A 108879-nucleotide genomic window follows, 5' to 3' on the forward strand; every position below is an offset into this window, starting at 1 on the left:
AACATCAAAGTCGAAGTAATCGTGCCAACTGGTGCACCGCTTACTATTGAGAGACATGTACCAAACATCACAACTGCGGTTGTAGATCTTGGATAGCCTAGTGGTTTCCAAGAATACATTATTTTTCTTATTCAGGTTTTCAAATTGAACAAATTGGGATTTTTAATTCAATAAAAAATTACTACGTAATGCTGAATCGTTTTAATAGCATTATGATTAGTATGACTGCAACAATGCTGCTTTTATTGGCATTTGTAGTAATTAATAATTCACAGGCTTATCTAGCAGTACCTGAAAAATCTTCTGGTATCTATACGGAATCAAAACTACCGGAATTGAGATACTACAAAAATTATGACGAGCTGAGCTCTGATGGCAAAACCGCCGTAGTTTATCCAATCTTTACACAAAGTGCATATGATTGGGGTGGATTCCATGATTATTATTCTGGTTATTGTGATTATTGTACCAACACAAGACTACATAGTGAGTATGAAAAGACATTTTCGGCCAGTGGTAATGGATTTAGAATTTTAGAGTTTTTAGGCTATCAAGTGATTGATGATATTGATATTGATAAAGATCCTACAATATTGGAACAATTTGACAAGGTAATTCTATTACACAGTGAATTTGTAACCAAAACGGAATTTGATGCCATTATTAATCATCCAAAGGTAATCTATCTTTACCCAGGAGCACTTGATTCACAAATAACTGTGGATTATGAAAAAAACACAATCTCACTTGTACGAGGAAAATCCTATCCAACATCTGATGTTAACAGTGGATTTGATTGGAAGAATACAAACCCACAATACGCAAATGATTGGAATTGTCATTCATGGGAATTCTATATGGTAGATAACGGCTATATGTTGAATTGTTATCCAGAAACATTCCTTCCCAATAATGGATATGAAATACTAAGAAAACTCAAGACCCTTTAATCAATTCAATGTTTGATCATCCTGATCACACTCTAGGATATACTCTTACTATATGATACAAAACCAATGAACCTTATTAGAAAAGGACACAGACAATCCCATCGAGGAGTCATAGGCGTCGAGTCTGCAATAGTTATGATTGCATTTGTAATCGTGGCTGCAGCCTTAGCTTTTGTCGTTCTCAACATGGGTTTCTCTACAACACAAAAGGCAAAGACCACAATATCTGCAGGTCTAGGCGAAGCATCAAGCACCCTAGAAGTTGCCGGTAAAGTGATTGGTTCAGGCCATGTCTCAGCAGCAAAGCTCAACTATACTGCAGTCCCAATCAAGATTGCATCTGGAGGAGACTCTGTAAATCTTGATGATGCAACAGCGGCAGTCAAGTATCTGAGCAATTCCATCTCATACGATAACATCTATGCAGGAACACTCACAACAACCACACAAGACAACGATGATGGAACCGCAGATGGCCAGTGGCTATCACTAGAGGAAGCATCAGAATCTGCCAAAGATGAAGGATACATAAGCGATGATCCATTTGAAGCAGACGGAAGCAGCTTCCCAGCAACCACCAAGGCATACGTCTATTGGACTGTCAATGACAACAATAACGAAATCTTGGATCAGGGCGAGCATGCAGTACTAGCTATTGCATATGCAAGCGCAGACAGACCAGCAGCACTAGACAAAGTCAGAGCTGAAATTCTGATCCCAACTGGTGCAGCATTGACCATTGAACGCCAAGTGCCGTCAATTACTACAGAAGTTGTAGATCTCGGATAGATGCAGGAGTGTTCTTATGATCGCTCCAAGCAATCTTTTTTCTTTTTTAACTAAAACACTGAACAGTATTAATTCTGGATTTAGGACATTTCTAGCAGGAAGCATTGCGGGAATATACGCCCTAGTTTTGTATGAGGGATTTCCACAATACCTCTTTGAGCTAAACAATTCACTGTTTTACTTTGTAATACCTGTAAGCGTAATTGTGTCTGTACTGGTAGCAGTGCCCAAATTCCTTTCAGGAGGAGCTACACCAAAACAGGCACCGAAGGCACAAGCAGTACAAGAAGATCCATTGCTAAGCGAATTGCTAGGCGAGCCGGCACAAGCAGTACAAACTGATGCTACAACAACACAAGAACCTGTTGCTGATACTGGCAAAATAGGTGGTGCAAACGCAGAACTAGACGCGTTACTGGCTGGCGCAACTACTGCTCCCACCAGTGATACAGTAACTACTGAAATCAAAACTGAACCTGCAGCAATGTCGGGATTTGATGAAAACAGAATCCGTGAATTAATTGATCAAAAATTTGAGCCAGTAGAAAAAGACCTTACCACCTTCAAAAAGGACTTGAACAAAATCAAAGAAGACATGAAGGTAACAAAGGAAAGCGTCGATACCCTGACAGAATCATTTGAGGGAACGCTAACAGACATGAAGGCGTTCCAGGCAGAAATTTCCAATCCGCTAAACTTTATGAGAAAATACTTTGAGGCACTAGATCTGACCAATCTGTCTGATCCGTCACTACCGCTAAAGCAAGGAATTCTCCAGGGAACAGCTCCCCAACCACCGCAACAAGTGATACCACCACAAATGGCACAGCCACCAATACAACAAATTCCGGTAATGATCCCCGCAGGCGGAATCCCACAATCTGTTCCGCAGCCAACGCCTAGCCCCACTGCCATAGTTAGAGGAAGTGAAATGGACAACCTAGTCAAGGGAACAGATCTGGACAATCCGATGAATTCAATGATGAAGCCGTTATTCTCAGGAAATCTCTCTGTGGCAAACATGATGGCAATAGTAGAACTGGTTGGAGAAATGTTTGCAGAAAAAGGCGAAGACTGTATTGATTTACTAGTAGAGCAATGCAAGCTCATGGGATTAAAGTCAGAAGACGAGCACACCATCTACAATATCATTGACATGCTCAAAAATTCCAACATGTCAACAGAGGATGCAATATCGCAATTATACAAATTTGCAAAGATTGTCGGCCTCAACGATAAGGAATCAGATGCATATTACGCACGACTGAACGCAAAATCCAAGCGGGAAAGGAGCAACTAGATGGCATCAAGTGTAATGACAGAGGCAATTCTAATTATCGCGTCAATTGTAGTGGCAACAAGCATTGCAGGCGTGGTGATGTCGCAGGTTGGAACATTCGAGTCCACGTTTACTGCAACATCAGAGGCGCAAAAAAACGAAATGCTCACAAAACTCAAAGTAATCCACGTGATGAGAAACACTACTGCATCGCCACCAACACTAGAAATCTGGACAAAAAATATTGGAATTGACCCAATCACCGCGCCAACATCAATAGACGTGTACTTTGGAGAATCTGGGGCTGCACAAAGAATCACATACAGCGCTTCTGGTGGTGAAGACACGTGGAAATTCCAATCTATACCTACAATAATTCAAAAAATGGATACATTTCAGATCAAAATTACAGACACCCAACTTGCAGCTGGCAAGACCTATGTGATTAGGGTCAGCGCACCAAACGGCGTCTATTCTGATTATGTTCTTTCAACCTAATGGAGATGACACATGGGCCTAAGCGTAGCAATTGCAGGAGGCATAGTCATGTTTTCCCTAGTGTACATACTACTGATGTTGCCTGGAGTGGTAGATCAAACCACATCAGTGACAAAAGCCTCATCTGCCGTTTCTGATGTAGAAAATTCCATACTAAAGACAAACATCGCAATGAGCACATTTTCTGCCACGTCTGGCTCCACTACAATGGACTTTACCATAACTAATTCTGGCACTGAAAAGCTTTGGAACTATGAAAAATTCAATCTGATTGTAACATATCCAATTGCCGGAAACACAAACAAGACCCAATCCTTTACATACCAAAGTGGTGCATGTGTAACTCCTGCAGCTGGTAAATGGTGCATTGTATCTATTACTGGTGATAACTTTGATCCAAACATATTGAACACAAACGAGGCACTAAACGGCAGACTTACTACCAGTACAACTCCTGATACTGGAACTGCGTATGCCACGATTTCCACTGATGTGGGAGTAACTGCAAGCCGAACAGACAGTACTACCTAGTTTCGTTCGAAAAGACCAAACACCATTTTATATCAAATTTTTCTTCAGAAATTTTTGTTGAACCTAGTAGTTATCTATTTTATAAAATGGAGTGAAAAATGACTGAGATAATTCCGTGCACTAATGAAGAAGTCGACAGACAATTTGGAGGGGGAATTCCGTTTCCAACCCTGATGCTAATTGAGGGAGATCATGGAACAGGAAAATCTGCACTTGCTGCACAATTCATGAAAGGATTTCTGCACTCTGGCAAAAAAATTCTCTGCGTTACCGAAAACACCGTCAAAGAATACATCGAAAACATGAAAGCTATTACGTTTAATTTCTCTACTGCATTTTTGCGAAATCGTCTAACCATAATGCCACTACACATGTATGGAGTCCAGTGGAACAAGGAACAGTCCGCATATTTGCTACCAGTAGTCGGCAAATACATTGGTAACAGCTTCAAAGAGCACAATTGCGTCGTAATTGACTCATTATCATTATTGACAGTGTTTTCTGATGCTAGTCGCATTTTAGAGTTTTTCACCCAGTGCAAGTACTTGGTTGCGCGCGGCATGAGCATTATCATAACAATGCATCCAGAAGACATTCCGCCAGACCTTAGAATGCGAGTAAAGGGCGGCGTGGATGTGTATCTGAAGCTTGGCTCTACTAATATCGGCGGCAAGGATGTCAAGACACTAAAAATAGTAAAACTGATTGGCTCTAAGGAAAACACCGACTCTGGATTTGCCTTTGAAGTGGACATGACCTTTGGAATAAAGATCGTCCCAATCTCAATGGCAAACGCATAGGAGGCAGAAAATGCCGTTTGACTTTGCTCAAGTAAGGGACAAGCGCTTCACTGAGGAGCTCAAAAAATCGCCTCACCTGCTAAACTATATTGACACATACACCTCGCGAGGAAATCCCCTACCGCTGTTTACAGAGGCACTGCAGGCAGAGCACAAAAAGCTCAAAGAGCCGAACCTAGTATATCAAGTCACTGACACTACCTACATCCACATCAATCCCCACACAAGTGCTGACGATGGCTATATGGAATATGTCATAGTAGAGCCAGACCCACCAGAGAGAAAGGTAATGGATATTGCAGACAAGATGTTTGCAATCCGCTCAGCAGACATGATCCCGCCGGCAGAAATCACAGAGCGCTTCAACATGATAGAGAACTATCTAAAGACTAGCACCACAATTTCTGAAACACCTGTTGACTATAACGCGTTGGGCGATGTGTACAAACTGCAAACACTTCCAGTATACAAAAACGACTGGACTGGACTGCGGTATCATTTTCTGCAAAAAAGAGCAGGAACTGGAATCTTGGATCCATTTCTTTCTGATTCCAACCTAGAAGATATCTCCATTATTGGTGCAGGAAACGTATATGTGATCCACAAGTCCTTTGGCGCACTAAAATGTCCATTATTCCTTGGTGTAGAGGAAATTGATGAGCTTATCATATCCATGTCGGAACAATTTGGAAAAACTGTATCACATGCAAAGCCAGTAATTGACGCAGTACTGCCGGATGGGTCCAGAATCAACATTGTGTTTGGAAAAGACATTTCCAGAAAGGGCACAAACGCAACCATAAGAAAGTTTGCAAGCACGCCATTGTCGATTACCCAAGTTCTGACATCAAAGGCACTTGACTTTAGAGAGGCAGCCTACATGTGGATGATGCTACAGGAAGGCATGAGTGTTTTCATCAACGGGGAAACCGCATCTGGTAAAACCACCACGCTTATGGCATTGACTGCATTTATCCCATCAAACTGGAAAATTGTAACAATAGAAGATACCCCTGAGCTTACACTGCCACATTCTAACTGGATCACAGAGCAAACAAGGGACACGGGAAACCCAGAATCCTCCGTTACAATGTTTGACTTGCTAAAGGCCGCATTAAGACAGCGTCCAAACTATATCTTTGTGGGAGAAATCAGAGGAGCCGAAGCAAACATTGCGTTTCAGGCTATGCAGACAGGCCACCCAGTAGTGTCGACATTCCACGCAGCAAACATGACTGCACTAATCCAGAGAATTACCAACCCGCCGATGCTAATCCCAAAGACAAACGTGGAAAACCTAAACATTGGACTATTCCAAGGCGCAGTCCAGGGGCCTGGCGGAAAAAGAGTAAGGCGTGTCTTGTCCATTAACGAAATTCTTGGATATAATGCAGAAGGCGGCAACATCATGTTCATTCCTGTCTTTAACTGGGATCCGGGAACAGACGATGTAAAGTTCAGGGGCAAGGGTTCCAGTGCCCTTTTTGTGCAAAAGGTGCTCGAAAAGCGAGGCATGCACAAAAAAGACGAGGGACTATTGTACGAAGAGCTGGAATTGCGCGCAAAAATCCTGCAAAAAATGATGGAAAAGAGAATCTTCAACTTTTATGATGTATTTGACTCTATTTCCCACTGCAGAGAAATTGGCCTTGAGGCATTCTACAAGGAGCTTGATACACTATGATGCAGATTCCATTATTCAAGAATCTCTCGCTAGCTAACATACAGAAAACCGACGAGAAATTTGTGTATTTTGTGGCGTTTTTGTACAGCATCTCTACTGGCGAGGTGGGTGGAATCGATCTAATCAAGACATCGCGTGAGACAAACTATGGCAAATACACGGCGGCATTCAAGGAAGTATACCAGCTTGGAATAGGCTGGGGCTATGGCGTATCAAGATCGCTGGAGATGATAGCAGACAAGGTCTCAACCGACAAGGCAGACCAGCTAAAGCAATTACTGATGAAGCTGGCGCAGGTAATCAGGCTGGGCGATTCACTAAAGACATTTCTGGCAGAAGAGCTCAAGGGAACGCTTGTCAACTATGCCATAGTATATGAGAGAAAGCTGGAAAACCAAAAACTATTCCTAGAAATGTTCTATACGCTAATGTCTACTGCGGCGTTTATGATTGCCGCAAATTCGATTATGAGCATGCTCATGGGCCAGGAAAACTCGGAGCAAATTCTGCTAATGTCGTTTATTGGAGTGGCTGCAAGCATGAGCGCATTTGTGTTTATGATGTATGTCATGTTTCCTAGAGACAAGCTGGGATATGCAAGCGCGGACGACGACCTCAAATTCCGACTCAAAGTCTACATGGCAGTAGGTGCAGGCGTTGGAGTAGGAGTGGTACTTGCACTAACTCAGGTAATTCCACTTACCATAGCGGTGGGAATTGCAGGTGCTCCGCTTATCTATCCTGGACTAGTTGCAAGAAAAATGGAGCAAAAAATCAGGCAGCTAAACGACTGGTATCCGCAATTCATCAGGCACTTTGGCGAAATCTATGCCACAGTGGGCTCAGTCGGAGGCGCACTAGAGGCAGTGCTTCGAAGCGACTTTGGACCGCTCCAGGAACAAATCCAGAGATTCAAAAACAGAATCAGGCACAGAATAGAGCAAAAGGTGGCATTTGAGCTCATGTCTCGCGACGCTGGAAGCGAAATAATTGCAAACGGAAACTCTGTCATATCATATGCCATGGACAAGGGTGGCAACCTTCACATTGCCGGAAACCAAGTATCAGAGATTACCACCAAAATCAACGAGCTGCGAGCAAAGCGCACCCAGACAGCAAAGACCTTTGAGACAATCATTATAGTATTGCATGCGTTAACCCTTGCCGTATTTGGCTTGATGAACAAGCTTACTGGAATCTTCTTTGATCTTGTAAACACAGTAGATGTGTCCAATGATACCTTGAGTCTTACACCAATTGACCCACAGTTCATGGCGATGATGATGCCTGCAATGATAATTATGACCTCGGCAATATCTGCAATGGCACTCAAAGTAGCACAGGGAGGGCTGTACAAGACTGTCTTTTACCATGTTGCACTATTGATGGCAATTGGATCTGCTGTAATGTTTGTAATGGATTCTCTGCTGTCTGATTATCTGGCAACGCACGTACTGGACTTTGTCAAGCCTGAAGTCTAGTTCTGTACGGGCAAACCAAACACACAGCATTCTATAATGCTGATTGCAAAAATCATATCATGAGTACTCAGGTAGCGTCTGCAGACACCATACAGGTAGTCTCATTTATGCTACAAAACCAAGCAGGCAAAAAAGAAGACTATGCCATCCCAATAGAACAGGTGCGAGAAATCAGATCAGTTGAGAAAATAACTCGAGTGCCAAAATCAGAACCTCACGTAAAAGGGATCATGAATCTGCGCGGCCTGATTATACCAGTAATTGATGTCAAAGAAAAACTGGGCCTGGGCTCGCAAGGGGCAGCAAACACAAAGCAAAGAATCCTTGTCACAAACATTGCGGATTCACTTACCGGACTGCTCGTTGACGAAGTAGACCAAGTAATGAGAATCCAGACCAAGGACATTGATTCTGCGCCACAGACGGCGTCAGAATCGCATCATTATATTCATGGAATAGCAAAACTGGACCAAAGACTGGTTATACTAATTGATGCAGAAATACTGCTTTTGGGCAAAAAAGAAGAACAAGAACAAAAAGCCGAAACTCAACAAGTATCACAACTGGAACCTACAAAGCCACAAACCGAAATGGCCCAGGTGGAAAACTCTGGCCAATCAATAGAAGACATTCCACCAGAACTTGCCGCGGTATTTGCAGAAGATGAGCAGGGAATTGCCCCAACACAAATAATCCGAGAAGAAACATCCTAGTTCTTGCCAGTCTGGCACCGATCTTGGAGGCAAAATTCCTTGGGGTTTAAAGCAATACCTGCTGCTGGGCACCATACATGTCATACAAAATACCAAGACTGGAGGAAATCTACGACAAAATAGATGCAGAGTGCAGCGCCCCAATGAGCCACGAGGACGGCTATCGGTGGGGCCTTGACTATCTAAAAGATACACAAAAACAGCTGGAGAGGCTTGAAAAAAAGGCACTAGAAGATAACAACCCAATATTGTATAGGTATGTGCGACTCTCAATGCAGCGCTCATCAGAGGCCGCAGCGGAACTAGAGGACAAAATTAAGCACCTACGAAAGTAGTACAGAACAAATCCATGTCTTTTGTCTGATCACCGCAAACACACTTGATGATATATCGACAACTGGATTTACGTCATTAATGCAATCTGGATTGATAAGTCCTAGCTTTATGAGAATTAATGGGATGGGTGAGCATTGCTAGCTGCATCGGTTTCCCAGATTAGTGTTCTAATAATTAATGACTCTGCATACATGAGCACCCTGTTAAAGGACCTAATATCTAGTGAGCAAATTCAGGTTTGCGATATAGCTCGGGATGGAGTCGAAGGGCTGCGCAAAATTGCACTGCGCAAGCCAGATGTCATACTGCTTGATCTGGAAATGCCAAGAATGGATGGCGTTACATTCATTGAAGAAATGGTAAAAAAGGGAACACTGATCCCGACAATTCTGGTTAGCAGCTTCAGCCAAGACGGAGCAAAAATTGTCCTAGATGCACTAGAAAACGGCGCAATTGACTTTGTCCCAATTTCCCAAGTAAATCCAGATGGAACAAGCCAACTAAAGGAAATGCTGATTTCAAAAATCACTGGCGCTGCAAAATGCGATCCATACAAACTAGTCCTTGAAAAAATTGGTAGTCTTAGGCCAAAAAGAAAGGCAATAGCGTCCTCTCAGGCAGCATCTGTAGTTGTTACAATTGCGTCATCTACTGGTGGACCTGGAATTGTGCAAAAAATTCTCTCAGGGCTTCCGGCAGACCTTCGTGCAGGGGTTCTAGTTGTGCAGCACATGCCAAAAGGATTTACGCAAAAATTCGCAGAAAGGCTCGATGAGGCATGTGAAATAAAAGTAAAAGAAGCGCAGGAAGGAGACCTCATAACGCAAGGAGTTGCGCTTGTTGCTCCAGGAGACTTGCACATGGAAGTCGACCCTCATCTCAAAATCAAGCTGATTAATGGTCCAAAGCGATTTGGTGTGCGGCCTGCGGCAAACGTAACGATGGTTTCAGCATCGGAGTTTTTTGGCGCAAACACCGTAGGAGTCACACTTACCGGCATGGGCCATGATGGCGCCTTTGGCATGAAGACAATCAAGCGAAGGGGCGGCAAGACCTTTGCGCAGGACGAAAACTCGTCAGTCGTGTTTGGCATGGCAAAGGCAGCAGTGGAGCTAAACGCAGTAGACCAGCTTTTGCCGCCTGAAAAAATTGCCCAGGCAGTAGTCGAGGAGGTAAACAAGCTTGTCACAAAATAGCTATAGAGAAATGTATGTCTCCGAAGCCCTAGAGCACGTAGAGACAGTAAATGAAACCTTGTTGAAATTAGAAGAAGAGCCAGAAAAGCGGGAATATTTGGATCTCATATTCAGATCCGCCCACACAGTCAAGGGCATGTCTGCCACCATGGGCTATGATGACACCAGAGAACTGTGCAAAAACATTGAAAACATTTTTGATAATATTCGAAAAGGCCAGGCAAAACTGACACCAAATTTGGCAAGTGCACTCTTCAAGTGCATTGATTTGCTGCGAGAAATGATTGCAGATGACAAAAGAAAAGTTGATCTAAAGCCGTACCTAGAAATGCTAGAAAAGCCAGATGAGGCAAAACACACCGTAACAGAAGCTGCCACAAACACTGCAAAATCTCCAACAATTCGCGTCAAAATGTCTGATCTGGACTCGCTGGTGAATCTAGTAGGCGAGCTTGTAATATCAAAAATGCGGCTAGAGCAAACACTGAACAAAAACTCTGACGACTCACATCAAGTAATGATGGAGCTTGACAGGCTAGTGACTGATCTGCAATACCAATCAATGAAGCTAAGGCTGGTACCAATAGACCAAGTCTTTAGCAGGTTCACAAGACTGGTCCGAGACACATCTGCGTCTTTGGGCAAGCAAGTGAACCTAGTCATGGAAAGCTCTGGAATTGAGCTGGATAGAACTGTTCTGGATGCAATTACTGATCCTCTCTTGCACATACTTCGAAACTGCGTGGACCACGGCCTAGAGCCGCCGCAGGAAAGAACAGAATCAGGAAAGAACCCTACAGGTACGATAAAACTTACTGCATATGGAGTGGGCGACCAAGTTGCAATAAAAATCGAAGATGACGGTCGCGGAATTAATCTTGATAGAGTAAAGGCAAAGGCGATCGAAAAAGGACTCTTAACAGAAGACCAAGCAATGAAGCTCTCAGACGAGGAAGCAATCAACCTGCTCGGCACACCTGGCCTGTCCACTGCCAAAGAAGTAACCGATGTTTCCGGAAGAGGTGTAGGTATGGATGTTGTGATCACTCAGGTAGAACAGGTAGGCGGCAATGTCAAAATAACAACCGAAAAAGGCAAAGGAACCACAATAATTCTGACCATTCCGCTGAGCGTCTCAATTATCGGAGGTTTATTGATAAACGTCTCAGGCGACAAGTACGTTTTGCCGTTATCTAGCATTTCAACTACTGTGGTAGTGGAGCAAAGCCAGATCAAAAGCATTCACGGCCAAGAGGCAATCGTATTACGGGAACAGGTGGTTCCTCTCATTCGCGTAGCAGAAATCTTGGGAATTGGCAAAACCGCAGAATCCTCTGATAAAATCACCGTGGTAATTGTGGACAAGGGCGGCAAGCCGTATGGCTTGGTGGTTGATTCCTATGACAGAAAGCAGGAAATTGTAATTAAACGACTAGCAAATGAAGCACATTCGTCGGATCTTTTCACCAATGCGACCATACTTGGCGATGGAAGCGTGGCATTGATTTTAGATCCTGCACTTTTAGTTTAGGTGATAAAATCTGAGCGCAGTATCAGTTCTCAACCCAGAAGAGACTAAAACTCTGGAGGGAATTTTTTGCCAATACATTACATCCAAGACATCTGGTGCACTATCTACGCTTCTAAGTGAGCCAATAAACCACAATGTCAAAATTTTGGATAATGTGGCCAGCATCAAAAGCATCAAGCTAGCGCCAGATGAGATCAAAATGTGCGCAGTGCGGCTAAACGGCAAGGGCGATACCCACATTGAGATTCTCTACACCATAAAAGAAAAACATGCAAAAAAAATTGCGGCCAAGCTAATGTGCGTAAGCGAATTATGCCAAATTGACGAAATGGGCGCATCTGCCATACAAGAAGTGGCAAACATCATGACTGGCTCGTTCTTCAACGCATTATCTCATGGAACTGGATTCCGAGTTGACCTGTCGACTCCTGACTACAAAAACGATGAGCTGCACTTGCTAGTTGACCTTTCAGTAAAAGATGTCATCAACCCAGTAGATGCCGCAGTGGTTGCTGACGTGGAACTAGTGGGAGAGTCAAGCGGCGCAAAACTCCACATGATAATAATCCAAAACCCAGACGATGCAAGAAAGCTATTGGCAAACCACAAGTCTGGCGCCACATCTGCGCAGGAAGCCCCCGCATATCCTGTTGGGGGAGAAAACTCTGAGCTTGACGCACTCCTAGGCGACATTTTGGGAGAAAAATAGATGAGCTTTACAAAGCAGGCGCAAAATTCAGGCACACTAGACATTCCAATGGGCGGCCTGGGACTTTCCAGTCATGAGAAAAAAACACTGCAAACCTTTGTTGGCTCGTGTGTTGCAATCTGTCTTTATGATAGTGTGGCAAAAGTTGCCGGCATGGCACATGTGATGTTGCCAAAAAACAACACCACAGACCAAGTTCCAAAACCAGAAGGAAAGTTCGTTGATGTCGCAATCAAGGTCTTGCTTGACAAACTAACTGCAAACGGCGCAATGCGCACTAGACTCAAGGCAAAGATGGCGGGAGGCGCCAGCGTTTTTCAGACAGAAGGCAACAAAAACGTATTCAACATTGGCACAAGAAATGTGGATGCAATCCGCGCTATACTTGGCGAGAACAAAATCCCAATAGTGTCTGAAGATGTTGGTGAAAAGGGTGGGCGCTGGGTCATCTTTGATGTTGCATCTCAAATAATGACTATCAAGGACAAGGCAAAGGGGGTAACTACAATTTGAGCGTCATAGAAGCAGTATCTGATCAACAACTAGAGCAAATTGGAAAAATAATGAGGGACAAGCTAGGCAAGGATCTCAGACAATTCAAAAAGCCATTCCTGAACAGAAGAATTAGCGCCCGTATGAGATCCGTTGGCGCAAAGGACGGCTCTGAATATGCGCAGCTCTTAGCATCAGATGAAAACGAACCTGCATCTCTCTTTAAGAGCTTCTCAATTAATGTGACTGAATTTTATCGCGACCCGTTTGTGTGGGAGTGCCTCTCATCAAAAATAATCCCAGAAATTGCAAAAAAGCGCACATCACTGAAGGTCTGGAGCGCAGGCTGTGCATCAGGCGAAGAACCGTACAGCCTGGCTATATTGCTCAGCGAAGCATTGGGCAACAGGGCAAAATTCAGCGTTGTTGCAACAGACATCTCCGCAGAGGCAATCACCCGAGCAAAGAAAGGCCAATACACAAACATGAACATAAAGAATCTTGCACCAAACTTGGTTTCAAAATATCTCGTTAGTCCCGCAAAGGATACTTACACAGTAAATGATTCCATAAAGAAACTAGTCACATTTGAGCAAGGCGATATCGTGTCGTATCCAATTGACAAGCTAGACTTGATCACATGCAGAAATGTTTTGATATACTATGACAAGCCGGCACAGGAATTGGTGTTTAAAAAATTCTACAAATCTCTTGCCACCAATGGCTGTTTGGCAATAGGCCAAGACGAAACAATGATGGGCGTAGAGTCAGCAAAACTGTTCTCATGCATGTTTGCCAGGGAGCGAATCTACAAAAAAGTGGAAGTGCAATTATGAATAATTCTTTTTTGTCTGTTCGCCATAAACACACTCTAAATTATTATTTTATCAAAAAAATAACCTGTATGAATTTACAAACAAATGAGTCTCTAACAATAGTTAAGCTCGGAGGAGCATTCTGATGTCCACCCAAGTGCTTGCCGCTGATTCTTTTCAGGCAGTAACCTTTTGCCTAATTGATGGGCAAAAAAAGGAAGATTATGCAATACCAATAGAACAAGTGCGCGAAATTCGTGCAGTTGAATCCATAACAAACATTCCAAAGACAAAGTCCTATGTCAAAGGAATAATGAATCTGCGCGGACTAATCATACCAATAATTGATGTCAAAGAAAGACTCGGCCTCGCATCCGGTAAGCAGGTAAATACAGCAAAACAAAGAATTCTTGTAATTGACGTAAACGGTTCCCAGACAGGACTCCTAGTCGACGAAGTAGACCAAGTAATGAGAATCCAGACAAAAGACTTGGATTCTGCACCACAAACAGTCCTGGAATCGCACAACTACATTAAAGGAATTGCCAAGATTGACCAAAAACTTGTGGTTCTACTTGACGTTGTAAGATTACTACAGGACTCTACTGGCGATATTGTGTCTGCAATGGAGGCAGGACAATGAGCGCGCCAGGATCAAAAATTCTTGTAGTCGATGATGCGTCCTTTATGAGAACAGTTCTCAAGGATATAATAAAGTCAAACGGCCTTGCAACTGAAATCCTAGAAGCAGGAGACGGAGTGGAAGGAGTCAAGGCATACCAGACAAGCAAACCGAACTTGGTCACAATGGACGTAAACATGCCGCGAGCAGACGGAATTCAGGCGCTGCGCGCAATAATGAAAATAGATCCTACAGCCAAAGTAGTGATGGTAACATCCGTTGAACAAAAACAAATTGTCCAAGACGCAATGAAGCTTGGAGCTCGCGACTATATTGTCAAGCCATTTGATAAAACAACCGTGGGCCTTGTCATAAACAAGGTGCTGCGACAGAAATAGGATTTGATATACTAAATGCAAACCCTTGCCGTAACGGAAAACGATCTGAGCCGCCTAACTGAGATTTTTTCAAAATGCGTCTTGACTAGTACGGTTCCGGCACTGGGAACACTTTTGGGCGAATCAATCCAGCATCACATTGGCAAAACTGAATTTCTGGATATCACACAACTGGATCAGCTAACCCCGGCATTTTCTGATGGCACCAACATGTCTGCTGTATACCTCAAGCAGACAGGCGATGTAGATGTCGGAGTATTGTATTACATGCCAGAAAAGGACGGCAGGAAATTTGCGGCAAAACTCTTGGGCAAGACAAGGTTGGACTCTTTTACCAAGCTTTCAAAATCCTCGCTATCAGAGACGGGAAACATTCTGTCGGGTTCGTTTTTCAATGCTTTGGCAAACGACCAAGGCTGCAAGACAAGTGCAGACATTCCTGGATTTGCAGTGGATTCGTTCATGTCGATATTGGAGATTCCTGCAATGGAGATCGGAATTCAAACCCAATCGCTAGTTGCATGCTCTGCCGAATTCTTTTCATCAAGCGGACTGAAGCTAAGGATGTTGATGATTCTGGATCCAAACAACGCAAAAAAGCTACTGGAAAAACACTGATCTTCCAAGTATTATAGTAGCTGCAACTGCCGAACCTAGGATCAGAATTACAAGTGGGCCGAATTCTGGGACGACCATTATGGTGAACTCAGTTCCCTGGCCTGTCCCGCGCAGATTGTTGAATTGTATGGTTGTTTGGCCTTTCTGTGATTCTGTAAAGGTATAGTCTGCAAAATCTCCGCCAATCTGGGCGTTTGCGGATTTTTTGTACAGTTCTTTTCCGTTTTGTAATATCACAAAGTCGTATGATGTGTTCCGGAGCAGCTCGCCTGTCTTTCCGTCCCTGAATGTATAGATGAACTTGGTATTCTTGCCTGGCTCTATTGTCTCTGGCTCCCATGACATGTCCACCTGGAGCGATTCGTCCTTTGTCATTGCAATTACTGGGAAGACTAGCTTCTCGCCTACCTTGAGCTCAAACTTCATTCCCTGGGGATTTTCAATTCCTGCGCTTTTTTGGGCCTGCTTGAGGTATCGTATGGTGTCCTGTGTTAGGACAAAGTGGACTATTCGCTCGTCCTCTATGGAATAATCATCTATTGTTACTGACGACTTGAAGAGATCTATTCCGTTTACGGTGCCTGAATAACTGGGCACCATAAAGTCCGAAAAGCCCTTTGGAAAGTGAATCTCCTCGTGGACCACTTCTGTATGGGAGATGTTTTGCTCGCTCCACTCAAACGGCATCTCTAGCGTTATGGAATTTGTCTCCGGAGAATAATCAAAGCCTGAAACCTTGTCGTAATATGACTTGACGCGAAATTCTACCGGCGTTCCATCCTTGCCCTGCTCATCATAGTAATGGTTTGTAATTGATGTGATGTACGTGGAAAAGGCCTGGTTTTGCAGCTCACTGGAATCAAGGCTCTTTATCTCTACGTCAAAGCGGTACAGGCCTCCGGAATTTAGAATTGGGCCGGAAATTTGTATTGGATCTGTTCCTGTTATTTTTATTTCAGGGTCATCTGTTGGATTTACATTTATTCTTAGTATGCCGTTTGTGGTGGCAAAAGACTCCCTGAAAATTTGGCTTCCTTCATGATGTAGCGCAACTAGCAATACTGCATCGACGTTTTGTGTAGTAAGAGAATCGGTTACCGTCATGACTATTTGCTTTTGTGCAGACTCGGAAAATTCTGTCGGGATGATCTGTGTGGTCACGGAAATCTTTCTGTCTTCTACGTTTAGTGATATTGTCTCAAGGCCTAGTCCGTGGCCATATGCATTTGCGGCCGATAGTATTATCGAGCTAATCAAAATAATGAAAATTATATTCTTCAAGAATAATTGGTGTCATGTGTTGTTTTAATTAAGTCTTGACACTCTTGTGTCTAGAATCGTAAATTTCTTGACGGATTTTTTAATCCCTGTAAGTAATAACCCTTGATTTCTCCTATGATCCATTTTTCAAGACACGCATTGCATATTGTCTTTAGAATGATTCCTCCCTGAACCCAGGTCTTTATCTTATTGTATCCGCCTTCTGGTCTTTCTTGAACAAAACAACCACAATTACAGCAACTATGGTATATGGTGTCTTTTCCTAGTATCTCTGTCATTTTTTGCACATCCTGATGATGGGGTTGACCATCATCTGGTTGGTAGTCAAGGTTCTGCGGAACCTATGCCTAGGAATAATCAGTGTTATTAATAAATATATTTATTATTAATAATTTCTAATAATGTTTTACAGATTATTAATAATCATTAAATAGCCTACTAATAGAATCATAACATGACAAAGACGTTTAGTCTGGAAATAGAAACATCTGGGATTAATTCGACAGATGCAGCAGATTGGGCAAATGAAATGACCAATGTATATGCTGATGTTGAAGTCTCTGATGTAAAGATCTCAGGAAACAAGATTTCATGCAAGATAGGACTGGCCGGCATTGATGACACGACACCAGATGACATCAAAATGAAGGTCGAAGAATACCTGACCATGAATGAAGCATTCACTGCAACAAAGATTTCCTGTCATTAATTTTTTTATTCTAATTAGCTAGTATTTCCGTATTTTTTGTCATTAGGATCAGTACAGATCTTACTTTTGTAATTTTTCTTAATTCCCATGTTATGGTTTCGTTAAGCTCTTCCATGGAATCTGATTCCAGTTTTGCAACTATGTCATATATGCCAACGACCCGATCTGCATTTTTTACAATATGGATTTTTCTAATTTCCTGCAAAACAAATTTTTCTTCATTTTCCTGACAATTAATAAAAGCAAAAATGATCATTTTCATACACCTGCAAAAATTCCTTCAATCATTTCTGGAGTTTTTCAGCTTCTGCCTTGCTAAGGATTCGAAATACCGTCAATCCTGTGATCGAACTTTTTCCTTTTACAGCCCATCTGCTATTTTTGAGCTGAACAAGTTTTGGTTCTAGGATTTTGACTTTTTTTCTTGCCTTTACATCGTATGCTTCGTATTCTTTCATGCTCTTCTATTGGATTAGTTAATATTAAAATATTATGTCAATCTTATTAATTATTAATATTAAATTGTATTATAATTAATAATCTTTAAATATTGTAATATGTCATGCTGATCACTTGATTACATACGCAAACAAAAAACTGCTAGATGAAAAAAGAACTGGGAAGATAAACTATCACACTCACAAGTTTTCAGCCGAATCGGACATGTTCTATAACGTATTGCATTTTTCTAATACAAATTCAGCGTCAATTCTACAAATTGGTAATACTGATTTGTTTTATTCCCCGTTTTATTTCTCTGATGGCACATTAACTGACATTAATATCTATTACATAAAAAGTCAGAAACTCAAAAATGCCCTAAAAGAAACTAAAGTAATCCGGTTTAGTCCTGGAACAGGGGAATGGCTTCCAATGAAAGGCGATCTAAAAGATACTTATGCGTGGTTTTTTGTATCGCAAATAATCTCTACTACATCTCTTGAAATCCAGGAAATCTTTGAGATGGAGGAAAACCTGCAAAAAGCAAATTCTGAAAACGCTGAAAATATGCAAAAATTGGCTGGTAATCAGACACACTAGCTACATTGCAATAAGCTTGACTGTATCCATGTTTTTGTTGGTTTGAAACCCCTGCGTAATTTCTTTTATTTGCTTGCTATCGCCATCTAGAATGAATAATTCCATGCAGCGCTCCCCATCTATTTTACTGTGAAGCTGTGTGGTGATGAGTGTTTCATAGTCGTGTTTTATGTCTGAGACAATGTCGTCGTATTCATCATCATGTATGACAAGCAAAATTGCATGCTGCTTTCCAGAAAGCTCGTTTTTTTGTTTTTCTTCAGAGACAAAGGTACGAATCCCAGCTCGAATTACTTCCGATCGGCCAGAAAACCCCAGTGATTTTTGCAGTTTGTCTATTTCCGAGAGAATCTCTTCGTTTAGGGAAATTGAGACTATTGTCATGGTAGAATTGTTATTAATTGGTATATAACTTTATTATGAAAAATTAATAATTTTACCTTGATTTTATTAATTGATATTAAAATTGCATACTAAATGTTATTAATATTACATAGATTTATTAATAATTTTTTAAGATGATTAATGTGAAAAAACCAATCATTGCAGCAATTGGAGTAGGAGTTGCAATTGTAATTGGTGTCATTTTAGTTGGTACACAGCAAAGTATGCTAACACCTCAATCGGATCTTTCAAGGCAAGACACCATGCTGTCGGAGCCTCAAGCTTCTAAAATCAAAATAATTGCATCATTTTATCCGCTGTACGAGTTTTCAAAAAATATTGTTGGCGACAGGGCGGAAATTTCTACATTTACTCCAATTGGAATTGAACCGCATGACTGGGAACCGAGCACTGGTGATCTTGTTGCGCTAAAAGAATCTGACATCTTTGTGTATAATGGAGGTGGAATGGAACCGTTTGTGGATAAGCTAATTGACTCAGGAGAATATTCTAATGTTCTTTTCGTAGAGACTGTTCATGGAATTGATCTTATCGAGACAGAAAGTCACGATGAGGACCATGCCGAAGAAGAGCATACTGAAGGATCTACGGAGCACATAGATGATGAACATGCAAATGACGAGAACGAAAGCCATGCCCATGAATTTCCATATGATCCGCATGTATGGCTTGATCCAATTCTGGCAAAAGAGCAAGTCATGATAATAAAGGACGCACTAATCAAAGTGGATGCAGACAATGCACAACATTATGAGGATAATGCAAATGCCTACTCTGCAAAACTGGATGAGCTTGACTCTAAAATAAAAACAGAGCTATCAAGCTGCAACAAGGACACCATAGTTCCATTCCACAATGCGTTTTCATATTTTGGAAACAGGTACGGAATAAAAATCCACGCGTTATCTGGCCTTGCACCAGAATCTGAGGCTACTGCAAGTGACCTAAAAGAGCTAATCGACTTTGTAAAAGAAAACCAAATCAAAATAATCTTTGCAGAAGAATTGGTTGATCCAAAACTTGCCAAAGTTCTTGCGGATGAAGCCGGAGCTCAGGTTTTGGTTTTGAGCCCGCTTGAGGGAATAACTGCAGAAGAGCAGGCAAACGGCACGTCATATATTGAGAAAATGGAAGAAAATCTAAAGAACATCAAAGTGGCCCTTGAATGTCAATGAAAGCACTCCAAGTCTCTGACGTTTCCATATCGTACAATGGAAGTCTTGCAATAGACAAGGTAAGTTTTGATGTGGAAGAAGGCGACCTCTTGGGCATAGTCGGTCCAAACGGCGCTGGAAAGACAACTTTGTTTCGCGCAATTTTGGGCCTGCAAAACTATTCTGGTGCAATAAGGTTGTTCGGCCTTGAGGGAAAAAAATATCATCCATTGTTGCCCCTAATTGGATATGTCTCCCAAAAAGTAAACTTTGAGCAAAACTTTCCTGCAACAGTCTCTGAGGTGGTGGCAATGGGGCTTTTGCCAGAAAAAAAACTTCACAAGAGCGCAACCATACTGCAAAACTGTGGATGTTGCTGGAATCGCATCTACAAAAAAATTAACAAAGACAGTGACAAGGTTCTGGAAGCATTAAGAACAGTAAACTTGGAATCATACAAGGACAGAAGAATTGGCGAGCTTTCTGGAGGGGAGCTACAGCGAGTCTTTATTGCAAAAGCACTAGTCAAGGATCCGATTTTATTGATACTGGACGAGCCGGTAACCGGCGTTGACGTAGAGACACAAAAGAAATTCTATGGCGTAATAAAAAAAATCAACGAGGAAAACAAGATAACAATAGTTTGGTCGTCGCATGACTTGGAAGCAATTGCTAAACTTGCAAACAGAGTTGCATGCATGAACAGACAACTCTTTTTCCACGGCCAAAAGGAGGAATTCTTCTCAAACAAGGACTTGCTCAAGACCTACACGGAATCTGCAATGCAGATGCACATGCATCACCACTGATATGGCACTTGAAGTCTTTGGCTATGCATTTATGCAAAAGGGACTCATTGCCGGCTCCGCAATTGCCATAATCTGCTCCCTGATGGGCACATTCTTGGTTCTTCGGCGATATTCCTTGTTTGGCGATGCATTGTCCCACATGGCGTTTGGCGGAATATCTCTGGGGTTGTTCTCTGGGATTTATCCGCTGTGGACTGCATATGCTGTTTCTATTTTGGGTGCGCTAGGCATGACCAAGCTTCGAAAAAGCACGAAAATCTCTGGCGATGCGGCAATTGCTGTATTATTGGTGTCTGGATTTGGAACCGGCGTATTATTGATATCTGCAACAGGGGGATTCTCTGTGGATCTGTTTAGCTTTTTGTTTGGAAGCATACTTTTGATCAGCAACGAAGACACCATACTTATTCTTGGGATTAGTACAGGTGTAGTTGCATCTTTGGTGTTGTTGCGAAAACAACTGCTTCATTTTACTTTTGATGAGGAGCAGGCAAGAGTAAGCGGACTGAATGTTGATAGGCTCAACTATGTTTTTGTAATAATTTCCGGAATCACAGTTATTACTTCGATGAGGCTGGTTGGAATTTTGCTGATATCTGCGCTGATTGTTCTGCCAAATATTACAAGTATGCTTTTAGGTAAAAGCTTCAAGCAGACAGTAATTGCATCGATTTCGATTTCCATGTTCTCTGTTGTACTTGGAATAGTATTGTCGTATTACCTTGATTTGGCGCCATCCGGCACAATAGTGATGATCTCTGTTGCTATCTTGGTTGCAACCCTTTGTGCAAAATATCTTGGCTTGATTGGTAAAGCCACGCCACTTGCAAAAGCTATCTAGTAAAGTGGGAAAACGAGTTTCTCTTGTCGTCTTCTGATTCTAACCGCTTTATCTGAAATTTCAGATCGTCAAATTCCAGCTGGCACTGGCGTTTTTTGGAGTTTAGCTCATCAAATGCGTCTTCCAGCTTTTGGATTTTGTCTCGAAGTTGCGAGATCTCTGCCTTTAGCGAGTCCCGCTCTGGCCTCAGATATGATATGACATCGCGGACGTCTTGCAGTTCCTGGGCTGCCAGCCTTTTTTGCTCATAGTCCATTTCTGACTTTTTGATTTTTGATTTGAGGTCGGCTAGTTCGTGCTCAAGGGACTCTTTTTCTAATTTTAGATGAGCAATTATTGCCTTGAATTCCCCAAGTCTTTCCTTTTCTTGCTGCCTTTGCTCAATTTCGTATTCTGCCTTTTTGATCTTGTTGTGCATTTGCTCTAGTTCCGCCTGCAGGGTTTCCTTTTCCGCCTGAAGTGAGGACACTGAGAATCGCACGTCTTCCAGCTTTTCACTTGCCATTTTGCGCTCTTGGTATTCAAGCTCGGCCGTCTTCGTCTTTGATCGAAGCTCGTCAAGCTCCGATTTGAGTGCCTGCTTGTCCAGCTTGAGGTATTCGAGAACCGATCTTGCGTCTTGGATCTCTTTTAGGGCTGAGATTTTTTCCTCATATTCCTTTTTTGCGCCTGCAATCTTTTGTTCTAGTTCCTTGAGTTCTAGTTTTGGTTCTTTGTTTTGATTCTCTAAATTTTTTACTTCTAGCTGTAATGCCTGTTTTTTTGATTCTAGTGATTTGACTTGAGTGGTGAGATCCTCGATTTGACTTGTCTGCAGGGTTTTCTGCTCGTATTCTAGTTCTGCCTTTTTTATCTTCCATCGCAGCTCTAAGAGTTTCTTTTCTCCATCCTTTAGCTCTTGCTGCTGGATTTGTACTAAGCCTCCCAAGTCTTGTGTCTGTATTGAATTGAAGCTGACCAGATCCTGGTCAGATGTGGCTGCATCAAATTCACTCATTGCAGGTTCACTCAAAGTGCTTAGCTGTAATGTGGAATCATCTGAAGAATTTGTCTGCTGTCGTACTTCGTTTAGCTTTTCTCGAAATTGCGCTATCTGGGATTCTTTTTGTTTTATTGTGTTTTTGAATTGTTGGAGTTCTTCTCGTATGGAATCTGCATCCGATTGTAAATCCGTTATGTTTGATTGGGCATATTTTGTTATCATGTTTGCAATTTTTTCTTCATTTTCTTGTGATTGAGGAGTAAAGTTTACACCGTCAAACGTGCAGCTTCCTGAATCATCACAAAGTGGGTTGGATGTGAGAAGATCTTTGATCTTTGCTACGCGCTCTAGGCCTTCCTTCATTGATGATACCATCTTGGCAGTCTCGCTCACGTCGTCTGTCATTGCCGCAATGGACTTGGTTGTCTCTTCAAAAATCTGCCCTACTTTTGTAGCAGATGTGGTTGCATCTGGGGATACTTTGTCTTGGGTTTCCTGAGGAGTTGGCGCACTGGCTTCTGGCGCTGCCTTGACCTCTTCTTTTGACTCTTCTCCAGTCTTTTCCTTTAGTCTATTTGCGAAATATCCGGCCCCCTTTTTGGGCTGGCTGTCTCCAGAACTGTGCATGCTTGAAAACAGGCAAAGTGGAATAATACCACATTGTAGTTCAAAAAGAACAAACTAGTCTATCAGAGAATCGATTCTCCGCTTGTCGTAGATGCTTTTTACAAAAAACAGCGAAGTGGCAATTATTCCGCCAGAGATCAGGGGCGATGCCAGCTCAAAATATCGTATCTCAAATTCTTGTTGCGACGTGGCACTCATTTGTGGAATTTCTGATATGGTTACGTGGCCAAGCTTGTTTTGGCGTTGTTCTACAAACCAAATGTCACCGTTTTTGTCGTTTAGCAAAAATTGCGTAAACGTTGTCTGCGACGGTATGTCTAGTTCTGCAAACTCGTCCTTTTGCTGGTCATAGATGCCAAGCCTGTCTGTTGTGTGCTGTGCAATCCATAGATTTCCGAACTTGTCTGGAGCTACTGCAAATGGCAATGAGTTTGGATCAGTCACAGTAACTACACTGCTAAATGTCTCCAGATATGGGTCGAATCTGACTATACCTAGCGCGGTGTGCTCTGATACCAATAAAGTTCCATCTTTGTCAAATAACAAAAAGAACGGCTCCTTTAGTGGCACTGCTGGAGAGAATTCTCGCATTTTGCCTGTGCTTGGCTCGATTACTCCGATTTTTCCTCCCTGGGACTCTGCAAACCAGATCATTCCGTTTTGATCACGAGTCAGTGCAACTGGGCCTGAGGGGTTTGTTGGGATTTTGTGTTCTGTGAACTGCTCAGATGTTACATCATATTTTAGCAGCATGTGCTGGTCTACTAGTGCAATCCAGACATTTCCGTCATTGTCTGTCTCAAGCGATATTGGAATCGACTTTATTGGAAGTGGAATTATTGTGAATTGCTCTGATTCTGTGTCAAAGTAGCCTATTTTTCCTTCAGGCGTGTCGGTAAACCAGATTCTGTTGCCGTCAAGCTTCAAAAAGACGGTTGTCTTTCCCTCAAACTGGTACGGGGTGAACTGTTTTTCTGATATGGAAAACTTCCACAGCCTTGGCTTTGATGAATCGCTAAGCCAGATGTTGTCTCCATCATACACGGGATAAAGTGGGGCTGCATCTTCTGGGAGGGTATATTCAGTAATGTCTGTTTTCAGCTCAGAGAGTCGCGGTTTTACTATCACGGAAAAGCTGACACTTTCGTTTGGGTTGTTGCTTCTTTGCGCATCGATTTCTATGTTCCATGTTCCAGAAAAGCCAAATGTCATCTCTCCCCTGTATCTGTTGTCTTTCTTTTCAAGTGGAATTGCTATTGGCGAGATATTTTTTTGTGGGTTTGAGACCTTGGCGCCAAGCTCTGTTAGGTCATCAAGTGGTTTTCCATTGGAATCTAGCACTGTAATGGAAATTGTGTTTGTGCCGCTCTTTAGCGGGGTAATGTCCACTGCAAATCTGAGGCTCTCTGAGAATACAAAAGTGCTAAAACCATCTGGGATTTGTGATCGTGTTTCCTCGCCCTGGCTTGCTGGCAGAGATGAATTTGCCAATAATGCCACAACACCAATGAGTATGATTCCCAAAACTGCCTCCATTCTCAGTGATCTTGCAAGCTTTTGATGTACTGGCGATCCGGGCGACCTTTCAGCAGGCCTCTGAATTCTAAACTGGTTGTACCCGCCCAGTGCAACCATTGCAGAGCCGATTGCTATTTTTGCAATGATCATCCAGCCATAATATGACTGGCTCAACAAGCTTACATCGTCTTCTAAGAGCCACAACAGCGTAGGTCCAGTTATGATTACAATTCCTAATGATATTATGATCACAGAGGAAAATCTTGGAATCACCAAGAGGCTGGCAAGCTCTTTTTTGGTATTGTCAAGTTTTCCAAGTGCCGGAAGCAGGATGAATCCAAAGAATATGACTCCGCCAATCCAGACTGATGCTATCAAGTTGTGCGCATAATCAATTACTATGGCAGAAAATTGCTCACTGGCTGCTCCATGGCCGATGGCAGTGGTGGTGCCAATTAATGCCAGTGACAATCCAAGCACTAGGAGCTGTTTTTTGGCAGCACCTGCTGTCTTGTTTTCCAGAAGGAACCAGACTGCAAGCAAAACAACGGTTAGGCCCATGCGTATTATCCAAATTGTGCCAAAGGATGTCTCCAAAACATCCGATGCCGAAGTCTGAAGTCGTATTGTCTGTATTATTAGCATCATGATGTTGGATGCAAAGACGGCAAAGAGGCCGATTCCTGTTATTGTGGAGAATTTGCCGTGAAAGAATTTTTGAAATTCGACATTTTCTCTGATCCATGGCTTTTTGACTCCTCGCCATATCAACAGTGACGAAATTGCAGCGCCAAGAACAATTACCTGACCTACTAGGCCTGGGAATCTGGCGCCTGCCTCTGGAAAGTAGATTTGTTGCTCTATTGTGATTTGCGGCGGTGGGGGAAGCTCCACATCTCCCACCCCAAATACAAATGCGTAGGGGACTAGGTGTCCGTCCACCTTGGATAGGACTTGGGTTGTTACTGTGTATACACCGTCCTGCAGGGGAGGGGTGGTCACAGTAAGGACTGACTCGTCATCGGGATTTGGGTATTGGGTGTTTTTGTTGTCTATTTGGTTGCCATTGTTGTCAAAAACCTTGATGTAGCTAAATCCAACATCAACTGCTTCTGAGAAATCAATTATAATTTGCGTAATGCCTGCGCCGACATTTGTGGACGCTTTTGGATTGGAATCATCGATTAGTGGATGGGCGTATGCCAAGGGAATTGATAATGCAAAAAACAGCAAAAGCACAGCTAGAATTTTCAATCATATCATAATGGCTGATTTGCTAATTTAAACAATCTATCTGTTTGATAGTTCTACCAGTTTCACAAAGTAAATAACTTGATCATCACTAAACACGGTTGTGAAAGCACAGTTTTTTTTGGCCGTGGCAATAATTGCAATATCTGTGGTGACACCTGCATTTGCGCACAAGACCGTATTTGTAGAACAATATGAAATCGAGGTTGGTTGGCGTGATGAGCCGCCACTTGTAAGTCAGCAAAACGCAATTGTGTTTGCCTTTACCACTGATGAGGGTGAGGGAGTCAGTACCGGCGTGACAAACGCATTTCGAGACCTAACTGCAACTATCGAGTCTGGAAGCGTATCAAAGCAGCTTGACGTATTGTCAGATTCCAAGGCAGGCCATTACTATTCTAAAATAATCCCCACCCAGACGGGACCGCTCACCATAGAGCTAAAGGGAACCCTAAACGGAGTGGAGGTAAATGAAGCAGTGGAAATCGAGAGCGTAGAGAGCATCAATGTCATAGCATTTCCTCCGACTGATGCAAGTGGGCTGCCAGACTTGGCAAAAATAAAGAACACACTTGGACAGCTCCAGCAAGATGTTGCGCAAGTCAAGCAAGGCGGAGTTTCCGGCGGCGAATCTGGCAAATCATATGACTATGCAATGTTTGCGATGGGTCTTGGAGCTGCAGGTGTAATACTTGCAGTAATCAGTCTGATAAAAAGAAAATAAGAGAATTCTAAAGTCTTGGAATTACTTTAGATCGTGCTGTAACTACAACAATGCTTACGATGGCTACTGCCAAGATAATCATTGCAAGTGGACCAAATTCTGGTACTACTTGAGCAGATACTGTTTCGCCCATTGGACCAGTCCAGTTTGCCTCGTCATCTGGCAATCCTATTCCTAGGATTGTGACTTGGACATCTAGTGGGCTGTCAGAGCTTAGAGCTGCAGTTGTGTATTCTGTGACACCGCTGTGTACATGTTGGGATGTTTCTGCTAGGACTTCGTTGTCATCCTGAGTCACGGTGATCTCAAAGTTCACGTGCTCAATTGGGTTTCCATCTGCATCAACAAATTCAACTGACACCATAGATTCTGCGCCTTCTGCTGGCTCATCAGAGTCGATGTGCACCATGACAGAACCGTCCTGTGACATTACCATTGCACCATGTTCACCATGTGCGTGGTCGTCTGTGGTTTCCTCATCAGTGTGTTCCTCATCTGTGTGCTCTTCACCGACTGCCTGAACAATTACTGTTCCTTGCATCCATGGGTGTACTAGGCAAAAGTATGGGAATTCGCCTTCTTCCTCAAACATGTGCGAGAAAGTCTGTCCTGATAAGAACAAGCTGCTGTCAAAGATTCCGTCTGGACCGTCATTTGGAGTTCCGCTTGTTACGGTATGTGAAGCACTGTCGTCATTTGACCACACTACTTCACTTCCTGCATCAATTGTTACTTCAGCTGGAATGTAACATTCGTTGGTTGTTTCGCAGCCAGGTGTTGATGAGCCTGCTGGAACGCTAACCTCGACAGTTACATGATCTGCAAATGCAGGAACAGTTGCCATAACAGCAAAAATCGCCAAAATGGATCCTATTGCTATTGTCTTCATTGGCCTCTCTGCAATTGTAGGCGAATAAAAATCCTTATTCAGAATTGCATCTGCTACACGCACAAAATCTCACTAAATCTAAATCATCATTCTTTAGTGGTATTTGTAATCACTTGTATGCGTTTTTATGAATTGATCATTTGGTGAATTTTTTAATAAATTTTCTAGTTCTAATAATTATAATCGCTGGTATTGCAACGTAAATTCCTGCATTGAGCAGTATCACACCAATTCCATAACCTAGCATTTCAGATTCTGAGTCAATGTCTGCATAGCTTAGAATTGACATTGTCGATAGCATCGGAGTTATGACAGCTTTGACAATTTCCCTAAAAACTGGGCTCTGCCTTTCCAGATCAGCTATTCCAGGACTAAATGAATAATAGAATTCGTTGAATCCAGCCATGAAAGCCGTGCCTGAACTTGTCCCAAACAGAACATTATTTCTGATTTCTCGTAACATTTGGACCTGTGGTGCAAGCTCGGTTCCATGGGCTGCAGTTGCAATAAGGCAACCAGACTCTGGTACATCTTGTGGAGGCGGCGTTGATTCTTGAGCCATTACAGTAAAGGAAACCGTTTCTAGTGGAATCGGCTGGAACAAAATTCCCTCAACATCAATTGATATTTTGTTTTCACCTCCTTTGAATTCGATTGGTATCGTAACTGATCCTAGAGATGTGTGGGTGCTAGGTATTGGGCCAAAGATTGGCGCTCCATCGTTTGTAACCGTTACTTTGTAGTCGATGTGCTCTTGTATTGCGTTTGTCTGTGGATTGACAAAGTCGATTTTTAGCTTTGTCTGCTCAGTTACGCTTGGTTTTTCTGGATCTGTTGATATGTTGACAAGCAGTGTTCCCTGATCAGTTGGCAATTGTTGAAACTCTGCAAATGCTGGCGCGGTAAATAGCGGTAATAGCAACAAAAATAGAAATTTCACAGGTATAGTTGTGGCTTGATTGTATTATAATTTGCTAATGATTGGTTTTACCCTAACATTATAATGCTGAATTGTTTTTTGTAATGTTGTGATGAATAAATCAGTGATCTTTGTATTATTTTCATTTTTGCTAATGTCTACCGGATTTGCAAGCGCACAAAGCCCAAATTCAATTCAGGATATAGCGTACAGTGCAAAATTTGTGTGCGGTTCCATTCCAGACGACACAGGACCGTTGCGACCGGGACACTATGACACCTCAATTAACATACTAAACAACAAGGGATTCCGGGTGGGTATAATGTGGACTGCAGTGATTAATGATGGCCCAACATCGAACGCCATTTTCAAAAACCTGGAGGCAGAAAGCTCTACTGGCATGGACTGCAGAGACATAAAAGAAATCTTTGGAATTGACACCAAGGAACTAGTCGAGGGCTTTGTAATAATCAAAATACCAGTTTCCTCGCTGAAAGGCCTCAGCAACGAACAAGTCGTGTTGGACTTGACTGCAGATGCGACAAACATTCTTGATGTCCAGATATTCTACACCGCAAACGCCCTAGACACACTACCGCACGAAATTGCCGAAGAAAAAATCTCATTTTACATTATACAGGATGGCTCTGGCAAAATCCCAGATGAATCCTATAGAAAACTGCTTGATGTGACAATGCCTGCAACACTAAACCAGATAACTGACACTGAGCAAAAAGTCAAATCAGCACTTGCAAAAAAATATGACCTGAACAAAAAGGACCTAGAAAAAATTATACTTCGCATCAAAGACATCTCGATTGGCGTCGGCTCGCTCTTGGATGATCATGCGGTGTCATTGCATGTTGTAAAACCTAGGATCAACCAGTAGTTAATTTCAGAGTCTCAAATCTTCTTAAAAGTTAAATATGTTCCAGAAGGCCTCCAGATCGATGGTCTCTCTCAAGTTTTTTGCTCCAATTTTAGCTGTTTTGCTTTTCTCTCAAGTGTTTGCACTTGCGCCAGCTGCACATGGGGACGGCCTAGCACAGGAAAACCTCCCGCCTGCAAGTTTTGGAAGTCGTGAAGCTGCACTATTTATCAAAATTAATCCGCCGATTCTCACAAAGGATACAGTTGGAGATACGTACCTGCAGCTCAAGCTCTTTGACGCAAAGACAGGCCAAACAGTCCCGCACACATCCTATTTTGTGGAGGCATGGAAGGACGAAAAGCTGTTACTTAGAAGCAATTTCCACGCACACTCTGGCGATCTTACCCTGAAGATCAAGCCAACCAATGTAGATGTGAACAATGTGGTGGTGTATGGTGATCAGCTAGAGCAGCTCCCAAACACATGGACTGCGTTTGGCGACAAAATTGACGTTTTGGCGCCAGTACTACTAGAATCCGGCCTGTACCATTTCAAAATCACAATAACGGGAATTGACTTTGACAAAAACATTTTTGCGGAACAAGACTACAAGTCATTTAATTCCTGGCTAAGCGTCGGCGATGTATCAAACCAAAAAATAACATACAATGGTAAAACCTATGAGACATCTGTGGTCTCATATTATGACCTAATAGAAAATTTCAAGTTTGATTCGGCAAAAAAGGCAATCTCATTTTCAATGCCGTTTAACTGGGATACAAAAAGAATTGAGGGACAGCAGATCTTTGTGCATCAAGAGGTACGTGTTCCGCAAACCTTCAAGGAATTCACAGATACCACTGCATACCAGGGAACGGTAAACGGCATTCCGACAATTGGCAGAATGCTGATACTGGATCCATATTCCGTGGAGGGGACTTCAATTTTGCACTTTTTGATAAACAAAGAAGACATACTAAACATGGCACAGAAGATCCCGGCTGGTGCCACGACAATGGACTTTGTAGTGTATCCGACAACTGCAGTGCCAAAAAAATCATTTGATGTCAAGTTCTCCACTGGCGCTACTGCCAAAATTTCATTTGACTCCAATCTGGGCGTATCGGATACAATTCCGTTGCATTTTACGTTCTTTGACAAGAATGGCCAGATTCTCAAGTATGTTAGATACATCTATGCCATTTCTGATGGGACAGGAAAAACACTTGTGACTAATCTGGGCGATGACCCACAAAGACTAGGAATCTTCTCAACTGAGGGAATTGATGTCCAGGAATTCAAGTTCCCAAAGGAAGGTGACTACAAAGTAAGCCTTGGCATAATCAGCCACGGCTTGGATGACAGCACTACATACTATACACAAAGCCCAAGTGCAGCCACAATATCGATAGGAAAGGGCGGCTCGACATCGCCACCAACCCCATCGTACACAATACCGTCATGGATCAAAACCAACGCAAAGTTCTGGTCAGATGGAAAAATCACAGACAAGGACTTTGTAAACGGAATTCAATATCTAATAAAACAAAACATAATCAAGATTCCATCAACACAAAAAGAAGGCGCCGGCTCATCCACAATCCCTGCATGGGTCAAAAATGCCGCCAAGTTCTGGGCGGATGGCCAGACAACCGATGCTGACTTTGTCAACGGCATACAATTTCTGATCAAATCTGGAATAATCAAAGTATAACCACAAAACCAGATTTACGTTTTTATGCAATGGATCAGTTGACTAGCTATGCTTCCAATTAGGGACGAAAATCCAAAGCCAGCTGGCTACAAGCCAAAGATGACAATTGCCCTGATTGCGGCAAACGTGATAATTTTCTTCATTGAAGTTGCAATAACTGGTCAGTTCTTTGAATTCAACAATAATCGGGCAGCTGCATTTTTCTTTGATTGGGGGGCAGTTCCTGCCTGTGTCTCTGGCGATCGAATCCTGAATTTCCAGGACGTAGAGATTGCCTGCCCTCCAGAGCCAATGATTACACTGCTTACCTCTACATTTCTCCATGGCGGTGCACTGCACCTTGGCGGCAACATGCTGTTTTTGTGGATCTTTGGAGACAATATTGAGCTGAAATTCGGCCGACTAAAATTCCTTGGAATCTATCTGATGTGGGGAATTGTGGCAGGCCTAGTCCATATTGTAGGCGATCTGAACAGTCCAATTCCCGCAGTGGGGGCGTCTGGCGCAATCTCTGGTGTTTTGGGTGCGTATTTGGTGATGTTTCCGCGCGCAAAAATTACCACGTTTATGATGCTCGGATTCTTTATGAGGATGACGCACGTTTCTGCCAAGTTCTTTTTGCCTTTCTGGCTCATCTTCCAGAACTTGCTTCCGTTGTTTGTAGGCGGATTTGGCTTTGGCTCCGGCGGCGTTGCGTACTTGGCACACATTGGGGGATTTGTAATCGGCCTTGCTACTGGATATGCATACAAGAAAATGCGCAGCGGCGAGTTCACATATGGAACTAGATATGGCTCTCGATACGGCTGGAAGGGCGACATCTAGTATAAATTCAAGAGAGAAAAAATTTCTTTCATGCCAATAATTACAGTCTCAATGTATCCTGGCAGAACCACACAACAAAAGGAAGAATTTGCAAAGGCAATCACAAAGACTGCAGTTGAAATTCTCAAGACAAAAGAGTCTCATGTTATAGTGGTCTTTGAGGACAATCCAAAAGAAAACTGGTACCTTGCAGGCAGCCCCCTGTAAGGTGCTACTTTTTATCTAATGGTGTAATACCCAAGCCATGAAGGTAGCTGTAGTGCAGTTCAGGGCGTCAACTGACAAGAAAAAAAATCTAGCAAAAATTCTGGACTATATTTCTGCAGCTGCAAAAAAAGGCGCGCAGCTTTGCGCATTTCCTGAATTCATGATGTTCTATACTACATCAAACCAGTCTGCAAGACAGCTAGCAGAGCAAGCAGAGACAATCACTGGAGATTTTATTACACAAATAGCAAGAGCTGCTAGGAAAAACAAAATCGAAGTTGTAGGAACAATATATGAAAAAAGCAAGAAAAAAGATCGTGTCTACGATACTGCATTTGTAATTAGCAAATCCGGCAAAATAACATCTACATACAGAAAAATCCACCTGTATGATGCGCTTGGCTTTAGAGAATCAAACAAGCTAGAGCCTGGCCACAAAATTACACCGCCAACTAAGACAACGCTTGGCAAGCTTGGCATGCTCATATGCTATGATCTGAGGTTTCCTGAAATGTCAAGAATTTTGGCTTCATCTGGTTCTGAAATTCTGGTTGTGCCGTCTGCGTGGGTGCAAGGGCCGCACAAGGAAGACCACTGGCTTGCGCTAAACAAAACCCGTGCAATAGAGAACGGATGCTATGTCATTGCACCAGGACACCTAGGCAACATTTACTGCGGAAGGAGCCTAGTGGTGGATCCCTATGGAAAAATCATACTGGACATGAAACACAAGTCCGGAATTGGAATTGCAGACATCTCGCTGGAGCTAGTCAAAAAGACAAGGCTGTCGCTGCCTCTCCTAAAGAATAGGAGGACCGACATCTATTCTGATCTCAGTCTTTAGGCTTTTTTGTTGGGCAGTGATAATTTGCGCATTGCTTTAGCCATTTTTGCTTTCTGGAATATCGGTATAGTATCATGGGCCACTGGCACTCTGGGCATGCAGACTTTGTAGCATAGATCATTGCCTTTTGGAGCATTGGCGATGAAGCCTTGCAACCATTATAGTAATTGGAGCATCCCATGAATCTCTTCTTAGTCTTCCTTGACCGGATAACCATAAGCTTGCCTATTTTGCAACTGGGACATGGTACTAGTCCGTTCTTTGGCTCGTTTGATCCCAAAATCACGTACTTTTTCTTGCTTGCGGACCATGACAGAAAGGAGTTTGCGTCATAGTATTGGCGCATCTCGGTTTGGAGCTTGGTGACCTTGCTTTTTGTGACTCGGATCTTGCCGAGCTTTTTGGGTTTGAGAGCTTGGACCAGCTTTTGTTTTAGCAACACTATGATATTCCATGAAGAATTTTTATATGGACTTGGTCGAAAACTGTCGTGGAAAAGGTCTGCGTTCTTGGCGCTGGTAGCACCAAATATGGAAAATTAGAAGACAGCATTACAGATATCACTATTCAGGCATCAGTTGGCGCAATCGAAAGTGCAGGAATCGATCCAAAAGAGATCCAGGCAGGCTACATCTCTAATGTTTTTGGCATAGCAGACAAGCAGGTACACCTAGGACCAGTAGTCATGAGCAACCTTGGAATTCCAGAAAAACCATCATTATCAATTGAATCGGCATGCGGATCCGGCTCGGTATCGTTTAGGGAGGCATTTGCTAATGTTGCGGCTGGATTTTACGATGCGGTTCTGGTTGCGGGAACAGAAAAGGTGACCCATACAGGTACAGAGTGGACTACAACTTACTTTTCATATTGTTCTGATTTCTTTTATGAGGGTGGTGCAGGTGCATCATTTCCGGGATTGTTTGCGTCAATGGCACGTGCATATTTGACTGAGTTCAAGGCAACAGAAGAAGACCTCGCGCGTGTGGCAGTAAAAAACCATGAGAACGGCCTGCTAAACCCAAAGGCGCACTTGCGAAAGAAAATTACAATTGATGATGTACTGAATTCAGCAGTAGTGGCAAGCCCACTAAAACTATACGACTGCTGTCCGTTCTCTGATGGTGCAAGCGCAGTCATACTTTGTAGCGAAAAATTCGCAAAAGAACACTCTAAGGATTATGTTAATGTAATTGGATCGGGAAGGGGTGGATCACCTGCAACCCTCCAAGGAAGAGATCATATGACTACCATACCAAGCACAAAGCTGGCTGCCCAGGCAGCATACAAGATGGCAGGAATTACACCAAAAGACATTGATTTTGCAGAGGTTCATGACTGCTTTACAATTGCAGAAATCGTGGACACTGAAGATCTGGGATTCTTTGAGAAAGGCCAAGGCGTTCAGGCAGTAAGAGAAGGCAGAACCGCCAAGAACGGCGACATTGCAATCAATCCATCAGGCGGACTAAAAGCAAAGGGTCATCCAATTGGCGCAACAGGCGTAGGACAGGTAGTTGAGGTATTTGAGCAATTAACAGGTAAGGCAGGTGAGCGCACCGTTCAGGACGCAAAAATCGGCTTGACCCACAACTTTGGCGCAACTGGAGCCAGCTGCGCAGTTCACATTTTCCAAAGCGTGTAATCCAACTTGACAATGAAGCAAGAATTCATAGATGCTGTCAAGTCAGGCAAGGTTCTAACCAAAAAATGCACAAAATGCGGTCATTTGCACCTGGCAACCGTGTATTTTTGCCAAAACTGCGGCGCAAAGGGCTTTGAGAACAAAATTCTGGATGGCACAGGCGTAGTTGCCACATATACAATAATCACGGTTCCTCCGGCAGGCTTTGAAAAATACACCCCGTATGCCTGGGTTGTGATGAAAATTGACGGATACGAGATTCGAATTTCCGGCTTTTTGGGCGGAATTGCCTCCCCTGCACAGCTCCCAGTTGGCGCCAAGATCAAAATAACGGGCTATGATGATCGCGGAATCCTCTTAGAAAAACAGTAAATCGTTTTTCACCAAATTAATCGCAAAAATCAAAAAAGGTTCTTAATAGTTTTGCCAAACTTTGATCTCTATGTCAGTTGATGTTACCTGCGGCAAGTGCGGATCAAAAATATCAAACATGAAAATGCTAAAGTCCGTCAAGGATGTCATGAAACACTACAATTCCAAGTGTCCCTCCTGCGGTCAGACCCTGTCTGCCTCGGAATTTTCGATCGACGTTTCCAAAAACTGATCCGTAAAGTTTGTTTTTAGAAACTTCACAAGTCTTATTTAGTACTGATCTGGACTCATATTCATGAGTATTGAGGCTGCTGGGATGATCGATCCCAAAAAGTCTGGCGGAATTTTACAATCTACATCAAAACGCGTAAGAATGATCTTCTCTGTCATGGCAAGTCCAAATAGAATTGACATCTTAAGAATCCTAAACTCCAAAGGCCCACTGACATATTCTGAACTAAAGTCGCTTGCTGGATTCAAGTCCAAAAAAGAAAGCGGCAAATTTGCATATCACTTAAGAAAGCTACTAAGGCAGTCGCTTGTTGCGCTAAACAAATCCGAGAGACGCTACACCATTACAAATCTCGGCAAGCTAGTACTAAGTCTGGCTCGCCAAATAGAAGAGCGCTCTATCATAGAGTCTGGCAAAATGTATGTGCGAACCTCGCATGAATCAATCGAGGAATTCAACTCTCACAAAATCATCCAGTCCTTGGTACGAGAGGGAAGCCTTCCGCTGGAACTGGCTCAAAAAATCACAGAAGAAGTGGAAAATCGCATTTACAAATACCAGACGACCTACCTTACAGGCTCGCTTATTCGCGAAATGGTAAACTCTGTGCTGCTAGAGCATGGACACGAGGAATACCGCAACAAGCTCGCACGCCTAGGCATGCCTGTCTTTGACATTCAGGAAATGCTCACAAACGTCGACAATATCGACAATGGCGCGCAGGGATTGTTCTTCAAATCCGGCCAAACAATCTTTGCGGAAAACCTGCTACTAAACGCGCTGCCAAAGGATGTGGCAGACTCGCATCTCTCAGGCGACATCCACATTTCAAATCCTGGAATCTGGTCGTTGCTTCCTGATACGATCTTCTTTAATCTTAAAGAACTCATCGAGGACGGAATTGATCTCAAGGGCAAATTCCTAGGCGTTAGCAGAATTGCAACAGTCAAGACACTTGACAACCTGATGTCGTCTCTATCAATGATCATATCTTTGGCATCAAAGGAGGCATCAAAGGAAATAATTCTGGATGGCCTAGTGCAACTTTGCACAAAACACGCAAAAAACGTAGCCGAGCTAGAGGAAAAGCTGGTCGGCTCACTGGTCACCTCTTCTACTGCATCCAAGTATACAAAAGAACCGACGCTGGTATCGTTTAGAATCCAGTTAGGTGCAGAGCCAAAGATTGTCGCAGCAATACTAAACGCATACAAGAACTATGTCAAGATGACCCCAGTACCTCAAGTAGGACTAGTCATTGACTATTCGGCAGGCAAGGTATCTGATGTTTCGCAAATCGTTTCTGAAATCATATCGATTGGTGGCAAAATTCTCTTTTCCAAAGACGAGACCTCGTACAGCGGAATAACAAGGATCAAGGCAAAGAACAGCACTTCATCAATAAACCTGCAGTCATTGACAATAAACCTGCCAAGACTTGCGTTTGAATCAAACAAGGACGAGACTTACTTTAGAGCAAGACTGGCGTTGTTAATGAAGCCGGCACTTGCTGCAATGTCTTTGCGCAAAAAAGACATATCCGATCTTACCAGGCGCGGACTAAATCCAGTCCTTGCGGCAAACACGCAATACATGCAAAGAAGCTCAATTGGGCTGGTTGTAAATCTGGTAGGCCTAAAGGAGGCAGTCTTTAACATACTGGGCTATTCAGACGACAAGGAAGGCCACGAAATACTCTACAAAGTACTCCAGACGGCAGTCGATGTAGCCGAGAAAAAGGGCAAGGAAATGGGCGACTCTGTCATTGTAACCATGACGGAATCCGACGGCACGCCTAGATTTGGCTCACTGGACGGAGAAAAATACGGCAAAATGTCGGTTCTCAAATCACTAGAAAGCGGTGGCTACTCACAAGGAGTCGTCATTTTAGCCTCGGAATTAGACTCGCTGAGTGCAAAATCCGAGAAAATCTCAGACGCCAACAAGACGGCCAAGATCCTAAACGGAGGCCTGCTGGTACAGGTGCGATTTGAGCGTGATTCCAAGGTGGAAGACATCAAAAAGGCAATAGAAAAGGCAGGCGATCTGATCGGCTCCTTTAGACCAAGCAAGGACGTTCCCATCTGCGGCAACTGTGGCTTCAAGGACGAAAAGCTCTTTGAGAAATGCCCGTCCTGCAAATCCCCGTACATCATCAGCTAAGAATCTGAAAATCGCAAACTTCATTTCTGTGGGATAAAAATTATCACTCCTTGATGAGTCGATCACTTTCAAAAATAACGCAAATCGTTTTTGGGGCCACGAGTGACCAAAACGAAAATTCTTGGAATGGTGTAAAAGTTGTTGAGCTAAAATCTGAAACTTTTCGGCGTCACGGTTATATCCAAACCGATTATACCTACTGAGGGGAGACAATATGACAACAGATTTTTCTCAAATTGAAAGTTCGATCGTCGACGTAAAGAAGCGCGACGGACGAATTACAGCATTTAATAAAGAAAAGATCACAAATGCGATCTACAAGGCTCTGGTGGCAAACGGCCAGCCAGACCGCAAAATAGCTGACGAGCTGACCAGCGGAGTTTTGGACAAGCTAATCCAGCAGGGATTTTCGGCATCCAGCCCGCCATCCGTCGAGGATGTTCAGGACATGGTCGAGTCGACACTAATCGAAAAGGGCTATGGCGAAATTGCCAAAGCATACATTCTGTACCGACACGAACGTCGCAAGGTACGAGAGGACAAGATGAAGGTTCTCAATACCAAAAATCTGGACTCTGTGGCAAAATCGTTTGACCTAAACTGCCTTCGAGTCTTGGCATCAAGATACCTATTGCGAAACAACAAAAACGAAATCATCGAATCGCCAAGCCAAATGTTTGAGCGAGTAGCAATCCTAGTTGGAGTCGGAGACATTCTCTATGACTCGGAATTATACGTCAGGGAGGGAGGGGCCCACCAGGACGCCGAGGAAGCAAGAAAATACTTGGCAAAACTAGATGACTTTGATTACAAATTCAAGGTAGGCCAATACTATCTGAACAAGTATCATTTCCGCGGACTGATCAACCAGTACGTGTACCTGGCAAAGCGCGGCCAAATGAAAAAGAGCTTCAAAGAAGTACTAACATTGCTTGCAGCAAAAAAGTTTGAGCAGTATGCGGATAGAATAACAGAATATTACACCCTGATGACAGAGCAGGACTTTTTGCCAAACTCACCGACAATGATGAATGCAGGCGCAAGACTAGGACAACTGTCTGCATGCTTTGTCTTAGGCATGCCTGACGACATGGGAGATATCATGAAGTCGACATCCGATGCCGCACTAATATTCAAGTCCGGCGGAGGAGTTGGAATCAACTATTCCGACCTGCGACACGAAGGAGACATTGTTGCATCCACATCTGGTGTTGCATCAGGACCAGTCTCTTTCATGAATATTATCAACACCGTCACCGAAGTAGTAAAGCAAGGCGGCAAGCGACGCGGCGCAAACATGGGCATCCTAGAAGCATGGCATCCAGACATTGAGAAATTCATCACAAACAAGACCAAAGACGGAATCTTGGAGAACTTTAACGTCTCAGTCGGAGTCTGGGAGGACTTTTGGTCTGCACTAGTAGATAGTTCTGATGGCAAATACACACTGCGAAGTCCAAGGGACAGAGCACCAGTAAAAGAAATCAATGCACACCAGCTAATCGACCTGATTGCTCTTTCTGCATGGAAGAGCGCAGAGCCTGGCCTGATATTCTTTGATAATATCAACAAGTACAATGTCTTTGCAAAGGCAAGGGGCGGACCCCTGAGGGCAACCAACCCGTGCGGTGAGCAGTCACTGTACCCATACGAGTCCTGCAATTTGGGATCAATCAACCTGGCAAATCTTGTAAAGAGAAAGGCGGACGGCCAATACGAGTTTGACTGGCAAAGATATGAGGAGACCATACGCAAAACAACACGATTCCTGGACAATGTAATTGACATGAATCACTATCCAGTCCCAGAAATAGACCAGGCATCAAAGGAATCACGAAGAATCGGCCTAGGTGTCATGGGCGTAGCAGATCTGCTATACAAGCTAAGAATTCCATACAATTCTAAAGAAGGATACGAATTCCAGTACAAGCTAGCTGAAGCACTCACGTATTACTCCATGGAGGAAAGCGTGGCTCTGGCAAGATCCCGTGGAGAATTTGATCTGTGCTCAAAGACTGAATATCCGGAAGGCAAGATTCCAGTCTCTGGATATTATGAAAAGCCAAAGGGCGAGCATTACTATGACTGGGACGCACTAATCGCAAAGATCCAAAAGCACGGAATAAGAAACGTTCTGACCACAACAGTAGCGCCAACAGGAACACTATCGATGATTGCGGACTGTTCCAACGGAATGGAGCCAACATTTGCTCTGGTGTTCGAAAAACGCGTAACGGTGGGACGATTCTTCTACACCAACAAAATATTCGAAAACGTATTGCGCGAAAACGGCCTGTACTCTGAAGAATTACTGGCAAAAATAGCAGACAACTATGGTTCCGTTCGTGGACTAAAGGAAATCCCAGAATGGATTCAAAACATTTTCGTCACTGCAATGGACATTCACTGGTCTGACCACTTGATGGCCCAGGCAGTATGGCAGGAATGGATTGGAAATGCTATAGCAAAGACAATCAACATGCCACATGACGTTTCAGCAGAAGATGTCAAGGCTGCATATCTGCTAGCGCACGAGCTTGGCCTCAAAGGCATTACGGTGTACCGAGACGGCTCGCGACACACCCAGGTATTGCACATGACTAGCGAGAACGCCGAAAAGACATTTGATGTTGTTGCCAGCTCATTCCTAAATGAGTTCATCTCAAAGAGCATCAAAAACAACTACATCCGAACCCAGGTCAATAATGCACTGCAGCTCAAAATCCCTGAAGAGCCACTACTAGAACAAATAGCAAAAGAAGAAATATCAGAAGAAATGCTTTGCCCGTCCTGCAAGAACGCACTGGTGTTTGTGGAAGGATGCAGCATCTGCATTGAATGCGGATTCTCTGGATGTACGTCTGGATGACTCCAGCCTAATTCTTTTATTATCACTTTTTTCAATTCCTCTGTGGACAAGAAAATATTCATCGCAATAGGAATAGGCGTGGCTGCCATTGCTGCCTTGCTTATATCATCTAGTATTCCACAAGAAGACGTCTTTGTTGTACAGCAAAAAAACGACAAGCTGGGAATCATAGTAAACACACCAACACAGCAGGTAACACTGGATCAGATCAAGAAAACCTACTCTAGGGCAGACGAGTCTGGTGCAGGCAGGACAAACCTGTACCTGTTTTGGAATCATGTCGAGCCAGAGCAGGAAAAATACAATTTCCGAGACACTGATGTTTTGATGAGCCTAAACAAGAACAATGGAATGCAGACGACACTATACCTTTCCATAGTAAACGGCAGAACAATAGGACCATATCCGACATGGATGGGAACGCCTGGCTTTGGAACTCTATTGGAGACAAAGGCAACTACAACACTGGATGCAATTCTTACCAGATATGACGGCGCAATTGATAGTGTAATAATTGGCGCAGAACTGGACTCTTACTTTGATGATGCAGACGGCAGCGTGAACTTGTACCGGGAATCATTTAACAATATTTACAGTGAATTAAAGCAAAAACACCCAGACGTCAAAATGGGTAACGCGTTTTCTTTGAATAATGTACTGAACAAAAACCTGACCAGATATGTTTCTGAATTTGCAGACACTGGCGACTTTGTTGCGTTTACGTATCTTCCAGTAGACAGAATAAACGACATTACAAAAACGCCAGCTCAAGCCCGAGCAGACCTACAAAAAGCGCTGGATATGGTGCCAAACAACCAAGTTGTGTTCTTTGAGCTTAGCTGGAGTACTGCGCAAGACATTGGAGGATCCGAGCAAGGCCAGGAGGAATTTATCAAAACCGCATACGAATTCTATAGGGAAAACCAGTCAAAAATAGAGTTCTTCAACTGGTATAGGATCTATGACAGGCCTGACGGCTCTTGTGTAATAGACCAAAAATTTGCAGAATCTCAAGTGTCTCTGACAAATAACGATCAGTATGTCCGAGAAAGACTTGGCAATTACATTTGCAATGCAGGGCTGCTAAAAACAGACGACTCTGCAAAATCTGGATGGGATGAGCTGAAAAAGCAAATCGGCTCTAGCTAAAATGTTATCACTAGTAATTGCAGAGGCCTCACTGGAACTAGTCCCAAAGGAACTGTACCGCCATAATGCCATTACCGCATACTGCAGAAAGATGGACAAAAAGCCGTCTGAAATTTTGCTTGATAATTCGTGGCATTTTGGGGCAATGAAGGGCCTAAAAAACGAGATAAAGCGGGGACGACCTGATTTGGTGCATTTTTGCCTGCTTGAAGCATGTACAATACCGCTGTACTTGGAAGACGAAGTTTCTGTCTATGTGCATACTATAGATGATAAAGTAATCACGGTGGGCGAGCGAGTTCGGCTCCCAAAATCATATCACAGATTTGCGGGAATAATGGAGCAGCTGTTTGAGAAGAAAGTAATCAAATCAGACGATCAGAAATTATTTGAAATCCAGAACATGAGTTTTCCTGATTTGATTGATACAATAGAGCCAGACCAGGTAATTGGGCTGTCATCTGAAGGCAAAAAGAGCAGCTACGAATCCGTGGCAAAAATGTGCACGGATGAGACCTGCCTAGTCATTGGAGGATTTCCAAAGGGAGAGTTTTTTGATTCTACAAAGAAAAGCATTGATTCGCTATATTCGGTGGATGAAAATCAGCTGGAGGCACATGTTGTGGTTGCTCGAACTTTGTACGAATATGAAAAAACCATTTTTATGTAGGCGCAAGGCGACTCCAGTTTGTGCGGCCGTAGTATAGCCTGGTAGTACGCTGGACTTCCAATCCCGTTACCCGGGTTCAAATCCCGGCGGCCGCACCTGAATGTATATCATTGAGAAGAATTTTGTATTGTTTCCAGCCCTTGGACAAGTAAAAATTGAAATTTTTTAATAAATAAAAATTCTAAACCTCGATTTCTGATGCTTTTGCCTTGAATCCTATTTTTTGGTGGGATCCATCGCAATGAGGTTTATTGTTTGATGCACCGCATCTGCATAATGCAGCCACTGTCTTTCCATCTACATCTACTAGGCATGGGCCATTTTCAGTGGCCTTGATTGTGATTTTTGCCATTGTTTGGTATAGTAGTTAGATTCTCATTAATCTTTCTTGATTATCTCAAAAGATACTACTAGTGCTAGATGATTAGGCCAATCCAATCTGTTTCATAAATTCTAGGTTATCCCAGAATAGATATTCCTCATCCATCACACCATCTTTCCAATGGCCAACAGTACACATTATCAATTTGAAAGATTTTCCTGTTGGTGGAATCGAACTACCATCTGGCAATGGCATTGGCTCTGTGAATGTTCCCTCAATAACACCAATAACACTAGTCCACTCTCCAGAAGCTATCTTGACTGGATGTACTTGGATACGTGTGTCAGGCGCATAGACAAACATCGCCTTTAGATCTTCGATGTGTGGTTCAATACCTTCTGTCTGCCGTCCGTCTGGCCAGTGTACTATAATGTCGGGTGAGTGGCTCTCATGCAGTCGCTCCCATTGTTGGTTGGTAAAGACATCAAAATCCAACGTATCGAAGGTTTTGATATGTTCGGCGGCAAGACTTTCGGCAATTTTGTATTTTTCTAATTCTATTTCTGCATTTGTGACAGTCACAGATTGACTTTGAAAAATCGCATAACCTATTCCAAGACCTGCAAGAAATGTACCGATTGCGATTCCTGCGAGTATTGATTTTGTCAACAATATTCTATTGTATTGCAATTATTTATCGAGATCCTAAGAAAATAGTTGCTTGGTAACTTTTCTCTAACCTAGTTAGATTCTCTTATCTTACTAAGTAAGTAATTACTACTATATTTAAATAACATACTTCCTATACTATACCGTGAAACAAAACACAAACAACCAACAATTAGAAAAAGAAAGCGGCCGATCAGTATTGCAAACAGTCAATGCAAAAACCACCACGGAAGGCGAAGGATTCTTGGTGCACAGGGCATTTCCAAACTATTCACTGCGAGAGTTTGATCCGTTTCTTCTACTAGATGAGATGGGGCCAATAGTAATGCCTCCAGGCCAGGCAAAGGGCGCACCGGACCATCCGCACAGGGGATTTGAAACAGTCACATACATGTTGGATGGAGTCTTTGAACACAAGGACTCACACGGACATGCAGGCAAGCTAAATCCAGGCGATGTGCAATGGATGACTGCAGGCTCCGGCGTAATACATTCAGAGATGCCAGAAAAGGAATTTCTGCAAAAGGGGGGAAGATTGCACGGCTTTCAGCTGTGGGTGAATCTGCCAAAAAAAGACAAGATGACAAGGCCGCACTACCAAGACATTCCGGCAAGCAAAATTCCCATAATACAACAAAATGGTGTTTCTGTCAAGGTAATTGCAGGAGACTCTATGGGCCAAAAGGCAGTAATTGACACCAAGACTCCGATCATATACCTTCATTATATATTGCAGCCAGGCGCCAAAACAATACAGGCCGTTCCGCAAAACTATAATGCATTTGCATATGTGATTTCTGGCAAGGGACTTTTTGGCTCTGACAAAAAGCCTGCACATAAAGAGCAGGCGGTTCTTTTCAGGCAGGATGGCAACGAGATAACAATTGAATCACTAGATGAAACACTGGATGTTCTTTTGATTGCCGGCGTGCCAATAGGTGAGCCCATTGCCAGGTACGGACCGTTTGTCATGAACACAGAGCAAGAGATCAGAGAGGCAGTACTGGACTATAATCTCGGCAAAATGGGAAAAATTGACTGAGTTTCAGCCCCCACAATCATTTTTTATAATTAGATAATGTTTTGCTACTAGGTATGGAAACAGAATCTGAAAAAAACCGCAATATACAATGCAACGTTGATGAAATCTGGAACGTTCTTGGAAAGACTTGGGCTTTGCTTATTCTCAAAAAGCTAACCGAAAACGAGGTCACCAGATTCAACGAAATAAAAAAAGCCATACCGCAGATAAGCAACACTGTTCTCTCTGAGAGACTGCACGAGCTGGAAGAACACGGCCTGATTACAAAAAAGATCTACGCTCAAGTTCCAATACGGGTCGAATACAGCATAACAAGACAAACCAAAGACCTCGGCAAAATCCTAGAACGACTTGACGGCTGGGTCGTCAAGTGGAGAAAGGAAAAATCAAAAAGAAAAACCTAGTTCTTTGCCCAATTTTGTTTATTAATGAAAAAAAGCAAAATCTAGGCACGACGCACCTTACTTTTGCCAAAAACCTCCATTAAACTCCATTTAGAATCATTTTGTCTCATTGATTGTTAGGTGCTGAGCCTTTCATTCATGGAGTGTTTGTCTAATCTGAATAAACTAGACCATAGATTACAAACACAGCTTCACAGCATTGGATGGGTCTAGGCGTATCTATTGCAGGTGGTATAGTATGTGCAGCCCTAGTTGGCGTGCTTGCTATTTTATTTTCAGTCACATCCCAAGTTCATGAGGTAAACTCGGCAAGATCCCAAAGCTCAGAACTGGATGCGTCTTTTGTACATACGGATTTTGATTTTGAGAATCTATATGCCCAGTCTGGCAGCGACAGGGTAAGCTTTACTTTACAAAATACTGGCGGGGAAAAACTTTGGAACTATGACAAGTTTTCTGTGATAGTAACGTATAACGCAAGCATCTCTGGCTCTCCAGTGCTTACATCGGAGCGACTCAGCTATAATTCAGCCCAGTCATTTACAGGAGGCGGTGTCAGCAGTGGAAGCACCCAGTATGCCAGGCCAGACCAGGATGTTTCAAAAGAAAACTGGGACGATGCGGCAGGCGGAGACAACGACAACGTACTATATGATGAAATCAACGAATCCACTCAAAACGATTCCAACTATGCAACGTCCGGCTCGCTGAGTCTCTTGGACACTACAGAAACCTGGGAAGTGGGACTATCAAACATAATTGATCCGCAATCATCGTCTGGTCATATAGTTCGATATGCTTACGGCAAGGACGCATCGGGTGGAAGTGTCATAGATCTCACTGTGAGGCTAATGCAGGGAACCACCCAGATTGCGTCCTGGACCCACAACGGCATAGGAACCGGATTTACACTTGCAACACAGACACTTGGCGTAGCCGAGGCAGATTCTATATCGAATTATTCCGATCTTAGGTTACGATTTACCGCGACTTATTCAAGCGGAATAGCTGCAAGGTCTGCCCAAATATCATGGGCCGAGCTTGAAGTACCCCCAGCAACCGGAGTCTATGATTGCTCTGCCGTCTCTGTGACTGCCGGCAAGTGGATATTTGATAGAATTAGTGGCGATGGATTTGATCCACGTCTCTTAAACTATGGCGAGGAAGGCAAGGTCTGCATTCGGTTATCAAATAATGTCCATGCCGGAAGCAGCGTGACCGTATTGCTTGCAACAGACATTGGCAAGACCAAGTCAAGCACTATTACAGTCTAGATGCCAAAATCAACAATCTAGCTTATACCCAAGCAGTTTAGCTGACGAATCCCTATCAATTGGGCATCATATCGCACAATATGGAAAACAACCAACCAAAGAAAAGCCACTGGAACAGGGAAGTCAGAGCGCCATTCAAAAAAGTAATTGCATGGGATGTCTTGTTTTTTGTTCTAGGAATCGGCGTAGGACTCGGAATTGGTGCATTCCTAGTAACGAACTAGGAATCGCCTATTTTTATGAAATCATGTCAAACAACAATCATACTGGTATAGAATATCAGTAAACATTGTATATTGTAAATGTAGTTGATAACCAATGGACAAAGTAAACATCGGGCTTTCCCCAAAGGCACGACAAAAAGTAGTTACAGTGCTATCTGGTGTAATAGCGGACCAGTACGTACTGTACACCAAGACAAGAAACTATCACTGGAATGTCACGGGAGAAGACTTTGCGCAATACCATGAATTGTTTGAAAAACAATATTCCGCAATTGACGAAGACATTGACGATGTTGCAGAGCGAATTCGAGCACTGGGCACCAAAACCCCGGCAACACTAGCTGAATTTGTAAAATCCGCAACACTCAAGGAACATCCTGGAAAATACCCTCCAGCCAAGGCAATGATTGCAAATCTGCTTGCAGACCATGAGGCAGTAATTCGAAGCCTGCGAAAGGGAATCGAAGTGTGCGACGACGTAGACGATGATGGAACAGAAGACTTTCTCACACAACTAATGGAAAAGCACGAAAAGACTGCATGGATGTTACGCGCAACACTGGAAAACTAATATCCTATCATTCCATTTTTTCATACAATGCCATACCAGCTAGATGATATCGATGTTGCAATAATACAGTCGCTTATCCAGGACGGCAGAAAGTCATTCAGACAGATATCTCGCGAAATCAAGGTCAGCACGCCCACCGTTCAGGCAAGATATGAGCGACTAGTCAATGTAGGCCTGATAAAATCAGTATCGCCAGTACTGGATCATGGGCTGCTGGAACCCAAAGTCGAAAAACAGCTTGACACAATAAAGACAAAACCCAAGCCTGCCAAAATCACAAAAAACATGATACTTAACATGACTTGTGATTTGTGCAACGGCCCAATTTCCGGCAAGCCCCACCCGCTAAAGGTAGGTGATTTTGAGCGTTTTTTCTGCTGTACTACATGCAGGGCAACCTACAAGGAAAAGTACAAGGGCAGAATAGAGTCCCTAAACCAAAAATCTAGACAATGATTTTTCTGTAGGAGGCCTTTCTGAGCCGATTCATTATTCCTAGGCCAAGCCCCTTCCTACTTGTCCCCCGAGCTAGAATGATATCGATTTTTTCGGCGTCAAATTCCCTAAATGATCTGAACAGATTGGCGGCGATTTTTTCCTGGCTGCCCTGCGTTATTGTCATGTCTGACTTGATATTTGTGCCCAAAATGCCCACTCGCAACCCTTGCTTTTTGTATGATTGTAACAATTGTGAAATTTTTTTGTTGACTATGGCTTTTTGTCCTTCTATGAGAATTATTTTTGCTCTCGGCGAATAATGCCTGTATTTCATTCCGGGTGAGCGGTGTATTGTTTTTGTCTTCTTGCCGTGTATAATGGGATGGATTGCAATTTTGCCCAAGACCTTTTGCAGCTGCTCCAGTGTGACACCGCCCGGTCTGAGCAACATCGGGGTTTTTCTGGACAAATCAATTACTGTGGATTCTATTCCTATTTTTGTCGGACCCCCATCAAGTATCATGCTTGTTTTGCCAGAAAGATCATCGATTACATGCTGTGCTCTGGTGGGGCTGGGCCTGCCTGCAACATTGGCAGAAGGCGCAGCTATTGGAGTACCGGAATATCTAATCAATTCAAGAGCAATCTTGTTTTTTGGTATTCGTATTGCTACTGTATCTAGTCCGCCAGTTGTTATCTTTGGCACAATCTTGGATTTTTTGAGCACTATGGTCAGAGGCCCCGGCCAAAAATCTTCCATTAGATCAAATGCTGTTTTTGGTATGTTATTGGACAAAATTCCAAGGTCTGCAACATCTGAAATGTGAATAATTAGCGGATTGTCTGCCGGCCTGCCCTTTGCGTCAAAGATTTTTTTGACTGCCTTGGAATCTAGCGCGTTTGCACCAAGGCCATAAACCGTCTCTGTTGGAAATGCAACCGTCCCACCTGATCGTATGATTTTGGAAGCTTGCCTGATTTGCGACAAGCTGGGATTTTTTGGATTTACCTTGAGAACTCTGGTCTGCATGGGTCGATTTTAAAAAAGAAATTGCGCAGCCATATTAAGAATATGGTTATACTACACCACAATGAAGCATGACCCAAAGCAGATTGCTCTGGATAGAATCCAAATTCTGGTAAAAGAGGCACAATCAAATATTTTGCAAAATCCGGAGCTTGCACAAAGGCAGGCAGGCCTTGCCAAAAAAATCAGCACCAAATACAAAGTTATACTCCCATATGAAATTCGAATGCAGTTTTGCAAAAAATGCAAGTCGTTTATTCCGCCTGGGACAAGCCGAATAAGAATGGGCAGATCGACCCTAAAATCAATCAGAATCACATGCATGTTCTGCAACCACACCTACCGCAAGGTCATTGCCAGACCAAAGTGATTCGTGATTTGCCCAAATGATTATAAGACGATTTGAAAGGTTGACTTTCACATGGCAAAAGCCTACGACGTACCAGCAGATGTTCTAATATCAAGACTAGCTGCAACGCTAAAGGCCGAAAATATCGGCAAGCCAGAGTGGGCTTCATATGTAAAGACAGGCTCACACGCAGTGCGACCTCCACAAGACCGTGAATGGTGGTACACTAGATGCGCATCTGTATTTAGAAAAATATACCTGCACGGACCAATCGGCGTAAACGACCTTAGAATCGATTATGGCGGAAACAAGGCAGTAGGATACGCATTCTCGCACCACCGAGACGCAGGCGGAGCTATCATACGAAATGCAATCCAAGAACTAGAAAAACTGGGCTATGTCGAAAAAGTACAAGGCAAGGGCCGTGTAGTTACCCATGCAGGAATGAAAAAGCTAGACAGGCTGGCATCTGAAATCCTAGACGAGCTTGCAGTGCAAAACCCATTACTCAAAATCTATTCCTAGTGATGTCCTTTGAGCTATGATCAAGGAGACCAAAATCGGCCAAGCGACGAAGAAATTCTGGCGCAAAAAGAAATCATACTAAAGCAATTACTCTCTGCAGAGGCAAGACTACGACTGACCAATGTCAGAATGGTAAAGCCAGAGCTTGCGGCACTAGTCGAGAACTATCTGATTGGCATGGCATCTCAGGGAAAGATCCGATCGCAAATATCTGATGAGCAGCTAAAGCAGATCCTCCAGTCAACACAACAACCAAAACGCGATTTCAAAATAGAGCGACGCTAAATAAAATATAATTAGGGGTTTACTGAACCAGAAACACATGAAGGCAGTAGTTTATGATGAATATGCACCAGATGATAATTATGCACGAATTCTCAAAGTCAAAGACATAGCAGAGCCAAAACCAAAACCAAACGAGGTTGTATTCAAGGTCAAAGCAGCTGCTCTGAACTATAATGATATCTGGGGAATGAGAGGCGTACCGGTTGCGGTTCCATTACCACATGTTTCGGGCTCCGATGCCGCAGGCGACGTAATCGCAGTAGGCGAAGACGTCACTAACATCAAAGTAGGCGACAGAGTTGTATCTCACTCTAACATGTCCTGTCGTGTATGCAAAGCGTGCACTGACGGACGCGAATTTGACTGTGTAAAAAGAACAATCTGGGGATTCCAGACTGGTCCAACTTGGGGTGCATATCAGGAAATCACACACCTACCAGAAGTAAACGTACTAAAAATTCCAGACAATGTAACATATGATGAAGCAGCAGCTGCATCAATGACTCTATTGACATCATGGCACATGCTAGTTGGCAGAGCCAAAATCAAGCCGGGACAAACCGTACTGATCATGGGTGGAGGTTCTGGTGTAGGAACATATGGAATTCAAATCGCAAAATTATACGGATGCACAGTTATTGCAACCGCATCTGGCGACAAGCTAGAAAAATGCAAGCAACTTGGTGCAGACTATGCAGTAGATCACAGAAAGGAAGACTGGAGCAAAGAAGTATTCAAGATTACCAAAGAAATTGCAAAATCATCTGGCGGAGTACCAGGAATCGATGTGTCATTTGATCACATTGGTGAGACTCACTGGAACCCACAGCTGACACTACTAAAGTATGGTGCAACACTGGTATCATGCGGTGCAACAACTGGCTATGATGCAAAGACAGATCTTAGACATATCTTCTTCAAGGGAACAAACATCCTAGGTTCCACACAAGGAACAAGAGCAGAACTAGAAGATGGCCTATACTGGATGGGCAAGGGCAAAATAAAATCAGTCATTGACTCGGTTTATTCCTTTGAGCAAGCAGCCGAAGCCCACACAAAGATGTTGACAGGAAAAGGCCTCTTTGGCAAAATCCTGCTGAAGCCAGAAGGCGCCTAAATTCTTGGCAAGGCTTTATCGTAGCCTCTTATTTGTACCTGGGAACAATCCTCGCTTTTTAGAAAAAGCCAAATCCTCGCCGGCAGACATTGTCTGCTTTGACTTGGAGGATTCCGTGCCTGATTCTGAGAAAAAAAATGCACGAAGCCTGATCAAAGATGTACTAAAGTCGAGGAGCAGTTATTCAAGTTCTATCTATGTCAGGACAAACTCGCCTGTCTCTGGCAAAATCCCAGATGATTTGGCCGAAATAGTCCAGAAAGGCCTAGATGGAATTGTAATCCCAAAGGTAAACAATTCCCGGGAACTAGCAAAAATTATCAAAATTATAACAACATTGGAAAAGAAAAGAAAGCTAAAGTCAGTCTTTGTGATTCCGTCAATAGAGTCTGCCGAAGGCGTAGTGAACACGTATGATATCGCATCATCTAGTAAGAGAATTCCCGCAGTGGTCTTTGGCGTCTTTGATCTGCTAAATGATCTAAAAATAGAATACACAAAGCAACCAGAAGGAGCAAAATACTCTCGCGCAAAAATCCCAGTCGATGCCAGAGCAGCCGGAGTTCTGGCAATAGACGCAATTTGGCAGGACCTAAAAGATGTAGAAGGCCTAAGGCAAGACTGTATCATTGGAAAAAGTCTTGGCTATTCAGGAAAGTCAATCATACACCCTGATCAAATCATATCGGCACATGAGCTGTTTGCACCAAACAAATCTGAAATAGAGTGGGCCACCAAAGTTTGCGCAGTATACGAGGAATCTACGAAAAAAGGAAAAGGTGCTACGGTAGTAGAAGGCAGAATGATTGATGAAGTGCACTACAAGCAAGCAAAGGCACTTTTAGAGCTGACGCAAAAATAATTCATTGAAGCTTTACCTTATGGCTGCAGGTGTAATGGCGGCCTATTTTGTTTTGGTCATGGTGGTTTTTCCAGACACATACCAGGACACGCAAATTGGCGTGCCACAGCCAAGCCTGGATGCGACACTTTCCGCATCGCAAATCACACTTGGAGAGTCATTTGAGCTGAGATTGGTTGCGACCAATCTGGGTGAGGAAGCAGACATGCAAACCGTCACCGTGGAATTTCCGCAAAACAAAAACCTAGACAATATCAAAATTACATCGTACGACTTTTTGCAGTCCCCGCGACTATACCTAAAAGACACTGAAATTGGCTCTGACTATTCTGGCGGCGCAACCATGACACAATCACAGTATCCATTCATTGAGGCATACAACAGGCCTGCTAAGCCTGACCACACCTACGCCATGACACTGCAAATAACACCAACTGAGGCAGGCCCATACACAATATACACAAAAACAGTCGCAATGCCACACGTATCTGAAATATCACACTATCCAACACGGGGAATTTTGGATCATCAAAATGAATTTGTCAAAGAACATGTAGTGCAGGTAATACCATGAAAAGAGAGCTAGTGCCAAGACTGGACTATACACAGCTGTTCAAAATTGCAAATCTAGTGGTGAGCTTTGGGATTATACTTGTGACAAGCGGTGGAAGCTGGGACATTACAAATCATATCCTAAACAAGCCAGAGACGTTTTTTGCACCTCCTCACGCAATGCTGTATTCTGGTGTGGGGCTTGCATTGGCAGGATTTGTCGCACTGTATCTGAGCTGGAAAAAATCCGGCAAAAATCCGCAATTTAGTCGGGGAATAAAAATCACCACAATAGGAATTGGCGCGCTGCTTTCTGCAGGTCCGATTGATTTTGTATGGCATTCCTCCTTTGGGCTTGATGGCCTGCTCAGCCCGCCCCATCTGGTGTTGATAGCAGGTATGGGCCTGACCAGCATTGGAGCACTAGTCAACACAAAATCACTACAAAAATCCAAGCCAAGTCATTTTGGTATTATAATTTCGTTTATTCCTGTTTGGTTTTCTGTAACTGGATTGTTCTATTCTTTTTCGCTGCCTTTCTCAAAGACTGATTATTTTGATTTTAACCCAAATCCAGTGTTTGCTGCCGGATTTGCAAGCGTTGCGTACCCGTTTTTGATCTCCACAATACTTGTCAGCTCTGCTATATTTGCAAAAAAGAGATTCGGAGTTGCATCACTAGTTGGCGTGTCATATCTGGGAATAATGACAATGAGTGCCATTATTCCAAATCATGCACTGATCCCGACAATTCCGTTTTACTTGTCTAATGTTATCCCAATAGTACTTGGCGATTATATCTTGTCCAGAACAAAAAATACCAAATCCATGATGATATCTGGCGCAATCTTTGGAAGCACATTTTATTTCATGTATTATCCCCTAATCACATACACATACAATGAGATAACACTGGACAAGCTGATGTGGCCCAGCCTTACATCGATTATCTACTTTGAGATAATGCCATTAATTGCGTCATTTTTGATAATGTCTGGGGCCTTAGTTGGCGCAATATCTGTCAAGTTTGCGCAAAAAATCTCCAGCTAGGACTTTTCCAGGCTCAAAAACAGATAATCAATTATTTTTCTCTCGGATAGGGCCTTCATTTTTTTCATCGACTTGAAGACTAGGCCTTCTATATTGCCAGAATATGTTGTGACTAGTCTTTCCTTGAGGGCTTTTCTATTTTTTATGTAATAGTTTGCAAACGGTGCATACACCAATTCCCCCACGGATTCTTCCTTTTTGAGGCGAAATCCAGCATGCCTTATTGCGCCTAGGACGTGGGATTTGGTGTATTTTTTTGAAAGCCACGTTATGCTTAGTATTCCAAGCTTGAATAATGAAGGATCCACTGTGACGGGAATTGCAAGTATTAGCTTGCCGTCATCTGTCAAGACCCGCCTTGACTCTTCAAAGAATTTTTCCAGCACAAAGTGTTGGGCCGATTCCAGCGCGATGATTCTGTCAAATGATTCATCAGAAAATGGAATGTCGCCTGAGGATGAGTTTATCTGAGATACGATATGGTTGCTGCCGTTTTTTAGCTCTGAGAAATTCAAGTCCATACAAAATATGTCCAGATGCGAAAACCTCTCCTTCCATATTGTGGCAGGAATGCAAAACCCACTACCAACATCTAGAATTTTTTTTGCAGAGCCAAACTCGCCAAACTCGGATGCATATTCCGACATTTCCCTTTGCGCGTCAGGCAGGACAGTAGAGTTTTTCCATAAGCCGAAATTGAGCATCTTTGTGTCTGCGCCAACCTGCATCATTGGGCCGAACTTGGAATAAATATTGACAATGTCCCTGCCCGAATGTCTTCCATTCCACAATATGACATCAAGTGGGTTTATCGTGATCTTTTGATTCAAAGATGATATGGGAAGAAAAAGGGGTTATTTTAGGTTCAGTGGAATGCCACCAGAACCCCACGGCTCTTTTACATTGAACGTGTACTGCTTTGTTGGGTCGAACTTGAAGTCCACATAGCTTCCATAGCCAATTGCCGGACCAAATAGCATGTTAAATGTCCTAGATGCTCCCGGCTTTAGCACAATTTGGCCGTTGGTAAAGTCTTGTGCCGCATACTTGAATGTGGTAGTGCCATCTGATACGTCATAGTTACACACGGCAGGACCTGTACAATACAGGGCTATGTTGTCTTTGGAGCCGGTGTTTTCAACTAGGAACTTGAGGTTCACAATGTCTTTACCACTACTTTTCTCTACTGTTGCCCCGGCATAATAGAATGTAATTGGGCCGATTGTGGTCTTGGTTGCCTTTGCCTTGAATGCAGCATCTCCAGAGCTTGCCTTGAGTGCCTTTTCACATTCGTATTGCTCTCGCTGTGTTTTCTTTGCTTTGCATTCGTCTAGCTTTTGCTGTGCTGGATCAACAGAGGCAGGTGTTGGTTGTGTTACACTAGTGATTGGTTTTGCCTGCGTCTTTTTTGTTTCTGTCTTTTTTACAGATTTATTTTCTTTTTTTGTATCTTTTTTGGAATCTTTCTTTGCGTCTTTTTTCTTGTCCTTTTTTTCTTCAGCAAATGCACTTGTAGATAGTGTAACGCTAAGAATTAAGCTGGCTGCAATTGCTAGCGCAACAAGTTTGATTGCGTGATTTTGCGTCAATTTTTGTTTCATTGAATATGATTTTGTAATTTTATTATATAAACTAGTGATAAAATTCCAATCTAGTGCTAATTTTCCACATTTTGCTGGTTGGCACTAGGGCAAAAAATTATCCTGCGTTTAAATAAAAAACAACCTAAGTTTTCTCATGTCCACATCATGCAAAGGCGTCTGCACCAGCTTCAAGGCAGAGAGCGCACAAAACGGTGCACGATATACAATGGGACAAAAAAGATGCACGTATTGCTCGATATATCTACAAGTTGATTCGATAAACTGCCCATGTTGCGGTTCTAGACTTCGCTCAAAGGCAAGACACAGGCCGCAAATTCAACTGTTCAAGGACTGATCTTGATGCCACACATTGTATTTGATAGTAAAATAGATCTTGAAGATTTTGCACAAAAGTTTTCTCCATATGTGGCAACAGAGCCATACATTATAAAGTTAAACGATTTGTTTTTGTCGCATACAAAAAAATCCGTACTAGTGCCCGCAGTAGCAATTGACGAAAAAAACCAGCAATACCTAATAGAAATACTTGCAAAGGATGAAAAAACAACGATTCGTCTCTATCCTGGAACTGATCCTGAAAAAACAGCAGGCGTCAAGATGTCTATGGGATGTCTGGCAAAAATGATCCAAACAGAATTTCCAGAACTATGCATCTCAAAGACCAATATTGCTGAATTTATTCAATAACTCTGACCAAGTCCTTTAGCTTTCGTCTGGACTTTGGAGGTCTGCTCTTTTGTGGATAACCGATGCACAATATGGATGACGGCCTAAGCTTGGTTCCGAGGATCTGCCTTACCTTTTCCTCGTCAATCATTCCAATCCAAATCGAGCTTAGGCCCAAGGCCGAGGCGGCAAGCTGGGAATACGCAGCTGCCAGCGTTGCGTCTTGCAGTGAGAATTTTGCCAGAATCTCCGGGGGGAAGTTTATCTTGACTCTGGATGGGTCCATACAAAACACCAATACTACCGGCGCGTTTACGAATGGTTGGTTGTTTGCTGCCTCGACTAACCTTCGCTTTACCTCCTTGTTTTTGACGTAAAACACCTCAAAACCCTGAAAGTTGCCAGCAGTTGGAGCAGTATCGGCAGCTGCCAGAATTTTGTCCACCTGCCATTGCTCTATTACTTTGGATGAGTCAAAATTCCTAGTAGAGCGCCTAGTTGACATTACCCGAAATAAATCTGATTGCGGAATTCCTTTTTTTGGCTTTGATTTTAGGACCGCGGCCAGCTGGTCGCCTTCTTCCTTTTCTATTTGTATTGATGGCAGAAATTCTTTAGGATAAATCTTGATTGGCTTTGGAGTATGTGGGACCTTTTTGTATTCTAGTATTGCTTTGGTCATGACACCGGTCTTTGCCTCCAGATATTTGGAGTCCTTTAGGCGAAATTGGACTAGATCCGTGTTTATCAGAATTGTGCTAAATTCGTCTTCAAGCTCCACTTTGCCAGTAGAGTTTTTTGCCAAAATTTCTGTCAGAGAATCCAACTCGTCTTTGTTTAGAACCACAACATCGGAATCGTCCTCATCAATTCCCTCCCACACAAGGCGGCAGCCGTCCTTGGAAATGTAGGATGGCTCTACCTTAGTAAACTTGCCCATAAAATTGATCTGTCGTTTGTGATACTAATGCATATCGTTGTTGAAACATCTTTACAATGATAATCTAGTGCTAATTCTTCATTCAACTTTTTCTGGTTAAAATATTGATTTTCAGCTAATACTATGATGAGTGCGCCAAAAAACCCAGATGTATTGCTGACCAGCTTGCAAATATCCGCATTTGTAAGAAAAGGATTCTCGGAAATCAAGTCTGCTCCTGACATTGACAAGCTAGTCCACTTTCATTCTATCAACAAATTTCTGCTAATGGCACACAACTACAACAGTACCCGAATATTGGGAAACATTGTTGCAAACCATGAACACCTTGCACTAGGCGAGATCTTTGAGAAATATGGTTTACAGCTAGGCCAAGCTCTCAAAAGCGAACCTTCCGTAAAATCACATGCAAACGTATTGCAAAAAATCTTGGGCTATTTCAAAAAAGAACTAACGCCTGAAGAAAAAACTGAAATCCTCAGTATGATCTTTGAATATAAAAAAGGCACAATCGCCCTCAATGATGTACTTTTGTTATTGGAAGAGATGACCAGAAAATTCCAAAAAACATACTTGGTTAGGCAGACATACTTCCTTCTTTATGCTAAAGTGACAAAATCCAAGTAATTCTGTCCAGCATGGCTATTTCTTGCTGGTCACTAGCCTTGCTATGTTTTTGAGGTTGGTGTCTCTGATTATCTGAGCGTATTCGAATTGTATCTGCTCATCCTTTATGGCTTGGCCTCCAACGAAAATCGGAACATCAATGTGTTCTGCTATCTTTTTGATAAGCCTTTGAGCTGGCTTGATGCTGTCATCTAATGTGACTGAGACAACTATGGAATCTGGTTTGGTAGATTCAACAAAACTCACAATGGAATTATGAGGCTCAGTTGGTGTCAAATTGTACACGCGGTGCCCAATGCTGGCTAGGTGCATCTCTAGAATGTTCGCGCCTAGGTTATGCTCTTCGCCTTCGGGAACGCAGATGACGATCTTTTTCTTCGTGGAAATGTCCGTGTATTTGCTGTTTATCATCTTGACAAGGGTGTTTGCAATGTTACTTGCAACATGTTCGTCGGCAATCCCTATCTGGTTTTTTGCCCACATGTCTCCAATTTGGTACATTACTGGTGTGAGAATTTTTTCAAAAAAACCCGGCGTACCGGATGTTGCCGAATATGTGTCATAAAGCTGCTTTGTCGAGTCAAAATCTCCCCTTATTAGATATCTGTACAGCTGTCCTCTGAGCTTTGCAAGAAGCTCCTCTTTCTCCACTATGGAGACAGTATCGATGGATGAAAGATATGCAATTATTTTTTTGTCGTTTCTATAGTCTGGCGGTATGTCGTCCTTTGTTATCTCAGCTGCTCTGCCTAGATACTTGATCGTCTCTTGCCTCGATGTACTCTTTTTTGGATCCCAGACTGATTTTACCAAATAGAGATATTTCTCGCCCTTTACTGTTTTAGCCCTCAGATAAACCAATGTTGGTATTTCCATCTACAAATTAATAAATGGTGCCAACTTGTTTTCCTAGTGCTAACTATGTTGATATTCTTTGGATGATTTTTCTTATTTGTGCGGAAAAAATAATCTGTTGGCACTAGAAATAGTTTTTATCATCAGGTTATATTCTAGAAAATAAAATCATTCGCATGAAGCAAAATCCATTGATTGTAAAAATCCAAAGCGACAATTGTGATTGGGTACGCCAATGAGTCAGACAACTATGCAATTCTCCCAGATCAGACCATACAATATCTTGGTCACCGGCGCAACTGGATTCATTGGTTCGCGCCTTGTATCTTATTTACTAAAAAATGGATATTCTGTTAAGGCATTATCTAGGAGTTCTAAAAAAGACGACAACAATCTAAAGTTTGTAAAAGCGGATTTATTTAATCAAGATGAATTAGAGAAAGCCCTTGACGGAGTAGAAATTGCGTATTATCTAGTTCACTCGATGGAAGGAGATAAAAACCACTGGAAGGAATTTGCATCACGGGAAAGAACCCAAGCACAAAATTTTTTGAGAGCAGCAACAAAGGGGGGCGTAAAAAGAATAATCTATCTTGGCGGACTAGTAAATGAAAATCTAGATCTCTCGCCACACATGAAAAGCAGAAAAGAAGTAGGAGATATTTTGGCATCTGGCAATATCCCCGTGACTCAACTTCGGGCTTCTCTGATAATTGGTGCTGGTGGTGGTTCATACGCAATGCTCCGTTATCTGGTTGAGCGCTTGAGAATCATGATCTGCCCAAGATGGGTAAAATCCCTGGCCCAGCCAATTGCCGTAGATGATGTGATAAAATACTTGGCAGGCTGTATGGAAAAACCAGAAACCACTGGAAAAATCTTCGATATTGGGGGACCACAAAGACTAACCTACGAAGAACTGATGAGGTTGTATTCGGCATATTTGCACAAAAAGCTCTTTATCATACAAATACCGTTTCTGACCACTAGACTTTCTTCATATTGGGTTGATCTAATAACACCTGTCAAGGCGTCGCTTGCAAGACCGTTAATTGACAGCCTAATACATGATACCATAGTTGAAGATAATTCTATTAGAAAAATAATTCCAATCCCACTCAAATCCGTCACAGAATCAATACACATTGCAACACAGGAAATGAAACTAAGCCCGCCACAAGAAAATCTGACAGAAAACAGGACTAGTTTTGTTCTAAATCAAAAGCTACTGTTAGTGTCGCTTTTGGTAATGGCTTCAATAGGAACCACATACTATTGGCTAGATGACAGATCGGATGTGTATCAACCCGGATGGCTTGTAGTGTCTGGCGTTTGGTTTGTTGCACTTATCGCCTCGATAATCTTTGTAAATAATAAAACCCGTTTAGGATACCTGACTGCAGGAATTGTATCTTGGATAACGCTTGCTTTTTGGCTCTTTGATAATTACTATGTGGTGTTTCATGATTCTGTGATTGCTAGACAACCAAACGCGGAAATGACGATTCGTAACTTTGTTGGTGTAATAATTGCAAGTCTTGCAATAGGCTCCTCACATAATGTATTCCACAAAATACACTCAAAACAATTTCGTGGAAGGCCTGTCTGAAGCCTAGGGTACTTATTGTTTTTTACCTAGTTAAGATCTAGACTAGTTATGGTGGACCTGTACGAAGAGGCCGCAAACAACTTTTTGGAACTATCAAGCCAGCAGCGACTCCAGATAATATTCAAGCTGCTTGAGAAAAAGTCCAAGATAACAAACATGGCAAAGGAAATTGGCGCCACAGTCCAGGAGGTTCACCGCAACTTTGCCAGACTAGAAGACGGCGGATTTATTGTAAAAAACATGGACGGATACTATACGCTTACCACATATGGCAAGACCATTTGCTCTCAGACTCCGTCAATCATCTTCCTATCTCGGAACAGGAAATATTTTGAGGATCATACCTTTGGCGACATTCCGCCCAAGTTTATCATGAGGATTGGCCAGCTTGCAAATTTCTCACACATCAAGGGAGTATCCAAGGTGCTGGAGCAGTGGAAGTCAATTTACAAAAACGCAAACCAGTACATCTATGAAATTCTGACTGAAATCCCGCTAGACATCATAGAGCCAAAAGTAAAGCAAATCGCAAAGGGCGTAAAGTTCAACTATATTCTGTCTGAATCCGCAGTCGTACCAAAGGGAAGAAAAAAACTACTTGCCAAGCTCAACTATGATAGTTTGATAGAAAAAGGACTAATTGAGAGAAAGATGAAAAAGACAATTCAGACTCTGATTGTTTTAAACGAAAAAGAGGCAAGCGTTGCCTTTCCAAATGCTGAAGGAGAAGCAGACCTGACTGAGATCTTTTACAGCACGGATTCAATGTTTCATGAGTGGTGCTTGGATTATTTCCGGTATAACTGGTACGAATCTGAAATATTTCAGGAATCAAAGCTAAAAGAATAGAAAAAATTCCTAGCTTGTTGCTAGGAATGCGCCGATTCCGGCACCTACGCCAATACCTAGGACAAAGAAAAGAGTGTCCCAAGCCATGACGCGCTTGAATGGGGCTCGAACTTCATAAGCCCAATGTGTTGTTTTCATGATTATACTGTATTGTATCGGCCTGATAGGGCCTACTCAGCTGATCTGATAACGATTAAGCTAACTTGTTGATTTTGTGCCTAAAAATAAGAAAAAGAGTCAGTCGTCATCATCTTTGTCATCATCGTGGTGCTTGTTTTTCTTTTGTTCTTTTTTGAGCTCTTTTAGCTCTTTTTTGAGATCTTTGCGTACGTCCTTGATGTCGTGCTTTAGTTCCTTGTATTCGCGTTTTGTGTCGTTCTCAAAGTCTCGAATTTCGTGTTTTGCCTCACGGATGTCTTTCTTTGTGATGAGTCCTGTCTTTTTTGCCTCTTTTAAGAGGGATTTTGCATCTTTTTTGAATGTCTTGAATTCTTCTTTGAATTGTTCTCTTACGTCCTTGTACTTGTCCTTTAGAGCCTTCATCGATTCGCGGCAGTCTTCCATGATTTGTTTTCGTGTTGTGCTAGTTGCGTTGTTTGCCTTGTCTTGACACTCTCGGATTAGCTTGAGTGTTTCCTCGCGCTGTTTTTTGAGCAGCTCGTTTCTCTTGTGGACAAAATCCGAGACCTTTTGGCCCAAATTGTCAGTTGGCTTGGTTTGGTTTGTAGATGGTGCTGGTGGTGTTGCTGCCTGGGCAGTATTAGATGATGCACTGACACCGGATGGATTTAGTGCAAACACCTTGTATGCGTAGCATTTTGCTGGCATCAAGCCGGTGTTGTTGTATTTGGTGGAGGTGTGGTTTGACACTAGGACAGAAAATGTTCCTAGGCATCCCGCATCGCGCTCTATTTTGTAGCCGTTGACTAGGCTTTGCGTGGAATTGACTGGTGCGTTCCATGACAAGTTGATTTGCGTGCTAGAGATGCTTTGGGCAACAAGATTTGTCGGCGGATTGGCTGGTTCGGCAAAAGAGTTCCCCAAAGGCAGTGCCAGCGTCGCAACAAGTAGAATCAAGACGATTCCTGTTGTCTTCATTATTCCAAAAACGAATTTTTTCTATATAATGTTCAAGTATGATTTCTACGTGCCCATTTTATGGGACAAAAACGAGCTGCCCAAAAGCAAAATGTTCCTCTTTCTCTCCTTTAGGCGCCTGATAGAATAAGGAAGCCAGTTTGTCCCATATGGGATGTATTCTGATAATGAGAATCCTTTTTTGATCAGGTCTGGTTTTAGCTCATCCCTAATTCCGCGAAGCATTTGGAACTCGAATTTTTTTTCGTGTGTTTTTGCAAGCGTTATTGCGAAATTGATCATTGCGCCGTCATGCGTGGCAATTCCAAACTCATTGCCTGACTCGAATAAAATTTTCATCAATCTCTGATAGTTCTGGTCGATTTTTTCCTTTGATTTTAGCGCAACATCTGGGCTTTCGCGATATGCCCCCTTTACTAGGCGTATCTTGCCCCCGATTGAGAGCAGATCTGCCAGATCGCCCTGGCTTCGCATCAGGTTTGCTTGTATTGCAATGCCAAGTCTTTCGTATCTTGCAAGAAGGTTTTCGTAAATCTGAATTGTCTCGTCTGTGTGGTCTGAGGATTCCATGTCTAACCACACAAATGTCTGTGATTTTGCTGCGGCTCGAATCAAAATTTCAAAATTATTAAGGCATTCCTTTTTGCTTTTCATCAGGCCTATCTGGGTTGGCTTTACAGATATTGCGCCGCTTACCTTCCATTTTCTAAATGAGCCCATTATTGTTTTGTATTCAGAGATGGTGTTTTCTATGATGTTTTTTGATGTGTGGTATTCTCCTAGCTTGTTGATTATGACACTCATTCCGTTTTTGTAAGAGACTTGGGCAGCATTCAATGCGTCATTAATGGTATCTCCTGCAATCCATTGCTTTGCGATACCAAAGAGAATCCTCTCCATTAATGCCATGATATAATCACGGGTTTGACGTGTAAAAATTTTGGTTAGAAATGATCATTTACTGACACTTGGTCCAGCGGTAGCTGTCCGCCCCTTGGGTTTGCCGGCTTTAGTGCCTTTCCTATTACTACCATCATGACTATCATATGATCTGAAGGCAGGTTGATTATTTTTGCTACCTCTTCTGGCACAAAGCCAATCATTGGGCATGAATCATAGTTCATTGCCTTTGATGCAAGCATTATTGTCTGGGCCGCCATTCCGCAGGACCTGATTGCCTCGTCCCGTTGGAACTGTTCGTTTCCCTCGTATGCCTCTATTATTGCAGGAACCAAATAGTCCTGGGCTGATTTTGGTGCGTTCTTCCAGTATCTGGCTGGGTCTTTTTTCCACGCAAGCAAGTCTGCGCACAGCACAATTACGACCGATGCGTCGGAGACCTGAGCCTGATTCCAAGAGGCAGCGCGCATCTTTGCCTTGGTATCTTTGTCTGTGATTACAACAAAGCGCCAGTTCTGAATGTTGTATGATGTTGGCGATAGTATTGCAGCAGAGAGAATCTCGTCTATTTCTTGTCTTGATATGGCATAATTTGGATCAAAATTCTTAATTGCGCGGCGCTGCTCTATTGCCTCAAAGACATCCATGCAAAAACTGGATTTGGTTTTATTTTTAAGGCTTGCCTGAATCATTTTATACCGTAATTATACAATTCCAGTAATTGTTCACTGGTATAGTTGAGGGAGTAGGCAAAGTTCTAGACATAAAGCAAAACACCAAGAACCGCAGCGCCATACAAATGACAGTGGACCTTGGCAAAAACTCCAAGGGCCTCAAGCTTGGGCAAAGCGTAGCGCTAAACGGAGTGTGCCTGACAGTTACCAAAATTGACAAATCAAAATGCAACTTTGAGATGATCGAAGAGACGACAAAAAAGACGGACCTTGGAAACCTAAAGGTAGACGAAATCGTAAACATCGAGCGAAGCCTCAAAGTCGGCGAGCGACTAGAGGGCCACTTTGTGCTGGGCCATGTGGATGGAGTGGGAACAATTACAAAAATTGAAAAAAAGCCAAAGGAAGTGCAGATCTGGTTTGAGGTTCCAAAAAATCTGGCGCGCTTTGTAGTGCAAAAAGGCTCTATTGCAATTGACGGAATCAGCCTGACAGTAGTCGATGTGAAAAAAAATCTTGCGTCAGTCTGTCTGATACCTCATACCATTGGTGTCACAAATTTTTCAACAAGAAAGGTAGGCGACAAGATTAATATTGAAACCGACATTTTGGGCAAATATCTCCTAAAACAGGAATGATTTTTTTACCAAAAAAGTGGTAATTACTAATTTACTAGTAAACTTTATTATTGTACCAAAGCCAATTTCATATTATGACACTAGATGAGGCAATCTCGTCACTGAGGAGAGGCGAATTCGTGCTGCTCTATGATTCGGGAAAAAGAGAAAACGAAGTAGACATGGTGGTGGCAGCCCAGTTTGTCACACCAGAGCACATCTCTCGAATGCGACAGAATGCAGGGGGACTAATTTGCCTTGCAATAGAGGATTCATTTGCAAAATCACTAAACCTGCAATACATGCACAACATTCTATCTCAGTCTGGAGACATTGACTCTGATTCAAAAAAAATGATAATGGGCACTGCCCCATATGGGGATCATCCTACATTTTCAATTTCAATAAACCACAGAAAGACCTACACCGGCATAACCGACAAGGACCGAGCCCTGACCATAAAGGAAATGGCGCAACTATACCATTCTGATGATGCCAAAAACCAATTCATTACCTCGTTTGCCACGCCTGGACATGTCCCATTGCTTTTGGCCTCAAATGGATTACTTGCAAAAAGACAAGGCCATACAGAAATGTCGGTGTATTTGGCACAACTGGCAAATCTCACGCCAGTCACTGCCATATGTGAGATGATGGACGGACAGACATACTCCGCACTCACGCCGGAAAAGGCGCAAAAGTTTGCCAAAGAATACGCCATCCCGTTCATTGATGGCAAGGAATTACTGGAATTCTCAAAGGTGCGTTAGATGAACATTGCAATAGTCACTGCGGAATTCAACGGCGAGATAACATCCCGGATGCTAGCTGTTGCCCAGGAAAAGGCAAAAGAGCTCAAAATCACAATCAAGTATTCCTGTATGGTGCCAGGCGCATATGACATGCCAATAATAGTAGATGCATTATTATCAAAAAAAGACGTCGATGGCGTAGTCACGCTTGGTACAATAATCAAGGGCCAGACAAAGCACGACGAGGTCATATCACACAGCACAGCAAAATCCCTAACGGAACTCTCACTCAAACACAAAAAGCCAGTCTCCCTTGGAATATCTGGTCCTGGGATGCAGGAGCGACACGCATACGCACGAATCAGGCCTGTCTCTGAGCGTGCAGTAGAGGCAGTGTTCAAGCTGGCAAAAGAATTGGAACGAATCCAATGATCCAGCTTACCATAATCAAAATAACGGAATATGGCCCATGGACACTTACCTTGGGCTCGGACAGAGAGCACGAATTGCAAATGCTTCAGGCCCATCTGTACAGGGAAATCCAAAAACTCTTCTCAGAGAAAAACTGCCTGGTCTTCTCAAACAGGTTTGACGAGTTTTTTGTAATAACAAACGGCCTGACCTTGGCAGACCACATTGAAATCCAACAAAAACTAGAGCAAGTATCGTCACTCAAACTGTCAATGTCGATTGGGTATGCCGACAATCCGTTTGATGCAAATCTTAGGGCATACGAGGGCAAAAAGACTCCTATAGTATTGGACAAAGACCATCATATCTTTGGATTTGTAAATGGCACCACTGATCAAAAGGTTACAATAATGCACTTTGATGTAGAAAACATCACTTCGCAAAGAAAGGTAAAGTCTCCATACGAAATCTCGTCTACGATTTTTGGAATTTATGCGAAAATGTCCGAGTTCTTTTTGGCAAAAAAATCCTTGGCATTTTTTATGGGAGGCGACAATTTCATGGTGGTAACGTCTGGCAACGCAAAGAAAAATGCGCGGGAATTTCTCGAAATTGCAAAAAAGGAGTTTGATGTGACCTTTAACTGCGGAATTGGAACCGGCAGAACAGCAAGGGAGGCAGTCAAGCTTGCAACAAAATCCCTTGATACCATACGGGAAATCCGAGATGCCAAAAAAGAAAAACCGGAAATCTATGAGCTGTCATGCTTTTAAAAAATCTCAGCGTTCTTTACGGCCGGGACCTAAAGTACATTCATTCTACTAGCCTTCCAATACTTGGCGACAAGTTCGGCAAGCTTGGCCAAAAAAATGGAAAAGCAATAGACTGCGAGGGACTGCTTTTGGTGCCTGGATTTATCAACATGCACACGCACATTGGCGATTCCATTGCCAAAGATGCAACGCTTGCAGGCTCTGTAGACAGCAAAATCCACCCGGTTTTGGGAGCAAAGCAGAGAATCCTGAGGCAAACCAAGCCTGATCACCTGATCTCGTTTATGAAAAATTCCTGCCACTCCATGATCAAAAAAGGAATTACGACATTTGTTGATTTTAGGGAGGGTGGCCCAGCAGGCATATCCCTGCTAAGACAAGCACTAGAAAACATTCCAATTAGGGGAATAATTCTGGGTAGAGTTGAATCATACCACGACAGAACCCAGATCAAAAAAAACCTACCACTAACCTCTGATGCAAAAAAGACATTGTTGCAAGTCATAAAGAATTCTGACGGAATTGGGATCTCTGGCGCAAATGAGAACAGTGACTCCGCCCTGCAATATTATTCGAGGACAAAAAAGATCAGGGCGATTCACAGCTCCGAGACAAAACAAAGCATGGCAGCATCCAAAAAGATCACCAAAAAAACAGAGACATCTCGGGCATTACAGCTAAAGCCGCACTTTTTGGTACACATGACATTTGCTGGTACAGACGATCTAAAAAAGGCGGCAAGAAAGACACGCGGAATTGTAATTTGCCCTAGGGCAAACTCGTCCTTGGCAGAAGGGATACCAAACTTTGAGGCAATGGCAAAGGCAGGCTGCACAATAGGAATCGGAACAGACAATGTCATGATAAACTCGCCAGACATGTTTCGGGAAATGGACTATCTCTGGAAGGCTCACATGGGATTACACCAAAAAAGAATAGACCCAAAGGAAATACTCAAAATGGCAACGGTAAACGGCGGAACAATCCTTGGCAAGAAAATAGGCTCAATTTTGCCTGGATTTTTGGCAGACGGAATATTCTTTGAAAAGCACTCACTAGACCTAGAGCCAATGCACAATCCACATGCAAGCATTGTTCATAGGGCAAATGAAACCGCAATTTCTGCAGTAATGATCGGAGGCAAAATAATCCATGGCAAGCTTTAGGCCACACGTGATCCTGTCTGCGGCAATATCGCTGGACGGCAAAATAGCTACTAGGACTGGAGACTCGGCACTGTCGTCTAAAATGGACATAAAGCGCGTCCACAAGTTGCGCTCTAGAGTAGATGCCATACTTGTTGGCAAAAACACCGTCCTTCAGGATGATCCAATGCTGACTGTTCGGCATGTAAGGGGCAAAAACCCAGTAAGAGTAGTTCTGGACTCTATGGGGCAGATCCCAACTGGCTCCAAAATAATCCAGACCTCATATGATATACCTACCATCATAGCTGTATCAAAAAAGGCATCACGCAAAAACCTAGCAAGGCTTGGAAGATTCCCAGTTGATGTCATTATATCTGGCAAAAATAAAGTCGAGCTAAAACCTCTTTTGCAATTCCTGCACCAGGCAAAAATCAGAACCATTCTGCTTGAGGGCGGCGGGACCACAAACTGGGACTTTGTAAATCAAGGCCTAGTCGATGAGGTAATAGTTACCATAACACCATATCTGGTTGGAGGACAAACAGCAAAGACACTGGTAGAGGGAGAGGGATTCTCAAAAATATCAAAATCCCTGAGGCTGAAATTGCACAAAATCAGACGTCAGAACAACGAAGTTATTCTACACTATATCTGACGACGCATGTCGTTTCTAATGTCGGTGATCTTTGATTCGAGCGCTTTTTTGAGCTTGTCGTTTTTCTTGAGATTCACCACGCCATTGCACCTTGGGCACTTGAAGAATTGTTCCAGTGCTGTCTCAAATGTGATTCTTGGGCAGTCCTCGTTTCCGCAATGATAAAATTGTGACGAGTTTTCATAGTCGAGTCTTTGCTGCAGTCGCTCTGCAATTTTCTTTTTCTGGTTTTCAATGAAATTTTCAACTTCGTCCTTTCTTGAGCGCCACCTGTACACGAACCAGCCCTTTCGTTCATCCTTGACGCGAATTCCCGTGATCAGTGCCTTGCCAAACAAGTCATAGAGAACCTTTCTTACCATGTTGATTCTCAGGCCTGTTGAGCTTGCGATTTCTTCGTCTGTTGCATCTTCTGCCTTGAGCAAAGCACGTGCAACCTTGAGATATTCATCTCCTCCAATCATTGCAGAAATTCTGACAAATGGGTCTTCGTACGACTCGACCATGATTCCAGAACTTGATTTGCATATTTAATATCTGCGAAGAAAAGTAGGAAGCTGACTTGGGGATTCAACATCCTTTGCTGAGGGCAGAAGCAGTATGTTCTGCCGGCAAACCAATGTTGGGTACAGGTCAATTGGCTATTGCGTCAGCTTCTCATACATTAACCACCCCATGACACAAAAGCATGATCATGCGATCTCTTTTGTTTTATGAGCTTAGGCGTAGTTTGGCTTTACAGTTATCTGGTTTTGTTCATCATTTCAGAGGAATTCTGAATGTTTGTTTGCTTTGTTATTGTATTATTAGATAAATTCTCTATGAATTAATGATTTATGATAAATATGTTTGATGCGTACCATAACCATGAGCTATTGTGTGAAATGCGGCGATGAGGCAGAAGTCTGTTTCTGCGGAATAGAGAAAAAGCCAATGACAGAATACATCAGCGCACTAAAAGAGTGCACTGATCTCAAATGCTATTGCAAAAAGCACATCCCATAGGTGAGTGTAATGTCGTACGCCTATGTTTTGATAAACTGTGATCTTGGTTCAGAAGAACGAGTGTTATCTGAGCTAAAGTCAATCAAAAAGATCAAAGAAACCCATGGTGTCTTTGGAGCATACGATATTGTTGCCAAAGTAGAGGCGCCATCAGATAGTATGATCAAAGAAGTTGTCACTGGAAAAATTCGCTCAATAGACCGTGTCAGATCAACTCTGACACTGTGGGGGTAAGTATTGTGTCGCTTGTAAGCAAAATTCGTTATCCCACATATGATGAAAAATGCAAAAAACTAACAATGGAAAAAGAAATACGATTTGCAGGAATCCTAGATGAATATGGCAAGCTGGTGGCGGGCGGATTCAAGGAAGGACTTTTGCCGTTAGAGGATGACAAGAAAAAGCTATCCAGTTTTATGGAGTTTATCTCACAGATATCTCTGCGACATGAGCTGGACAAAGAGCTAGGACCAATCAACTATTTGGCCGCAAGGCGTGACAAGATAATTCTGCTGAGCTTTCCATTTCCAATTGCAAAGATGACTCTGCTGATTTCTGCCGATAGGTGCCTTGACATTGAGGGCTTGGCGTCTCATGTCGTTGATGTCTTTAGTGCAGAGCAGGCAAGACTTGCCGAAAAATAGCGAATTTCGCAACAAACTCTTTGTATTTTAAGCAAATAGGCACAAAATACCAAACAAATGTTTGATTTTTTGCCGGCATTCCTAAAATAACTTTAAGCTCAGAATTACACCATGGAAATCTCAAAATGCGAATGCCCTCCAGGCTCTCCGACATACGAAGACGATGAAGGAATGCTTATCTGCTCGTCTTGCGGCGGATGGGTCCAGCCAAGCTAGGATTTTTTTGACACTACCTGCTTGCCTTTTTCTGATGGTATGATTTGTAATCTGCCACCATCAAATTTGGAATCAAACTGGGCTCCGCTCTGGATTCTATCTAGCACTATTGCCAGTGCACTTATCTCTGAATGGGGCTGGTTTCCAACTGCCACGTTATAGTCGGCGTTTTCATAGACGTCGCGCGGAACCTTTTCTGCACCAACCACAATCAGAATTTGTTTTTCCTTTGCGATTTTTGCCTGTATGGAATTGATGTTTTGGCCATACATTGTAAGGTGGATTATTTTTACACCGTCCTTTTTCTTTGATTTTAGCAGTGTCCGCCAGTTCTCAATGTATTGTATTTCAAAGTCGCTTCCCCAGGACTTGTTTACTTTGGAAAGCGTTTCCTTGATTTCCGGGTTTATCTCATTCATGTAGATTTTTTTGGCGCCAAATGCGCGCGAGACCAGAGCAACATGGGTTGTGACTCTATCATCTCGGACTAGTCTTTGCCCTATTCGCAGTACTTCAATCGTCATCTTGTTCATAGAATTTTGATAGGTCTTGCTTTCTTGGGATTTCTTTTATTTGCTGTGGGGGATTAGAGATCATTTTTTTGACCAGCTCGAGCAGCTTTGGAATGTTTTGCTGGGTCACTGCAGAGACTGGTACCCATTTTTTGCTGTTTGTTAGTCCAATGAATTCCGCCTTTTGGAGTATTTGGTCTGGCTCTGCTAGGTCAGACTTGTTTAGGGCATAGATTACACGTTCTTGGTCTACGTCGAGGTCAGCCATGGTTTTGAGGCAGCTCCGGTATTTTTTGCGCAGCTCCACCTCCGAATCTGAAATGTCAATTACCACAATTACCACTTCGGCGTACTTGAGCTCCTCTAGTGTTGACTTGAAGGCCTCTATCATGTATGCTGGTAATTTAGAGATGAACCCTACTGTATCTGAAATCAGGACTGGGTCTTTGTCGATTAGGACCTTTCGCGTTGTGGTAGATAGTGTTGTGAATAGTTCTGGGCTTTCCTGCTTTGTCTCGCCTGTCAGCAAATTAAACAGGGTTGTCTTGCCAGCAGAGGTGTATCCTGCAAGTGATATTGTTTTGAGGCCGACACGCCTTCTTGCCTCTCGGTGTAGTGCCCGCTGCTTGCCCATCTTTTCCAGTTTGGATTTTACTGACTTCATTCTGTTTTGAATGTCGTTGTAATACGAATCTACTTCGTACATGCCTATTCCCATGAATCCGGGCTGCTCGCCCTGTTTTGCTAGTCGGACCTTTTCCTTTGCCCTTGACATTTCATATCGGAACTGGGCCAGCTTGATCTGCAAGTGAGATTCGGAACTTGTGGCACGCCTCTCAAAGATTTCCAAGATTAGTGATTCCCTGTCTAGGATGTTGATTTTGAGCTTTGATGCCAGATTGTAGTTCTGACTTGGCTTGAGAATTTCATCATAAATTAGAACATCCGGCTTTATTCTGTCTGAGATTTCCTTTATCTCTAGCATCTTGCCCTCGCCAATTCCATATCTTGCCTTGTTGAGAAATTTCTGGCGAATCAGCTTGTCTACTTTGTAGCCTGCTGCTTCACACAAACCATAGGCCTCCCTTATGGTGTCTTCGTTGTCATATGTGATTAGAATCGCGCTTAGCATTGTACAATTCCGGCTATGGTCGTTTTCTTAACAACTTTTCTACGTTCATGTTAAGTACGATTTCTGCAATGTCTGATGCGTATTCAGCAATTCTTGCTATGTTTTCCGCCATTCTTCTTATTCGGTAGGCCTCTTCTTCGTCTTTTATGGCCTTGACGGACTCGATTATCTTTTTCTCGTATTTTGATAATTCTGATGCCTTTTCAATTGCCTTCTCTGCCTGCGCAAAGTCTTCTTTGAACAATGCCAGGCATGCTTGGTCCAAGACAGATATTGCAAAGTCGTTTAGGTCCTCAATTTTCTCCATTGCGTCCACTCTTACTGATTCTTTGAATTCCAGCAGGTCCTTGGCAATCAGTACTGCGTGGTCGCCTGTTCGCTCTATGTTTTTGACAATCAGTCGGTATCCGAGGCACTGTCGCGCGTTTGTAAAGCCCATTTCATGCAACATGTACTCATTTTGTATTGCGATCTTTAGTTGTCGAATAATGTAAAATCCGAACCTGTCTACTTCGTCATCAGAGTCGATTACCTCTTTTGCAAGCTCCAAGTTTGCTTCTCTTACCGCAAGTAATGCGTCCTTGAGCATTGACTTTGCCAGGTGAAGCATTCGCTTAAAGGCGCCGTCAACAGTTAATTCTAATAAATTCACCAAGACCTGAATTGTTATGCCGTCAACAGAATCTGAAATTATTTCTGCGCCCATCAGCATTCCCTTGACTGCTGACTTGATTGCAGTTCTCTGGCCTGGCTGGAGTCTGTCTCCCTTTGGCTTTATCTGAATTGTCTTGTAGCCAAGAAAATACAATGATACCAGCTTGCGAACAATTGCGGCATTGTTGTCTTCGCGTGTTATCTCTAAAACTGCCTCTTCGCCCTGTGATGATTTTGTTTGGTCTTTGGAAGGAATTATTTTGAGTGCCGATCTTCCCTCCCGAGTTATGGTTATTTGGTCTCCTTGCTTTAGGCCCAGCTCCATAATCCACTGTTTTGGTAATGACACTATATAGGAGGATTTTCCGGTAAACTGTATTCGTCTTGTCTCTTCTCTCTCTGACATAACTACATGAATTTAATTTATCTATATAGATGTGTCCTGTGATATATACTCACAAGCCAAGACGCATATTTTACAAACCTATCATCATATGGTAATACCTATTTACAATATACAAATTCTAAAAATCAAGAATATGCACAACAGGCATTTTGATTTTATTGTATTGGGGGGCTCTTTGTTTATCACATTTGCCATACTTGGATTGTTTTACAGCTATATTTTGATCCAAAAAGACAACGAGTTTGATCTAATTGCAAAGGATCTGGCTTCTTCAATAGAAAGCAGATTGGTAAACTATGAGCAAGTCCTCTTTGCCACACAGGGGCTCTTTGCCAGCTCAGACCAAGTAACCTCAGAGGAATGGCAAACCTTTGTAAAAAACCAGCAAATTGAAACCAGATTTCCGGGAGTGCAGGTGACAGGCTATTCACAAAAAATAGGAAATGCTGATGATCTAGCACAACACATACAACAAATGCAATCTGTATATCCAAATTATTCAGTTAGGCCAGACACTCCGCGAGACGAATATCATTCAATTATCTATATCGAACCAGTCAACACTAGAAATCTCCAGGCACTTGGTTACGACATGTTCTCAGAACCTGTGAGACGCGCAGCGATGGAAAAGGCATGTGACACTAATACTGCAACAATTTCTGGCAAAGTTATCTTGGTGCAAGAAATAACACAGGATGTCCAGCCTGGATTTCTGATGTATCTTCCGGTATACAAAAACAACATGCCGCACGAATCCGTTGAAGAAAAACAGGCTGCGTTGCAAGGATTTGTTTATATTGCATTTAGGGCACATGACTTGTTCGATGCAATGCTGCCTAGCCTAGGTGCAGTACAACACAACGATATGAGAATCAAAGTTTATGATTCAGCAAAATCTGAAGAAAATCTCCTTTATGACTCTAAAATAAATACACCTGATGGCTCTTGGCACAAATCAGCAGAGATAGACTTTGGCCATCGAACATGGATAGTGGAATTTAGCCGTCCTAACACGTTTAGTGACTTTGAGACCGCGATTATGGTTGCGGTGCCTGCAATAGGAGTATCGATGAGCGCCTTTGTCTTCATAGCAATTCGCTCAAACCAGAGAAACATTGACAGAATAACGAGGCTAAACGAGGATCTTCTAAAAAGTGAAAAGCTCTCTGCGGTAGGACAACTTGCAAGCAGACTTGCACACGATATCCGAAACCCAATATCTGTTATAAAAAATACAGTCGAGATAGCAAAAAACAACAAAACACTTGATGAGAAAATGATATCCCAGCTAGACAGAATAGAGCGAGCTGCATCAAAAATCAACTATCTGGTCAGCGACACGCTAGACTTTGTGAGAACTACACAACTACAAATTAAGGAAAACTCGGTCAAAAAAATCCTCTTACTTGTTGCTGATAGAATAGACAAGCCTTCCACCATAACAATAAACCTGCCAGAAAATGATCACACCATAAAATGTGACGCAGAAAAACTCGAAGTGGCAATTGCAAACATTATGACAAATGCAATTCAAGCAATGGATGGCGAAGGAACAATAAACATCAGGGTAAATGATCAAGACAAGTTCTTTACAATAGAAATTGAAAACTCGGGACCTGAAATTCCTGAAAACATCACATCAAAAATATTCGAGCCATTATTTACTACCAAGCCAAAGGGAACTGGTCTTGGCCTTGCTACTGTCAAAAACATCATAGAGCAACACGGCGGGACAATTTACGTAAAGAACAACCCAACAATCTTTACGATATCTCTGCCAAAATAGCATTTTGACATATTAATGGAATTACACTGGAATAATCATTGGATCCAGTAGTAAAGCTAAAACACACAATTGATGCGCTCTTTGGAAACGGAATATCAAAGAACCTGCCCAAAGAAATAGAGATGACATTTTCCAAAAAGACAGGCAGAATTCGGGAAGTATATCATGACAAAAAACTGCTCTGCACTCTGCGAATTGACGGAGGCCTGGCAATTTCGCCGTACTTTGCGCAAATTTTACTCAAGAACAAAAAGTTCCGCCAAAACTGCGTCGAGGTAAATGACGATTCTGCGCCATTTGTTCGGGACGGCAAGTCGGTTTTTTGCAAGCATGTTACTTGGGCCGGCAAAAACATCCTCATTGGAGCAGACGTTCCGGTATTATACCAAAATGAGGTGATTGCTGTGGGGCGCGCAATTGTAAATTCGGAGATGATGGGCACGCTAAAGCGCGGAGTTGCGATCAAGGTGCGAGATAGTTTAAAAAATAGTTTGGAGCAAAAAAAGACATGATGCGGGGAGGCAATCGCGAAATGCGAAGAATGCTGGACAGGATGGGCCTAGACATGAAAGAGCTCAGCAATGTTCAGGAGGTAATCATAAAAACCGACAAAAAAGAAATCATAATTACAAAACCGGCAGTGACAGAAATGAAGTCAAAGGACAATTCCATTTTCCAGGTAATTGCGGATTCCTATGAGGAAAAGGAGCTAGAGACTCCTATTTTTTCAGAAGACGATATCATGCTCATATGCAGTCAGGCAAACGTCACCCCAGAAGTGGCAACAAACGCCCTAAAGGAAACCGGCGGCGATCTATCACGGGCAATCTTGCTTCTTACCACAAAATGAAGAATTTAATTAGCCGTACGGGCGGGTTTTAGCTGTATGAAGGACGCACCAGCTCAAAGCGTAGTTGCAGATTCCAAGGTAAGCAAAATTATCAAGTCCCTAGCAGAACTAGAGGACGATCTGGACTCGTTAAACATCAAGGTGGCAGATATGAAAAAAAGCCTCAGTACACACGCCCAAAAAGAGATCGACTCCCTTAGAGAAAAGGTAACCCAGATGGCAATGCAAGAAGCAGAAGCCATGATCTCAGAGACCCGGGTAAGAGCGGAAAGCCAGGCAAAGAAAATAGCAGCAGACGGTGCAGCAAAACTGGATAAAACACGTGCAACCATTGATTCCAAGTTTAATGAAGCAGTTGACAGCGTAGTGTCAACAATTCTCAAGCTGTAAAGCCTTAAATCGCTTATTGTATCACAAACAGTATCAGCACCGTACAACAATGTCGTATTGGTATTGCCACCACCCAGGGTAAATCCTACTTTCAGTTTGTCAAGGCACTCAGGTTTTTGAACCTAGAATACGACTCTATCGTGCCCGATCAGATCCCAACATATCCAGGAAGCCTCATATTTACAACAGAGGGCGAGTCGCCTAGATTTGCAAGTCAAGCAATCCTAAATGAAGAGATTCTCCAGCAGGACCCGACAGTAATCCAAGGAATTATTATAGAAAAGCTGGACTCGGGACTAAACCCGTCTGAGCTATTAATTGGAATAGATCCGGGGCAGCGAATAGGAATATCGGTCAGCTATTTTGGCAGGGAAATAGAGCGCGGACTGTACACGTCTCCAGAAGATCTAGCATCACATGTCGCAAAAATCCTTGGAGGCCTTCGAGCAGAGCGCAAGCTGGTGCGAATTGGAAACGGCAACATGCAGGTAGCAAAGCAAATCACCACGCAGCTAAACCTCAAGTTCTGCTCTCACTTTGAGCTGGAATTTGTAGATGAGAGAAAGACAACAAAGAAAATCAAAAACTACAACAAACGTGGCAAGCGCGATATGCTTTCAGCTAGGTTCATTGCGCAAAGGGAGGGCTATAGGCACTTTGTGCTGCCGTTGTCACGCACAGGCTAGGATCTAAATTAAAAAAACACTCAAAAACAACCCAAACTCAGGCTCCAAGTACGTGTAATACTGTGCGTAAAAAAATCGTTAGATATTTATACAACTTTTCGAGTTTTTGTCAAATTGATCAAGCTGATCGGCAAGATCGGTTAAAATTTCTATATTCTTTTCCCAAAAAATATGTAAAAAATATGGATCCATGCTTAAATATTTGCGATTCCTATAATATGCTGACAAAATATGACGTGTAAGGGAATTTGCTCCAGATACAAGGCACAAAAGCCGGTAGGAACTGGACGTTATGCTTCAGGTCAAAGACGTTGTCAAATTTGTGAAATCTTCATCAAATGGGAAGGTCTCTGGTGCCCATGCTGTGGCTACAGACTGAGAACAAAACCACGAAATCTCAAATACAAGGCCAAGCTGCGCGCTAGAGTTGAAGCCGAAGCTCAAGAAGCAACAGGAATCAACTCCATTGAAACAGTGGAAGAGACTGTCGAAGTTGAAGAGCCAATAGTTGTAGAAGCCAAGCCAAAAAAGGCAAGAGCAACAAAGGCAAAGACTGCCAAGGTTGCAAAAACAACTAGAAAGGCCAAGACTTCCAAGTTCTCCAAAGCTGCAATCCAGGTAGAGGCCCAACCAGAAGAAGCGATAGCAATAAAGGCATAAGTCTCATCTGGCATTTAATGTCAAGTTCTGACCACAGCATGACTGTGGAGACAGAAAATCGGAAATTCGATGTCAAAATCTTAAAGTACGAAAACGCTTTTTTCATTTCAATTTCTGAAGGTCTGATGCGGATCGGTGGTATGATCATATCAATTGCAACCGGACCGACGCCAGTATCATCTGAGATTATTCCAATACGAGCAGACCTGATGTTTCTAAAGCTTATATCGCAAAAGATGGCATCTGAGGTTCGCGGCATTTGCGTTGTGTCGCTGTCGGCACAAAAGGAACTTGGCGCAGGCCCAAGCAAGGTTCTAATTGAGAAGATAACGGAGGCAATAAGGAAATGACGGACCTGCGTAGCTACATCGGTCTAGTAAAAAAGATGGGCCAGCTGCACACAATATCAAAAAAGGTCTCTACTAAATTTGAAATTGCATCGCTTACTGCACAGGTGGACGATGCAAACGCAATTCTATTTGAAAATATTAAAGAAAGCAAGCTAAGGCTGGTTGCAAACCTGGTTGGGAATCGGGCCAGATTTGCAAAGGCAGTCTCTGGCACAGAAGATACCATTCACCAAAAGGTAATCTCGGCTATTTCACATGCAAAAAAGCCCAAGGTAACGTCATCTGGCAAGTTCTTTGAAAACAAGTCGCACGACCTGTCCATTTTACCAATAGTTACTCATTTTGAAAAAGAATCTGGACCATTCATCACGTCTTCTATAATTTACTCGCAAAACTATGAGAAAAAGACGCAAAACTCGTCATTTCATAGACTAATGCCAATAGACAAAACGCACTTTTCTGTCAGAATGGTGGAAGGCAGACACCTGCACCGCTCGTTTATGGATGCCAAAGAGCATGGTGAGGACCTCAAAGTAGCAATAACTGTCGGCGTTCATCCAGCAGTATCCATTGCAGGAGCATATCAGGCGGAATGGGGTGAAGACGAGCTGGATATTGCAAACGCGATTTTGGGCGGCAAGCTCACACTAACCAAATTACCGTATTCTGGAAGGATGGTTCCGTCTGGAACGGAAATCGTAATGGAGGGTAAAATTCTCTCTGATAAAACCCACAAGGAATGGATGGTCGAAATGCTTCGGACATATGATTTTGTCCGGGCCCAGCCGGTCTTTGAGCTGGAAAATCTCTACTATAGGAACAATGCAATATTTCACGATATTTTGGCAGGCTTTGCAGAACACCGACTGTTAATGGGAATGCCGATCGAGTCCAAGCTGAACCGAGACGTCAAAAAGAAAATTCCGCAGACAAATAAAGTCGTCATGTCTGATGGTGGATGCAACTGGCTCCACGCCGTTGTACAAATATCAAAGAAAAACAAGGACGACGGCAAAAAGGCGATCGCAGAAACATTTGCAGCCCATCGCTCACTCAAAATGGTAACTATAGTCGATGACGACATCGACCCATCCGACCCAGTACAGGTAGAATATGCAATGGCGACAAGATTCCAGGCGGACAGAAACCTTACCATAATAGAAAAGGTACGAGGCTCTAGTCTGGACCCGTCAAGTGATCAGAAAAACCTACTCACTGCAAAACTCGGAATAGATGCTACACGGCCGCTGGACAAGCACCAAGAGGGATTTGAGATTGCCAAAATCCCAGGCGCAAAAAAATTTCCGTTAGACAAGTACCTATGATGACTAATGTTTTTTAGATCAGGTCTGGTGATTATACCATGGAAGTAAAACGCAGAAGCGCCTGGTGGTTTTTGCTGCCGATTTTGTTCAATGTCATTGGTGGAGTGATTGCGTATTTTGTAATTAAAGACGATGATCCAAAAAGGGCAAAGAGCTGCCTGTGGCTTGGAATAATACTCACAGCAATTGGAATTGGATTGTTCCTAATCCCACTGGCAATTGGAATATCGCTAATGCCATATGATGACATGTTTTATTCGGATTTTTCGGTCTAGACTACTAGGGTGTAAAAGTTCTCTTCAGTCACACGCAGCCTGTGCAGGGTCTTGTTTTTGACAACAAAGATCTGCTCGTGGCAGTTGAATAGTTCTAGAATATCCTCAATTTTGTTCTGCATTATTGTTTCTGTTAGGGCAATGCAATGAGTTATTCCTGGAACATGTTTTTTGTCGTACCACTCGCAGAACTTGGCTGATTTTTTTATAGAATCATTTGCCAAATCCCCCGTCAGAAATGCAGCAATCAAAAGCTGTTTGTTTTTCTGGGGCTTTATGGAATCAATTATTTTTTTTGCATATTCTGTCGGATTTTGGTAGAATTTTTCGTATGGCTTTATGGTACCATCAAGCCAGTTGTATTTTGCAAGCGTTGTGATGCCTAGATGTTTTGGAGGTCCGCAGCAAATCTTGAACCAATTGGTCTCTGTCAGCTCATTCATCTTTGATAATAGATACTTGAGTGATTCATCATCAGAATATAATATCAGATCGTGTCTGTGGCGCTCTTTGCCTAGCTGAGAAACCCACTTGTCTGCAGCGTCCTTGATTATGGAATTGACTGACATGCCAAGCTGTTCTGATGCGTTAGCGATCTTTGAGTGAACCTCCTCGTCTAGTCCCCTGACTAGTATGTCGCGGGTCAACGGAATTCTTCGCCTCCAGCTGAATATAAAATCGACATTGTATTGTATGATTGCATATTATGACTCCGCCCAGTTTGCCTTGCATACAGGACATGTGGCTCGCAGTCCTCCATACTTTGATTCCCAATATGGATTGATCTCTCTGTTACAAATGGGGCATTCTGCCTTTGCATGGTCTGCTTTGTTTGTGTGTAGGATTTTTTTGCCAAATTTTATTACTAGTTTTAGCTTTTCCATCAGATCATTGCTCTCTCTTTTTCTATCATGGTATTGATCTCCCAAAACATTTCCTCGTTTAACTCAAAGTATGGCGCCACAAAGTAATAGTCGCTGTATCCATGGCCACTGTTCTTTACCAAGTTGTTTTCTTCTAGGATTCTAAGGTGGAAGCGAATTGCCTTATAGTCCAACTCAAAATGATGTGCAAGCTGGTTTGCGTTTGCCAAATTATTTTTGAGATAAATCATTATCTTTCTGCGATTTGCTGCCCCACGGCTATCAGCAAAGAGATACCAGAACCTAGACTTGGTTTCTCTGTCTGCCTTTGTCTGTAGCAGTCGCATGTTTGCCATGAAAATGATATCATGCTAGCATAATATAAGTATTATGATAAATGATATCATGATATCATTTAGATTTGGTACAATCCTTAAATGCCAAACTCCGATCACTTTACCAATGCAAAACGTAAACCGATCTAAACAGATCAAGACAGTATCGGCACTAGTTTTCAGTGTTGCATTGTTGTTTTCGGGCTCTACACTAACAGCAAATGCTGCAGTGCAAGAACTCTTAGACACGTCAGTCCCACTTGATATTCCACTAATCATGGGATATGCAGATGGCAACGAAGTGTTCTATATTACAACAGAGGCATCACATGAGGAAGTAGCTGATCATCTAAGCGAGCTGACAGGATTTAGAGTAGTATACACACCAGCACTCAAAAACACGCCAGCAGATGCTCTTGCACAAATCTACGAGTTTACAAACGGAGTTGAGGGTCCAGGCCCAGCCGGATTCCAGCCAAACGTTGCAGATTCGCAGCCAGGAGACTCACAATATAGCCCTGCATGGTCTGTACTGCATGTGACTTGGACTGATGAAGCCAACGCAAGAGAGCTAACATCGGAAGATGAAATCATTGCAGCGCAACAGGCAGGCGAGCTGTCAATAGAGGAAACCGGAGTAATAGTGAATTGCCCATTCATTCAATGGGAGGGCGGTGCATTACCAATTCGAGAAAATCCAGAACTAGGTGACGACACTCCATATGGTGGTGGCCAAGTCCTAGAAATTGACACAGAAAACATGGTGGTAACATTTGTTGCACATAGGGGATTTGGACCGGACGGCTCTACAATTTACTATATTGCAACCGATGCATCATCGCCAGAGGTAGCAGAGATGCTAGGTGTCATACATGTTGAGAAAATAGGCAAGACCCTGGTGTCTTCTGCGGCATCTGATCTGTATGTTTTCACAAACGGCATTACAGGCACAGGCCCGGCAGGATTTCAGGCAAGCATAGGCTCAACTCAGGAAGGCGACGAGTTCTATTCTCCATTTTGGAGAATCCAGACGGTAACCTGGGTTGACACAGAATCTGCATCGTTTCTGACTACGACAGCAGAAATCACGGAGGCTGCATCAAATGAGAAGCTGACAACTGCGCTTGGCGGATTCATAGTCAACTGTCCGTTTGTAGAGGTAGTGCTAGATTCCATGGAAGATGCCATGGAAGATTCTGTCGATGGACCAGTACTGGCACCACTAAAGCAGATGGAAGAAGGCGTAGAGCCAAGCCAAGTTCAGTGCAACGAAGGCCTACAACTAATGCTCAAAAAATCTAACGGTAACGCAATCTGTGTATCTGAAGGAACTGCGGGAATTCTAATACAGCGCGGATACGCAACACAACCATAATCTCTTTTTTTTATAATGAAATATTCAGGCCTTGGATCTGCTTGATTATCCCGTCATGGTCAGAGTCCACTTCTAGTGAAAATATTAGCAGGCCGTCATCTAGGAATAATGTCACTAGTTTTACCCGTTCTTTTGCAGTAATCATCCAGTTTGTTTTGCCCAACGGGCCGTCAAACATTTCTTCGACTCCTGCCTTGATTGACGCCCAGTAATGCGCCATGTTGCCTAGCTCCGAGTCAAGCAGTGGCGCCTTGGTAGTGTTTCTTGCAAATGCGACTACCTTTTTGTCCTTGATTCTACCCACAAATCTGATGGATTCGTCAAGTGTTAGGATATGATTGCATATTTCCAGTGGACTGTACTGACGATTCAAGTTCTCCCCAAGCTGCAGCCTCAAAAAACTAGATTAAAGCTTTGCCATTAGATTCGAAAATCGAATCCGATTTTGCAAATTTTGTCTGATCTGCGATGTTTGTATGGAATTATTGTTAAGGATTCGATTCAAAACTGTAGGGGAAAAGGAACTGACTGAATAATTCAGCCTTGAACCGAATCAATACTGATTGTATTAAAAATTACTAAAGCGTTTTCCCAAATTAAACCCAGATCTGGAAAAATCATTAAATGCAAAATTTTGATTCTGTAGTACAATGAAAACAATTCTTGCATTTTTCTTGTCGGCTGCATTGATATCGATGATGATTAGCTCGCATGCAAGCGCAATGGAGGCAAAACCATCAGATGCAGAAAAAGTCATGAAAAAAATGACTGACAAGAAAATGGACGACAAAAAAGATACCAAAAAGAAGGAAATCAAAAAAAAGCCAGTCAAGAAAAAGACAACAGAAAAGATGACAGACAAAATGCCGGACAAAAAGAAAATGACAGACAAAAAGATGATGGACAAAAAAATGTCCGACCACAAAATGTCAGAAAAGCCAAAGATGATTGGCGGAGTCGACATCTCCATGGCATCCCCAATTCAGGGCTCAGCTGACGCCAAGCTAACCATAATAGAGTTTGGCGACTATCAATGTCCAAAATGCTATTCCTGGTTTACAAAGGAAAAGCCCACAATTGAGTCGCAATATATCGCGCCTGGCAAGGCAAACCTGATCTTCGTTGACCTGTCGTTTTTGGGCGCAGACTCGGATTCTGCGGTAATTGCATCATACTGCGCAGACGAGCAAGGAAAGTACTGGCAATACCACAACAAACTCTATTCCAGCCAGGGCGGGATCGGAAGCGGATGGGCAAGCACAGAAAACCTGAAGAAATTTGCCACGGATTTGGGACTGGATTCAACACAATTCAATTCCTGCCTAGACTCTGGTAAATACTCGGATAGAATCAAACACAATCTGTCTGTGGCGTCTTCTGCCGGTGCACAAGGCACTCCAACATTTCTAATTGTTGGCCCTAATGGTGAAACCGAGAAAATCTCTGGATCTCAGCCGGCATCCGTGTTTTCTGGCGTAATAGACAAGTATCTGAAATAATCAATTTTCTTTTTTTATTTTGTTGTAGATGAAATAGAATGATGCACCGCTAGCTACTACTCCTAGGCCCATCAGTATAACAAAGGGATCAAACTGAATGATTCCAAGAATCGGAGTTATGATTCCAAGTGCTGCTAATATCGGAAACTTGCCAATATTTCCTGGCGACTTGAACTGTCGATCCGCATTTGGTTCTTTGTAGCGCAGCCAAATCAGAGAGAGATTCACCAAGACAAAGACCATGATTATGGCAAAGACAGAAATGTTTGCAACTGTCCCAATATCTCCAACAAAAACAAATCCCGCAGACAGCGCTCCAATCAAAATCACCGCAACCCACGGCGTCTTTCTTTTTTGGTGAATTGCAGAAAATATTGTAGGCAGCGCCTTGTCCACTGATACGCCGTACAAAATTCTAGACCCTGATACCAGCATTATCAGAACTGTGTTTGTTGTGGCAAAAAGAGCTATGATCAAAATTCCAAAGCCCCACTCTTCCCCCAATGCCGTCTTTATCACATCGGACAGTGGTGCAAATGATGCGTCTAGTGCCTGCCAATCCAATACCCGTACGGCAGAGACTGAGACCAAAATGTACACTATGGCGGTAATGGATATTGCCAAAATTATGGCCCTGGGAAGAACTCTTCTTGGATTTTTTATCTCTTCTGCAATGTTTGCAATGTTTTCAAATCCGATATAGGCAAAAAACACGAGCGTAAATGCGGAAAATATTCCTGAAAATCCATACGGCATCTCAAAATAATCAATTTCTACTCCCGTGATGGTCATGCCTGCCCAAATTACAATGACAAGACCAGCTGCTTCTATTATGGTAAATACAATGTTCATCGATGAGGACTCGCGAATTCCAAAATAATTCACAAATGTCAGTATCCCAATAATTAGAACTGCTGCAAGAACAATTGGAATTTGGAATAATTGTGTAAAGTATCCCCCAAATCCTAGTGCGATTGCCGCGGCCGATATTACTGCAACAAACAGTGTCAGCCAGCCAACCAAAAACGCAACAAAATTGCTCTTAAACGCATTTTTTACAAACAAATATTCCGCAGCTGCCTTTGGATACATTGACGACAATTCTGCATAGCTTAGGCCGGTAAATACCGCAGAAATTGCAGCAAGAACAAATGATAGCCAAACAGAGTTCCCCGCCTCGCCAGCTGCGTCTCCAATTAGCGCGTAGATTCCAGCACCCAGAATGAGGCCCACGCCATACATTGTGGTGTGGAATAGTCCCAGGTGACGCTTTAGCTCGGCCATTGCATTTTTTCAAAATCAAATTGCTTTATGTTTAGTGGATATTCCATTATCAGCACTGAAAATCAGGACCCTCATTAAATAGAAAAAACACTAAACCATACCATTGGAAGGGAGGAGTAGCTGATTCCTGTTTCCCCAATTGCTTTCTTCGCCTTCCTTCCATTCTTGCTTTGCAATGCAGTGTGTACCTAGTTTCTAAATAATTTGCAAGCCAAATCACACCATGAAAGTAACCAAAGTCACAGGACGCGGAACCGGCAAGCGAGAAGCGGATGTCTCATCCCAGAACTGGGCAGGAGACGAATACAGAAAAGCCCAACAAGAAAGACTGGCCAAGATTGGCAAAAACATCACTCTTTCCTTGGGAAGAGGGGACAGAACCATGGCACTCAAAGACCTTCCTGCACCACGGGCACGACCATCCACGGAAGGAATGGTGCGCGTCACAAACAGGGGAACCGGTGCCAGAAAAAGCACAAACAAGGGAAACTAATCCCTTTTCTTATTTTTGAATCTCATTTTTGAAAATTATATCCGCATTACAAATAACATGCTCAAAAAACCATTCCTGTGAGCAGCGAAAAAAGATTTGTAGCGATTGCCCTAATTGTCGCAATTGCGGCATTTGGCGGTATAGTGTTATTTGCAGGCCAGGGAAACGTACGGCACGTCAACATTTTCTTTCCAGAAGAGATCAAGCAAACCCTGGAATTTAGAAACATTGATGGTAAAACAGTAGTTGTTGGTACAATAGGAAACTCTGGCACAAACCCAGATCTGATATCGAGAACGGAATTTGCATACATTTTGACTGTTAAAAATGCCGACACAAAGCCTCACCTATTTTATGTTGACCCAATTGGGATCAAGACCAAGCTGCTCGAGCCAGGCCAGGAAGACACCATTGTACTACAGAGCAACAAGGAAGCCGTCTACCAGTACTATGACATTGCGGAAACAAAGCAACTCCTAGGCACAATTCAGATAAAGCGAGTGGGCCTAACAGAATAAAATGATATCAATAATTGGCGCAGGCAAAGTCGGCTCTGCAATTGCGTTTTTGTGCGGTTCTTCCGGCCTTGATAATATAGTATTAGTAAATAGGAATGAAAAAAGGGCAATAGGCGAGGCTCTGGATATAACAAACGCAATCCCAAAAAATTCCACAATCTCTGTTTTTGGCACGTCGGATTATTCCAAAATTAAAAACTCTGATGTTTGTGTGATTGCGGCAAGCGTTGCACCTCACATCAAGACACGAAGCGATGTAATGCTTGATCAGGCAAAAATGATCACAGACGTTTCTCGCAAAATCTCGGAGTTTGCACCATCATCAAAGGTTCTGGTAGTCACAAACCCTGTGGATGTGATGACGTATCTGGTGCAAAAAAGGGGTAACCTAGCCTCAAAAAATGTTCTTGGCATAGCATCAAGCCTGGACTCTGCAAGATTTAGGTATATGCTGGCAAAAGAGTTTGGCACAGACCAGTCCCAAATAAGAGATGCACTGGTGATGGGCGAGCACGACGATTCCATGGTGCCAATTTTTTCTTGCGCTAAATTTGGCGGCACGCCAGTGAATGATATTTTAGATGAGCAACAAAGGATGAGAATAACTGCATCTGTTAGGTCTTATTGGAAGTCCTTGCGGGACTACAAGGGCAGCTCCGTTTATGGAATTGCAAAAAACACCTTTGATGCCATAGATTCTATGATCAAAAGTCAGCCGCTAGAAATTGCCGCATCTGTATTGCTTGATGGGCAGTATGGCATCAAAGACTTGTGCATGGGAGTCCCAGTCACAATAACCAAAGACGGAATTGCGCAAATTCATGAAATTCCTATTACACAACAAGAAAGAGAGCAATTGCGCAAATCAGCAGGTATCATCCAAAACAACATTACACAAGTAAAAAAATTTCTAAATTAGCTGATTATCTGGTTTGTTAGGCGCTGCATGGCTACCAGCCTTTTGATTGGGAGCCTTGTTTTTTGCGCAAACTCGTAAATGTCGATATCGAGCAGATCCTTTGCTATCATCATGTTGCTTTTTGATAATAATTCCAGCTCCCTTTTGTTTGGGCCCAAAATAGTAACTGGATAGAGCTTTTTTTCCTCAATCATTTTTTCTAGGCCCATCTGCGGTGGAAATCTCCACGAAAGAAGCTTTTGGCCTATGCATGTTGCGTATGTTATTGCCTCAGGCGAAACCTTGGTGTTGCACACAAGCATTTCGCCGTCAAACTTGTCTGCAAGGTCCAAAAATCGTGCGTGGGTGTACAGCGATTCCTTGAGGCCCGTATATCTGCCAGGAAAGTTATGGTACTTGCATTCTGCTAGCCATATTTTCTCATCGCTTGACTCTAGGGATAGATCTACTTCGTGTATGACACATCTTCCTTGGATTTTTGCGCCAACTGATAGAACCTTGTATCCATAGTGCCGCAAGATTTGCCCTATGTAGTATTCAAAGGAAAAGCCTGCAGGGCCTAGCTTCATTATGGATTCCTTTAGGCGGTACCTTTGCTTTATGGCAGGAGTAGCATTCTCTGATAGGAATCGTAATACAATTTTGTAGATCTCCTTTGTGGTCATTCCATAGCGAACCCTAGAGTGAACTTGTCTTGCAATTTGTTTTGCAATTGCCGGATCTGCTCCAGCCCTGATGCATGTTGTTACGACCTTGTTTGGATCAAACTCTGCCTTTTGCCCGTTCGCCTTTGTTATTATGATCTTTTTCAACTAGTACATTCCGGGCGACTGGCCTGGCATCTGTGGTGGAGATGAAGCCCTGGACACTGCCACTACGTTGTCTATTCGCAGAATCATGTTTGCTGTCTCTGTTGCGGATTTGATTACCTGCTCTTTTACCTTGATTGGCTCTAGCACATCGATTTTTTCAATATCGCCAATTACTCCATTTACTGCGTCCACTCCGGCGTATTTTTCCCCGGCACTCTGCTTTGCTCTTAGTTGTGTAATTGCATCTATTGGATTCATGCCGGAATTTCGTGCAAGCGAAATCGGGATTGATTCTAGTGCTTCGGCAAATTTCTCCACTGCAAGCTGCTCCCGTCCGGAAAGCGATTGGGCCCAGACTCGAAGCTTTGTTGCCAAATATGCCTCAGGTGAGCCTCCGCCAGGCACAAAATATGGCCTTTCAATTACGTCCTTTACTACCATTAGCGCGTCGTGGATTGCCCGCTCTACCTCATCTACTACTCGCTGCGAGCCGCCACGGACCAAAAACGTGACTGCCTTTGGGTTCTTGCATCCTTCGATATAGGTCCAGTTGTCCTCTTCGATTTGCTTTTCCTCTACGTTTTGCGCTTGCCCAAGATCCTTTTCTGTTAGGTCATCTACATTTCCAACAATTCTGGCACCTGTTGCCTTTGCAAGCTTGGACATGTCGGATTCCTTGATTCGCCTAACTGCCAGAATTCCTGCCTTTGCCAAATAGTGCTGGACTATGTCGTCAATTCCCTTTTGGCACAACACAACACTTGCACCAATTTTTCTTATTTTTTCCACCATTTCCCTGAGGATTTGGTTTTCTTCCTCCATGAATGATTTTATCTGGTTTGGAGTCGAGATGTTTATTTTTGCCTCAAATTCCGTTTTTTCTATCTCAAGTGGAGCTGATATTAGCGCGATTTTTGCGTTTTGTACTTTTTTTGGCATGTTGTTATTTACAACTTCTTTGTCCAGCACTATTCCGTTGATTAGCTGGCTATCAGAAATAGAGCCGCCTGTCTTTTTTTCCACCTTGACGTTTGTAATGTTTGCCTTGTAGCCGCCGTCCTTCTCCTCCATTATTGATATGACTGCATCGACTACTATCTTTGCCAGATCAGCTGCTTCTACTGCAACCAGCTTTGTGAGCATCGAGGTTCGAGCAACTTTTTCAAATGTCTGTTTATCGGAAATGTCTACTTTTTTTGCAATTTCTCCCAAAAACGAGATTGCCTTTTTTGCAGCCTTTTTGTAGCCGTCCGCAATGATTACTGGGTGAATGTCATTGTCAATTAGGCCCTCTGCCTTCTCTAGCAAAGCACCTGCAATCACTACTGCCGAAGTCGTGCCGTCACCTACCTCGGAATCAGTTGCCTTTGCAACCTCTACCATCATTTTTGCAGCCGGATGCTGTACATCGATTTCCTTGAGAATGGTCGCACCATCATTTGTAATGGTGATATCGCCAATGGAATCAACCAACATCTTGTCCATGCCTCTTGGGCCAAGGCTGGATGCGATGATTTCTGCTACAAGCTTGGCTGCGTTTATGTTGTTTTTTTGAGCGTCTTTACCTCTGGACTGCTTGGAGCCCTCCTTTAGGACTATTACTGGGATTCCCTCAGATGTTGTCTGAATTGAGGACATGGCCGATAGTGTTGCAAAAATCGTATTTATGGAATAACGACAAATCTCAGACTTGATAATTTGGTGGGATTATCAGAACTGAAAATCATGTATTGTCTGTATATAGATAAATGAGAATCTCTGATTCATGGCAAGCCAAGCAATATGGATTGGTATAGTAGTCGGAGTTTTCTTTGCAGGGCTAGGAGTTGGATATGCGGTATTTCAGTCCAGTCCTGGAAATGTGACGCTGACTCGCCAACAAATGATGTCGCAAATGATGTCAGATCCTGCAGCCATGAATGATTGGATGAACCAAATGATGGCAAATCCTCAGGCAATGCAGAAAATGCATGACACCATGATGAACAATCCAGAACACATGCAGCAAATGCATCAAATGATGATGAATGATCCTACCCACATGCAAAACATGATGGGCCAAATGATGATGGATCCTGCAACAGTAAACCAAATGCACCAAATGATGTTACAAGACCCACAACACATGCAGCAAATGATGGGTATGATGAACATGACTAGCATGATGGGTCAAGGCAAAATGATGATGGGCCAGTAGATTATCATTTTTGATTTTTTTCTATTTCTTATTAACTTGATTCTGGTTGTATTGTATTATGAAGTGGCACTTTGAGGATTTCATTTATGGTTCATTTGATGGCTCGGTAACCACGTTTGCCATTGTAGCAGGCGCAATCGGAGCGTCGCTATCGCCAATGATCGTGGTTATTCTGGGCTTTGCCAATTTGTTTGCGGATGGGTTTTCAATGGCAGTCGGCAATTATCAAGCATCAAAAGCGCGAATAGAATACATCCAAAAAGAACGGGCGCGCGAGGAATGGGAAATAGACAACATGGAAGAAACAGAACGCCAAGAAATCCGAGACATTTATGCAAAAAAGGGGTTCACTGCAGAACTATTAGAGGAAATAGTTAAGGTGATCACTGCAAGAAGAAAAGTCTGGGTTGATACCATGATGAAAGAAGAATTAGGCCTAATAGAAGACGGAAGAAGACCGCTTGACACTGCAGCAAGCACCATGTTTGGCTTTGTAATAATTGGAATAATCCCACTGATCCCGTTTTTGTTCATTTATCTTGCCGGGGCACATCTGAATTCTGAGATCTTTGCCTATTCTGTCATATCAACCAGTGTGGCATTTTTCCTAATTGGCGTAATCAAGGGAAGAATTGTCAAAAAATCACTAATACGATCAGGCCTTGTGACATTGCTTGTTGGCGGAATTGCAGCAACTGCTGCATATTTGGTAGGAAACCTGCTTGCTCATCTAATTAGCTAGATTCGCTACTCTCATCAAAGATCTTGGTCAATGCATGAAAGTACATCTTTCTTGTGTCTTCTCTGTTGCAAACCGTGTACAATTTTACAAAGTCAGACGCACTAACAATCCCAAGCAGCTCGTCTTCGTCCAGTACTGGCAGTCTTCGTATCTTTCTTGAATACATCAGATCGGCCGCAGTCCAGACCTCGTCGTCTGACCTTATGTGAATCAAAGGCGACGACATGACCTGCTTTACCTTGGTGTGAATTGGATATGCGTGGGCAGCTATCGTGATTGCAAAGTCCCTGTCAGTCATTATCCCAACTGGGATGTTTTTTTCGGTAACTATTACCGAGCCGACCTTTGCCTTTTCCATCATTTTGGCAGCCTCATTTACCGTGGAAGAAGAATCTACCGTTATCAGGGACTTTGTCATGATGTCCTTGACTAGGATTGTGGGCTGGGTTTGCGCCATGGTTCTGCATGGAAAATCCGATATATCACATTCATGCGAATTATCAAAGCTGAAAATCAATTTCGAAAATCACTACATATCTTTAATTTGGATTAGTGCAGATGTGGTGTAGTGAAGCACAAAAACATTCTAGTGGCACTGGATGGCTCAAAGCCGTCGTTTGCTGCACTAGATCAGGCAATTTATCTAGCAAGGCAAAACCAGGGAACGGTTACCGGCGTATTTGTAATTCCGCTATTTTCTGTCAATGTTGCAAGGCCCAAGTCCAAGCTTGGGGCTGCCCTTGCATCTGCAGGAAAAAAAGTACTCGAGCACGCAAAATTTAGGTGCGCAACAAACGGAGTCTTGTTCCGAGAAAAAATTCTCTGCGGAAACGAGGGATTCAAGCTGGTCAATTTTGCCAAAAGCAACAAGGCTGATCTCATAATAATGGGCTCGCGAGGGCAAAGCAACGCGCGTGAGTTTGTGCTGGGAAGCGTATCGCATTATGTGTCGCAAAAATCCCCGATCCCGGTCTTGATCGTAAAGTAATGTTTCATGACAGAATCCATGCAGCAAAACTATTGGCTCAAAAACTGCTCTTTCTCCAAAACACCAACTCTGTAATACTTGCAATTCCCCGGGGTGGTGTCATAGTCGGCGCCGAGCTTGCAAAAATTCTTGGCATTCCACTGGATGTCATAATATCCAAGAAAATCACACCACCTAGCTATCCAGAATACGCAATTGGCGCAATCACGTATGATGGGATGATGTACTTTGGGCATGAGTGGGAGCGATACCGATCAGAGCCTAGGTTCCAAGAGGAAATCCAAAAAAAGAAGCAAGAGGTGATGCGGCAAATCTTGGCATATCGGGGCCACACAAAATACGACCTTGCAGAAAAAACAGTCATACTAGTAGATGACGGCATTGCGACAGGTGCCACAGCCTGCGCCATTTTACAGTGGCTACAAAAATCAGCAACGCAAATCATACTTGCAACGCCGGTAATTCCCTATGTCACATCAGAGATAATCAAAAGATTCGGAGTGCAAATAATATCTCTAGAGACGCCTATGGAGTTCTCATCTGTGGGACAGTTTTATCGCAAATTCGACCAAGTGCCGGATGCTATAGTGCAAAATATTTTAAAAAAATTCAGCGCACAATCAAAACAGGGCAGCTAGCATTCTCAGAAATTTTGCGGCTAACACTTCCAAGTGACTTTATCTTGGCAACTCCGTGCAGTCCTTGGCTGCCTATGACAATCAAGTCGGCTGATTTTTTTCTTGCCACACCTAGGATCTCCTGTGAAATGTTTCCGCTAACTAGGATTTTTGAAAAAGCACGAACGCCAATCTTGTCGCAGTATTTTATTTGCTCTACATGTTCTTTTTCCATCTGGATTTTTGCAGATGTTATCAGTCTTTTTTGCAGTGTTCCATGCGATGCCTCCTTTACTAGGCCCAATAATGCGCCTGGTGGAACAACATTCTGCGTTGTTATAATGCTACAAAGATAGATTATCGCGTCGCTTGACTTTGCTATCTGTGCTGCATGCGCCAGTGCCTTTTTGGAATGTTTAGAGCCGTCATATGGCACCAGAATTCTCTGGTATATCATTTTACCAATAATACTGGAATCTGGGATTTGTGCAAGACTGCGTTTGAAACGCTGCCTAGGAACAATTCCTTTACCCGTCCCTTTCCGCGCGCCCCAATCACAATTAGATCAATTTTCTTCTTTTTTGAAACTGCAATTATTTGCTCTACTGGACTGCCGTACAATATGGCATATGAAAAAAGAATCCCGTGCTTTGCCGCTCGATATTTTGCCTTTTCCAAAAACAATCCGGCTTCCTTTTTCTGGTAAATCTTGTATGGTGCTACTGCCGGCATGAATTCTGCTGGTAGAAACGGAATCACGTTTAGGCCCAATATGGTGGCATGTGTTGCCCGCGCAACCTCGATTGCCTCATCTAGTGCTTTTTCCGAGGTCTTTGAGCCGTCCATTGGAACAAGAATTCGCTTGATCTGATTTTTTATCATGATGTGTGATTTTGGCTTTTTTAATTTAAACGTCTTGTTTTGATTATCAAAAATGAATCTGATTATCACACATGATAATTGTGATCCGCCTTAACTTGATCTGTTGCGGTATTATAGTACAAGACCTGCTTGTATGGACGGAAATGCAAGACAGTGACGGTGCTTTCTCGTCTTTCTCAGTTGTAATAATCTAAAAAATCGTTAAATGCATTTTTTGACATCCTTGTTTTATGTTTGCAAAAATCCTAGTGTGCATTGACGGATCCAAATACTCACTCAAGGCAGTAAAAATTGCGTGCGAGCTGGCAAAAAAGCACAATTCAACACTTTCGATAATCTATGTGGTGGACAAGACGGCAAAATCCAGCGTTCTGGCAGGCTCTGAGTACACCAAAATTCTGCGAAAATACGCACAAGAAGCGCTGGAAAAGGCATACCAGACCGCACTTTTGCATGGAGTCCAGCCAAATGTAGTTACCAAGGAAGGCAATGTCGCAAACGAGATAATCCAGTACTCCAAAACAACAAGGGCTGATCTGATTGTGGTTGGCAGCAAGGGGCTTGGCGCAGTACTCCGATTCGTGCTTGGAAGCATATCCTCAAAGATTGCGCAACACTCGCTTTGCTCGGTTTTGATAGTAAAATGAGCATGCATCATGGCGCAAGCTGTGTTTTCTGTGACAATCCCAAGTTTTTGTATGCTGACAAATCCCAGTGGATGCGGCACCTGGCAGGCCATCGAGAAAAAATCATTGCGCACATAGTGGATAATTTTGAGCGGTGCCCGCTTGGTGCATACCCGAGATTGATCCAAAACAAAACGGAATATGCAGGACATTTGAAATGGTCGCACCAAAAGCGAGAGCTGCTAGAGTGGGCTTACAAAAACTTGATAGAAAATCAGATCTCGGTTCTGCCCTAGCTTAGCCTTTTGTATATTGTCTTGAATTCCTCTGCCAGGGTGTATGCTAGGTTTTGGAGGTGGGTTATCTCTATCATGCTTGATTTTCCTCGGGCAATCTGCCTGATTAGGGTCATGCACTGGTGAATTTTGTTGTGGCTGTCCTCCGTGGTGTCGTTTGGGCCTTCGGGCGTTGTTATGACTCTAAAGCACTCATTAAAGTCCAAACAAAACTTGAGAATTATCTGCTCCCAGCTTGGCGACGTGGTTGGAATTCCCATTCCCTTTGCCAGCTCCTTGAACTCGTTGCTCCTGTCTATTAGGAGCATGTCCAGTGATTCCTTTGCCTTTTTTGCCTCAAATTCGTGGAGATTTTCCAGTATTCCCAACTTTAGTGGTTATGCAACATTACTATTTAACAGATCAGAGAAAAACCAAACCTGATTCTGCGAATTCAGTTCTGATAATCATGTTCTGATCTTTTAAGTGACATTCTAGAATTTTTACACATGACCGAACTGGTTCGAGACGTGATGAAAAAAAACGTCATCTCTATTGATTCCTCCATGACTGTTCAGGATGCTGCAAAAATGATGGATGACGCGTCAATTGGAGCAATAGTTGTACTGGAAAACGGAATTGTTACCGGGATCATAACAGAGCGCGACATGACTAGGAGGGTAGTTGCAAAGGGAAAACAATACACTACTAGCGTCAAGGATGTAATGTCTTCTCCTGTCGTGGTGGTAAATCCGGATGACTCTGTCTGGGAGGCCGCTCAGCTTATGAGGACCAGAAAAATTCACCGAATGCCGGCTGTTCAAAACAACATTCTGGTTGGAATGATCACGACATCTGACATTGTCAGATTGTGCAGTGTTGGCTCTGATTCGGAAATGCGAAGAATAACTGAACAAATACTGTTGCGAATGAAGCCGCAGTAACTAGTGTGCCTCATAGGGCATTCCGTGCTCAAATCTGTCCCACGGATACACAATGTATTCCGTGTCTCGCGTCAGCTCTGCATAGACTAGCTGCTTTGGGTAGCTGTCTTTTCTTCTTGCGTATATGGTAGCAAAGACCAACTCGTCCGGGTTTTCTGCCCTCTGTATTATTTTTCTAAATGTCTCGCCGGAATCGTAGATGTCGTCTACAAAAAGCGATTCTTCTGGTATTGACTCGCCATCGACTAGGATCTGCTTTATTCCTAGTCTATCTGCTACCAGCCTTGCCGGAACTAGGCCGCCCCTGCTAATTGTGGAGATTGTCTTGAATTTTTTTCCCTGTAGCTTTGTTACTAGCTTTGTGGTTGCTGATTCTATCTCGCTCCAGTTCTTGTAGTCGTATACTTTGCCCAATGAATGTAATTTGCATAATATCATTATGACCTTGTCGGTTAATTCTCAGGACTGAAATTCATGCCTGATAATCTTGCCTGCGGTTTATGTAATTTTGATTGGGACTTGTGGTGTTGTTTGCACCAAAGAAAATCCTGGCTCCGCTTGACGGCTCTGATAACTCGTTTAGGTCGCTAGATGCGGCAATATTTCTTGCAAAAAAGTCTGAAGCCGAACTCGTCATAATGTATTCAGTCTCTGTCTTTCCAAGCATAGAGGTCCAGACGGTAGACCCGATCAAGTGCCAAATCGAGGAGCGAAGATTTGCCGAGTCCATGCTAAAAAAGGCAGAACTAGTCTGCAGAAAAAACAACGTCTATCCAAGCAAAATCATTGCAAACGGGACGCCTGGCTATATGATACTAAAATACGCCAAAAGCAACAAAATTGATCTCATAGTTATTGGATCGCGCGGGCGTAGTGCAGTAAGGGAGGTCTTTTTGGGAAGCGTGTCAAACTATGTCTTGCACAAATCCCCAGTTCCGGTGCTGGTAGTCAAGTGAGCACAACTGATTTAAGATAATTTGGTGTAGATAAAATCATGAAACTCAAAAACAAAATCGCAATAATTACCGGCGCATCAAGCGACATTGGCGCAGACATGTCCAAAAGATTTGCAGAAGAAGGCGCCACAGTTGTAATGCTTGGGCGCAACCTGCAATCCCTGGAAAAAGCCCGCGCCTCAATTAAGGGAAATGCAGTCTCCATGGCGTGCGATATTATGAACAATTCTCAAGTGCTAAGCACAATAGATCAAGTGGTGGGCAAGTACGGCAAAATCGACATACTAGTGAATAATGCCGCAAAAATAAACGACGCAATTCACTTCCATGAGATGAAGGACTCGGACATTTCCGATCTGGTAAACACAAACATCCTGGGAACACTGAACATCACAAAAGCAGTCATATCCAAAATGCTTGACAACAAAAACGGCACTATCATAAATATTGGATCAATATCCAGTGAGCGCGCAATACCGCGGGTTCACCTGGCCGTATATTCAGCTACCAAGGCAGCAATCTCCATGTTCACAAAATCCATTGCAGTCGAATATGCAAGAAGAAACATCAGGTGCAATTGCCTAAACCTTGGAATCATAAACGCAGGCATGATCAAACCGTACCTTGATGACCCGCAGGCACGCAAGGTGCTCGAGGAGCGACAACCGCTAAACAAAATTGGTGATCCGGAAGACGTCTCAAAAGCCGCAATATTTCTGGCATCGGATGACGCCAAGTGGATTACTGGAACCGTACTGAACATAGACGGCGGAAAATCAGCATCTGAGGGATAGTAATTATCAGAGCTGAATTTCAGCTTTTGATGTTATAATCTAGTTTTCCAGCGTTTACTTGTTGAATCATAAAATTGCATTATTTTGCGTTCTTACAGTGTCTTTGTTTGCCGCAAACTTCGCACATGCAGAATCCGTGCCAGACTGGGTCAAAAACACGGCAAAGTTCTGGACTGAAGGCAAGATAACAGACACAGAATTTCTCAATGCTATCAAATTCCTAATAGAGAAAAACATAATCCAAGTAGAGGCAAAGCCCGCAGTCAAGCCGGCATCTAATGTGGCAAACGTAGTAATTCCAAACGGCAATGCCGAGGCAGGCAATGCGGGATTCTACATTCCGCTGAACTTGCAGGTAATAAGCGGAACCACGGTAGTGTGGATAAATGATGACAACATTCCACATACTGTCCAAAGCCAGGACGAAAAGGGAAATGTCTTGTCTCTCTTTAACAGCAAGGCTCTGAAGACAGGCGAGCGCTTTGCATACAAGTTCTCAGAGCCTGGTGTGTATCATTATTTTTGTACGATACACCCGTGGCGAGTCGGGCTAGTGACTGTATACTAGGCAATAGCCTTTACAATATCTGACTTTGTTATTATTCCGCACAAGAGCGACTTTTTGACAACAGGTAAGCCGCCGATTCCGTTTCTTATCATGATTAGTACGGCAGAAGACACTTGGTCGTCGGAATTTACTGTGACTGGGTTTGGTGTCATAATGTCCTCTGCCCTAAACGACAAAATGTAGGATAATTGGTTCATTCTGAATTCATCGGGATTTGGGTTTGTCTGGTATTTTTCCACTTCCTTTGGGTCTGCAAAATCCCTGATCCATTTTGGCATCTTTGCTGGAATAAAGTCGCGATTTGTTATGATTCCAACTGGTTTTTTGTTGCGCTGCACTACTATTCTGGAGATCTTGTGCTTTACTAGAAGGCTTTCCACCAGCAAAAGCGAGTCGGCAGGCATTACAGTTATGACGTCTTTGGTCATTATGTCTGAGACCCGGAGTGGCTCTGCCGACTGGGTCAAAAACACGGACGCAATGTCTGTCTTTGTTATGATTCCAGCCAGTCTGTTTTTTTCTAGGACCAAAACAGAGCTTATCTTGTGTTTTTGCATCAGTCTGGTGCAATCAACAATTGTAGCATTTTTTGTTATTGTGATCAAGTCCTTTGACATAAAGTCGCGGACCAGAATTTTGCTTACGTGCTTTCCATTAAACTTGTAGATTGCCCTAACAAAGTCTTTTTCCGTTATGATTCCGACTGGCTTTTTGTTTTTGTCCAGAACCGGGAGCCGCCCGACTCGGTGCTTTAGCAGAAATTCGCGCGCCTCAAGCAGGGTCATACCATCAGTTACGGTTACCGCGTTTCTGATTACTTGGGTTATGCTTGGGTTTTTCAGCTTCACAAATATTGGTTGTTTTGCAGTTTTTTAAATATAGATACAAGAATCTCACCGCTGAATATCAGAGATGAAAATTGTATCATTTGTTTAATTTGTGACTTGTTGGGAATAGTTTCATGAGCCTAGATGTAATCCATGATCACTTTTCGCAAATAATGCAAAAAAAGATCGACTCTTTAATTGAAAAACCTGTAATAATACAGCCGGACTCGACTGTTTCTGAGGCAATCAGTTCTATAATACACAACAACTCCTTTGATGCATTTTGCAGGGAAAAACACGTAACTCTAAACGTAAACACGCGAGACTTGCTCCTAGGAAAAGACATTGCACACATGAAGGTGAGGCCATTTTTGCACCCAATCTCGAGCCTGCAAAGGGGCGATACCATAGAAAAGGCAGTAACTATTTTGACCCACAATAGAATTCGCTCAGCACCGGTAGTGGAAAACGATGAGATCGTAGGCGTCGTGCACGCAAGAGACATACTCAAGCTGGTGGCGGGCCTTGACAACAAATGGATAAAGGCAAACCAGATTTTCACGGCAAATCCTCTGGTAATAGAAAACAACACGCTACTGAGCACGGCAAGAATGCTGATGAGCAGCAAAAGACTGGATCATCTCCCTGTGGTAAAAAAGGACAAGATCTCCCAGGTCCTCACATCGCATCACATGCTGTATACAATACTTCCATCAGAGCGGGTGGGAAAGGCAGACATTGGATCAAAGAAAATAAACAGGCTGGAATCGCCAGTTGGTAATCTTGGTACAAATAGAATGGCAAGCTGTGTGCCGATGGATGACCTAAACAAAATACTAGACGAGATGCTTCATGCAGACACGACATTCTGTCTTGTGTCGTTGTGGGACCAGCTTCAGGGAATCATAACATATAGAGACATCTTGAACTTGCTTAGCACACGAGTCAAAAGCAAAGTTCCTCTCTTTATTGTAGGGATGCCAAAGGAAGACAATTCTGGAATAATTGCGGAAAAATTCACAAAGATACTAGAGAAACTCCAGCGAGTCTATCCAGATGTGCAGGAGGCCAAGGTTTATGTCAAAAAGCACCACGGAACTGGAAGCAGATACAACTATGACGTCTCTACAACAATCATAACTCCGCACCAGAGGTACATGTTTTCCAGAACTGGATACGATCTGAGCAAGGTCTTTGATGAAATCTCTGGCAGGCTGATGCGCCTGCTCTCAAAGAGGGCAAAAAAGCGCTACAAGCTTAGCGTCAGAAAAATAACACAATGACGGCAAAAAGGCCTGCAAAAATACTTCTTCTTGGCTTTCCGGGAAACGGCCTAATAGGCACATTTACCATATCGTATCTGATATCGCACCTAAAAATGAGGCTAGTTGGAGATATCGGCCATCCTGACTTGCCGCCAACACTATTTGTGGAAAACGGTGAGATTCTCAGCCCAATTCGAATCTACCGCAAGGACAACATTTACGCAATAATATCTGACATTCCAATTTTTCCCGAAGTCGCAGTCGAGTTTGTCTCGTCTGTTGCCCAGTTTTGTAAGAAAAACAAAATCGGCAAAGTAATTGTTCCAAGCGGAGTGGACACGCAAAGCACCGATTCCAAGGACGCAAAAACGTACGGCCTTGCAACTGATGTATCATTTGAGAAACTAATGTATGAAAATGATGTGCCCAAGTTTTTGGCAGGCTCTATTATTGGAACGGACGCAACCGTGATTTCGACTTTTAGCAACTATGGGATTCCCCTTTTGGTATTGTATACATCATGCCATCCTTTCTTTCCAGATCCGCAGGCAGCAATCTTTGCAATCACGTCTCTTGCCAAGGTGCTAAAAATCCAGGTCGATACAAAGGACATCCAAAAGCGAGTTGACTATTTGCGAATCCAGCACAGAAACCTGATGCAGGAAACACTTGATGTGCTGCAGGAAAAGCAGGCACCACCAAAGGTTCCGCCAATTTACCGGTGATGAAAATGGACTACGAGTTTTATCCTGTCTTTTGGTTTGGCGACGATCTGGAGCAAAAGGTACTGGCTCCGCTCAGCTGCATCAGGGAGCACGAATCAAAATGGGTGCTAGAGTTTGATCTGCCTCTGGTAGACAAAAAAGACATCAATGTTTTTGTCGACTCGGATTCCATAACGATAGAGGCAAAGCTAAAGGAGACATACTGCGATGAACACCAGAAAAGCTACCAGTATGAATATTTCAAAAAGAACACGTCTCTGCCAAAAAACGTGGATTCTGGCAAAATCACGGCTAAATTTTCCGATGGCAGACTAGTCATTGTGTTGCCAAAGGCGTTTCAGGGAAAGAAAATCTCAATAGACTAGGAAAAAATCTCGTCAACTTTCTTTCTGTACCCGGACACAAGCTGCCCGAATTCCGCAAAGTCTTGTTCTGTTGGGGAGATCATCCTCATGGCAAACTGGCCCAAAAACACGGAAAATGCGTTGCCCACTATAACATTAAAGGATGCGTCTGCCAGATTCAGGCCAGGAAATGCCGTCTTGATAAACGGCTGATACGCCTTTGTCTGTCCTAGGAGCATCTCGATGTGGTTTTTCATATAATCCGAGATTTCTTTTTGCATTGGTTTTTGAAAGAATGCGAATTATAAAATCATCAAGTAAATTATCAAACTTGAGATTTTTGCATGATTGTAATTTGGGATTGCAAAATATGTGTGAGAATTGCTGCTCAAAGATTTTTATTTGATGGTGCAATAGCGGTGTGAGTTTGGTAGAATGGAATGAGCTCATAATAGAATCAGTAATTTTATCCGTGATAATTTTTGGCGCAGTCTTTGTCGAGCACTGGATTTATCGAAGGATGCAAAAAACTGAGGACAGTTCCGCAAGAAAAAAAATCCTACTGTTAATCAAAGAAGACCTCACAAGGAAAATCCGATTCATAAACGAGTCTACAAAATACAAGGACTACAAGCCGTTTTTTACAAGCGTCTGGGATTCTGTGATTATTTCTGGCAAGCAGACAATTTTGCCGTTTGATCTGATAAAAAATCTAGAGCACACATACTCATGGATGAAATACTATAACACCGAGCTAAAACAGCAGGGGCCGCAAAACGAGCAAACACTAGTAGAGCTCCTAGGCGAGATAAGAAAAGCCACCGAATCCTCCCTTGAGAGTCTAAAATAATCCCCTTATTTTCAGTGCTGAAAATCATATTCTTTGATTTTATCTTTCAACGACTAGGTAAACTCGATGAAAATTGACGAACAGCAAGACGCAGACTATGAAACCGTCACAATCTCAGGCCTAGGCCTAATTGATCATCTGGGCGTAATTGTCCTCAAATCAATTGACGGAAAGGAATTCCACATGACTGCGTTTTCTGCCGAAGTTGCACAATACATAGCAAATTTCATGGACGGCAAGCGCGAGCAAGTACCTACCATTTACAACATGTTTGAGCAAATGTGCGAGGAAAACGAGCTGGTCCTAGTCAAGGTCAAAATTTACGAGACTGGCGGAATTTTCCGGGCAAACCTGTACTTTACTGGCAAAAAAGATGTCTTGCTCAAGTATTATCGCGCTTCTGACGCCGTAACGCTTGCAACATTTTACAATGTCCCAATATTGGTTCGAAAAGACCTACTAAAGGAACCAGAGCCGGAACCGCAAATCAAGTCTCCAAAAAATGGCGGTTCCATCGAATCCGAGAAAAAATGACACGAAATTCAGATTTGAGAATTATGCTATTGTGTAATAAATAACAAAGCCAACCATACCGCCAATGACCAAGGACGATAAACAAAAAACCGAACTTGCACCGGCTTGGCCTCTAAACTGGCAAAGCCTAGATAAGGCATTTGAGAACTTTAGAAAAGAGTTTGAAAAATCGTTTGCGTCTTTTCCTTCCTTTCCGTCGATGCAAAAATTGTCTGCGCTGTCCTGCGACATAGTGGACGAAGGCGACAAATACGTAGTCAAAGCCGAGATGCCCGGAATAAAAAAGGACGAAGTAAAGCTGAATGTCTTTGATAATTCACTAGAAATATCTGCACAGCACAAAGAAGAGGAAGAAGAAAAGAAAAAGAACTATCTGCGAAAGGAGCGAAGCGAGGTCTCGTACTATAGGACGCTACCCCTGCCAGAAAAGGTAGTCTCAGACAAGACCTCTGCAAAGCTGAGCGACGGCGTGTTGAGTATTACCATACCAAAAGCAACACCTACCCCAAAGCCAAAGTCAAGCTCGATTCAAGTTCAATAATTTTTTTATTTTTTTTAATAGTCGTGCTCTGAAAAGTCAGATCCCAGCGATATTGTAGCTATTACTGTGGATTCTGTTGTTTGGCACTTTAGCTTTTGGTTTGGCAAAAATTCCGCAAATATCTCCTTGAGAAGCTGTTCTGTAAATAGCGACCATTTTACACCCAAGTTGTGCTGTATGACAAAATGGTGTATGGCACCTTCCACTCTGTGATCTGAGAGCATTCCAGAGGCGCGCATATAGTCTTCTAGTGTTTCAATGCAGCGCTTTAGATCATAGTTGCCCTTCATGAATAGTACCGATTCCTTGATTACTGGCTTGATTGACTCTATTACCTGGTTTATCTGGACCCAGTCAAAGTTTTGGCCCATCGTCTCTAGAATCTTTTTTGGTACGGGTATGATGCCTATTTTGTCTGCAAATCTGTCCCAGACTAGGTATTTTTCTAAAATCTGCTTTACTAGTACATTGTGCGAGATGTTTTTTTGCATTGCCTCTGTTTCCAGCTCTTCGACTACCTTGGCCGGCAATCTGTAGGTGATGCTACGGGTGGTTTCTTTTTTTGGCGGATGCTGCTTTCTTCTTGGTATGCTTGTTTCCAACTGGAGATCTTTACTTTACTATACTATACTACATAATTCTAGCGGAATGTTTTGTATTTTTCCAAGAGTTTTGCGTGCGTTATTACTTGGCTAAACGCTCGTACCACGTCTGCTTTTGTGACAATTCCTGTAAGCTTGTTGTTTTTTAGCACAATTACTGGAACTCCGCTGATGTTGTTTTTTGCCATGAGGTCAGCCGCAGTTGCCAAGTCATCGTCTGACTCTACAATAAGAATCTCATACTTGATAAACTCGCCAACTTTTTTGTCTTCGGTTGTCCCCCCTGGCAACAAATAATCGCGAATTTTTGCAATTGATTTTTTGAAATACTCACTGTGCTTTAGAAAATCATTTGTCGTGATTATTCCCTTTGCATTTCCCTTATGATCCGTTACCACAAGGCGCGAAGTCTTGTTGTTGTTTATGATGTCCAGCGCAAATCCTAGCGAGTCAGATTCTCTACATGTTATTACCTTGTCTGTCATATAGTCGCGTACCTTGTATTTTCCTGGATACATCTTGGCGTAATGCCTGTTGATGTCTGTCTGGGTGGTAATCCCCACTACGTCGCCCTGATCGTCTACTACTACTATGGAGCCGATCCTAAAAGTATCCATTCTTGTGGCGCATTGGGAGAGGTGGTCTGCCTGGCCGGCCGTTATAGTGATGACGTTTGTCTTCATTATTTCTTTTAGCCGTATTTCATCTAGCGCTCTTGCAGTAGTGTCGTTTTCTAAAAATGCGTTAATGTCGCGCTCTGTTATTATTCCGACTGGCTTTTTGTTTTTTACAATTACTATTCGCTTGACAAAGTTTGTCTTCATCATTCCTAGGGCGTCATGGATGGTGTCGTTTTCTGTTAGGGTAAACACTGGTGATGAATACAACTCGTCCATGGCTAGAAAGCCACGCCTAGTGATTTAAAACAAATTTCGATTATCAATGCTGGATTTCAAAAATTGGAAATTAGTCCCTAATTTGCCATATTAGGAACGATCTCGACTTCTAGGTTGCCTCCATTAAACGTCGAAGTCATCGCCTTTACCTTGCTTTTGTACAAAAAGTGCTTTTTGCCCTCCTGTGTTATCGAGCCGGAGATGGCAAGCAATTTGTTGTCGTGCAGGATCTGTAGCCTGCGGTAGACGGTGCTAATTGGGATCTTGCAGTCTGCAGAGATCTCTATTGCCGCCTTTGGCGTACTCATTGTGGCTTCAATTATTGCCCGGCAGTACTTGTCGGACATTATTCCCAGGATAACGCCTTTGCGGTCGTCATCGATTTTTCTTCCTTCAAGCTGAACTTGCATGATACGGTATAATCAAAATTTGATATATCGAGTAGGACTGCTTTGCCATGCAGTGCATTCAGACTGCCTATATGAGAAAATACACAAAATCAGGCATGATTGAGACACAATTTCCCAAATTCAAGTGGGGGACAATATCGGAAGGCAATGCGGGCCACACAAAATCCGAGTGGGGCAAGTCAGAGCCACGAATAATAATTGCGTACAGAATCAACTGGCAAGACTGAGCGTACACAGCTTTGATCTGCAGGCAAGACAGACATCGCTTCCATATTCTGCCTGGAAAAGGCAGGACTTGCAGATTTTGCATTTGCATTTTTCTAGCTTGGGCATTTCGATGTAAGAATAGTAATTCGAACTAATAAGCACTCTGCACTAAAATCAAAACTGGAACAAACAATTCTAGTGCAATGCATTCGCACTGCTTATCTTTTTGTTTGCAGACTTTTTCTTAATGACTCCAACATATCTAGCACTAGCTGCAGCTCTCGTTGTTGTGTTTGCGACAACAAATGCATATGCAGAAAGCGACAGCGTAGGTGATCTGCACATCAAGACCGTCTTCAAATTTGCAAAAGGAATAGAAGAGGTAAACTCCTTCAAGGTCTTCACGCAAGACTTTGGCTACAAGTGGTCCGAGACTCCATCATTTCAGTTGTGGGGTGCGGTAGGCGCTGACAAGGATCTCTTGTATGAAAACGCTGAGATCAGCTACGAGCGACGCGGAATGGCGCACGACTCTGATAACGAGTTTGATGTGGATGTGTCTGTCACATACGGTATCAAAACACTAAGACAAATGGAATACACGGATTGTCGTGTGACAAACTATTACGTCACCACGCTCCATGATGGTGATGAGACATTCTCTGGCAAGACCAAGTTTGTCTATGCAGATGTCTTTGCATTTGAGTGCGGCGGATACAAAATAATTCCGGCATCAAAGCTAAACAAAAATCTTGAAGCCCTAAAGGGCTAATACTCTTTTTCTTATTTTACCACAAGCACTGGCAATGAGCTCTTGTGCAAGACATAGTTTGATACGCTTCCAAAGAAGACTTCCTTTAGAGCACCAACTCCTCTTGCGCCAATCACTATGATGTCAAAATTCTTGTCCTTGGCAAACTTTACTATTGTGTGGCCTGCGTCGCCAAAGACTATCTTTTGCTCAAACATTACGCCATTTTGCGCGCAATATCTTTTTGCAAAGTCCATGATGTTTTGCGCTCCCCTGAGGCGCGGCTTTTCTGGATATCTGGGCGAGCGAAATGCAGGATGCGGCGCCCTTGGTATTACATAGATACCAGTGATGATTGCCTGGCATTGCCTAGCTAGGTATATTGCCTCGTTTAGGCCGCGAACCGAGTTCTTGGAGCCGTCCAGCGCAACAAGTATTCTTTGGTACTTGGTCTTTATCATGTGGTGTAGTTTAGATGGAATATAATTAAAGCAATACAAAATTATCAAAAATGAAACTGAGTTTCTGATTTGATAATCAACTAGCCCTTTCAAATAACAAAATCACAAAACTATTCCCATGGGAAAACAGTTCACATGTCCTTACTGCGAATCCAAATTTCCATCAAAAGAAGACCTCTCAAAACACATTGATAGAATCCATGATGGGTCTGGCCTGCTAGAAGGCGACACAAGACGATTCTGATATGAAATCTGTTTTGTTGTTTGCATTGGCTGTCATGCCAGGCATTGCGTTTGCCCAAATACAGGTCCAGCACACAGACATTGCGGAACTGATGATGAAAAAACACCAGATCACCGTGGAAGATACCGGCTTTACAATTTTCTATAGGTTTAGCACTGTAGGAGAAGGTGAAAGCTCCAATGAAGATACTATGGCACAAATAACATCGGTTGACATCAACAAGGAAAGAAAATCACTGGTAATATCCATAGATGACATAAACCAAGATGACCTCATGTCGGTGCGATTCTCAGAGGAATTGGTGTCTGCACAAGGAAAAAGGCTGGTCCTTTTAATTGACGGCGGGGAAAAAGGATACGAATCCAACACACAGGATGGCAAGCGTACAATGATCTTTGTCCTTCCCGAAGGCTCCAAACAAGTAGAGATAGTTGGAACAAGAGTGATTCCTGAGTTTCCATCTGCTGCCCTTGCCTTGGCAGCTATTGTGTCCAGCGTTGTCTTGGTACAAAAATTAAGAAAAAACTAGTTTGGGATAATTGATACATCAATTATTCCATTTTGGAAGGACGTCGAGACTTGCTTTACCTTGCTTTTGTACATGAAGAACTTTTTCCCATCGTCGCTAATGGAGCCGGAAATGGCAAGCAACTTGGCGTCGTGCAGGACCTGAAGTCTTCTATATGTGGTCGAAATTGGAATGTTGTATTCGGTGCTTATCTCTAGCGCTGTCTTTGGAACATTCATTGTAGCTTCCAGTATTATTCTGGAATACTTGTCCGAGATTGCCCCCAGTATCGTGTCCTTTTTTTCTACTTCCTGTATGCTTAATGTTTGCATGATATGGCATGGTGTGAATTTGATATAACAACTAGGACTGCGGTACCGTGCATTGCACTACACCGCAATGCAAATTTAGTCGTATTCCTGCATTCTCTCGGAAAGCAATGCGACACAAATGTCCCACGGGCTGATAACCTGGTCGCGAAAGACTGCATATGGGTGCTGCATTCCAAACATGATGCTTGCAAGCTCATTTACCATGATATCCTTGGTGATTACCTTGGCGTATTCCAGGCCGAACCCAGTCACTGGCAAATCCAAAAAGTTGCCGGTGTTTCTAAGATAATTCAGGTCAGATGCGATTTTTTCTATTATTATTCTGTCGCTGACAAACTGGTTTGTGTTTTCCAGGAGCAGCTTGCGGGTTTTGTTTTTGAGCATTGAATTGATTACCTCGTTTATTGTGGAGTTTGTGCTAAAGGTGTGGATTTTCTTTTTTGGCAGCTCCGATATTCTCATGTCTGTCATTGATATTTTGCCAACTTCGAGCATCTTTCTTGCAGAAATTACTGAGAATCCTCCCAGTGCGTTTGGAAGTATTGAAAATGCCCTGCCTGTTCTTTGCCAGTCCTCAATGATGCTTCGAATTGTGCTTGTGCCGGAGATGCGAGTTACAACGGGCGACATTATTTTTTCAATTTCTCCTTCAAAGACACTTCGGGATGGATTTGCCAGGATTTTTTCCACTATTTCCCGCCCTCCGACTACTCCGATTGGCTCGTTGTTGTCGCCCGTAACAATTAGCGAGTCTGCCATGGACTCTAGGTACGGAATCAAAAGTCCGATTGCCTCTTCTATCTTTGCCTGCCTCTGTATGCTAACGCAGGGAACCGCGGTAAACGACATAGGCAGGAGGTCGCGTAGCATGCGATCTGCAATCATATGATATGAATGGAAATTCCAGAGTTTTAAGCCTAGTCTGATTATCAGTCATGAAATTATGTAAAGACAAGTTATGAACTAGTTTTTAATATCGCCTCAAAGCTAAAATGACTAGTTGTACAAGTTTTTGATTTTAACGGCATTTTTGGCGGCAATTTTCACAGTTAATTTGGCATATGCCCAACACCATGGAGGCTCAGCTGCGCCGCCAGTAAGCTTTGGCGGAAAAGACGTAACAATTTCTGCCGCCCTTGATCCAGTTGACTTTAATCCTGCAAAGGACTCCTCTGCCAAGCTAAACGTGAGATTTTTTGACTCAAAGACAAACATCAACATAGAGCGCGTAACGTATCGAGTCCAGATATTCTCAGGCGAAACATTACTTGCGGCCCAGATGTTCTATGATGCAGACGGCGAGCTGACAGTCAAGGTCCAGCCAAAGTCAGAGTGCACAGAAAAAGAAGTCTGGCGCTGCACAAAATACGAGGGAAACAAGGACCCAATAGTTCCTAGCGCACTGGAATCTACTGCAACCAGCACCCCAATTATGCGCGGCCCTGTCTTTGACAAGCCGGGAGAATACACAGTCAAAGTTGCAATCATTGGCGCAACAAACCCAAAAACCCAGACAACAGAAGACATTGAATTTGAGACAAAAATCAACATTGCGTCAGAGCAACAATTCTCACTTGCAACTGCGTCCGGCAAAACACCGGTTACAGTACGTGCATTTCAGGACAAGATAACAAATTTCGAGTTTTCAGAATCCACTAAAACAATAACGTTTGAGATGCCTTTCCACTGGGAACATGCGCAACACACTGCACTGGTGAGAACCGACATTGAGATCCCAAAATCGTTTGCACCATTTCAAAATGTGAACAGCTTCAAGGGCACAATAAACGGAGTTCCAATCTTTGCAAGCGGCCTAAGCCTTGATGCTTATACCAACAAGGACACAAACGTTTTGCACTTTGCAGTATCTGGCGAGGAGCTCAAAATCATAGAAAAAAAAATAACAGACAAGCACACAATGATAGTGCAAATCTCGCCTGATACAAGTTCTGCGCTCAAAACAGCCGATATCAAGTTCTCAAACAACTACAAGGCAACAATATCCTATGATCCAAGATATGGCGCAAGCAAGGATGTGCCTTTTACAATCGCATTCTATGATCCGTCTGGCTTGCTGGCAAAGGATCTGCGATATGCCTACAGCGTCAAAAACTCCAAGGGCGAGGAATTTATCGTAAATACCGGAACCGGCTCCTCTCTTGGCATATCTGTGCCCAGCGGAGTCGACTCTAGAAAAATAACAATTCCCGCAGAGGGAAAATACGCACTACAACTGGTGTTGACTGGAAGGGGCCTAGCTGACTTTAACCCATTTGTTCCGGCCACATTCTCATTTGATGTCAGCTCAAAAACGTCGCCTTCGCCAAGCCCTGCAGAGCAAGCGGCAATTCCCGCATGGATCAAAACCAACGCAAAATTCTGGTCAGATGGAAAAATCACCGACAAGGACTTTGTCTCTGGAATCCAGTATCTCATAAAGCAGGGAATAGTGAAAATCCCAAAGACAGATGCCGCAAAAACAGCCTCCACTCAGATACCTGACTGGGTAAAGAACAACGCAAAATTCTGGTCAGATGGAAAAATCACCGACAAGGACTTTGTCTCTGGAATCCAGTTCCTGGTAAGCCAGGGAATTATCAAGGTATAGCAAAAACTGTTTTTTGTATAGCATAAACAGCTGATTTTAAGCCAAATCTCAAAAACTCATTTCATGTCAACACAAAATCATACAGTTACATGCCAAAAATGCAAACAGCAGACGACCCTCTCGGATCTGGAAGTGATACTACATAGACAGAACTGGTACCATCTTTCATGCTGGCGAGAGCTGGTAGGTAAATTCTAGATTGCCTTTTCGCCTTCGGCGCCTGTCTTGATGTCGTAGGTGCGAAGGACTGGGTGCACGAAAATCTTGCCCAGCGTGGCATTTTGTTTTATTATTTGGATTGCCTTTTCCTCCATGTTTTCTGGAACGATGATTTCAAGTACATACTTGTCTGAGAACTGGGGAATGAATACCTCGGTTCCCTTTGCTGCGTGAATTTCAGGACCTGGGTTTTTTCCGCGGCCTCGCTTTTTTGACACTGTCAGGCCGCCAACATTGATTTGCTTGAGGCCCTCGCTTACTGACATTACCTCGTTTTTTGGCAAAATGACTTCGATTCGTATCAAGTGTTTTTCAAATTACTCACACAGTAAAATATCTTTTTTCTAATCTCAGAGTTGAGACATTCGATAATCAAATGATAATCAATTATGAATTTTTGACGCAAGATTAAATAGTAAAAAACATGCGGTTCGACTGTGCCAATAGACTCTGGGGATACAGCATGGATTCTAATTGCTGGCAGCTTGGTTCTGTTGATGATTCCGGCTCTGGGCCTCTTCGAAGCTGGCCTTTTGCGAAGAAAAAACACAGTTTCAATTTTCATGCAGATCTTCTTTGGTCTTGCATTACTTAGCGTGATGTGGTTTGTATTTGGATTTAGTCTTGTGTTTGGGCCAGACACTGGCGGCATTGTAGGCAACCTGGACTATGTGTTCTTGAAAGGTGTCCCATGGGACGACTCGCTTCCATTTGCGCCTACAATTCCTGGAGTGTTGTTTGCTAAATTCCAGCTAATGTTTGCTGCAATCACGCCGTTGCTTTTGACTGGTGTTATAGCTGAGAGAATGAAGTTTTCTTCATTTATCATATTTATCGTGGCCTGGTCTGCTCTGATCTACTATCCGCTGACTCACTGGATTTGGGGAGGGGGATGGCTAGGTGATCTTGGAGTATTTGACTTTGCAGGAGGTATT

Annotated in this window: 146 protein-coding genes and 1 tRNA gene (2 of these 147 cut by a window edge); 101 read left to right on the forward strand and 46 right to left on the reverse strand. The window is 43.0% G+C overall.

The window, feature by feature from the left end:
* The 19 genes from NAQ_RS07840 to NAQ_RS07930 form a co-directional block, all read left to right on the forward strand.
* On the forward strand, positions 1–96 hold the final stretch of the coding sequence (locus NAQ_RS07840) for an archaellin/type IV pilin N-terminal domain-containing protein (RefSeq protein WP_100182997.1). It extends 591 nt beyond the left edge of the window; the window shows 96 of its 687 coding nt (coding positions 592–687); its start codon lies beyond the left edge, outside the window; the stop codon is at positions 94–96.
* A 125-nt stretch (positions 97–221) separates the two neighbouring features.
* Positions 222–950 carry a hypothetical protein gene (locus NAQ_RS07845; RefSeq protein WP_162858703.1) on the forward strand — a complete coding sequence of 243 codons (729 nt, stop codon included), beginning with the start codon at positions 222–224 and terminating at the stop codon, positions 948–950.
* A gap of 66 nt (positions 951–1016) precedes the next feature.
* Positions 1017–1739 carry an archaellin/type IV pilin N-terminal domain-containing protein gene (locus tag NAQ_RS07850; RefSeq protein ID WP_100182999.1) on the forward strand — a complete coding sequence of 241 codons (723 nt, stop codon included), beginning with the start codon at positions 1017–1019 and terminating at the stop codon, positions 1737–1739.
* A 16-nt stretch (positions 1740–1755) separates the two neighbouring features.
* Positions 1756–3039: a hypothetical protein gene (locus tag NAQ_RS07855; RefSeq protein ID WP_100183000.1), complete on the forward strand. Its 1284-nt coding sequence runs from the start codon at positions 1756–1758 to the stop codon at positions 3037–3039.
* Complete coding sequence (locus tag NAQ_RS07860) at positions 3040–3516, forward strand: hypothetical protein (RefSeq protein WP_100183001.1); 477 nt, start codon at positions 3040–3042, stop codon at positions 3514–3516.
* A gap of 12 nt (positions 3517–3528) precedes the next feature.
* Positions 3529–4047 carry a hypothetical protein gene (locus tag NAQ_RS07865; RefSeq protein WP_100183002.1) on the forward strand — a complete coding sequence of 173 codons (519 nt, stop codon included), beginning with the start codon at positions 3529–3531 and terminating at the stop codon, positions 4045–4047.
* 98 nt (positions 4048–4145) lie between these two features.
* Positions 4146–4847 carry an ATPase domain-containing protein gene (locus tag NAQ_RS07870; RefSeq protein WP_100183003.1) on the forward strand — a complete coding sequence of 234 codons (702 nt, stop codon included), beginning with the start codon at positions 4146–4148 and terminating at the stop codon, positions 4845–4847.
* Between the two features lie 10 nt (positions 4848–4857).
* Positions 4858–6531 carry a type II/IV secretion system ATPase subunit gene (locus NAQ_RS07875; RefSeq protein WP_100183004.1) on the forward strand — a complete coding sequence of 558 codons (1674 nt, stop codon included), beginning with the start codon at positions 4858–4860 and terminating at the stop codon, positions 6529–6531.
* Entirely contained in the window at positions 6528–8012 is a 1485-nt protein-coding gene (locus NAQ_RS07880; protein ID WP_100183005.1) for a flagellar assembly protein FlaJ, read from the forward strand. Before NAQ_RS07875 ends, NAQ_RS07880 begins: the two co-directional genes overlap by 4 nt.
* 59 nt (positions 8013–8071) lie before the next feature.
* Positions 8072–8725: a chemotaxis protein CheW gene (locus NAQ_RS07885; RefSeq protein ID WP_100183006.1), complete on the forward strand. Its 654-nt coding sequence runs from the start codon at positions 8072–8074 to the stop codon at positions 8723–8725.
* Positions 8726–8802: 77 nt separating this feature from the next.
* On the forward strand, positions 8803–9060 hold the full coding sequence (locus NAQ_RS07890) for a hypothetical protein (protein ID WP_100183007.1): 258 nt from the start codon (positions 8803–8805) through the stop codon (positions 9058–9060).
* A gap of 135 nt (positions 9061–9195) precedes the next feature.
* Positions 9196–10257, forward strand: a complete 1062-nt coding sequence (cheB, locus tag NAQ_RS07895) for a chemotaxis-specific protein-glutamate methyltransferase CheB (RefSeq protein WP_245871579.1) — start codon at positions 9196–9198, stop codon at positions 10255–10257.
* Positions 10244–11788: a chemotaxis protein CheA gene (locus NAQ_RS07900; protein WP_100183009.1), complete on the forward strand. Its 1545-nt coding sequence runs from the start codon at positions 10244–10246 to the stop codon at positions 11786–11788. The genes cheB and NAQ_RS07900 overlap by 14 nt, the downstream gene beginning before the upstream one ends.
* A gap of 154 nt (positions 11789–11942) precedes the next feature.
* Positions 11943–12497 (forward strand): chemotaxis protein CheC, encoded by a 555-nt coding sequence (locus NAQ_RS07905; RefSeq protein ID WP_162858704.1) that lies wholly within the window; start codon positions 11943–11945, stop codon positions 12495–12497.
* Positions 12498–13010: a chemotaxis protein CheD gene (locus NAQ_RS07910; protein ID WP_100183011.1), complete on the forward strand. Its 513-nt coding sequence runs from the start codon at positions 12498–12500 to the stop codon at positions 13008–13010.
* Positions 13007–13825 (forward strand): CheR family methyltransferase, encoded by an 819-nt coding sequence (locus NAQ_RS07915; protein WP_100183012.1) that lies wholly within the window; start codon positions 13007–13009, stop codon positions 13823–13825. Before NAQ_RS07910 ends, NAQ_RS07915 begins: the two co-directional genes overlap by 4 nt.
* Positions 13826–13949: 124 nt before the next feature.
* Positions 13950–14447 carry a chemotaxis protein CheW gene (locus NAQ_RS07920; protein ID WP_100183013.1) on the forward strand — a complete coding sequence of 166 codons (498 nt, stop codon included), beginning with the start codon at positions 13950–13952 and terminating at the stop codon, positions 14445–14447.
* Positions 14444–14824 carry a response regulator gene (locus tag NAQ_RS07925; RefSeq protein ID WP_100183014.1) on the forward strand — a complete coding sequence of 127 codons (381 nt, stop codon included), beginning with the start codon at positions 14444–14446 and terminating at the stop codon, positions 14822–14824. Before NAQ_RS07920 ends, NAQ_RS07925 begins: the two co-directional genes overlap by 4 nt.
* Positions 14825–14839: 15 nt before the next feature.
* Complete coding sequence (locus NAQ_RS07930) at positions 14840–15442, forward strand: hypothetical protein (RefSeq protein WP_100183015.1); 603 nt, start codon at positions 14840–14842, stop codon at positions 15440–15442.
* Here the strand turns inward: NAQ_RS07930 and NAQ_RS07935 are convergent.
* Together NAQ_RS07935 and NAQ_RS07940 are read right to left on the reverse strand one after the other, a co-directional pair.
* The gene (locus NAQ_RS07935) at positions 15425–16723 is read right to left on the reverse strand and encodes a peptidase (protein ID WP_100183016.1); all 1299 of its coding nucleotides are present in this window, start codon (positions 16721–16723) and stop codon (positions 15425–15427) included. The genes NAQ_RS07930 and NAQ_RS07935 overlap by 18 nt on opposite strands.
* 50 nt (positions 16724–16773) lie before the next feature.
* The gene (locus NAQ_RS07940) at positions 16774–17001 is read right to left on the reverse strand and encodes a hypothetical protein (RefSeq protein ID WP_100183017.1); all 228 of its coding nucleotides are present in this window, start codon (positions 16999–17001) and stop codon (positions 16774–16776) included.
* Between the two features lie 176 nt (positions 17002–17177).
* On the opposite strand from NAQ_RS07940, the gene NAQ_RS07945 reads away from it, so the two are divergent.
* Complete coding sequence (locus tag NAQ_RS07945) at positions 17178–17432, forward strand: hypothetical protein (RefSeq protein ID WP_100183018.1); 255 nt, start codon at positions 17178–17180, stop codon at positions 17430–17432.
* Positions 17433–17442: 10 nt separating this feature from the next.
* On the opposite strand, the gene NAQ_RS07950 is transcribed toward NAQ_RS07945, so the two are convergent.
* Positions 17443–17694 (reverse strand): Lrp/AsnC ligand binding domain-containing protein, encoded by a 252-nt coding sequence (locus NAQ_RS07950; RefSeq protein WP_245871580.1) that lies wholly within the window; start codon positions 17692–17694, stop codon positions 17443–17445.
* A 22-nt stretch (positions 17695–17716) separates the two neighbouring features.
* A complete protein-coding gene (locus NAQ_RS10190; protein ID WP_162858705.1) occupies positions 17717–17890 on the reverse strand; it encodes a hypothetical protein in 174 nt (57 codons plus the stop codon).
* Positions 17891–18005: 115 nt separating this feature from the next.
* Between NAQ_RS10190 and NAQ_RS07955 the strand changes: the two genes are divergently transcribed.
* Positions 18006–18473: a hypothetical protein gene (locus NAQ_RS07955; protein ID WP_100183019.1), complete on the forward strand. Its 468-nt coding sequence runs from the start codon at positions 18006–18008 to the stop codon at positions 18471–18473.
* On the opposite strand, the gene NAQ_RS07960 is transcribed toward NAQ_RS07955, so the two are convergent.
* The gene (locus tag NAQ_RS07960) at positions 18474–18857 is read right to left on the reverse strand and encodes a CopG family ribbon-helix-helix protein (protein WP_100183020.1); all 384 of its coding nucleotides are present in this window, start codon (positions 18855–18857) and stop codon (positions 18474–18476) included.
* Positions 18858–19000: 143 nt separating this feature from the next.
* Between NAQ_RS07960 and NAQ_RS07965 the strand changes: the two genes are divergently transcribed.
* The 3 genes from NAQ_RS07965 to NAQ_RS07975 are packed head-to-tail and all read left to right on the forward strand — an operon-like array spanning position 19001 to position 21682.
* A complete protein-coding gene (locus tag NAQ_RS07965; RefSeq protein ID WP_162858706.1) occupies positions 19001–20053 on the forward strand; it encodes a metal ABC transporter solute-binding protein, Zn/Mn family in 1053 nt (350 codons plus the stop codon).
* Positions 20044–20841, forward strand: a complete 798-nt coding sequence (locus tag NAQ_RS07970) for a metal ABC transporter ATP-binding protein (protein ID WP_245871582.1) — start codon at positions 20044–20046, stop codon at positions 20839–20841. Before NAQ_RS07965 ends, NAQ_RS07970 begins: the two co-directional genes overlap by 10 nt.
* A gap of 1 nt (position 20842) precedes the next feature.
* The gene (locus NAQ_RS07975; protein ID WP_245871584.1) at positions 20843–21682 is read left to right on the forward strand and encodes a metal ABC transporter permease; all 840 of its coding nucleotides are present in this window, start codon (positions 20843–20845) and stop codon (positions 21680–21682) included.
* On the opposite strand, the gene NAQ_RS07980 is transcribed toward NAQ_RS07975, so the two are convergent.
* Both NAQ_RS07980 and NAQ_RS07985 read right to left on the reverse strand, forming a co-directional pair.
* A complete protein-coding gene (locus tag NAQ_RS07980) occupies positions 21675–23291 on the reverse strand; it encodes a coiled-coil domain-containing protein (protein ID WP_100183023.1) in 1617 nt (538 codons plus the stop codon). The two genes, NAQ_RS07975 and NAQ_RS07980, sit on opposite strands and share 8 nt — an antisense overlap.
* Before the next feature lie 54 nt (positions 23292–23345).
* Positions 23346–26063: a virginiamycin B lyase family protein gene (locus tag NAQ_RS07985; RefSeq protein ID WP_100183024.1), complete on the reverse strand. Its 2718-nt coding sequence runs from the start codon at positions 26061–26063 to the stop codon at positions 23346–23348.
* A gap of 100 nt (positions 26064–26163) precedes the next feature.
* Here NAQ_RS07985 and NAQ_RS07990 point away from each other — a divergent pair, with 100 nt between their 5' ends.
* Positions 26164–26784 (forward strand): hypothetical protein, encoded by a 621-nt coding sequence (locus NAQ_RS07990; RefSeq protein ID WP_100183025.1) that lies wholly within the window; start codon positions 26164–26166, stop codon positions 26782–26784.
* 7 nt (positions 26785–26791) lie between these two features.
* Here the strand turns inward: NAQ_RS07990 and NAQ_RS07995 are convergent, their stop codons facing one another.
* Together NAQ_RS07995 and NAQ_RS08000 are read right to left on the reverse strand one after the other, a co-directional pair.
* Entirely contained in the window at positions 26792–27673 is an 882-nt protein-coding gene (locus tag NAQ_RS07995; protein ID WP_100183528.1) for a cupredoxin domain-containing protein, read from the reverse strand.
* Between the two features lie 136 nt (positions 27674–27809).
* Positions 27810–28595 carry a CFI-box-CTERM domain-containing protein gene (locus NAQ_RS08000; protein ID WP_320410615.1) on the reverse strand — a complete coding sequence of 262 codons (786 nt, stop codon included), beginning with the start codon at positions 28593–28595 and terminating at the stop codon, positions 27810–27812.
* Between the two features lie 109 nt (positions 28596–28704).
* Here NAQ_RS08000 and NAQ_RS08005 point away from each other — a divergent pair, with 109 nt between their 5' ends.
* The 5 genes from NAQ_RS08005 (at position 28705) to NAQ_RS08025 (ending at position 33053) form a co-directional block, all read left to right on the forward strand.
* Entirely contained in the window at positions 28705–29481 is a 777-nt protein-coding gene (locus NAQ_RS08005) for a hypothetical protein (protein ID WP_100183027.1), read from the forward strand.
* A 61-nt stretch (positions 29482–29542) separates the two neighbouring features.
* Positions 29543–31177 carry a peptidase gene (locus NAQ_RS08010; RefSeq protein ID WP_177585576.1) on the forward strand — a complete coding sequence of 545 codons (1635 nt, stop codon included), beginning with the start codon at positions 29543–29545 and terminating at the stop codon, positions 31175–31177.
* A 48-nt stretch (positions 31178–31225) separates the two neighbouring features.
* The gene (locus NAQ_RS08015) at positions 31226–32002 is read left to right on the forward strand and encodes a rhomboid family intramembrane serine protease (protein WP_100183028.1); all 777 of its coding nucleotides are present in this window, start codon (positions 31226–31228) and stop codon (positions 32000–32002) included.
* 30 nt (positions 32003–32032) lie between these two features.
* A complete protein-coding gene (locus tag NAQ_RS08020; RefSeq protein ID WP_100183029.1) occupies positions 32033–32209 on the forward strand; it encodes a tautomerase family protein in 177 nt (58 codons plus the stop codon).
* 37 nt (positions 32210–32246) lie between these two features.
* Positions 32247–33053, forward strand: a complete 807-nt coding sequence (locus tag NAQ_RS08025) for a carbon-nitrogen hydrolase family protein (RefSeq protein ID WP_100183030.1) — start codon at positions 32247–32249, stop codon at positions 33051–33053.
* Here the strand turns inward: NAQ_RS08025 and NAQ_RS08030 are convergent.
* Entirely contained in the window at positions 33043–33495 is a 453-nt protein-coding gene (locus NAQ_RS08030) for a topoisomerase DNA-binding C4 zinc finger domain-containing protein (protein WP_245871587.1), read from the reverse strand. The two genes, NAQ_RS08025 and NAQ_RS08030, sit on opposite strands and share 11 nt — an antisense overlap.
* Before the next feature lie 48 nt (positions 33496–33543).
* Here NAQ_RS08030 and NAQ_RS08035 point away from each other — a divergent pair, with 48 nt between their 5' ends.
* The 8 genes from NAQ_RS08035 (at position 33544) to NAQ_RS08065 (ending at position 42248) form a co-directional block, all read left to right on the forward strand.
* Positions 33544–34698 carry a thiolase domain-containing protein gene (locus NAQ_RS08035; protein WP_100183031.1) on the forward strand — a complete coding sequence of 385 codons (1155 nt, stop codon included), beginning with the start codon at positions 33544–33546 and terminating at the stop codon, positions 34696–34698.
* A gap of 12 nt (positions 34699–34710) precedes the next feature.
* Positions 34711–35070: a Zn-ribbon domain-containing OB-fold protein gene (locus tag NAQ_RS08040; RefSeq protein ID WP_420887480.1), complete on the forward strand. Its 360-nt coding sequence runs from the start codon at positions 34711–34713 to the stop codon at positions 35068–35070.
* 70 nt (positions 35071–35140) lie between these two features.
* Positions 35141–35302 (forward strand): hypothetical protein, encoded by a 162-nt coding sequence (locus NAQ_RS10195; RefSeq protein ID WP_162858707.1) that lies wholly within the window; start codon positions 35141–35143, stop codon positions 35300–35302.
* Positions 35303–35365: 63 nt separating this feature from the next.
* On the forward strand, positions 35366–37465 hold the full coding sequence (nrdD, locus tag NAQ_RS08045; RefSeq protein ID WP_100183033.1) for an anaerobic ribonucleoside-triphosphate reductase: 2100 nt from the start codon (positions 35366–35368) through the stop codon (positions 37463–37465).
* A 214-nt stretch (positions 37466–37679) separates the two neighbouring features.
* Positions 37680–40334, forward strand: coding sequence for an adenosylcobalamin-dependent ribonucleoside-diphosphate reductase (locus tag NAQ_RS08050; RefSeq protein ID WP_100183034.1), 2655 nt, complete (start codon positions 37680–37682; stop codon positions 40332–40334).
* A gap of 42 nt (positions 40335–40376) precedes the next feature.
* Positions 40377–41483 (forward strand): hypothetical protein, encoded by a 1107-nt coding sequence (locus tag NAQ_RS08055; RefSeq protein WP_100183035.1) that lies wholly within the window; start codon positions 40377–40379, stop codon positions 41481–41483.
* Between the two features lies 1 nt (position 41484).
* On the forward strand, positions 41485–42153 hold the full coding sequence (locus tag NAQ_RS08060; protein ID WP_100183036.1) for a ribosome biogenesis protein: 669 nt from the start codon (positions 41485–41487) through the stop codon (positions 42151–42153).
* 22 nt (positions 42154–42175) lie between these two features.
* A tRNA-Gly gene (locus NAQ_RS08065) sits at positions 42176–42248 on the forward strand.
* Positions 42249–42334: 86 nt separating this feature from the next.
* On the opposite strand, the gene NAQ_RS08070 is transcribed toward NAQ_RS08065, so the two are convergent.
* A complete protein-coding gene (locus tag NAQ_RS08070) occupies positions 42335–42505 on the reverse strand; it encodes a CDGSH iron-sulfur domain-containing protein (RefSeq protein ID WP_100183037.1) in 171 nt (56 codons plus the stop codon).
* A 72-nt stretch (positions 42506–42577) separates the two neighbouring features.
* Positions 42578–43144 carry an ester cyclase gene (locus NAQ_RS08075; RefSeq protein ID WP_245871589.1) on the reverse strand — a complete coding sequence of 189 codons (567 nt, stop codon included), beginning with the start codon at positions 43142–43144 and terminating at the stop codon, positions 42578–42580.
* 145 nt (positions 43145–43289) lie between these two features.
* Here NAQ_RS08075 and NAQ_RS08080 point away from each other — a divergent pair, with 145 nt between their 5' ends.
* The 6 genes from NAQ_RS08080 to NAQ_RS08100 all read left to right on the forward strand — a co-directional run bounded on the left by NAQ_RS08080 (position 43290) and on the right by NAQ_RS08100 (position 47115).
* Positions 43290–44186, forward strand: a complete 897-nt coding sequence (locus NAQ_RS08080) for a pirin family protein (protein ID WP_100183038.1) — start codon at positions 43290–43292, stop codon at positions 44184–44186.
* A gap of 53 nt (positions 44187–44239) precedes the next feature.
* A complete protein-coding gene (locus NAQ_RS08085; RefSeq protein ID WP_100183039.1) occupies positions 44240–44590 on the forward strand; it encodes a winged helix-turn-helix transcriptional regulator in 351 nt (116 codons plus the stop codon).
* A gap of 203 nt (positions 44591–44793) precedes the next feature.
* On the forward strand, positions 44794–45864 hold the full coding sequence (locus NAQ_RS08090; protein WP_100183040.1) for a hypothetical protein: 1071 nt from the start codon (positions 44794–44796) through the stop codon (positions 45862–45864).
* 80 nt (positions 45865–45944) lie between these two features.
* Positions 45945–46088: a hypothetical protein gene (locus NAQ_RS10200; protein ID WP_162858708.1), complete on the forward strand. Its 144-nt coding sequence runs from the start codon at positions 45945–45947 to the stop codon at positions 46086–46088.
* Between the two features lie 94 nt (positions 46089–46182).
* Positions 46183–46659 carry a Dps family protein gene (locus NAQ_RS08095; protein ID WP_100183041.1) on the forward strand — a complete coding sequence of 159 codons (477 nt, stop codon included), beginning with the start codon at positions 46183–46185 and terminating at the stop codon, positions 46657–46659.
* A gap of 27 nt (positions 46660–46686) precedes the next feature.
* On the forward strand, positions 46687–47115 hold the full coding sequence (locus tag NAQ_RS08100) for an AsnC family transcriptional regulator (RefSeq protein ID WP_100183042.1): 429 nt from the start codon (positions 46687–46689) through the stop codon (positions 47113–47115).
* Here NAQ_RS08100 and NAQ_RS08105 read toward each other — a convergent pair.
* A complete protein-coding gene (locus NAQ_RS08105) occupies positions 47105–48127 on the reverse strand; it encodes an L-threonylcarbamoyladenylate synthase (protein WP_100183043.1) in 1023 nt (340 codons plus the stop codon). The genes NAQ_RS08100 and NAQ_RS08105 overlap by 11 nt on opposite strands.
* A gap of 61 nt (positions 48128–48188) precedes the next feature.
* Here NAQ_RS08105 and NAQ_RS08110 point away from each other — a divergent pair, with 61 nt between their 5' ends.
* From NAQ_RS08110 to NAQ_RS08140, 7 genes are read left to right on the forward strand one after another with little or no spacing between them, the layout of a single operon-like run.
* Positions 48189–48494, forward strand: a complete 306-nt coding sequence (locus NAQ_RS08110) for a ribonuclease P protein component 4 (RefSeq protein ID WP_100183044.1) — start codon at positions 48189–48191, stop codon at positions 48492–48494.
* Between the two features lie 51 nt (positions 48495–48545).
* On the forward strand, positions 48546–48998 hold the full coding sequence (locus tag NAQ_RS08115; protein ID WP_100183045.1) for a 30S ribosomal protein S19e: 453 nt from the start codon (positions 48546–48548) through the stop codon (positions 48996–48998).
* 9 nt (positions 48999–49007) lie between these two features.
* Complete coding sequence (locus NAQ_RS08120) at positions 49008–49283, forward strand: DNA-binding protein (RefSeq protein ID WP_100183046.1); 276 nt, start codon at positions 49008–49010, stop codon at positions 49281–49283.
* Between the two features lie 37 nt (positions 49284–49320).
* A complete protein-coding gene (locus NAQ_RS08125; RefSeq protein ID WP_100183047.1) occupies positions 49321–50400 on the forward strand; it encodes a zinc-binding dehydrogenase in 1080 nt (359 codons plus the stop codon).
* Between the two features lie 4 nt (positions 50401–50404).
* The gene (locus tag NAQ_RS08130; protein WP_100183048.1) at positions 50405–51262 is read left to right on the forward strand and encodes an HpcH/HpaI aldolase/citrate lyase family protein; all 858 of its coding nucleotides are present in this window, start codon (positions 50405–50407) and stop codon (positions 51260–51262) included.
* Between the two features lie 4 nt (positions 51263–51266).
* Positions 51267–51836, forward strand: coding sequence for a hypothetical protein (locus tag NAQ_RS08135; protein WP_162858709.1), 570 nt, complete (start codon positions 51267–51269; stop codon positions 51834–51836).
* Entirely contained in the window at positions 51833–52864 is a 1032-nt protein-coding gene (locus NAQ_RS08140) for a hypothetical protein (RefSeq protein ID WP_245871591.1), read from the forward strand. Before NAQ_RS08135 ends, NAQ_RS08140 begins: the two co-directional genes overlap by 4 nt.
* On the opposite strand, the gene NAQ_RS08145 is transcribed toward NAQ_RS08140, so the two are convergent.
* Together NAQ_RS08145 and NAQ_RS09915 are read right to left on the reverse strand one after the other, a co-directional pair.
* Positions 52861–53694, reverse strand: coding sequence for a class I SAM-dependent methyltransferase (locus NAQ_RS08145; protein ID WP_100183050.1), 834 nt, complete (start codon positions 53692–53694; stop codon positions 52861–52863). The genes NAQ_RS08140 and NAQ_RS08145 overlap by 4 nt on opposite strands.
* Positions 53695–53718: 24 nt before the next feature.
* Complete coding sequence (locus tag NAQ_RS09915) at positions 53719–54465, reverse strand: hypothetical protein (protein WP_119571115.1); 747 nt, start codon at positions 54463–54465, stop codon at positions 53719–53721.
* 136 nt (positions 54466–54601) lie between these two features.
* Between NAQ_RS09915 and NAQ_RS08160 the strand changes: the two genes are divergently transcribed.
* Together NAQ_RS08160 and NAQ_RS08165 are read left to right on the forward strand one after the other, a co-directional pair.
* Positions 54602–54802, forward strand: a complete 201-nt coding sequence (locus NAQ_RS08160) for a hypothetical protein (RefSeq protein WP_100183053.1) — start codon at positions 54602–54604, stop codon at positions 54800–54802.
* 5 nt (positions 54803–54807) lie between these two features.
* Positions 54808–55155, forward strand: a complete 348-nt coding sequence (locus NAQ_RS08165) for a hypothetical protein (protein WP_100183532.1) — start codon at positions 54808–54810, stop codon at positions 55153–55155.
* Here the strand turns inward: NAQ_RS08165 and NAQ_RS08170 are convergent.
* Positions 55145–56074 (reverse strand): nitroreductase family protein, encoded by a 930-nt coding sequence (locus NAQ_RS08170; protein WP_100183054.1) that lies wholly within the window; start codon positions 56072–56074, stop codon positions 55145–55147. The genes NAQ_RS08165 and NAQ_RS08170 overlap by 11 nt on opposite strands.
* A gap of 126 nt (positions 56075–56200) precedes the next feature.
* On the opposite strand from NAQ_RS08170, the gene NAQ_RS08175 reads away from it, so the two are divergent.
* Positions 56201–56701: a DUF1722 domain-containing protein gene (locus NAQ_RS08175; RefSeq protein WP_162858710.1), complete on the forward strand. Its 501-nt coding sequence runs from the start codon at positions 56201–56203 to the stop codon at positions 56699–56701.
* A gap of 15 nt (positions 56702–56716) precedes the next feature.
* On the opposite strand, the gene NAQ_RS08180 is transcribed toward NAQ_RS08175, so the two are convergent.
* Positions 56717–57562, reverse strand: a complete 846-nt coding sequence (locus NAQ_RS08180; protein WP_100183533.1) for a cobalamin B12-binding domain-containing protein — start codon at positions 57560–57562, stop codon at positions 56717–56719.
* 229 nt (positions 57563–57791) lie between these two features.
* Between NAQ_RS08180 and NAQ_RS08185 the strand changes: the two genes are divergently transcribed.
* Both NAQ_RS08185 and NAQ_RS08190 read left to right on the forward strand, forming a co-directional pair.
* Positions 57792–59165 (forward strand): NmrA family NAD(P)-binding protein, encoded by a 1374-nt coding sequence (locus NAQ_RS08185; protein WP_100183534.1) that lies wholly within the window; start codon positions 57792–57794, stop codon positions 59163–59165.
* A gap of 48 nt (positions 59166–59213) precedes the next feature.
* On the forward strand, positions 59214–60014 hold the full coding sequence (locus tag NAQ_RS08190; RefSeq protein ID WP_100183056.1) for a helix-turn-helix transcriptional regulator: 801 nt from the start codon (positions 59214–59216) through the stop codon (positions 60012–60014).
* A gap of 9 nt (positions 60015–60023) precedes the next feature.
* On the opposite strand, the gene NAQ_RS10445 is transcribed toward NAQ_RS08190, so the two are convergent.
* From NAQ_RS10445 to NAQ_RS08205, 4 genes are all read right to left on the reverse strand, one after another.
* On the reverse strand, positions 60024–60152 hold the full coding sequence (locus NAQ_RS10445) for a hypothetical protein (RefSeq protein WP_256387151.1): 129 nt from the start codon (positions 60150–60152) through the stop codon (positions 60024–60026).
* Between the two features lie 99 nt (positions 60153–60251).
* Complete coding sequence (locus tag NAQ_RS08195; RefSeq protein WP_100183057.1) at positions 60252–61112, reverse strand: fibronectin type III domain-containing protein; 861 nt, start codon at positions 61110–61112, stop codon at positions 60252–60254.
* Positions 61113–61157: 45 nt separating this feature from the next.
* Entirely contained in the window at positions 61158–62021 is an 864-nt protein-coding gene (locus NAQ_RS08200) for a proline dehydrogenase family protein (RefSeq protein WP_245871593.1), read from the reverse strand.
* A gap of 35 nt (positions 62022–62056) precedes the next feature.
* Positions 62057–62659 carry a nitroreductase family protein gene (locus NAQ_RS08205; protein WP_100183058.1) on the reverse strand — a complete coding sequence of 201 codons (603 nt, stop codon included), beginning with the start codon at positions 62657–62659 and terminating at the stop codon, positions 62057–62059.
* Positions 62660–62733: 74 nt separating this feature from the next.
* Here NAQ_RS08205 and NAQ_RS08210 point away from each other — a divergent pair, with 74 nt between their 5' ends.
* The 6 genes from NAQ_RS08210 (at position 62734) to NAQ_RS08235 (ending at position 67042) form a co-directional block, all read left to right on the forward strand.
* On the forward strand, positions 62734–63324 hold the full coding sequence (locus NAQ_RS08210) for a riboflavin synthase (protein WP_100183059.1): 591 nt from the start codon (positions 62734–62736) through the stop codon (positions 63322–63324).
* 74 nt (positions 63325–63398) lie between these two features.
* Positions 63399–64073: a 3,4-dihydroxy-2-butanone-4-phosphate synthase gene (gene ribB / locus NAQ_RS08215; protein ID WP_100183060.1), complete on the forward strand. Its 675-nt coding sequence runs from the start codon at positions 63399–63401 to the stop codon at positions 64071–64073.
* The gene (ribH, locus tag NAQ_RS08220) at positions 64074–64487 is read left to right on the forward strand and encodes a 6,7-dimethyl-8-ribityllumazine synthase (RefSeq protein WP_100183061.1); all 414 of its coding nucleotides are present in this window, start codon (positions 64074–64076) and stop codon (positions 64485–64487) included.
* On the forward strand, positions 64484–65239 hold the full coding sequence (locus tag NAQ_RS08225; protein ID WP_100183062.1) for a GTP cyclohydrolase IIa: 756 nt from the start codon (positions 64484–64486) through the stop codon (positions 65237–65239). The genes ribH and NAQ_RS08225 overlap by 4 nt, the downstream gene beginning before the upstream one ends.
* Entirely contained in the window at positions 65230–66405 is a 1176-nt protein-coding gene (locus tag NAQ_RS08230) for an amidohydrolase family protein (RefSeq protein WP_100183063.1), read from the forward strand. Before NAQ_RS08225 ends, NAQ_RS08230 begins: the two co-directional genes overlap by 10 nt.
* Entirely contained in the window at positions 66392–67042 is a 651-nt protein-coding gene (locus NAQ_RS08235; RefSeq protein ID WP_100183064.1) for a 2,5-diamino-6-(ribosylamino)-4(3H)-pyrimidinone 5'-phosphate reductase, read from the forward strand. The genes NAQ_RS08230 and NAQ_RS08235 overlap by 14 nt, the downstream gene beginning before the upstream one ends.
* Here the strand turns inward: NAQ_RS08235 and NAQ_RS08240 are convergent.
* Positions 67033–67548: a transcription factor gene (locus NAQ_RS08240; RefSeq protein WP_100183065.1), complete on the reverse strand. Its 516-nt coding sequence runs from the start codon at positions 67546–67548 to the stop codon at positions 67033–67035. The genes NAQ_RS08235 and NAQ_RS08240 overlap by 10 nt on opposite strands.
* A 361-nt stretch (positions 67549–67909) precedes the next feature.
* On the opposite strand from NAQ_RS08240, the gene NAQ_RS10205 reads away from it, so the two are divergent.
* From NAQ_RS10205 to NAQ_RS08250, 3 genes are read left to right on the forward strand one after another with little or no spacing between them, the layout of a single operon-like run.
* A complete protein-coding gene (locus tag NAQ_RS10205) occupies positions 67910–68047 on the forward strand; it encodes a hypothetical protein (protein ID WP_162858711.1) in 138 nt (45 codons plus the stop codon).
* Positions 68048–68056: 9 nt separating this feature from the next.
* Positions 68057–68281, forward strand: coding sequence for an Lrp/AsnC ligand binding domain-containing protein (locus NAQ_RS08245; RefSeq protein ID WP_100183536.1), 225 nt, complete (start codon positions 68057–68059; stop codon positions 68279–68281).
* 5 nt (positions 68282–68286) lie between these two features.
* Entirely contained in the window at positions 68287–68691 is a 405-nt protein-coding gene (locus NAQ_RS08250; protein ID WP_320410617.1) for a DUF6659 family protein, read from the forward strand.
* A 212-nt stretch (positions 68692–68903) separates the two neighbouring features.
* Here NAQ_RS08250 and NAQ_RS08255 read toward each other — a convergent pair whose 3' ends face one another.
* From NAQ_RS08255 to NAQ_RS08265, 3 genes are read right to left on the reverse strand one after another with little or no spacing between them, the layout of a single operon-like run.
* A complete protein-coding gene (locus NAQ_RS08255) occupies positions 68904–69431 on the reverse strand; it encodes a hypothetical protein (RefSeq protein WP_100183537.1) in 528 nt (175 codons plus the stop codon).
* A complete protein-coding gene (hflX, locus tag NAQ_RS08260; RefSeq protein ID WP_100183067.1) occupies positions 69421–70551 on the reverse strand; it encodes a GTPase HflX in 1131 nt (376 codons plus the stop codon). Before hflX ends, NAQ_RS08255 begins: the two co-directional genes overlap by 11 nt.
* 13 nt (positions 70552–70564) lie before the next feature.
* Positions 70565–71611 (reverse strand): phosphate uptake regulator PhoU, encoded by a 1047-nt coding sequence (locus tag NAQ_RS08265; RefSeq protein WP_100183068.1) that lies wholly within the window; start codon positions 71609–71611, stop codon positions 70565–70567.
* A 133-nt stretch (positions 71612–71744) separates the two neighbouring features.
* Between NAQ_RS08265 and NAQ_RS08270 the strand changes: the two genes are divergently transcribed.
* The 9 genes from NAQ_RS08270 to NAQ_RS08310 all read left to right on the forward strand — a co-directional run bounded on the left by NAQ_RS08270 (position 71745) and on the right by NAQ_RS08310 (position 77933).
* Positions 71745–73397, forward strand: coding sequence for a CHASE domain-containing protein (locus NAQ_RS08270; RefSeq protein ID WP_162858712.1), 1653 nt, complete (start codon positions 71745–71747; stop codon positions 73395–73397).
* A gap of 38 nt (positions 73398–73435) precedes the next feature.
* A complete protein-coding gene (locus NAQ_RS08275) occupies positions 73436–73909 on the forward strand; it encodes a PUA domain-containing protein (protein ID WP_100183070.1) in 474 nt (157 codons plus the stop codon).
* A complete protein-coding gene (locus NAQ_RS08280; RefSeq protein WP_100183071.1) occupies positions 73906–74247 on the forward strand; it encodes a nascent polypeptide-associated complex protein in 342 nt (113 codons plus the stop codon). Before NAQ_RS08275 ends, NAQ_RS08280 begins: the two co-directional genes overlap by 4 nt.
* 36 nt (positions 74248–74283) lie before the next feature.
* Positions 74284–74637, forward strand: a complete 354-nt coding sequence (locus NAQ_RS08285; RefSeq protein ID WP_100183072.1) for a hypothetical protein — start codon at positions 74284–74286, stop codon at positions 74635–74637.
* A 116-nt stretch (positions 74638–74753) separates the two neighbouring features.
* A complete protein-coding gene (locus tag NAQ_RS08290) occupies positions 74754–75323 on the forward strand; it encodes a RuvC family protein (protein ID WP_177585578.1) in 570 nt (189 codons plus the stop codon).
* 231 nt (positions 75324–75554) lie between these two features.
* Positions 75555–75983, forward strand: coding sequence for a hypothetical protein (locus NAQ_RS08295; protein ID WP_245871595.1), 429 nt, complete (start codon positions 75555–75557; stop codon positions 75981–75983).
* Positions 75984–76000: 17 nt separating this feature from the next.
* Positions 76001–76333 (forward strand): hypothetical protein, encoded by a 333-nt coding sequence (locus tag NAQ_RS08300; protein ID WP_100183074.1) that lies wholly within the window; start codon positions 76001–76003, stop codon positions 76331–76333.
* Positions 76330–77658, forward strand: coding sequence for a UbiD family decarboxylase (locus NAQ_RS08305; protein WP_100183075.1), 1329 nt, complete (start codon positions 76330–76332; stop codon positions 77656–77658). Before NAQ_RS08300 ends, NAQ_RS08305 begins: the two co-directional genes overlap by 4 nt.
* Positions 77659–77696: 38 nt before the next feature.
* Positions 77697–77933: a hypothetical protein gene (locus tag NAQ_RS08310; protein ID WP_100183076.1), complete on the forward strand. Its 237-nt coding sequence runs from the start codon at positions 77697–77699 to the stop codon at positions 77931–77933.
* On the opposite strand, the gene NAQ_RS08315 is transcribed toward NAQ_RS08310, so the two are convergent.
* Genes NAQ_RS08315 through NAQ_RS08325 form a run of 3 tightly spaced genes read right to left on the reverse strand, consistent with a single transcriptional unit; the run spans position 77930 to position 79152 of the window.
* A complete protein-coding gene (locus tag NAQ_RS08315) occupies positions 77930–78580 on the reverse strand; it encodes a hypothetical protein (protein WP_100183077.1) in 651 nt (216 codons plus the stop codon). The two genes, NAQ_RS08310 and NAQ_RS08315, sit on opposite strands and share 4 nt — an antisense overlap.
* A 57-nt stretch (positions 78581–78637) precedes the next feature.
* The gene (locus NAQ_RS08320; protein WP_100183078.1) at positions 78638–78817 is read right to left on the reverse strand and encodes a hypothetical protein; all 180 of its coding nucleotides are present in this window, start codon (positions 78815–78817) and stop codon (positions 78638–78640) included.
* A complete protein-coding gene (locus NAQ_RS08325) occupies positions 78817–79152 on the reverse strand; it encodes an ArsR/SmtB family transcription factor (RefSeq protein WP_100183079.1) in 336 nt (111 codons plus the stop codon). The genes NAQ_RS08320 and NAQ_RS08325 overlap by 1 nt, the downstream gene beginning before the upstream one ends.
* Positions 79153–79258: 106 nt before the next feature.
* Between NAQ_RS08325 and NAQ_RS08330 the strand changes: the two genes are divergently transcribed.
* Positions 79259–80506, forward strand: a complete 1248-nt coding sequence (locus NAQ_RS08330; RefSeq protein ID WP_100183080.1) for a DUF7482 domain-containing protein — start codon at positions 79259–79261, stop codon at positions 80504–80506.
* Between the two features lie 10 nt (positions 80507–80516).
* Here the strand turns inward: NAQ_RS08330 and NAQ_RS08335 are convergent, their stop codons facing one another.
* Positions 80517–80879 (reverse strand): hypothetical protein, encoded by a 363-nt coding sequence (locus tag NAQ_RS08335; protein ID WP_162858713.1) that lies wholly within the window; start codon positions 80877–80879, stop codon positions 80517–80519.
* 277 nt (positions 80880–81156) lie between these two features.
* Here NAQ_RS08335 and NAQ_RS08340 point away from each other — a divergent pair, with 277 nt between their 5' ends.
* Positions 81157–82005 (forward strand): DsbA family protein, encoded by an 849-nt coding sequence (locus tag NAQ_RS08340; RefSeq protein ID WP_100183082.1) that lies wholly within the window; start codon positions 81157–81159, stop codon positions 82003–82005.
* On the opposite strand, the gene NAQ_RS08345 is transcribed toward NAQ_RS08340, so the two are convergent.
* Positions 82006–83289 (reverse strand): APC family permease, encoded by a 1284-nt coding sequence (locus NAQ_RS08345; RefSeq protein ID WP_100183083.1) that lies wholly within the window; start codon positions 83287–83289, stop codon positions 82006–82008.
* A 223-nt stretch (positions 83290–83512) separates the two neighbouring features.
* Here NAQ_RS08345 and NAQ_RS08350 point away from each other — a divergent pair, with 223 nt between their 5' ends.
* The 3 genes from NAQ_RS08350 to NAQ_RS08360 all read left to right on the forward strand — a co-directional run bounded on the left by NAQ_RS08350 (position 83513) and on the right by NAQ_RS08360 (position 85219).
* Positions 83513–83782, forward strand: a complete 270-nt coding sequence (locus tag NAQ_RS08350) for a hypothetical protein (protein ID WP_100183084.1) — start codon at positions 83513–83515, stop codon at positions 83780–83782.
* Between the two features lie 77 nt (positions 83783–83859).
* A complete protein-coding gene (locus NAQ_RS08355) occupies positions 83860–84300 on the forward strand; it encodes a cupredoxin domain-containing protein (RefSeq protein WP_100183085.1) in 441 nt (146 codons plus the stop codon).
* A gap of 1 nt (position 84301) precedes the next feature.
* On the forward strand, positions 84302–85219 hold the full coding sequence (locus NAQ_RS08360) for a malate dehydrogenase (protein ID WP_100183086.1): 918 nt from the start codon (positions 84302–84304) through the stop codon (positions 85217–85219).
* Here the strand turns inward: NAQ_RS08360 and NAQ_RS08365 are convergent.
* Both NAQ_RS08365 and thsB read right to left on the reverse strand, forming a co-directional pair.
* Entirely contained in the window at positions 85216–86031 is an 816-nt protein-coding gene (locus NAQ_RS08365; protein WP_119571117.1) for an ATP cone domain-containing protein, read from the reverse strand. The two genes, NAQ_RS08360 and NAQ_RS08365, sit on opposite strands and share 4 nt — an antisense overlap.
* Entirely contained in the window at positions 86032–87669 is a 1638-nt protein-coding gene (gene thsB, locus NAQ_RS08370) for a thermosome subunit beta (protein ID WP_100183087.1), read from the reverse strand.
* A gap of 127 nt (positions 87670–87796) precedes the next feature.
* On the opposite strand from thsB, the gene NAQ_RS08375 reads away from it, so the two are divergent.
* Positions 87797–88228: a hypothetical protein gene (locus NAQ_RS08375; protein WP_100183088.1), complete on the forward strand. Its 432-nt coding sequence runs from the start codon at positions 87797–87799 to the stop codon at positions 88226–88228.
* A gap of 58 nt (positions 88229–88286) precedes the next feature.
* Positions 88287–88970, forward strand: coding sequence for a VIT1/CCC1 transporter family protein (locus NAQ_RS08380; protein ID WP_100183089.1), 684 nt, complete (start codon positions 88287–88289; stop codon positions 88968–88970).
* On the opposite strand, the gene NAQ_RS08385 is transcribed toward NAQ_RS08380, so the two are convergent.
* Complete coding sequence (locus NAQ_RS08385; RefSeq protein ID WP_100183090.1) at positions 88963–89427, reverse strand: CBS domain-containing protein; 465 nt, start codon at positions 89425–89427, stop codon at positions 88963–88965. The genes NAQ_RS08380 and NAQ_RS08385 overlap by 8 nt on opposite strands.
* A 111-nt stretch (positions 89428–89538) precedes the next feature.
* Between NAQ_RS08385 and NAQ_RS08390 the strand changes: the two genes are divergently transcribed.
* Together NAQ_RS08390 and NAQ_RS08395 are read left to right on the forward strand one after the other, a co-directional pair.
* Complete coding sequence (locus tag NAQ_RS08390) at positions 89539–89958, forward strand: universal stress protein (protein WP_100183091.1); 420 nt, start codon at positions 89539–89541, stop codon at positions 89956–89958.
* Positions 89958–90596, forward strand: a complete 639-nt coding sequence (locus NAQ_RS08395; protein WP_100183092.1) for a phosphoribosyltransferase — start codon at positions 89958–89960, stop codon at positions 90594–90596. Before NAQ_RS08390 ends, NAQ_RS08395 begins: the two co-directional genes overlap by 1 nt.
* Here the strand turns inward: NAQ_RS08395 and NAQ_RS08400 are convergent.
* Together NAQ_RS08400 and NAQ_RS08405 are read right to left on the reverse strand one after the other, a co-directional pair.
* Positions 90568–91032, reverse strand: a complete 465-nt coding sequence (locus NAQ_RS08400) for a universal stress protein (protein ID WP_100183093.1) — start codon at positions 91030–91032, stop codon at positions 90568–90570. The genes NAQ_RS08395 and NAQ_RS08400 overlap by 29 nt on opposite strands.
* Positions 91029–91457 carry a universal stress protein gene (locus NAQ_RS08405; protein WP_100183539.1) on the reverse strand — a complete coding sequence of 143 codons (429 nt, stop codon included), beginning with the start codon at positions 91455–91457 and terminating at the stop codon, positions 91029–91031. The genes NAQ_RS08400 and NAQ_RS08405 overlap by 4 nt, the downstream gene beginning before the upstream one ends.
* 230 nt (positions 91458–91687) lie before the next feature.
* Here NAQ_RS08405 and NAQ_RS08410 point away from each other — a divergent pair, with 230 nt between their 5' ends.
* Both NAQ_RS08410 and NAQ_RS08415 read left to right on the forward strand, forming a co-directional pair.
* Positions 91688–92104, forward strand: a complete 417-nt coding sequence (locus NAQ_RS08410; protein ID WP_100183094.1) for a universal stress protein — start codon at positions 91688–91690, stop codon at positions 92102–92104.
* Positions 92101–92379: a hypothetical protein gene (locus NAQ_RS08415; protein ID WP_162858714.1), complete on the forward strand. Its 279-nt coding sequence runs from the start codon at positions 92101–92103 to the stop codon at positions 92377–92379. The genes NAQ_RS08410 and NAQ_RS08415 overlap by 4 nt, the downstream gene beginning before the upstream one ends.
* Here NAQ_RS08415 and NAQ_RS08420 read toward each other — a convergent pair.
* Entirely contained in the window at positions 92376–92747 is a 372-nt protein-coding gene (locus tag NAQ_RS08420; RefSeq protein WP_100183096.1) for a hypothetical protein, read from the reverse strand. The genes NAQ_RS08415 and NAQ_RS08420 overlap by 4 nt on opposite strands.
* A 120-nt stretch (positions 92748–92867) precedes the next feature.
* Between NAQ_RS08420 and NAQ_RS08425 the strand changes: the two genes are divergently transcribed.
* On the forward strand, positions 92868–93302 hold the full coding sequence (locus tag NAQ_RS08425; protein WP_100183097.1) for a CBS domain-containing protein: 435 nt from the start codon (positions 92868–92870) through the stop codon (positions 93300–93302).
* On the opposite strand, the gene NAQ_RS08430 is transcribed toward NAQ_RS08425, so the two are convergent.
* Positions 93303–93716 carry a phosphoribosyltransferase gene (locus NAQ_RS08430; protein WP_245871596.1) on the reverse strand — a complete coding sequence of 138 codons (414 nt, stop codon included), beginning with the start codon at positions 93714–93716 and terminating at the stop codon, positions 93303–93305. It abuts the gene before it with no gap.
* A gap of 107 nt (positions 93717–93823) precedes the next feature.
* On the opposite strand from NAQ_RS08430, the gene NAQ_RS08435 reads away from it, so the two are divergent.
* The 3 genes from NAQ_RS08435 (at position 93824) to NAQ_RS08445 (ending at position 95620) form a co-directional block, all read left to right on the forward strand.
* Positions 93824–94258 carry a universal stress protein gene (locus NAQ_RS08435; RefSeq protein WP_245871776.1) on the forward strand — a complete coding sequence of 145 codons (435 nt, stop codon included), beginning with the start codon at positions 93824–93826 and terminating at the stop codon, positions 94256–94258.
* Positions 94259–94296: 38 nt separating this feature from the next.
* Positions 94297–95052 carry an SDR family NAD(P)-dependent oxidoreductase gene (locus NAQ_RS08440; protein WP_100183100.1) on the forward strand — a complete coding sequence of 252 codons (756 nt, stop codon included), beginning with the start codon at positions 94297–94299 and terminating at the stop codon, positions 95050–95052.
* Between the two features lie 61 nt (positions 95053–95113).
* Positions 95114–95620 carry a cupredoxin domain-containing protein gene (locus NAQ_RS08445; RefSeq protein WP_100183101.1) on the forward strand — a complete coding sequence of 169 codons (507 nt, stop codon included), beginning with the start codon at positions 95114–95116 and terminating at the stop codon, positions 95618–95620.
* Here the strand turns inward: NAQ_RS08445 and NAQ_RS08450 are convergent.
* Entirely contained in the window at positions 95617–96468 is an 852-nt protein-coding gene (locus tag NAQ_RS08450; protein ID WP_100183102.1) for a CBS domain-containing protein, read from the reverse strand. The two genes, NAQ_RS08445 and NAQ_RS08450, sit on opposite strands and share 4 nt — an antisense overlap.
* 113 nt (positions 96469–96581) lie before the next feature.
* Between NAQ_RS08450 and NAQ_RS08455 the strand changes: the two genes are divergently transcribed.
* From NAQ_RS08455 to NAQ_RS08465, 3 genes are read left to right on the forward strand one after another with little or no spacing between them, the layout of a single operon-like run.
* Positions 96582–97730, forward strand: a complete 1149-nt coding sequence (locus NAQ_RS08455) for a CBS domain-containing protein (protein ID WP_100183103.1) — start codon at positions 96582–96584, stop codon at positions 97728–97730.
* Positions 97727–98437 (forward strand): proteasome assembly chaperone family protein, encoded by a 711-nt coding sequence (locus NAQ_RS08460; protein WP_100183104.1) that lies wholly within the window; start codon positions 97727–97729, stop codon positions 98435–98437. Before NAQ_RS08455 ends, NAQ_RS08460 begins: the two co-directional genes overlap by 4 nt.
* A 5-nt stretch (positions 98438–98442) precedes the next feature.
* Positions 98443–98802: an Hsp20/alpha crystallin family protein gene (locus NAQ_RS08465; protein ID WP_245871598.1), complete on the forward strand. Its 360-nt coding sequence runs from the start codon at positions 98443–98445 to the stop codon at positions 98800–98802.
* Here the strand turns inward: NAQ_RS08465 and NAQ_RS08470 are convergent.
* Positions 98799–99062 carry a hypothetical protein gene (locus NAQ_RS08470; RefSeq protein WP_162858715.1) on the reverse strand — a complete coding sequence of 88 codons (264 nt, stop codon included), beginning with the start codon at positions 99060–99062 and terminating at the stop codon, positions 98799–98801. The two genes, NAQ_RS08465 and NAQ_RS08470, sit on opposite strands and share 4 nt — an antisense overlap.
* A gap of 146 nt (positions 99063–99208) precedes the next feature.
* Here NAQ_RS08470 and NAQ_RS08475 point away from each other — a divergent pair, with 146 nt between their 5' ends.
* The 3 genes from NAQ_RS08475 to NAQ_RS08485 all read left to right on the forward strand — a co-directional run bounded on the left by NAQ_RS08475 (position 99209) and on the right by NAQ_RS08485 (position 100706).
* Positions 99209–99631, forward strand: coding sequence for a hypothetical protein (locus NAQ_RS08475; protein WP_100183107.1), 423 nt, complete (start codon positions 99209–99211; stop codon positions 99629–99631).
* Between the two features lie 66 nt (positions 99632–99697).
* A complete protein-coding gene (locus tag NAQ_RS08480) occupies positions 99698–100165 on the forward strand; it encodes a bifunctional nuclease family protein (protein ID WP_100183108.1) in 468 nt (155 codons plus the stop codon).
* A gap of 64 nt (positions 100166–100229) precedes the next feature.
* Entirely contained in the window at positions 100230–100706 is a 477-nt protein-coding gene (locus NAQ_RS08485) for an Hsp20/alpha crystallin family protein (RefSeq protein ID WP_100183109.1), read from the forward strand.
* A gap of 14 nt (positions 100707–100720) precedes the next feature.
* Here NAQ_RS08485 and NAQ_RS08490 read toward each other — a convergent pair whose 3' ends face one another.
* The 3 genes from NAQ_RS08490 to NAQ_RS08500 form a co-directional block, all read right to left on the reverse strand.
* Entirely contained in the window at positions 100721–101308 is a 588-nt protein-coding gene (locus NAQ_RS08490) for a hypothetical protein (protein WP_100183110.1), read from the reverse strand.
* Positions 101309–101346: 38 nt separating this feature from the next.
* Complete coding sequence (locus NAQ_RS08495) at positions 101347–102204, reverse strand: CBS domain-containing protein (RefSeq protein ID WP_100183111.1); 858 nt, start codon at positions 102202–102204, stop codon at positions 101347–101349.
* 77 nt (positions 102205–102281) lie between these two features.
* The gene (locus tag NAQ_RS08500; RefSeq protein WP_100183112.1) at positions 102282–102614 is read right to left on the reverse strand and encodes a helix-turn-helix transcriptional regulator; all 333 of its coding nucleotides are present in this window, start codon (positions 102612–102614) and stop codon (positions 102282–102284) included.
* Positions 102615–102661: 47 nt separating this feature from the next.
* Here NAQ_RS08500 and NAQ_RS08505 point away from each other — a divergent pair, with 47 nt between their 5' ends.
* Both NAQ_RS08505 and NAQ_RS08510 read left to right on the forward strand, forming a co-directional pair.
* A complete protein-coding gene (locus tag NAQ_RS08505; RefSeq protein WP_100183113.1) occupies positions 102662–102841 on the forward strand; it encodes a hypothetical protein in 180 nt (59 codons plus the stop codon).
* A 227-nt stretch (positions 102842–103068) separates the two neighbouring features.
* Complete coding sequence (locus tag NAQ_RS08510; protein ID WP_162858716.1) at positions 103069–103593, forward strand: hypothetical protein; 525 nt, start codon at positions 103069–103071, stop codon at positions 103591–103593.
* Positions 103594–103604: 11 nt separating this feature from the next.
* Here NAQ_RS08510 and NAQ_RS08515 read toward each other — a convergent pair whose 3' ends face one another.
* Positions 103605–104033, reverse strand: coding sequence for a universal stress protein (locus NAQ_RS08515; protein ID WP_100183115.1), 429 nt, complete (start codon positions 104031–104033; stop codon positions 103605–103607).
* Between the two features lie 118 nt (positions 104034–104151).
* Between NAQ_RS08515 and NAQ_RS10210 the strand changes: the two genes are divergently transcribed.
* Together NAQ_RS10210 and NAQ_RS08520 are read left to right on the forward strand one after the other, a co-directional pair.
* Positions 104152–104277, forward strand: coding sequence for a C2H2-type zinc finger protein (locus tag NAQ_RS10210; protein WP_162858717.1), 126 nt, complete (start codon positions 104152–104154; stop codon positions 104275–104277).
* 1 nt (position 104278) lies between these two features.
* Positions 104279–104806, forward strand: a complete 528-nt coding sequence (locus NAQ_RS08520; protein ID WP_100183116.1) for a hypothetical protein — start codon at positions 104279–104281, stop codon at positions 104804–104806.
* Here NAQ_RS08520 and NAQ_RS08525 read toward each other — a convergent pair.
* Positions 104803–105117: a helix-turn-helix domain-containing protein gene (locus tag NAQ_RS08525; RefSeq protein ID WP_100183117.1), complete on the reverse strand. Its 315-nt coding sequence runs from the start codon at positions 105115–105117 to the stop codon at positions 104803–104805. The two genes, NAQ_RS08520 and NAQ_RS08525, sit on opposite strands and share 4 nt — an antisense overlap.
* A 75-nt stretch (positions 105118–105192) precedes the next feature.
* Positions 105193–105987, reverse strand: coding sequence for a CBS domain-containing protein (locus tag NAQ_RS08530; RefSeq protein WP_162858718.1), 795 nt, complete (start codon positions 105985–105987; stop codon positions 105193–105195).
* A 130-nt stretch (positions 105988–106117) separates the two neighbouring features.
* Between NAQ_RS08530 and NAQ_RS08535 the strand changes: the two genes are divergently transcribed.
* A complete protein-coding gene (locus tag NAQ_RS08535; RefSeq protein WP_100183119.1) occupies positions 106118–107725 on the forward strand; it encodes a peptidase in 1608 nt (535 codons plus the stop codon).
* 194 nt (positions 107726–107919) lie between these two features.
* On the opposite strand, the gene NAQ_RS08540 is transcribed toward NAQ_RS08535, so the two are convergent.
* Positions 107920–108249, reverse strand: coding sequence for a P-II family nitrogen regulator (locus NAQ_RS08540; protein ID WP_100183120.1), 330 nt, complete (start codon positions 108247–108249; stop codon positions 107920–107922).
* A gap of 132 nt (positions 108250–108381) precedes the next feature.
* On the opposite strand from NAQ_RS08540, the gene NAQ_RS08545 reads away from it, so the two are divergent.
* A protein-coding gene (locus NAQ_RS08545) for an ammonium transporter (protein WP_100183121.1) crosses the window boundary here: on the forward strand, positions 108382–108879 show its 5' portion. The gene runs 780 nt beyond the window's last position; 498 of the gene's 1278 nt are visible here — the first part of the coding sequence; the start codon lies at positions 108382–108384; the stop codon falls past the right edge of the window.

This window comes from Candidatus Nitrosotenuis aquarius, from assembly GCF_002787055.1.
GTDB lineage: Archaea > Thermoproteota > Nitrososphaeria > Nitrososphaerales > Nitrosopumilaceae > Nitrosotenuis > Nitrosotenuis aquarius.

Excerpts from the sequence above, each read along its gene's own strand:
- NAQ_RS07845 (WP_162858703.1), top strand. The coding sequence starts at position 222 with ATGACTGCAACAATGCTGCTTTTATTGGCATTTGTAGTAATTAATAAT.
- NAQ_RS07850 (WP_100182999.1), top strand. The coding sequence starts at position 1,017 with ATGAACCTTATTAGAAAAGGACACAGACAATCCCATCGAGGAGTCATA.
- NAQ_RS07855 (WP_100183000.1), top strand. The coding sequence starts at position 1,756 with ATGATCGCTCCAAGCAATCTTTTTTCTTTTTTAACTAAAACACTGAAC.
- NAQ_RS07860 (WP_100183001.1), top strand. The coding sequence starts at position 3,040 with ATGGCATCAAGTGTAATGACAGAGGCAATTCTAATTATCGCGTCAATT.
- NAQ_RS07865 (WP_100183002.1), top strand. The coding sequence starts at position 3,529 with ATGGGCCTAAGCGTAGCAATTGCAGGAGGCATAGTCATGTTTTCCCTA.
- NAQ_RS07870 (WP_100183003.1), top strand. The coding sequence starts at position 4,146 with ATGACTGAGATAATTCCGTGCACTAATGAAGAAGTCGACAGACAATTT.
- NAQ_RS07875 (WP_100183004.1), top strand. The coding sequence starts at position 4,858 with ATGCCGTTTGACTTTGCTCAAGTAAGGGACAAGCGCTTCACTGAGGAG.
- NAQ_RS07880 (WP_100183005.1), top strand. The coding sequence starts at position 6,528 with ATGATGCAGATTCCATTATTCAAGAATCTCTCGCTAGCTAACATACAG.
- NAQ_RS07885 (WP_100183006.1), top strand. The coding sequence starts at position 8,072 with ATGAGTACTCAGGTAGCGTCTGCAGACACCATACAGGTAGTCTCATTT.
- NAQ_RS07890 (WP_100183007.1), top strand. The coding sequence starts at position 8,803 with ATGTCATACAAAATACCAAGACTGGAGGAAATCTACGACAAAATAGAT.
- NAQ_RS07910 (WP_100183011.1), top strand. The coding sequence starts at position 12,498 with ATGAGCTTTACAAAGCAGGCGCAAAATTCAGGCACACTAGACATTCCA.
- NAQ_RS07920 (WP_100183013.1), top strand. The coding sequence starts at position 13,950 with ATGTCCACCCAAGTGCTTGCCGCTGATTCTTTTCAGGCAGTAACCTTT.
- NAQ_RS07925 (WP_100183014.1), top strand. The coding sequence starts at position 14,444 with ATGAGCGCGCCAGGATCAAAAATTCTTGTAGTCGATGATGCGTCCTTT.
- NAQ_RS07930 (WP_100183015.1), top strand. The coding sequence starts at position 14,840 with ATGCAAACCCTTGCCGTAACGGAAAACGATCTGAGCCGCCTAACTGAG.
- NAQ_RS07940 (WP_100183017.1), bottom strand. The coding sequence starts at position 17,001 with ATGACAGAGATACTAGGAAAAGACACCATATACCATAGTTGCTGTAAT.
- NAQ_RS07945 (WP_100183018.1), top strand. The coding sequence starts at position 17,178 with ATGACAAAGACGTTTAGTCTGGAAATAGAAACATCTGGGATTAATTCG.
- NAQ_RS07950 (WP_245871580.1), bottom strand. The coding sequence starts at position 17,694 with ATGAAAATGATCATTTTTGCTTTTATTAATTGTCAGGAAAATGAAGAA.
- NAQ_RS10190 (WP_162858705.1), bottom strand. The coding sequence starts at position 17,890 with ATGAAAGAATACGAAGCATACGATGTAAAGGCAAGAAAAAAAGTCAAA.
- NAQ_RS07960 (WP_100183020.1), bottom strand. The coding sequence starts at position 18,857 with ATGACAATAGTCTCAATTTCCCTAAACGAAGAGATTCTCTCGGAAATA.
- NAQ_RS07970 (WP_245871582.1), top strand. The coding sequence starts at position 20,044 with ATGTCAATGAAAGCACTCCAAGTCTCTGACGTTTCCATATCGTACAAT.
- NAQ_RS07975 (WP_245871584.1), top strand. The coding sequence starts at position 20,843 with ATGGCACTTGAAGTCTTTGGCTATGCATTTATGCAAAAGGGACTCATT.
- NAQ_RS07980 (WP_100183023.1), bottom strand. The coding sequence starts at position 23,291 with ATGCACAGTTCTGGAGACAGCCAGCCCAAAAAGGGGGCCGGATATTTC.
- NAQ_RS07995 (WP_100183528.1), bottom strand. The coding sequence starts at position 27,673 with ATGAAGACAATAGCAATAGGATCCATTTTGGCGATTTTTGCTGTTATG.
- NAQ_RS08005 (WP_100183027.1), top strand. The coding sequence starts at position 28,705 with ATGAATAAATCAGTGATCTTTGTATTATTTTCATTTTTGCTAATGTCT.
- NAQ_RS08010 (WP_177585576.1), top strand. The coding sequence starts at position 29,543 with ATGGTCTCTCTCAAGTTTTTTGCTCCAATTTTAGCTGTTTTGCTTTTC.
- NAQ_RS08015 (WP_100183028.1), top strand. The coding sequence starts at position 31,226 with ATGCTTCCAATTAGGGACGAAAATCCAAAGCCAGCTGGCTACAAGCCA.
- NAQ_RS08020 (WP_100183029.1), top strand. The coding sequence starts at position 32,033 with ATGCCAATAATTACAGTCTCAATGTATCCTGGCAGAACCACACAACAA.
- NAQ_RS08025 (WP_100183030.1), top strand. The coding sequence starts at position 32,247 with ATGAAGGTAGCTGTAGTGCAGTTCAGGGCGTCAACTGACAAGAAAAAA.
- NAQ_RS08040 (WP_420887480.1), top strand. The coding sequence starts at position 34,711 with ATGAAGCAAGAATTCATAGATGCTGTCAAGTCAGGCAAGGTTCTAACC.
- NAQ_RS10195 (WP_162858707.1), top strand. The coding sequence starts at position 35,141 with ATGTCAGTTGATGTTACCTGCGGCAAGTGCGGATCAAAAATATCAAAC.
- nrdD (WP_100183033.1), top strand. The coding sequence starts at position 35,366 with ATGAGTATTGAGGCTGCTGGGATGATCGATCCCAAAAAGTCTGGCGGA.
- NAQ_RS08050 (WP_100183034.1), top strand. The coding sequence starts at position 37,680 with ATGACAACAGATTTTTCTCAAATTGAAAGTTCGATCGTCGACGTAAAG.
- NAQ_RS08060 (WP_100183036.1), top strand. The coding sequence starts at position 41,485 with ATGTTATCACTAGTAATTGCAGAGGCCTCACTGGAACTAGTCCCAAAG.
- NAQ_RS08070 (WP_100183037.1), bottom strand. The coding sequence starts at position 42,505 with ATGGCAAAAATCACAATCAAGGCCACTGAAAATGGCCCATGCCTAGTA.
- NAQ_RS08085 (WP_100183039.1), top strand. The coding sequence starts at position 44,240 with ATGGAAACAGAATCTGAAAAAAACCGCAATATACAATGCAACGTTGAT.
- NAQ_RS08090 (WP_100183040.1), top strand. The coding sequence starts at position 44,794 with ATGGGTCTAGGCGTATCTATTGCAGGTGGTATAGTATGTGCAGCCCTA.
- NAQ_RS10200 (WP_162858708.1), top strand. The coding sequence starts at position 45,945 with ATGGAAAACAACCAACCAAAGAAAAGCCACTGGAACAGGGAAGTCAGA.
- NAQ_RS08095 (WP_100183041.1), top strand. The coding sequence starts at position 46,183 with ATGGACAAAGTAAACATCGGGCTTTCCCCAAAGGCACGACAAAAAGTA.
- NAQ_RS08100 (WP_100183042.1), top strand. The coding sequence starts at position 46,687 with ATGCCATACCAGCTAGATGATATCGATGTTGCAATAATACAGTCGCTT.
- NAQ_RS08105 (WP_100183043.1), bottom strand. The coding sequence starts at position 48,127 with ATGCAGACCAGAGTTCTCAAGGTAAATCCAAAAAATCCCAGCTTGTCG.
- NAQ_RS08110 (WP_100183044.1), top strand. The coding sequence starts at position 48,189 with ATGAAGCATGACCCAAAGCAGATTGCTCTGGATAGAATCCAAATTCTG.
- NAQ_RS08115 (WP_100183045.1), top strand. The coding sequence starts at position 48,546 with ATGGCAAAAGCCTACGACGTACCAGCAGATGTTCTAATATCAAGACTA.
- NAQ_RS08125 (WP_100183047.1), top strand. The coding sequence starts at position 49,321 with ATGAAGGCAGTAGTTTATGATGAATATGCACCAGATGATAATTATGCA.
- NAQ_RS08140 (WP_245871591.1), top strand. The coding sequence starts at position 51,833 with ATGAAAAGAGAGCTAGTGCCAAGACTGGACTATACACAGCTGTTCAAA.
- NAQ_RS09915 (WP_119571115.1), bottom strand. The coding sequence starts at position 54,465 with ATGAAACAAAAATTGACGCAAAATCACGCAATCAAACTTGTTGCGCTA.
- NAQ_RS08160 (WP_100183053.1), top strand. The coding sequence starts at position 54,602 with ATGTCCACATCATGCAAAGGCGTCTGCACCAGCTTCAAGGCAGAGAGC.
- NAQ_RS08165 (WP_100183532.1), top strand. The coding sequence starts at position 54,808 with ATGCCACACATTGTATTTGATAGTAAAATAGATCTTGAAGATTTTGCA.
- NAQ_RS08170 (WP_100183054.1), bottom strand. The coding sequence starts at position 56,074 with ATGGGCAAGTTTACTAAGGTAGAGCCATCCTACATTTCCAAGGACGGC.
- NAQ_RS08175 (WP_162858710.1), top strand. The coding sequence starts at position 56,201 with ATGAGTGCGCCAAAAAACCCAGATGTATTGCTGACCAGCTTGCAAATA.
- NAQ_RS08185 (WP_100183534.1), top strand. The coding sequence starts at position 57,792 with ATGAGTCAGACAACTATGCAATTCTCCCAGATCAGACCATACAATATC.
- NAQ_RS08190 (WP_100183056.1), top strand. The coding sequence starts at position 59,214 with ATGGTGGACCTGTACGAAGAGGCCGCAAACAACTTTTTGGAACTATCA.
- NAQ_RS10445 (WP_256387151.1), bottom strand. The coding sequence starts at position 60,152 with ATGAAAACAACACATTGGGCTTATGAAGTTCGAGCCCCATTCAAGCGC.
- NAQ_RS08195 (WP_100183057.1), bottom strand. The coding sequence starts at position 61,112 with ATGAAGACAACAGGAATCGTCTTGATTCTACTTGTTGCGACGCTGGCA.
- NAQ_RS08200 (WP_245871593.1), bottom strand. The coding sequence starts at position 62,021 with ATGGCATTAATGGAGAGGATTCTCTTTGGTATCGCAAAGCAATGGATT.
- NAQ_RS08205 (WP_100183058.1), bottom strand. The coding sequence starts at position 62,659 with ATGGATGTCTTTGAGGCAATAGAGCAGCGCCGCGCAATTAAGAATTTT.
- ribB (WP_100183060.1), top strand. The coding sequence starts at position 63,399 with ATGACACTAGATGAGGCAATCTCGTCACTGAGGAGAGGCGAATTCGTG.
- ribH (WP_100183061.1), top strand. The coding sequence starts at position 64,074 with ATGAACATTGCAATAGTCACTGCGGAATTCAACGGCGAGATAACATCC.
- NAQ_RS08225 (WP_100183062.1), top strand. The coding sequence starts at position 64,484 with ATGATCCAGCTTACCATAATCAAAATAACGGAATATGGCCCATGGACA.
- NAQ_RS08230 (WP_100183063.1), top strand. The coding sequence starts at position 65,230 with ATGCTTTTAAAAAATCTCAGCGTTCTTTACGGCCGGGACCTAAAGTAC.
- NAQ_RS08235 (WP_100183064.1), top strand. The coding sequence starts at position 66,392 with ATGGCAAGCTTTAGGCCACACGTGATCCTGTCTGCGGCAATATCGCTG.
- NAQ_RS08240 (WP_100183065.1), bottom strand. The coding sequence starts at position 67,548 with ATGGTCGAGTCGTACGAAGACCCATTTGTCAGAATTTCTGCAATGATT.
- NAQ_RS10205 (WP_162858711.1), top strand. The coding sequence starts at position 67,910 with ATGAGCTATTGTGTGAAATGCGGCGATGAGGCAGAAGTCTGTTTCTGC.
- NAQ_RS08245 (WP_100183536.1), top strand. The coding sequence starts at position 68,057 with ATGTCGTACGCCTATGTTTTGATAAACTGTGATCTTGGTTCAGAAGAA.
- NAQ_RS08255 (WP_100183537.1), bottom strand. The coding sequence starts at position 69,431 with ATGACGATTGAAGTACTGCGAATAGGGCAAAGACTAGTCCGAGATGAT.
- hflX (WP_100183067.1), bottom strand. The coding sequence starts at position 70,551 with ATGCTAAGCGCGATTCTAATCACATATGACAACGAAGACACCATAAGG.
- NAQ_RS08265 (WP_100183068.1), bottom strand. The coding sequence starts at position 71,611 with ATGTCAGAGAGAGAAGAGACAAGACGAATACAGTTTACCGGAAAATCC.
- NAQ_RS08270 (WP_162858712.1), top strand. The coding sequence starts at position 71,745 with ATGCACAACAGGCATTTTGATTTTATTGTATTGGGGGGCTCTTTGTTT.
- NAQ_RS08280 (WP_100183071.1), top strand. The coding sequence starts at position 73,906 with ATGATGCGGGGAGGCAATCGCGAAATGCGAAGAATGCTGGACAGGATG.
- NAQ_RS08285 (WP_100183072.1), top strand. The coding sequence starts at position 74,284 with ATGAAGGACGCACCAGCTCAAAGCGTAGTTGCAGATTCCAAGGTAAGC.
- NAQ_RS08295 (WP_245871595.1), top strand. The coding sequence starts at position 75,555 with ATGACGTGTAAGGGAATTTGCTCCAGATACAAGGCACAAAAGCCGGTA.
- NAQ_RS08300 (WP_100183074.1), top strand. The coding sequence starts at position 76,001 with ATGTCAAGTTCTGACCACAGCATGACTGTGGAGACAGAAAATCGGAAA.
- NAQ_RS08305 (WP_100183075.1), top strand. The coding sequence starts at position 76,330 with ATGACGGACCTGCGTAGCTACATCGGTCTAGTAAAAAAGATGGGCCAG.
- NAQ_RS08310 (WP_100183076.1), top strand. The coding sequence starts at position 77,697 with ATGGAAGTAAAACGCAGAAGCGCCTGGTGGTTTTTGCTGCCGATTTTG.
- NAQ_RS08320 (WP_100183078.1), bottom strand. The coding sequence starts at position 78,817 with ATGGAAAAGCTAAAACTAGTAATAAAATTTGGCAAAAAAATCCTACAC.
- NAQ_RS08325 (WP_100183079.1), bottom strand. The coding sequence starts at position 79,152 with ATGGCAAACATGCGACTGCTACAGACAAAGGCAGACAGAGAAACCAAG.
- NAQ_RS08330 (WP_100183080.1), top strand. The coding sequence starts at position 79,259 with ATGCAAAACGTAAACCGATCTAAACAGATCAAGACAGTATCGGCACTA.
- NAQ_RS08340 (WP_100183082.1), top strand. The coding sequence starts at position 81,157 with ATGAAAACAATTCTTGCATTTTTCTTGTCGGCTGCATTGATATCGATG.
- NAQ_RS08345 (WP_100183083.1), bottom strand. The coding sequence starts at position 83,289 with ATGGCCGAGCTAAAGCGTCACCTGGGACTATTCCACACCACAATGTAT.
- NAQ_RS08350 (WP_100183084.1), top strand. The coding sequence starts at position 83,513 with ATGAAAGTAACCAAAGTCACAGGACGCGGAACCGGCAAGCGAGAAGCG.
- NAQ_RS08360 (WP_100183086.1), top strand. The coding sequence starts at position 84,302 with ATGATATCAATAATTGGCGCAGGCAAAGTCGGCTCTGCAATTGCGTTT.
- thsB (WP_100183087.1), bottom strand. The coding sequence starts at position 87,669 with ATGTCCTCAATTCAGACAACATCTGAGGGAATCCCAGTAATAGTCCTA.
- NAQ_RS08375 (WP_100183088.1), top strand. The coding sequence starts at position 87,797 with ATGGCAAGCCAAGCAATATGGATTGGTATAGTAGTCGGAGTTTTCTTT.
- NAQ_RS08380 (WP_100183089.1), top strand. The coding sequence starts at position 88,287 with ATGAAGTGGCACTTTGAGGATTTCATTTATGGTTCATTTGATGGCTCG.
- NAQ_RS08385 (WP_100183090.1), bottom strand. The coding sequence starts at position 89,427 with ATGGCGCAAACCCAGCCCACAATCCTAGTCAAGGACATCATGACAAAG.
- NAQ_RS08395 (WP_100183092.1), top strand. The coding sequence starts at position 89,958 with ATGTTTCATGACAGAATCCATGCAGCAAAACTATTGGCTCAAAAACTG.
- NAQ_RS08400 (WP_100183093.1), bottom strand. The coding sequence starts at position 91,032 with ATGATATACCAGAGAATTCTGGTGCCATATGACGGCTCTAAACATTCC.
- NAQ_RS08405 (WP_100183539.1), bottom strand. The coding sequence starts at position 91,457 with ATGATAAAAAATCAGATCAAGCGAATTCTTGTTCCAATGGACGGCTCA.
- NAQ_RS08410 (WP_100183094.1), top strand. The coding sequence starts at position 91,688 with ATGTTTGCAAAAATCCTAGTGTGCATTGACGGATCCAAATACTCACTC.
- NAQ_RS08415 (WP_162858714.1), top strand. The coding sequence starts at position 92,101 with ATGAGCATGCATCATGGCGCAAGCTGTGTTTTCTGTGACAATCCCAAG.
- NAQ_RS08425 (WP_100183097.1), top strand. The coding sequence starts at position 92,868 with ATGACCGAACTGGTTCGAGACGTGATGAAAAAAAACGTCATCTCTATT.
- NAQ_RS08440 (WP_100183100.1), top strand. The coding sequence starts at position 94,297 with ATGAAACTCAAAAACAAAATCGCAATAATTACCGGCGCATCAAGCGAC.
- NAQ_RS08455 (WP_100183103.1), top strand. The coding sequence starts at position 96,582 with ATGAGCCTAGATGTAATCCATGATCACTTTTCGCAAATAATGCAAAAA.
- NAQ_RS08460 (WP_100183104.1), top strand. The coding sequence starts at position 97,727 with ATGACGGCAAAAAGGCCTGCAAAAATACTTCTTCTTGGCTTTCCGGGA.
- NAQ_RS08465 (WP_245871598.1), top strand. The coding sequence starts at position 98,443 with ATGGACTACGAGTTTTATCCTGTCTTTTGGTTTGGCGACGATCTGGAG.
- NAQ_RS08470 (WP_162858715.1), bottom strand. The coding sequence starts at position 99,062 with ATGCAAAAAGAAATCTCGGATTATATGAAAAACCACATCGAGATGCTC.
- NAQ_RS08480 (WP_100183108.1), top strand. The coding sequence starts at position 99,698 with ATGAAAATTGACGAACAGCAAGACGCAGACTATGAAACCGTCACAATC.
- NAQ_RS08485 (WP_100183109.1), top strand. The coding sequence starts at position 100,230 with ATGACCAAGGACGATAAACAAAAAACCGAACTTGCACCGGCTTGGCCT.
- NAQ_RS08495 (WP_100183111.1), bottom strand. The coding sequence starts at position 102,204 with ATGGACGAGTTGTATTCATCACCAGTGTTTACCCTAACAGAAAACGAC.
- NAQ_RS08500 (WP_100183112.1), bottom strand. The coding sequence starts at position 102,614 with ATGCAAGTTCAGCTTGAAGGAAGAAAAATCGATGACGACCGCAAAGGC.
- NAQ_RS08505 (WP_100183113.1), top strand. The coding sequence starts at position 102,662 with ATGCAGTGCATTCAGACTGCCTATATGAGAAAATACACAAAATCAGGC.
- NAQ_RS08510 (WP_162858716.1), top strand. The coding sequence starts at position 103,069 with ATGACTCCAACATATCTAGCACTAGCTGCAGCTCTCGTTGTTGTGTTT.
- NAQ_RS08515 (WP_100183115.1), bottom strand. The coding sequence starts at position 104,033 with ATGATAAAGACCAAGTACCAAAGAATACTTGTTGCGCTGGACGGCTCC.
- NAQ_RS10210 (WP_162858717.1), top strand. The coding sequence starts at position 104,152 with ATGGGAAAACAGTTCACATGTCCTTACTGCGAATCCAAATTTCCATCA.
- NAQ_RS08520 (WP_100183116.1), top strand. The coding sequence starts at position 104,279 with ATGAAATCTGTTTTGTTGTTTGCATTGGCTGTCATGCCAGGCATTGCG.
- NAQ_RS08525 (WP_100183117.1), bottom strand. The coding sequence starts at position 105,117 with ATGCAAACATTAAGCATACAGGAAGTAGAAAAAAAGGACACGATACTG.
- NAQ_RS08530 (WP_162858718.1), bottom strand. The coding sequence starts at position 105,987 with ATGCTACGCGACCTCCTGCCTATGTCGTTTACCGCGGTTCCCTGCGTT.